The organism is Microbispora sp. ATCC PTA-5024 (genome assembly GCF_000511135.2).
Lineage (GTDB): Bacteria > Actinomycetota > Actinomycetes > Streptosporangiales > Streptosporangiaceae > Microbispora > Microbispora corallina.
In genome coordinates, this window is sequence record NZ_KI866522.1 from 2,196,843 (window position 1) to 2,311,242 (window position 114,400).

Below are 114,400 nucleotides of genomic sequence, written 5' to 3' on the forward strand. Positions count from 1 at the left end.
GCGGCTCCGGCCGCCCCGGCCCAGCCCGCGGCGGCCGCCCCCGTCGCGGCCGCGCCCGAGCCGGTCCAGGTGGACACGACGCTGCGCGGCACGACCGCGAAGATGTCGCGGCTGCGCAAGGTCATCGCCGACCGGATGATGGAGTCGCTGCACACCACGGCCCAGCTCACGACCGTGGTCGAGGTCGACGTGACCCGGATCGCCTCGCTGCGGGCCCGGGCCAAGAGCGCCTTCGAGGCCCGCGAGGGCGTGAAGCTGTCCTTCATGCCGTTCTTCGCGCTCGCGGCGGTCGAGGCCCTCAAGGTCCACCCGAAGCTCAACGCGGTGATCAACGACGAGACCAACGAGGTCACCTACCACGACGTCGAGAACCTCGGCATCGCGGTGGACACCGAGCGCGGCCTCATCGTCCCGGTGATCAAGAACGCGGGCGACCTCAACATCGCCGGCCTCTCGCGCAAGATCGCCGACATGGCGGAGCGCACCCGGACCAACAAGATCGGCCCGGACGAGCTGACCGGCGGCACGTTCACGCTGACCAACACCGGCAGCCGGGGCGCGCTGTTCGACACGCCGATCCTGAACAAGCCGCAGGTCGGCATGCTCGGCACCGGCGCCGTCGTGAAGCGCCCGGTCGTCGTGGACACCCCGGAGGGCGAGGTCATCGCGGTCCGCTCCACCGTCTACCTGGCGCTGACCTACGACCACCGCCTGGTCGACGGCGCGGACGCCGCCCGCTTCCTGACGACCGTCAAGCGTCGTCTGGAGGAGGGCCGCTTCGACAGCCAGCTCGGCCTCGCGTAGCCGTCCCGGCCCAGGAGCGAAGCCCGTCCGGTCACGGACGAGGCCGGTCCCGGCGCATCGGCGAAGCCGTCCCGCATCCCGCGGGGCGGCTTCCGCCGTATACAGGGACTGTGGAGACGATGACGATCGCGGTGACGGGCTCGTCCGGGCTGCTGGGATCGGCCCTGGTGCGGGCCCTGCGGGCCGAGGGGCACGAGGTGCGCCGGCTCGTACGGCGGGAGCCCGCGGAGCCCGACGAGCGCTTCTGGGACCCGATGAGGGGCCTTGTGGACCCGGCGTGCCTCGAAGGCGCGGACGCCGTCGTCCACCTGGCCGGCGCCGGGATCGGCGACCGCCGGTGGAGCGAGGCGTACAAGCGGGAGCTGGTGGACAGCCGGGTGACGGGCACGCGCACGCTCACGGGGGCGCTGGCCGCGCTCGACGGCGGCCCGGCCGCGCTGCTGTCCGCCTCCGCGATCGGCTTCTACGGGGACACGGGCGACCGGCCGGTGGACGAGTCGGCCCCCGCGGGCACCGGATTCCTGGCCGGCCTGGCACAGCGGTGGGAGGAGGCGACGGCCCCCGCCGAGGAGGCGGGCCTGCGGGTCGTACGGCTCCGCACGGGTGTCGTGCTGAGCGGCGAGGGCGGCGCCCTGGCCAAGGTCCTGCCGATCTTCAAGATGGGCGCGGGGGCGGCCCTCGGGACCGGGAGGCAGTACGTCTCGTGGATCTCGCTGCCCGACTGGGTGGGGGCCGTCCGGTTCCTGCTGGCCCGCGACGACCTGTCGGGGCCGGTCAACGTCACGGCCCCCGAGCCGGTGACCAACGCCGAGTACACCGCGGCCATCGCCCGGGCGCTGCACCGGCCCACCATGCCGCTCACCACCCCGCGGCTCGCGCTGCGCCTGGCGCTCGGGGAGTTCGCGGAGGAGGCCGTGCTCGCCGGCCAGCGCGTGATCCCCCGGCGGCTCCTGGACGCCGGGTACGGGTTCGCCCATCCCACCGTCGGCGACGCGCTGGCCGCCGTACTCTAGGGTGTCTGTCGACCTGACACGGGAGTGGGGAATGAGCCGGATCGGGCAGTCGCACATCGTCGCCATCGGGGGCCGATCGTTCCGGCAGACGGAGCGCTACGGGTTCATCGAGCCCACTCCCCTGCTGCGCTACGTGCTCGACCTGACCGGCCAGGACCGCCCCAAGCTCGGCCTGCTCGCCACGGCCACCGGCGACGACGCCGACTGGCTGCTCAAGATGTACGGCGCGTTCAGCAGCTGGGACGTCGAGGTGAGCCATCTCACGGTCTTCCCGATGCCCAACGTGGCCGACCCCCGCGAGTGGATCCTGGAGCAGGACGCGATCTACGTGAGCGGCGGCAGCGTCGCCAACCTCGCGGCCCTGTGGCGCCTCCACGGGCTCGACGAGGCGTTCGCCGAGGCGTGGCGGGCGGGCGTCGTGCTGTCCGGGCAGAGCGCCGGCGCGCTGTGCTGGCACGTCGGCGGCAACACCGACTCGTTCGGGCCCACCCTGCGCCCCTGGGCGGAGGGGCTGGCCCTGCTCCCCTACTCCTGCGGCGTCCACTACAACTCCGACCCGCAGCGGCGGGCCCTGCTCCAGGAGTCGGTGGCCTCCGGCGAGCTGCCCGAGGGGTACGCCGCCGACGAGGGCGTCGCGCTCCACTACGTGGGCACCGAGTTCATCCAGGCGGTCAGCGTCGACCCCGAGGGGTACGCCTACCGCCTGGAGCGGGACGGCACCGGAGTCAAGGAGTTCCGTATCGAACCCCGCCCGCTCACGTCTACCCTGGACGGGTGAAGGGTCTGGCCATCGTCCGCCTGGGCGTCGACGTTCCGTACGAGCAGGCGTGGACCCTGCAGCGGCGGCTCCACGCGCGGCGGGCGGCGGGCGAGATCTCCGACCTGTGCCTCATGCTGGAGCACGCCCCGGTCTACACGGCGGGCAAGCGCACGCTGCCCCAGGACCGGCCGGTCGACGGCACTCCCGTCATCGACGTCGACCGCGGCGGCCAGATCACCTGGCACGGTCCCGGCCAGCTCGTCGGGTACCCCATCCTCAGGATCGACGACGTCCCCGGCTACGTGCGGACGCTCGAGGAGGTCCTCATCCAGGTCTGCGCCGACTTCGGGCTGACCGCCCGCCGGGTCGAGGGCCACGGCGGGGTCTGGGTGCCCGGCGACGCCGGCCACGGGCTGCCCGACCGCCGGATCGGCACGATCGGCATCCGGGTGTCCCGCGGCGTGACCATGCACGGCTTCGCGCTCAACTGCGTCAACGACCTGAGCTGGTACACCCGCATCATGCGGGGCGACGTCGGCGACGCGGGGGTCACCTCGCTGTCCGCCGAGACCGGGCGGCGCATCACGGTCGACGAGGTGATCCCGTTCGCCGAGAAGCGCCTGGCCGAGGCCCTCGGCGCCGAGCCGTACGACCTGTACGAGGAAGACCTCGCCTGACGGGCTCGTACCGAAGGGGTGATCCCGCCGATCCACCGCCGTGATGCCCGATGGCGATACTCGCGCCGTGAGCACCCCCTCAGCCATCGCCGAGCCCCAGGGCGGCCACGCCCGGCGGGACGCCTACAGACGATTCAGCCGGCTGCGCGGACAGCGGCTGCGACGGCCGCGCACGGGAGCCGTCCGGCTCCTCGTGTACGCCCTGGCGGCCGCGATCCACGCGCTGACCCTCGCACTCCTCGGCGCCGCGGCCGTCATCTTCGCCGCCTGGCCCGCCAACCTGCTGGGCTGGCTCTTCAGTGCCGTCCTGGTCGCCGTGGCCGTCCTGATGCGCCCGCGGACCGTCAGGCCGCCCAAGGGGGCCGAGGCGGTCTCGCGGCAGGAGGCGCCCGCCCTTTTCGCCGCCGCCGACCGGATCGCCGACGCGGTGGGGACCGCCCGGCCCGCCGTCGTCTACCTCGACGACCACTACTACTCCTGCGTCCAGGAGCGCGTCGGCCTGCGGCGAGCGCCGGCGCTGCTGATCGGCCTGCCGCTGCTCGCCGTTCTCTCCCCCGAGGAGCGGGCCGGCATGCTCGCGACCGAGCTCGCCCAGGATGTGTGCGGCGACCCGGCCCGCACCTTCTTCGTCCGCTCCGCGCTCCTGTCCGTGGCCGAGTGGCGCGGTGCGCTGCTGGGCGTCCGCGTCGACCGGTTCGACCCCTTCCGCGACCTGACGCTGGCGCCGTTCAGTGGCATCAACCTCGGCCGGGTGGGCTCCCAGCTCATCGGGAAGGTCACCGGCTGGGTGATCGGCGGGCCGCTGTTCCTGGCCGAGCTCGCGCTGACCCGGCTGGTCGCCGCCCAGTCGCAGCTCGCGGGGTACTACGCCGACCAGGTGGCCGCGCGCGCCGTGTCCGCCCGGGCCGTCGTCGGCTACCTCGACGCGCTGGCCATGAGGGAGAGCAGGCTCACCCCGCTGCTCGCCGCGGTCAGGCGCGCCGAGACCGTGGATCAGATCCGATCGGTGGCGCTCGCGGCGCGGACCGACCCCGCCGCGCTGGCCGGACGGCGGGAGCTGTCGATGGCCCGCTTCGGCTGGCGCGACCTGGAGCCGCCGATCGCGCTACGGGCCGCGCTGCTGGAGGAGCCCGGCGCCGCCGACGGCTTCCGGGAGGGTGTGGCGGAGGCCGCGGGCGCGACGGGCGTCGGCCGGAGCGAGTCCGACCGCGTCGACGCCGAACTCGGCCCGCGTCTGGAGCGGGCGCTCCGGGAGCTGTCTCAAGTCGCGTGAAGGCAGGTAATAAGCTGGGGTGGTGAACGAGCGAGCCGACGAGTTCGGCGGCCTGGACGTGGGACCGATCCCCGGGTCCCCGCTCGTACCTGAGGCCCGCGGATCGATGCCGCGGGGTGCCGCGAAGGATGTCGCATGACGGTCGCACCGGAAGGTCGCAAGCTCCTCCGCCTGGAGGTGCGCAACAGCCAGACCCCCATAGAGAAGAAGCCGCCGTGGATCAAGACCCGGCTGCACAACGGCCCCAACTACAACGAGATCAAGTCGCTCGTCCGGGGCGCGGGGCTGCACACGGTCTGCCAGGAGGCGGGCTGTCCCAACATCTCGGAGTGCTGGGAGGACCGGGAGGCAACGTTCCTCATCGGCGGCGACCAGTGCACCCGGCGCTGCGACTTCTGCCAGATCGACACCGGCAAGCCCGCCGAGTACGACAGGGACGAGCCGCGCCGCGTCGCCGAGTCGGTGCTCCAGATGGGGCTGCGGTACGCCACGGTGACCGGCGTCGCCCGTGACGACCTGCCCGACGGCGGCGCCTGGCTGTACGCCGAGACCGCGCGGCAGATCCACGCGGCCGTCCCCGGCTGCGGCGTCGAGCTCCTCGTGCCCGACTTCAACGGCCACCGCGACCAGCTGGAGGAGGTCTTCTCCTCCCGGCCCGAGGTGTTCGCCCACAACATCGAGACCGTGCCGCGGATCTTCAAGCGGATCCGCCCCGCGTTCCGCTACGAGCGCTCCCTCCAGGTCATCACGATGGCCCGCGAGGCCGGGCTCGTCACCAAGTCGAACCTCATCCTCGGCATGGGCGAGGAGCGCGAGGAGATCGGCCAGGCCCTGCGCGACCTGTACGACGCCGGCTGCGACCTGGTCACGATCACGCAGTACCTGCGGCCGAGCCCGCGCCACCACCCCGTCGACCGGTGGGTGAAGCCCGAGGAGTTCGTCGAGCTCAAGCAGGAGGCCGAGGAGATCGGCTTCGCCGGCGTGATGTCCGGCCCGCTCGTGCGGTCGTCCTACCGCGCCGGGCGGCTGTACCAGCAGGCGGTCGCCGCCCGCGTGGGCGAGTCTCGTTTTCATTAAGCCCGTCAGGGATTTGTATCCTTCACACCATGGCGAAAGACGCAGCGGCTCCGGGGCGGCTCAAGCAGCTCCGGATGGTCGCCCAGATCATCAAGCAGGCTAACCCCAAGGGCATGCCGATCGTCTACGCGTCGGCGCTGGCCACGCTCGTCCTCTTCGTCGTCCTCGGGCTGATCTTCAGCTGGACGTGGATCGTCTTCGGCGTCTTCGCCGCCGTGCTGGTCGGGATGCTCGTCTTCAGCCGGTTCGCGCAGACCGCGCAGTACAGCATGCTGCACGGCCAGCCGGGGGCGGCGTACGCGATCCTGCAGGGCATGCGCGGGACGTGGCACGTCGAGGAGAAGCCGGTGGCCGTCAACCGCGACCAGGACCTGGTGTTCCGCGTCGTCGGCTACCCCGGGGTCATCCTGGTCTCCGAGGGGCCGCCGAGCCGCGTCCAGCGGATGCTGGTGGCGGAGAAGAAGCGCGTGCAGCGCGTGGCGGTCGACGTCCCCGTGTACGACGTGCAGTGCGGCGACGCGGAGGGCCAGATCCCGCTGGCCAAGTTGCAGCGGCATCTCATGAAGCTGCCCCGCAACCTCAAGAAGGGCGCCGTCTCCGAGGTCAACAACCGCATGCGGGCGCTGACCCCGGCCGTGCCGATGCCGAAGGGCCCGCTGCCGAAGGGCGTGCGGATGCCCCGCGGCCCGAAGATGCGCTGAGGCCCGATGGACGTGGGCCGGCGGGCGGTCTCCCGCACGGAGACCGCCCGGGCCAACCGGGGCTGGTGGGACGGCGCCGCCGACGACTACCAGTCCGAGCACGGGGACTTCCTGCGGGACGACGGGTTCGTGTGGTGCCCCGAGGGGCTCGGCGAGGCCGACGCCCGGCTGCTCGGCCAGGTGCCGGGCCTGCGGATCCTCGAGGTGGGCTGCGGCGCCGGGCAGTGCGGCCGCTGGCTCGCCGGCGAGGGCGCCGCGGTCGTCGGGGTGGATCTGTCCTACCGGCAGCTCCAGCACTCGCGGCGCATCGACCTGGACACGGGTTCGGCGCTGCCGGTCGCGCAGGCCGACGCCGAGGCGCTGCCGTTCCGCGACGCCTCGTTCGACCTCGCCTGCTCGGCCTTCGGGGCGCTGCCGTTCGTCGCCGACGCGGGCGCCGCGCTCCGGGAGGTCCGCCGGGTCCTGCGGCCGGGCGGGCGGTTCGTGTTCTCGGTCAGCCACCCCATCCGGTGGGCCTTCCCCGACGACCCGGGCGAGCGCGGGCTGACCGCCGACCGCCCCTACTTCGACCGGTCGCCGTACGTCGAGTTCTCCGAGGACGGGACGCCGTCGTACGTCGAGCACCACCGCACGATGGGCGACTGGGTCGGCCTGATCCACGCGGCGGGGTTCACGCTCGCCGGCCTCGTGGAGCCGGAGTGGCCGGAGGGCCACGACCGGATCTGGGGCGGGTGGAGCCCGCTGCGCGGCCGGCTGCTCCCCGGCACCGCGATCTTCCAGTGCCTCGCTAGAGGTTGACCACCACGGTCGCGGCGGCCCGGTCGTGCAGCCCGCGGCGGTCGCGGTCCCAGATCACCGCCGGCACGGCGAGGCACAGCAGCAGCGTGCGGACCAGCACGGCCAGGAACGGCGGCCGTCCGCCGTCGAGGGCCGCCACGCGGATGCCGAACAGCCGCATGCCGAGGGTCATGCCGAGCGTGCCGACCAGCACGACGTACTCCGCGGCGAAGATCCCGAGCCCGGCGAAGCTCTGGTCGCTCCCGTGCAGGTGCAGCAGCCCGCCCGCGATGGCCCAGGTGCACAGGACCCAGTCGACGACCACGGCGCCGAGGCGGCGGCCCCAGCTCGCGACGGCTCCGGGACCCGCCTGCGGCAGGCCGAGCCGCTCACCCGGGTAGCCGAGATCGGTTCCCGTGGCCCGGGTGCCGCCGAGCCACGTCTGCGTCCATCGCGGCTGCCGGTCACTCATGGTTCATCAGCGTATCGGGGGCGGTGACCGGTCTGGCATTCGGAGGCGCGGGGCCTCATGATTGGGCACGCCATGGCTTGTTTTGTCCTCTATCGTTAGACGCTTCGGACCTAGCGCTGGGAGTGATCGGTGCGGCCGGCGGATCCTGATGACATCGACGCGCGTTTCGAGGCGTTGATCGCCCAGTTCGACGAGGACGAGATCCGGCGGATCACCGCCGAGGCCGAGCGCGGGCTCGGCCCGGGCGGCCGCCGGGCGCGGGCCCCCGTCGTGGTCCTCGCGCTGGCCGCGCTGGTCGTGGCCGTCGGGCTGGTGATCAGTCTGCGCCCCGACGTGCTCGGCAAGCTGGGCTCGCTGAGGTCGGCGGCCGCCGGCGGAGAGCCGGCGCACCAGCCGCACTTCGGGCCCGCGGTCGCGCGGCCCGGCCCCGTGCTCACGCCGATCGCCGACGATGACGACGCGTTCCTCGAAGGCGGCGGCGTGGCCTCGGCGCTGCCGCCCGTCGACCCGTTCGCCGGCTCCCGGGCCGCCGGTTTCGCCGACGGCGTGAAGGGGGTCGTGCTCCCCCGGGCCCGGGCGCTCGGCGGGCTGAGCCGCAAGCAGGTGGCCAAGGCGCTCCGGCGCGTACGGCGCCTGCTGGCGGCGGCCCGGCTCGACCCGGCCGCGATCAGGGGCGGCAGGCCGTCCGGGCTCGCGAAGCTGCTGGACCCGGAGCAGCGGGCGTACTTCCTCAAGCACCTCGACAAGGGCCGCGCCTCCAACACCCGCGCCTGGGCGTTCAGCCTCGCGCCGGGGAGCGCCGACCTGACGACGGACACGGTGAAGGTCGACGGCGCGACCACGACGGCCAGGCGGCGGTCGAAGGACGGCCGCGGCGGGATCACGATCACGGCCGACTACCTGCTCGTGTACGCCGTGAACCGGCCCGGCGACCGGGCCTCCGCCCGGCGGCTCGTGGACCATTACCGCGCGCGTTTCTCCGCCTGGAAGGAGGACGGGGACGTCGTCGTCTGGCTCGACCAGACGTCGTCGGGAACGGCCGGCGCGAGTTGCGATTTCGGCGACGGATTCGTCCATCCGCATTTCGACGGCGAACCGCAGCGGGTGCAGCCGTCCGGCCCGCCCGCCGATCCGTACGAACGGAGACACGACGTGACGCGCGGCGGGTGCCAGGCGACGACGGGGACCTGATCCGTGCGTAGGATGGGGCTCTGACCTGCGCCGACTCGGCTACCGGGGGGTGATCTCCGAGGGCGCGGGCGCGCCGCGGGACATCGTGTCCCGGCGGTGCCGTTGAGGCGTTTCCATTAACACGCGCGAAACAAACGAGACATGGCGCGGAAACGGCGCGCGCCTATTTTCGGGTTGCTAGCCCATGCCCCTGGGAGGTTCGAGAGTGTTCAACTCCGCCGACGACGTCCTCAAGTTCATCCGGGACGAGGGTGTGCAGTTCGTTGACGTCAGGTTCACGGACCTGCCGGGCACGACGCACCACTTCACCTTCCCGTCCGAGAACTTCGGGCCGAATGTCTTCTCCGACGGCCTCATGTTCGACGGCTCGTCCATTCGCGGTTTCCAGGCCATCCACGAGTCGGACATGCTCCTGCTGCCCGACCCGAGCACGGCCGTGCTCGACCCGTTCCGTCAGCACAAGACGCTGAACATCAACTTCTTCGTGCACGACCCGCTGACGGGCGAGGCCTACAGCCGGGACCCCCGCAACGTCGCCCGTAAGGCCGAGGAGTACCTCAAGGGCACGGGCATCGCGGACACCGTCTACTTCGGCCCCGAGGCCGAGTTCTACATCTTCGACGACGTCCGCTTCGAGACGCGGCAGAACGCGGGCTACTACTACATCGACTCCATCGAGGGCGCCTGGAACACCGGCAAGGCCTCCGAGGGCGGCAACCTGGGCTACAAGCCGCGCTACAAGGGCGGCTACTTCCCCGTCCCGCCGATGGACCACTTCACCGACCTGCGCTCCGAGATGGTCCGCAACCTCATCGACGCGGGCATCGAGACCGAGATGCAGCACCACGAGGTTGGCACCGCCGGCCAGGCCGAGATCGACTTCAAGTTCGGCACGCTGCTCAAGACGGCCGACAACCTGATGCTGTACAAGTACATCATCAAGAGCACCGCCATCCAGGCCGGCCGCACCGTCACGTTCATGCCCAAGCCGATCTTCGGTGACAACGGCTCCGGCATGCACTGCCACCAGTCGCTCTGGAAGGACGGCGAGCCCCTCTTCTACGACGAGGTCGGCTACGCCGGGCTGTCGGACACCGCGCGTTACTACATCGGCGGCCTGCTCAAGCACGCCCCGTCGCTGCTCGCCTTCACCAACCCGACGGTGAACTCCTACCACCGTCTGGTGCCGGGCTACGAGGCCCCGGTCAACCTGGTCTACTCCCAGCGCAACCGGTCGGCCTGCGTCCGCATCCCGATCACGGGCTCGAACCCGAAGGCCAAGCGCATCGAGTTCCGCGTCCCGGACCCGTCCTGCAACCCGTACTTCGCCTTCGCCGCGATGCTGATGGCGGGCCTGGACGGCATCCGCAACAAGATCGAGCCGCCGGAGCCGGTCGACAAGGACCTCTACGAGCTCCCGCCGGAGGAGGCCCGCAACATCCCGCAGGTGCCAGGCTCGCTGCCCGCCGTCCTCGACGCGCTCGAGGCCGACCACGACTACCTGCTCGAGGGCGGCGTCTTCACGCCCGACCTCATCGAGACCTGGGTGGCCTACAAGCGCGAGAACGAGGTCGACCCGATCCGCCTCCGCCCGCACCCGCACGAGTTCGAGCTCTACTACGACGTGTGATCGGCGACCGCGCGATGACGTGCATGTTCATCGCGCGGTTTCCGGCTGTAGTGCCCGCAAGTCGTGGAATCGGAAGCCCGTGGGAAGGTTCTGCACCTTGCCGCGGGCTTTCCGCATTGCGCGCTCAAGCGTCCAGGGACCGATCTGAGCGCCGTTGTCATCCGTCAGAGGCGTTTCGCCTCGAACTGCAGGTGTGACAGGCCGAGGGTCGATGATTCGGGTGGACACTTACGAAGCTCCCCGACGCGACAGCTTGTCCAGGTCGCGCACGCAGAAACGGTGGTGTTGCCATTCCTCGTTGAGCACGGTGCCGAGGCATTGCCGCACGCTCCGGCCCTTGGCATACGGGGGCCATCTGTCGTCGTCCGGCACCGGGGCGGGCTTTGCGAGCTGCTCGGGTGTGACCTCGGCCAGCCACGCCTCAATCTCCGACGCCTGCCGATCACGCACGGTCAGCACTTCGTCGAGACTCGGCCGGGCGGACCTGTCCAGCCCCAGCCCCTCCTGATCCGGCACGAACGGAGATGCCAGTCCCATCGCCGTGAACGGCTCGGTCAGCCCGAGTACGCAGCGCCGAAACCACGAGTCGTGCACGAAGACGAGATGCCGCAGCGTCTCGACCATCGACCACTCGCCGTCGACGCCGAGATCCTCGCTGCCCTCGGCCATCGACCCGGCCCGCTCGACAGTCGTCGCCCACGCCTTCCGGAGCTGTCGCCAGGCCTCGCGCAGGTCGGCCGGTTCATCGGAACGGATCAGCAGCCGCACCGGGTGCCGGCGGTCGAGCTCCGCCTCGACGTACGACATCACCTCCACGCCGTTGACCACCAGGTTGGTGACCAGACCGTCGATCTCAACGTCCTGCATGACCACACCGACCAGCCGCGCCTTACTCAGGTCGCACTCGCGGAACTCCGCGCCCGTGAGGTTTTGATCGTTGAAGCGTCGCATGCGGACAGACTAAGCACGCACACCGACGAATAGGCCATCGCCCGGCGGCGCACCCCAACGCACCATGCCACAACCACGCACGGGAACCGCGATCCTGGGAGTGTAAGAACCAGTTCGACAGCCTGGCCGGCTGCAGGAGGGCATCGAGGCGTTCGGCGAGACAGGCGTTCACGAAGCTGGACGCCACGCCGATGAACGTCCAGACTGTTGCAGCTGATGATCGGGAGGAAGACGCGTGGCCAAGCTGATTTACGTGACGAACCTGTCGTTTGACGGCTACATCGAGGACGAACGCGGCGCCTTCGACTGGTTCCCACCCGACGACGAGGTATTCGCGTTCACCACCGACCTCATACGGTCCGTGGGCACGTTCCTCTACGGGCGGCGCCTGTACGAATCGATGGCCGTCTGGGAAACCAACGCCGCTCTGGCCGCGCAGTCCGACCTCATGGCCGACTTCGCGAGCGCCTGGCAGGCGGCGGACAAAGTCGTCTACTCCACGACCCTCGCCGCGGTGTCAACTGCCGACACCCGACTCGAACGCCATTTCGACCCCGATGCGGTACGCCAACTGAAGGCCACGGCCGGCAGCGATCTCACCGTAGGAGGTGCGAATCTCGCGACGCAGGCTTTCAGGGCCGGCCTGGTCGACGAGTACCAGGTGTTCGTCTGGCCCTTGGTCGTCGGCGGGGGCAAGCCGGGGCTGCCTGCCGGCATACGCGCTGACCTCGAACTCCTCGATGAGCGCAGATTCGGAAACGGCGTCGTGTACCTCCGCTACCGCCCCCTCGGACAATGACCGGCAGCGTTGTCCGGTTCGCCGCCGCTTGCGTGACAGGCGGAGCGGTGACGACCGATTCGGCCGGTTGAGGTCGCCCGTCACGAACCACCTGTAGCCGGAGCGCGGACTCACGCCCGCAGATCTGCCCGGCCCGCCTGGGGATCGGCCTGGTTATGGTGAGCCGGTGACCGAAACTCCTCGCGAAGTCTTTCTGAAGCTCGTGCACGGCGTGTGTGAAGAGCGCTGGGCGGACGTGGTGGACCTGTACGCGGAGCAGACCGATGTCTCCCACCCGTTCCACCCGCTGGGGGCGCCGCCGATGCTCTCCCGCGAAGCGTTGCGAACCCACTTCGGCGGCGGACCACAGCCGTACCAAGGCCCGACCCTGCGGCGTCGGCCTACCCGGATCAACGTCCACGAGACCACCGATCCCGAGGTCATTGTGGCCGAGTTCCAATACGAAGGTACCGTGGTGGAGACCGGCGAACCCTTCACCATCCCCGCCGTTTTCGTCATGCGCGTCAGGGACGGGAAAATCGTCGAATCCCGCGACTACCTGGATCACCTCCGCTCGGCTGCGGCCCGCGGCATGCTCGCCGAGGCCTTGGACGACATCCGCGACCACCACGCCAAGGGCCCTGTCGCCGACCCTCCAGGTCACAACGGCGCCGAGCCTCGTTGACCTCGGTTATGCGCCGTTCACTCGCGGACGGCCGCCGGCGGCTGCTCGTATTCGACGACGTCGATCGCGAGCACCAGGCTTCCCGGTCACGCCCCAAGCTCAGGAAGGCCCTCGACGGGCGCCGCCCCGAAGGCACGGTCGATGGCTTTTGCATAGATTACATGATTACAGGTATGACAAGATGGCCGAGATCCAACAGGGAAGCCGCGTCGAAGTTCGGAGTTGGTCACTGGTGATCGTCGAGTACATCCGCTACCGCATTCCCGCCGAGCGGAGCGAGGGCTTCGAGGCGGCCTATCGCAAGGCCGCCGACTGTCTGTCAGCCGCTTCGCAGTGTGCCGGCTACGAGCTGGCCCGCAGCGTCGAACAGCCCGAGTCCTACATTCTGAGGATCACGTGGACGTCGGCGAAGGATCACCTGGAAGGGTTTCGCCGCAGCGATCTGTTCCAGGAGTTCTTCGCGGCGATCGGTCCGTTCGTGCACGACATCGAGGAGATGAGTCACTACGAACGCACCGCCGTGCGCGGTACGGGCGGTTCGATTCCCTCGCTGTACGACTGGGCCGGCGGCGTCGAGGCGCTCGAACGGCTCACGGAGAGGTTCTACGATCTCGTCGCGCTCGATGACCTGATCGGACCCCTGTTCAAGCACATGGATCCTGATCACCCGCGCTATGTGGCGATGTGGCTGGGAGAGGTCTTCGGAGGGCCGGCCCGTTACACCCACGAGCGGGGCGGCTACGCGCACATGCTCTCCATGCACCTCGGCAAGGCCATCACCGAACCCATGCGGCGCCGCTGGGTAAGCCTGCTGATGGACGCGGCCGACGAGGTCGGGCTGCCCGCCGATCCCGAGTTCCGCGCCGCGTTCACGGGCTACATCGAGTGGGGGACGCGTCTGGCACTGGCGAACTCACAGCCGGGTGCCGAGCCCATGCGCGAGGCTCCCGTACCGCATTGGGGCTGGGGTGTGGCCCCTCCCTACAGCGGCTGAGCACAACGCCCACCCCGGCGCCTCGTACGACGTCGACCAGGTCGTACAGCGCGTGATCTTCAAGGATGCACATAATGCAGTCGCATACGCTCTTCGCTCTCGGCGCGACACAGGTCGACGACCGGCGCAACCCCGACGGGACCGGGTGGGTGGTGCTCGCCGACCCCGAGGGCAACGAGTTCTGCATCCTTCGCAGCCAGGCCGAAATCGACGCCACACGGAGTGACGCCTGATAGCGCCGAAAGCGGTGGAATCGGAAGCCCGTGGGAAGGTCCCGAACCTTGCCACGGGCTTCTCGCATCGCAGCCCGGAGGCCGCTGCTCTCCGTGACACAGGTCACATCCGGATCGCATGAGGCGGCTGTCGATTTCCGGGGTGTCCGCACGACGACGTTTCTGAGGCAGGACGCCACCGCCCACGCGGCGGACGGGCGCCGGCCCTACGGAACGCGGGAGAGGACACCGAGCATGAGCAGTGACGAGGGACGCCCACAACGGGCCGGCACCCGGGAGTGGATCGGACTGGCCGTCCTGGCCCTGCCCACCCTGCTGGTGTCGCTGGACATGTTCGTGATGCTGCTTGCCCTGCCGCACCTCAGCCGCGCGCTGCACGCCACAGGCGTCCAGCAGCTGTGGATCATGGACGTGTACGGGTTCATGGTGGCCGGATTCATGGTCACCATGGGCGCCCTCGGCGACCGCATCGGCCGGCGGCGGCTCCTGCTCGCGGCCGCCCTCGTGTTCGGCCTCGCCTCCCTGGGTGCCGCCTGGTCCACCAGCCCGCTCATGCTGATCGCTCTTCGGGCGCTGCTGGGCATCGCGGGGGCCGCGCTCACGCCGTCGACGCTGGCGTTGATCAGTCACCTGTTCCGGGATCCGCGCCAGAAGGCCGCCGCCATCGGGATCTGGGCGGGATGCTTCACGGTGGGCGCGATCATCGGGCCGATCGTGGGCGGGGCGATGCTGGAGCGGTTCTGGTGGGGGTCGGTCTTCCTGCTGGGGGTGCCGGCGATGGCGCTGCTGCTGGCCGTGGGGCCGGCACTGGTCCCCGAGTACCGCGACGAAGCGGCGGGCCGGCTCGACCTGCGCAGCGTCGTGCTGTCGCTGGCCGCCGTCCTCCCCGCGATCCAGGGTGTGAAGTCGTTCGCCCGGGACGGCTGGGGGGTGACGTCCGCCCTGCTGGTGGCGGCCGGGCTCGCGTTCGGTGCGCTGTTCGTGCGGCGCCAGCGCCGGCTCGCCGACCCGCTGGTGGACCTGCGGCTGTTCGCGAGCCGTACCTTCAGCGCGACGCTGGGCAGCATGCTCGCGTACTCGACGCTGTCCGGCGGCACGATGGTGCTGGTCGCGCAGTACTTCCAGCTCGTGGACGGCCTGTCCCCGCTGCGGGCCGGCCTCGCGCTGGCGCCGGGCATGGCGGCCTCCGTGGCCGGGTTCCAGATCGCGCCGCTGCTGGCCCGCCGGGTCCGGCCCGCGTACCTGATCGCCGGAGGGATCCTGATCACGGTCACCGGCCTCCTCGTGATGACCCGGTCCGACACCTCCGGCGCCTGGGTGCTGGTCGTCGGCTTCCTCGTGAGCTGCCTGGGCACCGCTCCGCTGGTCACGCTGGGCACCAACCTGATCGTCGGCGCCGCGCCACCCGAGCGGGCCGGGTCCGCCGCGGCCCTGGGGCAGACGGCCGCAGAGTTCGGGTACGCGCTGGGCGTCGCGGTGCTCGGCAGCGTCCTGACCGTGGTGTACCGTTCCCGCATCCCGGACGGTGCCCCGCCGGCCGCCCAAGACAGCATCGCCGGTGCCACGCAGGCGGCATCCCACCTGCCGGCGCCGGCCGGCCGCGCCCTGCTGTCCGCGGCGCACGAGGCGTTAGTGGCCGGGCTGCACACCGCGGCCGGGCTCAGCGCCGCGATCCTCTTCGCGGCGGCGGTCCTGCTGGCCGTCGTCCTGCGGCACCTGCCGCCGCTCGGGCAGCCGCCCTCCGATCCCGCGCCGGCCGAAGCGGCGCTCGCGGAACCCGTGCGATGACTCGCGGAACCCATCCGATAAGAAGTCCAACAAGAAGGGGAACTGTCATGACCCAGTACGCGATCCTGCTGTACGCGCCTGCTCCTGCGGACGTCGCCGACATGCCGGCCGAGGAGATGGAGGCCCACATGCGCCACTCCGACGAGGTCGAGGCACTCGGCGGCCACATCGTCAGCGGGTACGCCCTGCACTCCAGCGCCATGGCCACCTCGGTACGCGGGGACACGGTCACCGACGGGCCGTTCATCGAGGCCAAGGAGGTCATCGCGGGCTTCTACATCCTCGAGGCGCGGGACCTGGACCACGCGTTGGAGATCAGCAGGCGGAACCCGGCGACCTGGCGCGGCGGCGTCGAGATCCGCCCGCTGCTGGGATGACCGACGCCGATATGGGCGGGGTCCGCCGGGCCGTGGGGGACGCGCACCGGGACCACTGGGCGCTGATACTCGCCGCGACGGCCCGGGTCACCCGCGACCTCGACCTGGCGGAGGAGTGCGTGCAGGAGGCGTTCGCGCAGGCCCTGGCCGGATGGGCCCGCGACGGCACCCCGGACAACCCGGCGGCCTGGCTGGTCACCACCGCCCGGCGTCGCGCCCTGGACGCGATCCGCCGGGAGCAGGTGTTCCGGGCGAAGCTGCCGCTGCTCGTGGTGCCGGACGAGACCGGGGGCGTCGCCGCGGACCCCGGCGACGACATCCCGGACGACCGGCTGCGCCTCGTGTTCACCTGCTGTCACCCGGCGCTGGCCCCGGACGCGCGGGTGGCGCTGACGCTCCGGCTGGTCTGCGGGGTCGGCACCGGCGACGTGGCTCGCGTGTTCCTGGTCTCCGAGGCGACCATGGCGGCGCGGCTCACCCGCGCGAAGAAGAAGATCGCGGCGGCGCGGATCCCGTTCCGGGTGCCGGCGGCGAAGGACCTGCCGGAGCGGCTCGACGCCGTCCTGTCGGCCGTCCACCTGCTCTTCACGACGGGGCACACCGCGCCCTCCGGCGACCGGCTGCTGCGCGACGACCTGGTGGAGCGGGCGGTGCACCTGTGCCGGACGCTGCACGCGCTGATGCCCGACGAGCCGGAGGTGTCCGGGCTGCTCGCGCTCGTGCTGCTCACCGACGCCCGGCGGGCCACCCGTACCGACGCGAGCGGCCGGCTGCTGCGCCTGGAGGAGCAGGACCGTACCCGCTGGGACCGCGCCGCCATCGCGGAGGGGCGGGAGCTGGTACTGCGCGGCATGCGGCTGGGCCGTCCCGGCCGCTACCTCCTGCAGGCCGCGATCGCCGCGCTGCACGCCGAGGCGGCCCGGTGCGACGACACCGACTGGCCGCAGATCGTCACCCTGTACGACGCGCTGCGTCAGGTGTGGCCGTCCCCGGTCGTCGAGCTGAACCGGGCGGTGGCACTGGCCATGGCGACGGACGCGGCCACCGGGCTGCGGGAGGTCGCGGCGCTGGAGGGCGACCCGCGGCTGGCCCGGTACCACTACCTCGCGGCGATCAAGGCCGACCTGCTGCGCCGGCTGGGCCGGTACGACGAGGCCGCGGCCGCGTACCGGACGGCCCTGGAGCTCACCGGCAACGCCGCGGAACGGGAGTACCTGGCCGGCCGGCTCGCCGAACTGTCCGACGCCGGCGACCCGCGCGGCGACCGATCAGAGTGAGGGCACGGTAATTCGATTGACACCGGGGAGGGGCCGTCTGGAGGGTGGACCGGTGTTCGACGATCTGCCGCCGGATGTGCGCGCGGCCTTCGGGGTCTCATCGGGGCCGGCGCGGCGGCTACCCGGAGGAGGTGGCACCAGCTGGCAGGCCGGTGGCCTGGTCCTCAAGCCCGCCCGGCATCCCGGTGTGGCGTCGTGGCTGGCGGAGGTCTTCGCCGATCTGCGCGGCCCCGGGTTCCGGGTGCCGCGGCCGGTGCGGGCGGCCGACGGCTCATGGGTCGCCGGCGGGTGGGCGGCGTGGACCGCGGTCGAGGGCGCGCCGGAGCCGGTGGCGCGGTGGCCGGAGCTCGTCGCGGCCAGCCGGGCCTTCCACGCCGCCCTGGCCGATGTCCCCGCGCCTCACTGGCTGGGACGCGGCCGGAGCCGCTGGGAGGTCGCCGAGCGGGTGGCGTGGGATCAGGCCGAGGTCGAGCTGGCGCCGGAGCTGTCGGACCTGGTGGACGAGTTGCGGGCCGCCACCCGGCCGGTGCGGTCGCCCGACCAGCTCGTGCACGGTGACATTGCGGGCAACGTGTTGTTCGCGCCCGGGCAGCCACCGGCGGTGATCGACTTCTCACCGAGCCGGCGGCCCGCGGGGTATGCGCTGGCGGTCGCCGCCGTGGATCTGCTGGCCTGGTCCGGGGCATCGCCCGGCATCCTGGACGAGCTCGCCGGCGAGGACGACATCGACCAACTGCTGCTGCGCGCCCTGATATGGCGCCTGGTCACCGAGTCGCTCGGGCGTCCCGACCCGGACAGCAGGCGGGCGGTCCGCCAGGCCAACGAATGGGTGGCCGAACTGCTGCTGTCGCGCGTGTCCGGCCGGCCCGCGGCCACAGGGCCGTCGACGGACGCCGAGATCGCCGAGATGGCCGGCCGCGCGCTCGGCTGCGGGATCGCCGCGTTGCGGCCCGTCGCGGGCGGGCACAGCAGATCTCAGGCGCGGATCGCCGACCGGGCCGGGGGCGGTTCCGTCTTCGTCAAGGTGGGCGGGATCGCCGCCGAGCTCGGCACGGAGCTCGCGGTGTACGAGGCGCTGGGCGACCGGCCGTTCCTGCCGCGGCTGCTGGCGAGCACACGCGAACCGCTGCCGATGCTCGTGCTGGAGACGCTGGACCCGGAGCACTGGCTCCGCGAGTGGACCCCCGGCCTCGTCGCGGCCACCCGCGAGCTCCTCCACGAGGTGCACGCGCTGCCCGCGCCGCCCGGCGTGCCGGTGCTGCGGGCGGGGCCCAACCCCTGGGAGGCCGTCGCCGCCGACCCGGCACGCCTGCTGCGCACGCACGTCTGCTCCCAGCGCTGGCTGGACGACCACCTGGACACCCTGCACGCCGCGGCCGCCGAGGTGCCCGTTCACGGGGACTGCCTGATCCACCGCGATGTGCGCGCCGCGAACCTGTGGTGCCACGGCGGCCGGCTGGTGCTGGCCGACTGGGCGTCGGCGGCGATCGGCGATCCCTGGCTCGAACACCACCTGTGGCTCGTCGCCCTGCACGCCGAAGGCGGTCCCGCGCCGGACGCCGGCCAGGGACCGCACGCCGCCGGCCATGCCGCCCTGATCGCCGGGCAACAGCCCCTGCTCACCCCGGCGCGCGACGCCGACCCGGTCCTGTTCGAGCAACGCCGGCGCCGCCTCACCGCCGCCCTGTCCTGGGCCGCCAGGCTCCTGGACATCCCGCCCCCGCAGCCGGCCAGGTGAGCCGCGACGCCACCCGCCACAATGCCCACGCGGCGCTCGACAGCTCGTGCGGCGTTGTCCGGCTCTCCGGGATCCGTTATCGCGAGGTCACGACGCAGAACTCGTGGCCGTCGGGATCGGCCATGACGACCCACTCGACGTCGCCCTGACCGATGTCGACGCGCGTCGCCCCGAGGGAGAGGAGACGCTCGACCTCCGCCTGCTGATCACCGCCGGCGGGTGGGGCGAGGTCGAAATGCAGCCGGTACTTCCCGGTCTTCGGCGCGAACGGCGGACCACCCCAGGTGATCTTCGGGCCGCCGTGCGGCGAGCGGATCGCGGTCTCCTGGTCCTGGTCCCAGACCAGCGGCCAGCCCAGCGCCTTGCTCCAGAAGTACCCGGTCTCCTGTGAACCGTCGCAGGAGACCGCCCCGATGAACCCGCAGTCGGCCAGGAACGCGTTGCCGGGCTCGGTGACGCAGAACTCGTTGCCTTCCAGATCGGCGAGCACGACGTGACCCTCCTCCGGACGCTGGCCGACGTCGATGTGCCGGGCTCCGAGCCCGAGCGCCCTCGTCACCGTCCGCTGCTGGTCCTCCAGGGACGCGCTCGTCAGGTCGAAGTGCATCTGGTTCTGGCCGGTCTTCTGCTCCTGTGACGAAAGGAAGCGGATCAGGAACCCGGTGTCGTCGTCCGGCACGAGCGCGACGCCGTCCTGCGGGTCGCCGCTCATCTTCCAGCCCAGGACGCCGGCCCAGAAGCCCGCGAGGCCGAGCGGGTCGTGCGCGTCGAAGCAGAGCGCCCGAAGGTGACACGTCATTCCGCTTCGCACCTCCGATCTGGTGATTCACCACTGCGGAAAGGGCGCATCCCGCGCCCAGGGAGAAAGCTAACTCCACGCGCGCGGGACCCGCCACGGAATATGGGCGGCACCCGGTCAGGCCGGAAGGCGGACGAGCGGCCGGGCGGCACCCGCTTCGGCCGCGGAAGCCGCTCCCGGGTTCCGCGCCCGCTCCGCGCGGTTCGCGATGTTCGGACCTACGCTGGTGGTACCAGCCGTCCGAATCGCAATTCGGAGCGAAAATGGCCGTTATGGAGGTCGCGAGACCGTACGCGGCAGCCGAGGAGAACCGGACCATCCGCGAAGATCATTACGTTCTCGCCGTTCTGATCGAGGACGAGCAGGCCCGGCGCATGCTCACGGCGTGCGGTTTCATCCCGCCGGAGCCCGTACGGCACGCCCCCCACGGAACCTTCACCATCGCCCCGACGCTCACGCACCACCTCCACTGGACCGACGGGCTGTACCTGGGGCTCGGCGAGACCGTCAACCGCAACCTTTGCTTCCTGCTGAGCTGCCTGATCGGCCCGGGCGGGCTTTACCGGTGGCTGCGCGGGAACGGCGCCGACTGCGACGCGCTGTGCCGTGCCCTGACCGCCGAGCTCGGCCTGGACGAGTCCCTCCGTACGCGGATCGTCCACTGGTCCGACGAGGTGCTCCACCTCGACGCCGAGGAGGGCGCGGCGCTCATGAGGGACCTGCGCTCACAGGGCCGCCGTTTCATGATGAACAGGAAGGACGACGGAACCTTCGTGGTGATCCCCGAAGCCGCCCGGCCCGAGACCGGGAACGGGCCCGCCTGACGGCGGAGCAGGCGGGCCGGCCGGGCGTCCCGGCAATTGGGCTGAAGGACAGCCGCACGTGGCCCAAGGGGGAAGCAACCGGCGGCTTTTGGGCGGCTTGAGACCCCGCCGGGACCGGCCGGTGGCACTCCGGTGGGTAGAGTCGGAAGAACTGTCGGTTCCGAGCGCCGAAGGCGTCCCATGACCACTTATTGGGATCTCAAGCACCGGTTGGGCGACGCGATCAACGCTCATGACATCCAGGGTGTGCTCGACTGCTACAGCCCGGACGCCGTCTACGTGGCGCCGGCGGGCGTGGCGGAAGGACACGAGCAGATCGCCTGGTTCTACGAGCAGTTCTTCACGGCCTTCGCGGACTTCCACGCGACGGCCTGGTTCGAGCTCGGCGACTGCGACAACCCCGCGGTCACCGAGTGGACGTACACCGGCACCCACACGGGGCCCATCCTCCTGCCGGACGGACGGGAGATCGGGCCGACGGGACGCCACGTGAGTCTCCGCGCCACCTGCTCCACCTACGTCGAGAACGGCAAGATCACCACACATCGCGAGTACTTCGACCAGTTGGAGCTCTACACCCAGCTCGGCTTCGGCCTGACCGACCTCAAGCAGGAGACGGTGGACGAGACGCCTCCGGCCGGACCGGCGCATCCGCCGTTCCACTCCACCCCGCGCCGCAAGACGCTGGGCATCTTCGGCAGACGTTGATTTCTCCGGCGCCGCCCCCGAGCGTGCGGCGGCGCGGCTCCCGGCGACCGGCGTCAGGCGGCGCGGCGCGTGAGCAGGCGGTTGGAGATGGCCGGGGCGACGATCGTGAGCAGCCAGAAGTACTTGGCCCACGACGCGCTGACGCAGCTCACCGGGATTGATATCCGCTGGACGGCGGGACACGGGAACGGGTAGGACTCAGCGATGGTCATCCGACGCGCCGAACCGGCGGACGCCGAGGCGATCGCCGTCGTCCACGTCCGGTCGTGGCAGGCCGCCTACGCCGGCCTGATGCCCCAGGACCATCTGGACGGCCTGACCCCCGCCATGCGCCTCCCGCTGTGGGAGCGGCTGCTCCGGGAGCCCTCCTGGCCGCGTACGGGCTTCCTGGTGGCGGAGCGGGACGGCTCCGTGGCGGGATTCGCCGGGTTCGGCCCGGGACGGGACGCGGACGTCGCCCCCGCGACCACGGCGGAGATCACCACGATCTACCTTCTGCCCGAGATGTGGGCCGCGGGGATCGGCTCCCGCCTGATGACGGCGGCGGTGGACGCGATGTCCGCCGCCGGGTACGAGCAGGCGACCCTCTGGGTCGTCGACGCCAACGCCCGCGCCCGCCGGTTCTACGAGCGCACCGGCTGGCGTCCGGACGGGGCGGTCCAGCGGGACGACTCGGACGGCTTCCCGCTGACCGAGATCCGCTACCGCCGGGCGCTGGAGCCGCGCGGCTGACGCTGGACGGCGGCCGCGAGGTCGTTCAGCCAGCGCTCGTGGTTGGCCCTCAGGCGGGCCGGGCCGTACATGAGGGGCAGGAACGGCCCGGCGAGCGACTCCTCGACCGTCACCCTCGTCCGCCCGCCGGGAAGGGGCTCCAGGACATGCCGGTCCACCGCCCGGTACACCAGGAACGTCCCGGTCCAGATCAGTTCACGCTCTGGCTCCACCACGGCGAACCGCGAGCGCAGCGTGATCCCGTTCAGCCGCCAGCGGAACCGCTCCCCCGGCCGCACCTCGCCCGCTTCCAGGACACGGATCCCCGTGGCCCAGCCGGCCCACGAGGCGAGATCCGTCATGACGGCCCACACACGCGCCGGGGACGCGTCCACGACCAGGCTGGACGACGACACGAGCGGCGCCCGGTCGTCGATCCGGCCGCGCCGGGCGTACGCGTCGTGCAGCACGGTCAGGGACGGCCCGGTGTATAGCAGCTTGCCCGCCATCATCGCTCCTCGATGGAATCATCGCTCTCTTGCAAGAGCAATGCTCTCTCTCCAGTCGCGGCACGTCAAGGGGCGGCGTAAACGGATTGCCCCAGACGGGGGGCGGGGCGCCAGAATGCCTCATGCTGATCGACCACTGGCCCCTGCTCGGGCTGCGCCTGAGGACCGGCCGCCTCGAACTGCGACTGCCCGATGAGGAGGAGCTGGCCGAGCTGGCCGACGTGGCCGCGAAGGGGGTCCATGAGCCGGACCGGCGGCCGTTCCTGCGGCCCTGGAGCGACCTGCCTCCGGCGGAGCGGGCGCGCGAGGTGGTGCAGCGCCACTGGCGCCGTCGCGGTTCGTGGACGTCCCGCGACTGGTCGCTTGACCTGACGGTCTTCGAGGACGGCCGTCCGGTCGGGATCCAGGAGGTCGGGGCGCAGGACTTCGGGATACTCCGGGAGGTGCGGACGGGGTCGTGGCTCGGCCTTGAGCATCAGGGCCGGGGCATCGGGCGGGCCATGCGGTCGGCCGTCCTGCATCTCGCCTTCGCCGGCCTCGGTGCCTCGGAGGCGACCACCATGTCGTTCGCGGACAACCCCGCCCCGCTGCTGATCTCCCGGCGGCTCGGGTACCGCCCCGACGGCATCGCCCGGGACATCCTGGATGGTGAGGCGGTCGTCAGCGAGCGGCTGCGTCTGACCCGCTCGGACTGGGAGCTCACGGACCGGCCGGAGGTCACGGTCGTCGGACTCGACCCCTGTCTGGCGCTCTTCGGCGCCTGAGGGGGCTGGAGGTCAGACCTCGCAGGGGGAGGGGACGTTCCGGGCCTCGTCGACGGGCTCGGGGGCGGGGGCACTCGTGTGGCGCCTTCCCAGGTGACGGTCGGCGGGGCGGTAGCGGACCATGGCCAACGCGAGGATCACCAGCCAGAGGAGGACGCCCCCGACCGCGACCACGATCGCCCCCGGTTCCAGAACCACTATGTCGTACACGTCCATGGTGTCCTCCGCTTCCGTCGGCCGCGGGGGGCCGCGACCATCCGTCTGGTAATTGTCCGGGGAAGTATCAGACTAGTTAACGACTCCTTTTCTTGAAAGCTTCCAGACAGGGTGCGTCACTACCTTGTATGGAGACCACATAATGGTCAAGAGAAGGTAATGCCGATATTCACCAGCACGGTCCGGACGGATCGGCGAGGCCGGCCCGGAGCCGGGTCTCCTCGTCCCGGCGGGACCCGCACGGAATGAACGCCGACAGCGAGAAGCCGCCCTCCCGGGTGGGGGCGGCCTCCACCCTGCCGCCCACGAGGCCGACCCGCTCGCGCAGGCCGCCGAGCCCGTAGCCGGACTCGACGTAGTGGGCCGGGCGACCGGCGGCCTCCTGCGCCGGCGCGCCCCTGCCGTTGACCACCCTCACCGCCACCTCGCCGTTCCGCAGGCCGCAGCTGACGTGGACATCGGCGCCCGGGGCGTGCTTGCGCACGTTGTTGAGCCCCTCCTGGACGACCCGGTAGCTCGCGTGCTGGACCGGCCGGGACAGCGCCTCCTCCGGAACGTCGAGCCGCAGACCGACGCGCAGGCCCGTGGCCCGGGCCTCGGCCACCAGGGTCTCGATGGCCGCAACGCCCGCGGCCGAGGCCGGCACCTCGTCGCTGCGCAGCACGGTGAGCAGCTCGCGCAGCTCGGTGAGGGCCTGGACGGCCTTGTCCTCGATGGTCCCGGCGAGCCGGCGCACCTCCCGCCGGTCGTCGGTGTCGGGGATGATCCCGGCGTTGAGCGCCATGGACGTCACCGCGTGCGTCACGGTGTCATGGAGCTCCCCGGCGATCCGCCGGCGCTCCCGCCAGGCGGCGCACTCCTCCCGCGCCCGCACGCCGGCCCGCAGCTCCTCGACCATGCCCCGGTAGCGGCACACCCACGTGCCGACGAGCGCGGGGAGGACCACGGGCATCAGCCCGCGGATCAGGCACAGGTAGAGGTTCTCGTCGGTGTACGGGTTCACGTAGTCGACGGCCACGTACACGACGAGCATGCCGGCCGCCACCCACTGCCAGCGGCGGACCGTGTTGTACGCGGTCATGGAGTAGGCCGCCAGGGTGAGCGGCACGACCACGCCGGTGACGCAGGCGCAGACGACCCCTGCGGCGATCATCGGCCAGGCCAGGCGGCGGCGCAGCGGCATGGTCGCGGCCGTGACCGCGCCCAGGGCGATCTCGATGGGGTCGGGGATCGGCCCCCACAGCGAGAAGGTCCGGCCGATCAGCGCCGTGGGGATGACGGACGCGAGGACCGCCGCCACCAGGAGGAGGTCGCCGATCTCACCGGAGCCCCACCCGATGAACTTGGGGGACTTCTCCTTCACCGACGGCCACAGCCGTCGCGCGGGAGGACTGCCGGCCACCAGAGACGACAGGCCTTGAACGTAGGGGGTCAGGGACCTCGCTCCCGGGCGGATCCTGACCAGGGGTTCGCTGATTCCGGAAAAACGCACGCTTCAGATTAAATCGATCATATCCGGGCATTACAGCACCGGTAGGAAAATATGCATTTCCTTGGGAAATTTTTTGCGCCCGGCTAACTTTGGTTACATATTTCCAGCGCTGAGGTCAGCGTACGCCTTTCCTAGCGGAATCGGATGACGGGGTGGCGGTTCTCCTCAACTGCTCGAGGTGCCGCTCGTGCGGGACCTGATCCCGCTGACGCGGCGCAGGATGTCCCACCAGAACGGCGCGCCGAATAACAGGGCGATCAGCGTGACGAGGAAGCCCGGCCAGTGGCCCGGCGCCGACAGCCGGCTCCACCAGTCGCTCCCCTTCCACTGCCACGAGGGGGTGCCGTCGGTGCCCATGGTGACGCTGACCGGGGCGTGCGTGAAGATCTTGACGAACGCCGGGGTGCTGAGCACGTCGGTCACGCAGGCGTAGGCGTCCTGCTCGGGAGCGCACTGCTCCCGCAGAGGGGCCAGGGCCTGCGGACCCGACTGGGCGAAGGCCGTGACCTCGCTGCGGTAGGCGTTGTCCGTCAGCAGGGTCTTGCCGTACTCCAGGGCGTCCATGCTGAAGACGAGGGTCACGATGAGACCCAGCGCGACGACCACCCAGCGGACGTAACGCCGGTAGAGGAGGCTGAGGCGCTCCATCTCCCCGTCGAACCACTCCTCGATGCCCCGGCGTAACGCCTCCATGTCGTCGCTGGCCCTGTCGAGGACCGCCTTGAGGGGGCGGTAGAAGGGGCTTTTCAGGCTGTCGAGGTCGCGCATGAGCGCCTCGACGCCGCCGTGCTCGGTCGCGATCTCCATGACGGCGACGGCGAAGCGGGCCGGCGGGATCTGGGCGATGCTCGTCTTCCCCCGCTTGGCGTGGTCGATCTCCTGAAGCCGCTCGTAGAGCAACTCGGCCATCGACTTGCCCAGACCCGGAGGCACGACCCGCGGCGCGACGTCCGCCGCCGCGTCGGGTGCGGCTGTCGCGGGCGTCGCGGCCCCGGTCTCCTGGGCGCCCGTTTGCCCGGCGGGCTGTGCTGTATCGGCGTCACCGCCGGATGTGGCGGCCCCGGCCGCTGTCGCGTGCGTCGCGGCCCCGCCTGCTGCGGCGGCACCGGCGTCCGTCGCCCCTCCGGCCGCTCCGGTGGCGGCGCCCGTGGTGTCGGTGAGCGACGAAGCCGGGACGGGCTCGGCCGGCCGCGGGAACTCCACGGCGTCCGCCTGCTCCGCCGAGTGCGCCGGGTCGAGATCGGCGCCGTCGACCGACGACATCACGACCCGCCCGCCCGTTGCCGCGAACTCCACGCCGTCCGCCTGCTCGGCCGTGTGCGCGGGGTCGAGGTCGCCCTCCCCCGCCGAGTCGCCCTCCCCCGCCGACAGGACGGGGACGCGGCCGGCCGCCGCCCCGAACTCGACCCCGTCCGCCTGCTCGGCCAAGTGCCCGGGATCCGCCGCGGCGCCGGTGGGGGCGTCGGCGGGGAGCGAGGCGGTGACGCGGGAGGACGGGCCGCCGCTCTCGGCAGGCACGGCCCGGGGCTCCGCCGGGGTCACGGACGAGGAGTCTGTGCCCGAGGCCGGCGGAGCGGGGGACGCGGGCTCACCAGGGGTCGCGGACGCCGACGGGTCTGTGGCGGTGGCCGGCGGAGCGGGGGGCGCGGGCTCCGCGGACGGAGTGGAGGGTTCACCGGCCGGGGGGTCGCCCGCGGCCATCCGCTCGGCGGCGACCGAGTCCGGCGCGGGGGCGAGCGGAGGACTCTCCACAGGCGGCGGCTGGGGGTTGAACCGCGGCCGCGGGTCCTTGCCGAACGGCAGCCTCGCGAAGACGCCGAGCACGGTCGCCGGAAGCCGGGACCGGCCCTCGGCCGGGGGCGGCAGCAGGTCCATCAGGGGTGCCCTGAGCCGGCGGCCCAGCCCCTTCAGCGCCCCGAGCACACGGTCGAGCACGCGCAGCGGTGCGGCCACCTTGTCGGCCGTCTCAGCCCCGTCCAGGGTGTCGCGCAGGTACGCCCAGAGGAACTTGCTGCGGATGCCGAGCAGCCGGACGATGCCCTCGTTGAGGCCGCTCACCAGAAGCGACAACAGGAGGAAGGCCAGGATCAGACCGATGGCGAGGTCCGCGTAGTACGAGATCAATGAGATCACCCGCACCGTTGATACACCGTCACTGATCGCGATGGCAACGCTTCGGACAATCACGGTCTCCTCCTCTCCCGGCATCCGGCGCAGCAGGGACGAACGGGGGTCAGAACACCCGGCCCACGATGAATCGCTGGGCGCCTCCGTGTGACACCTCGTAGCGGAGTGACAGTCCGACGGCCTCCCTGATGGAGGGATCCGAGGCGGCGGGCCGGCCCTCGGCCGCGGCGATGTCGGCCGCCGTCACGGTCAGCTCCGCCGGCACCGCGCGGCTCCCCCGCCCGGGGTAACAGGCGACATCCGTGAACAGACGGGTGACGAGAACCTGGGCCAGCCCGTGCAGGACGTGCGTCCACCACGTGGCCTCGCCGGCCTTCGGCCCCAGGCCGCCCGGCTCGCCGACATGCAGTTCGGGGACCCCGAGGCGGGCCAGGCCCAGTGTGCGGAGGCCCAGCCCGTCCCGTTCGCCGGCGGCCTCCATACGGATCCACCGCGCGACCCCGAAGTCGCCCACGGCGGCGAACGGCGGCGGCCGCCAGGGGTCCGGCAACAGGCGCGCGGCGTCGACGTCGACCCGGACACCTCCGCTGACGGCCGCCACCGCGTCGACCGCGTGCGACCCGGCCCACAGATGCAGCGGCGGCCAGCCCGGAGGAGCCGCACAGATGACCAGCAGATGGGACGAACGACCGGACAGAAGGGGGAACAACGGCTCCAGCTCCGGCGAGCATTCACCGCAGCAGACGATCTCCAGCACGGGCGCGAGGGCGGGATCGTCGGCCCCCGTCTCCCTGATCCTCAGGCCGACCGGAGGCGGCTCGTCGGGCCAGGGCAGGGAGGACCACCGATCGTCCACGAGGGCCATGGGATCGGCGGGGATGCGCGCGGGCGCGGCCACCAGGTAGGCGGCCTCCAGGACCGTGGGAACAGGCAGCAGGATCACGTCCGAGACGGTGCCAGCCGGCCGCGTCTCCTCATCGACCCGAACCCGGTTCTGTGGACAACCGGCTGCGCCGGACCGGTTCGCGTGCATACGGGCCCCGGCCCCGGGTAGTGCGCAGCCCGGTGGGGAACGCGTCCCCGGGGGACAGACGGGGACGCTCCTCGGGAGCCGCCCGGGCAGCCGTCGCGGGCGGCTCCCGGACGACCCGGCCGCCGCCCAGCGGACCCAGGCCCACCCGCCGCCACCCCGGCCGCCGCCACCCGACCGCCGTCACCCCGACCGGCTGTCCTCCCGACCGCCGTCACCCCGACCGGCTGTCCTCCCGACCGCCGTCACCCCGACCGGCTGTCCTCCCGACCGCCGTCACCCCGACCGCCGTCACCCCGACCGCCGTCACCCCGGCCGCCGTCACCCCGGCCGCCGTCACCCCGGCCGCCGTCTCCTCGCCCGGCTGCCCTCGCGACGACATCCGCGCGCCGGCGCCGGGCCGCCCGACCGGCGTACCCGCCGCAGCCACGCCTCCCACCACTCGACGGCAGGCACGTGAGCGGCGAGAGGCCCGCGGTCAGGGGGCGGCCTGGAAGGCCCGGCCGGCGGGGGTGGGGGTGCCGTCGTCGCGGAAGAGGCCGCTGTTCGGCCGTGAGCCCGTGGCCGGCAGGCCGAACCACGCGTACCGGTGCACGTACGGCAGGGTGGCCAGCATCTTCGTCGAGGCGGTGACGAAGGCGGCCTGGCGCGTCTCGGTCGGAAAGCGGGTGCCGTGCGAGAAGTCGATCATGGCGTACTCGGTCAGCCAGATCGGCTTGTGATACCGCCGGTACACCGCCTGGAGGTAGGACTTCAGCCGCCCGACCGCGACCTCGGTACGGAAGTCGCCGCCGTACCAGTGCAGCGCCACGAAGTCCACGCGGTATCCCCGCTTGGCCGCGCCACTCATGAACCGGTCGAGCCAGCCCCCGGGGGTGTCCGCGCCGTACGCGACGGCGGGGCTCCCGATGACCCGTCCCGCCGCCATGAGCTTCGGCCACAGCGCGAGCGCCTTCTCGACGGTCATGTTCGCCTGGGCCGCCATGTCCGGCTCGTTGAACCCCAGCAGGTACGGCCCGGCGCTCCTCGCCCTGGCCAGATTGTCACGGGTGACCGAGGCCGGACCCCAGATCATGGGGACGAACCGAACCCCCTTCGGAGTGACGACTCCGTCGTGCCCGGCGCCCCAGGTGTAGTACCAGCTCGCGCGGGAGCGGGCCAGAGCCGTGCCGACGCCGGGCATCTTCCACACGCCGACCCCCTTCCTGCCGGACGTCGGGGCGGGGGTCCGAGAGGGCGTCGCGGGCAGGCGGTGCGCGCTCGAAGCGGACGAATGCCGCTTCGGGGCTGAAGCGGGCCGCGCCGAGGGCGTATGGGAGACGGCGGGCGCCGACCGGGCGGTCAGCCGCTCGGCCGGCGGCGCGGACAGGTGTCCCGTCACGGCGGCGCCGCCGACGACCACGGCCGCGACCCCCGTGACGGCGACGGACCCCGCCAGAGGCAGGCGCGGCCGCGGGACGTGCCGCCCCGCACGAACGACGGGTGAGCCGCCGGGCCCATGCGGGGCCGCCACGGACGGCCTCGGCGCGGGGCCGCGGTGGACGGCGGCGATCAGGCGGTCGAGGGCGAACCCGGCGGGGACCGGGAGCAGCGGCAGACCGCCCAGCAACCGGTCGACCGGCAGCAGGCCCCGTCCGCGCGGCTCGCACTCGGCGCAGCCGCGCACATGCCGGGCGAAGCGCTTGCGCCACAACGGCCCGGGCACGCCGTTCCAGTCCCGGGCCGCGGCGGCCAGCGCCGGACAGCCGGGATCGGCGGCCAGGGCCCTGACGACGGTCCGGGCGGTGTCGAGCTGCTCCTTCATCCGCTGCACGCGGACGGCGGCGTGCCGGCCGGACAGGCCGAGGGCGCCCGCGAGATCCGATCGCCGCAGCTCACCCGTCTCCTCCAGCCACCACAGGGCGAGCAGCGACCGGTCTCCGGAGTCGAGCCAGCGGGTGGCCTCGGCGACCTCGCGCCGCTGGTCGGTGAGCCCGAGCCGCAGGATGGTCACCCCCGCGAAGTCGGCGGCCGGATCCTGGACCTCGGCGACGGCGTCCAGGTCGGCCCTCCGGTCGAGCGCCGCCCGGCGGTCCCGCTCGCGATCGCGCACCTGCCGTACGGCGATCGCGATGAGCCACGACCGGTACGACTCGGGCTCGCGGAGGGCGGGCAGCGCCCGGACCACCCGGAGAAGGGTCTCCTGGACCACGTCGTCGACGTCGGCATGCCCGTTCAGGGCCCGTCCGACGATGTTGTAGACGAGCGGCAGCGAGTCGGCCACCAGGGCGTCCAACGCCCTCCTGTCCCCGTCCCGCGCAGCGGCCACCACCGTGGTGTCCGGTCCGTCCCTCCCGGTTCGGGCCATCGCGCATCGCTCCTTGTACGTCGTCCGGGCCCCGGCCGGCCGGTGGCGTGGACAAGTCTCTCGAACTGGACATTGGTCTGTCCTCGTCACAGGAGACCCGGAGCAGCACCCGCGGACAACGAAAATCCCGCGCCGACTTCTCGTGAACGGGGCGACCCGCCGGCCGCCGCAGCCGTCGGCGGCAGGAGCGAGACCGCCGAATCAGCTGTCGTAGAAGACCCGTTCGGCCACGGCCCTGGCCCGGCGCGTCACCCGCCGGTAGTCGTCGACGAAGTCCTCCGAGCCGTCCGGCGGGTATCCGAGGGCCCGCGCGATCAGCGCCCGCTCCTTGACCACGCCGGGGATGCTGTCGGCCGCCCGGCCGCGCACCAGCATGATCGCGTCCCGGATCCGGGAGGCGGACAGCCACGCCTCGGACAGCACCGCCTCGTCGGCCGGGTCGAGCAGGCCTTCCGCCGCGGCGGCGCGCAGGGCGCCGAGTGTCCGGGTCGTCCGCAGGGCCGGTACGGCTCCCGCGTGCCGGAGCTGGAGGAGCTGCGCCACCCACTCCACGTCGGCGAGGCCGCCGCGGCCGAGCTTGGTGTGCAGGGTCGGGTCGGCGCCGCGCGGCAGCCGCTCGGCCTCCATCCTGGCCTTGAGCCTGCGGATCTCCAGCACGGCGTCGCCGGAGATGCCGTCCGCCGGGTACCGCAGCGGGTCGACCATGTCCGTGAACGCCCGGCCGAGCTCGGCGTCCCCGGCGCAGAACCGGGCCCGCAGCAGCGCCTGGGCCTCCCAGTGGGACGACCACCGGTCGTAGTACGCCTTGTAGGACGCGATCGTCCGCACGAGCGGGCCCTGCCTGCCCTCGGGCCGGAGCCCGGCGTCCACCTGCAGCGGCGGGTCGGGGGCGGGCAGCGAGAGCAGCCGCCGGGTCTGCTCGGCCACTGCGTGCGCCGCGTCGGTCGCCTCCCGCTCCGGCACGCCGGGCAGCGGGGCGTGCACGAACATCACGTCGGCGTCGCTGGCGTAGGAGCTCTCCAGCCCGCCCAGGCGGCCCATCGCGATGACGGCCATCCGCGTCGGGAACGGGCGGGCCCGCTCGGCCGAGACCTTGTTGATGGCGGCGTCCATGGCGGCCTGGATCGTCACGTCGTTCAGCGTCGCGAGGGCCTGGCCGACCTCTTCGATGTCGATGAGGCCGGACAGGTCGGCGCAGGCCGTCCGGAACAGCTCCCGGCGGCGCAGGGCGCGCACGGCCGCGACAGCCGTCTCGGCGTTCTCGCCGTGCCGGGTCACGGCCGCCGCCGCCTCGGCCACGAGCGTCGCGGGCGGCCGTACGGCGAGCTCGGCGGGCGAGCCGAGCATCGCGACGGCGTCCGGCGCGTGCAGCAGTAAACCGGTCACGTAGCGGCTCGTCCCGAGCAGCCGGGCCAGCAGCTCGGCGACCGCGGTCTCGTCGCGCAGCAGTCGCAGGTACCAGGGTGTGGAGCCGAGCTTGTCGCTCACCTGGCGGAAGCCGAGCAGGCCCGCGTCCGGGTCGGGGGCGTCGGCGAACCAGGCGAGCATGACCGGCAGCAGCGTCCGCTGGATCGCCGCACGCCGGGACACGCCGCTGGTCAGCGCCGCGATGTGACGCAGCGCGCCCTCGGGGTCGGTGTAGCCGAGCGCCTCCAGCCGGGCCGTGGCCGCGGCCGCCGACAGCCGCGCCTCGGTCTCGGGGAGCCGGGCGACCGCCTGGAGCAGCGGCCGGTAGAACAGCTTCTCGTGCAGCCGCCGCACCTCCAGGGCGTGGCGCTTCCACGTCGTGGTGAACTCGCCGACCGGGTCGGTCGTCATGCCGAGCCCCCGGCCGATCCGGCGCAGGTCGGCCGTGTCGGACGGCACCACGTGCGTACGGCGGAGCCGGTGCAGCTGGATCATGTGCTCGACCTGGCGCAGGAACGTGTAGGCCTCGGCGAGCGCCTTGGCGTCGTCCCGGCCGACGTACCCGCCGCGGGACAGGGCGGCCAGCGCCGACAGGGTCGCCCGCCGCCGCAGGAGCGGGTCGGAGCGCCCGTGCACGAGCTGGAGGAGCTGCACGGCGAACTCGATGTCGCGCAGCCCGCCCGGCCCGAGCTTGATCTGCCGGTCGGCCTCGCCGGCGGGGACGTGGGCCTCGACGCGGCGGCGCATCGCCTGGACGTCCTCGACGAAGTTGGGCCGGGCCGCCGCCTGCCAGACCAGCTCGTTGACGGCCGAGGCGTACTCCCGGGCGAGCTCCTGGTCGCCCGCGACCGGGCGGGCCTTCAGCAGCGCCTGGAACTCCCACGTCTTGGCCCAGCGGCGGTAGTAGGCGATGTGGCTCTCCAGCGTCCGCACGAGCGGGCCCATCTTGCCCTCGGGCCGGAGGTTGGCGTCCACCTCCCACAGGGACCCCTCGGGCGTGCTGGTGGAGCAGGCCCGCATCATGCCCTGGGCGAGGCGGGTCGCCGTCTGCAGCGCCTTTGTCTCGTCGACCCCGTCACGCGGCTCCGCCACGAAGACCACGTCGACGTCGGAGATGTAGTTGAGCTCGCGGGCGCCGCACTTGCCCATGCCGATGACGGCGAGGCGGACGTTCCCGGCGTCGGCGGTCTCCGCGCGGCCGATCGCGAGGGCCGCCTCCAGGGCCGCTCCGGCGAGGTCGGCCAGCGCGGCCGCGGTCTCGGCGAGGGTGGCCTCGCCGGTGACGTCGCGCCCGGCGAGTTGGAGAAGCCGTCCGCGGTAGGCGACGCGCAGCGCCTCCGTCGCCGGGCCGGCCGCAGCGGGCTCGGCCGTCTCCAGCGACGCGCCGCCCGCCACCGGCTCGGCCGCGTCCGGGTCGGCGCCGACCGCGAGCAGCAGCTCCTCGCGCATCTCCCGGTCGGTCGGCCGCGCGACCGGCTGGAGCAGCTGCAGGCATTCGGGGTGCCGGACGACGTGGTCGCCCAGAGCGACGCTCAGCCCGAAGACGCCGAGCAGCCGCCCGCGCAGGCCGGGATCGGCGCGGAACGCCCCGAGCACGCTCGGGTCACGCTCGACGAGGCGGTTCAGCGACGTGAGCGCGAGGTCGGGGTCGGCGGCGCGGACGAGGTCGTCGAGCAGGGCGAAGTCGCCGACCGCCTCGGGCCCGAGCTCGTCGAGGAGCCGCTCGGCCCGGGCGCCGTCGGCGAACCCGAGTGCCGCCAGGCGTCCTGCCGTCGTCTGTATCCGAGGCGCGGCGTTCACCGTTCCTTCCTCCACCCCGACGTCGATCACGTCGGCCCCCCGAGACAGGCCTTCCCAGTAACGGTACACATGGGATGAAAGCCTCCTCGCTGAGATCGGCTCCCGACGGGGCCGCTTCTCCGGGTCGCTGCCGGACCCACCGCCGTCCACCTGGTGTGCCCCCCGGGCGCCCGCATGGGGTCGGGCGCGCCGGTGGAGCACATCGCACACGGTAACTCGCGGCTCTGTGCGCGTCCTTAGCGGTTTCTCAGCGTAATCGGACCATCACGCGGATTGCCCGCGCACCTCGCGCGTCTCCACGGCGTGGCGTCCCGTTCACCCCGAGGTCACCTGGGCGGCGAACGCCTCCGCGAAGGGCCGCCAGGTGGCCTCGAGCTCCGGCTCCGCCTCCCGCACCCGCGCGTCCAGCTCGGCGACCCGGAGAGGGTCCATGTCGCTCGTGCCGGTCCAGGACGCGAAGATCCCCGCGGACGCCTCGGGGTGGAACTGGACGGCCCAGGCCCGCTCCCCCAGCCGGTAGGCCTGGTTGGGGTACTGGGAGCCGGTCGCCAGCCGCACCGCGCCCGCGGGCAGCGCGGTCATCGCGTCGTAGTGGTACTGCACGGCCCGCCACGGCCCGGCCGGCAGCGCCGCGAACAGGGGGTCGTCCGCGGCCTCCGGCAGCGGCTCGATCGCCCCGGCGCCGATCTCCAGTCCGGCCGCCCCGCGCTCGACCGTCCCGCCGCAGGCGATGGTCATGAGCTGGGCCCCCAGGCAGATCCCCAGGGCCGGGACGCCTGACTCCACCGAACGCGCCATCAGCGCCCGGGTCGCCGGCAGCCAGCCGTACCCCTCGTCGTCCCAGGCGGACGCCGCCCCGCCGAGGACGAGCAGCCCGTCCCCGGCCCGCTCGGGCACCGGCTCACCCTTGTACGGCCGGACGACCTCGCACCGGACGCCTGCCCCCTCCAGCCATCCGGCGAAGAACCCGAGCCCGGCCTCGGCCTCGTGCTCGATGACGATGAGTTCACGCATGATCCGAGCTTAGGGACACATATCCAGATAGGACATCCCTGGGCGAGTCGTACCGTACAGTCCGAATCATGAAATTCGATGAGGTGGCCGTCCCCGGCGGGCGGCTCCGGATCGCCCTCTTCGGCGAGGGCCCGCGCCTGGTCATCGCGGCGCACGGCATCACCGGCTCACACGTGTCCTGGGGCGCGGTCGCCGACGCCCTTCCCCCGGAGTGGACGCTGGTCGCCCCCGACCTGCGCGGACGCGGTCACAGCGCCGGCGTCTCCGGCCCGTACGGGCTGGACCGCCACGCGGAGGACCTCGACCTGGTCGCCCGGCATGTGGGCGCGGACGAGACGAGCGTGCTCACCGGCCACTCCATGGGCGCCTACGTGGCCGCTCTGCACGGCGCCGCCCGGCGCTACGCCCGGGTCGTGCTGATCGACGGCGGCCTGCCGCTGCCGATGCCCCCGGGCGCCGACCCCGACGAGGTGCTGACGCTGACCCTGGGGCCGGCGATCCAGCGGCTGAGCATGACGTACCCGAGCGTGGACGCCTACGTGGACTTCTTCCGGGCGCACCCGGCGCTCGGCGAGGGCTGGTCGCCGCTGGTCGAGGAGTACGTCCGTTACGACGCGACCGGTGCCGAGGGCGCCGTCCGCTCCCGCGCCCGGGAGGACGCCGTACGGCAGGACGGGCGCTGGCTCCTGACCGAGACGGAGGCCGCCTCCGCGGCGCTCAAGGCGGTCGAGGCGCCGCTGTCGCTGCTGCGCGCCCCGCGAGGACTGCTCAACCAGCCCGTCGGCATGCTGCCCGACGACCTCGCGGCGGAGTGGGCCGCGCGGCTGCCGTCGCTGCGCCAGGAGGTCGTGGACGACTGCAACCACTACACGATCGTGTTCGACCCGCGCTGCGCCCGCCTCGTCGCAAGCCGGCTGACCGAGCCGTCCCCCTGAGGGAGGGCTCTGTCAGGCGCAGTCGGCGACCGGGCGGGGCGTGATCCAGGTGGCCGCGGCGGCCGCGACCAGCGTGCCGTCCAGCTCGTAGACCGCGCTCACGCCGAACAGCTTGCGGCCCTCGCGCCGGACCGGGCGGGCCACGACCGAGTAGCGGCCCATCGGGTACACGCGCCGGTAGACCTGCCCGGTCAGCCGTCCCAGCAGGGCCGACTCGACCGGCTGGGAGGCGGCGCCGGAGCAGTGGTGCGCCCACCCGGTGGCGCAGTCGAGGGCCGCCCACACGATCGACTCGGGAACCACGCCGTGCTCGTCGGTCACGCCCACCGGCACCCGCCACCCGGCGGCCACCAGGTCGGTGCCCTCGACCGGCCCGGGGAAGATCCGCAGGCCGTCGCCCGGCTCACGTACGCCGCAGGCGAAGCACCCCGCGATCGCGTGGCCGCCCAGGCCGGGGAAGCCCGCCTCGGCGCGGGCCGCGTCCGTGAACGACACGAACGGCGGCGGGGTGAGGGTCTCCGCGACGGGGATGGCCTCCACGAGGTGGCTCTCGTCCCGGCACAGCGCGACGGCGTTGCCGACGTGCTCGACCGCCAGCTCCGTCTCCAGCGGGACCGGTTTGTGGAGGGTGACCTCCACCGGGGACTCGTTGCCCGCCCCGCGCAGCACACCGGCCAGCGTGCCGGCGATCCAGCCGCCGTTCGCGGTGCCCTCCGGCCCGCGGAAGCGCTTGGGCACGGTCAACACGGTCTGCAGCCCCACAGCCGCCGTCATTGGGTTACGCCCTCCCCAGGTCCCTGAAACGGTTCATCCGTAAAAGTCGTAACAACGAAACCGATTTTACTGTTCCGGCCAGAGATCCAGAAAAACATGCGGCGGTGTCAGGATCATTAGCAGCCTGTAACACCTCCATGACCGGCGGAGGCGGGAGGCCCCCCGCGCGCCGGGCCCGCTCACGGCCCGGCGCCGTCCGGTGGCGGGTCGGCCAGCATCCGCATCAGCTCTCGCAGCCGTACGGCGAGGGCCTCCTCGTCCATGCCGGCGAGCGCGGGGGTCGCGACGACCTTGCGCATCAGCCACACCCCGGCGATCAGGGACAGCAGCAACTCCGCCCGCGCCGCCGCGTCCGTCCCGGACAGCAGGCCGGTGAGGTGCCGCCCCACGTGCCTCTCGATGCCCGCCCGGATGATCTCCGCGGCGCGCGGATTCGCCGCCGACCGGAGCATCAGCAGGAACGGGTCCAGGTCGTCGGCGTACGGCGCGGTCCGCCTGGCCACGGCGTTCGCCGTCTGCTCGCTCAGCGCGTCCGGGTCGTCGCCCACGACCGTACGCGGCGCGAAGGAGCGGTCGACCGCCTCGGCGAAGAGCTGTTCCTTCGACCCGAAGTAACGGTTGACCAGCATGGCGGTCACTCCCGCATTGCCGGCCACCTCCCGTACGCCGGCGCCGTCGTAGCCGGCGCGGGTGAACGCCTCCACCGCCGAGATCAGGATCGCCTCACGGGTCGCGCCGGCGTCGCGCCGCCGTGGACCGTCAGCCGGTCCACGTGAGTCCTCCACCATGTCTACGAGTGTAGACTCTTCCCGAGGTCTACAGCTGTAGACATATGCGAGAACGGGGGAATCCCATGAACCTGAACCTGGCCGGCAAGCGTGCTCTGGTCACCGGTTCGAGCTCCGGCCTGGGCGAGGCGACGGTGCGCCTGCTCGCCGCCGAAGGCGCCGCGGTCGTGGTGCACGGACGCGACGAACGGCGCACGCAGGCGGTGGCCGAGGCGATCCGCGCGGACGGCGGGAAGGCCGACATCGCCATCGGCGACCTGACCGGCGACGACGGCGCGGACGCGGTGGCGTCGGCGGCGCTGGCCGGCGGGCCCGTCGACATCCTGGTCAACAACGCGGGCGCCTACAGGCACCTCTCCTGGGCGGACGCCACGCCGGACACCTGGCGCGACACCTACGAGGGCAACGTCATCTCCGGCGTGCGGATGATCCAGCGGCTGGTGCCCTTCATGCGCGAGCGCGGCTGGGGGCGCGTCATCACCATCGGCGGCGGCCTCGCCGTCCAGCCGATGCACCAGCACCCGCAGTACAACGCCACCCTCGCCGCCCGCCACAACCTGGCGGTGTCGCTCGCGCGCGAGTTGCGGGGCACCGGCGTGACCTCCAACGTCGTCGCTCCCGGCGCGATCCTCGTCGACGCCGTCAAGGACCTGCTGACCGAGATCGCCCCCGCTCGCGGCTGGGGCGAGAGCTGGGAACAGATCGAACAGGACGCGACGAACGAACTGGTGCCCAACGACATCGAGCGCCTGGGACGGCCGGAGGAGATCGCCACCGCCGTCGCCTTCCTCGCCAGCCCGTTGTCCGGCTACATCAGCGGCGCCAGTCTCCGCGTCGACGGCGGCCACATCCGCGGCGTCGCCTAGGATCCCGGTCGTGGCCGGATGCGCCCGTCCCCCGGGCCGATGGCGCCTCGATCGGACGACAGTAAGATCACGACCGCGACGCGGCGGCGCCGGTCGTGCTTAGCCTGTGCAGATGTGGCGCCTGTGCGGGTCGTTGCTGGTGGTCGCCGGGATCATGAGCACGACGACGAGTTGCTCGCCCCCCGTCTCCGGGATGACGGGAGTCGGCGTCGACGCCGAGGGGCATCCGATCATCGTCCTGGCGTGGTGCGAAGGGGCGGCGCCTCCTGAGCGCGTGAGCGTCTCTCACTACGAGGACCCTGCCGGCCCTCTCGACGCCGTTCCCGTCAACACCCCCGGGTCGACGTACAGGGTGGTGGACGACGTGAACTTCGTCGCGCCACCTCTCGACGGGCGGAGCGCGTCCGTCCGCCTGGATGCCCCGGACGACGGCTGGACGGTGGAGCCCCGGCCGTTCGAGCTGCGCCCGGGGGTGCTCTACGGGGCGTTCGGTCACCAGGGGCGAGGCGACGACGAAGTCAACACCGACTACGTCAGCTTCTCGGCCGGGAGCGTGGCCACGCTCACGCCGGGGTCGGTGCTGGTCCAGCGTTACGACGAGAGGCGGTCGCCGGCGCCCGGCTGGGTCGACGTCGTGATCACGCGGGACGACTTCGATCGTCAAGGCCGCGATCACGACTGCCGATGACCCCTCTGACCACGGGGACCAGGCTCGGCAGGTCAGAGCATGGGCAGGTAGCGGCCGAGCTCGTACGCGGTGACCTGGCGCCGGCACTCCTGCCACTCGTGCTGGCGGGTCGCTGCTCGCCCCGTCGTCACAGGTCTCGGCGACGCCGCAGGCTGGGGACGACAGGACCGGTGAGTCACTTAGTGCCGTCATCACTGCGGTGAAGCGGCAGTACGCGCACCGCCGCGGCGTGCGGATCTCGACAGGATCTCGGTGGTTCACAAGGCTCGAAGCCACTGACCGAGGGCTTCGAAGTCTTCGTCGGCGAGTCCCCTGTATGACTCCACGTGGTGAAGGAGAGCCCGACCGCTGTGGTGCGCGGAGACCCACTCCCTGTCGGCGTCGGTGATCTCGTCGTCGACCCAGGCGAACGTGCGTCCGTCCGCCCAGTTCACCAGGGTCCGGGTCTTCCAGCAGAGCCCGAACCACTGGTCCTCACGTTCGTGCTGGTCGGTTGGCTCCGGCCAGCTCACGACAGGCAGTCGCGGCAGCCCGATCCGTGGTGCTATCTCGTTGTTCGCCTCCTCTTCCCAGGTGGTCGCCCAGACGAGTTGGCAGGGCAGCCCTGCCAGCCGACTCCCCACCTCACAGGTGAGCCGCGCCAAGCGCGAGTCCGGCGTGGTACCCCGCGGTGCGCGTTCCGGGTCCTCTCCGAAAGGGAGAATCGGCCCGTCGATGTCGAGGAAGAGCAGCGGGCGTTCGGCATGATCGGTCATGCTGCGCCGACCTCGTCACGTTCGTGTTCGAAGCGGGCTCCGGCACGCACGAGAGCCACCACGTGAGGTGCGTTGACCGCGCGCCGGCGGGCCTGGGCCGACTCGATCAGCTTGAACGCCATGGCCAACCTGGCCGCACGCGACCCCGGCCCCTCGGTGACCTTCGTGCCGTGCCGGAGGGTTGCGAACGTGGCCTCGATCGGATTCGTCTCCTTGTCCACGACGTTCCAGATCTCCGCCAGCGCCTTCGTCGCTCCCGGGTGCGCGGACTTCGGCATGGCCTCCAACCCATCAGCATTTTGGAATACGCGGGACCGCGCGCAGGCTCTACGCGAGTGTCTGCGTGAGTTCGTTACGGTGTTCGGTGTACACCACCTGGCCGAGAGCGCCGTTGACCAGAGGCATGTACGGCGGGACATGGCCACACTCGACATCGGCGATGATCGGTACGGCGAGGCCGCCGAGTGCGTCGAGCACCGCCTCGTGCTGAGTGAGCGAGTCGATGCCCGGGGCACGGGTGCGGCCGACGAGCACGGCGTTCGCGTTGGTGAAGAATCCAGCCATCCGCATCCCGTGCAGGTTCCTGCAGATCGTCGCCGCGTCGTCGTCGGACGCCTCGACGTAGACGAGCAGCCCTTCGGGCGCCGTGGTCGCCGCGAAGGACGCGATGTCGCCGTACGGCGTACCGGTGAGGTTGCACAAGGTTTCGATGCACCCTCCGATCAGCCGGCCCTCGGCCCGCACGTCACCGTCGCCGTCCAGCCGCGTCCATCGTCCCGGCGTGTCGAGCGTGAACTCGCTCACGTCCGGAGTGATTCTGTAGTTGTCCCATCCTTGTGCTCGGTGGCGGTTCGGCGGAGTCTGCGTGAAAGTCGTTCCCGGCTCCATCAGCGCAATGTCCAGCCAGGTGAGCAGTCCTTCCGGCGCGCGGTACGGCGTGTCCATCAGGTTGTTGCCATGGATCGTCGCGATCCCGGTCATAAGAGTGAGCGGAGTGATGATCGTGGACATGTCGGAGAAGCCGACGACCCATGTCGGGTCGGCCTCACGCAACTGGTCCCAGTCGAGCAGGGGCAGCAGGTCGATCGCGGTCACCCCGCCCCATGGCGGTACGACGGCTCTGATGCGCGGGTCGAGGAGCATGTCCATCAGTTCGCGTGCGCGTGCGGCGGCCGGCGCGCTGACGTGTCCGGTACCGTCCATGCACTCCCCGACCACCACCTCGTATCCGCGCGCCTCCACGGTACGGACGGCTGCCTGGAGGCGATCTCGCAGGCTCTCGTCCACGCCACTGGAGGGGGCGGTGACACCGACACGGTCGCCGGGACGCAACGGGGAGGGGAATCGCACGTTCATGCCCATGATCTTGGCGGAATACTCGGCCGGTCAGCCACGGATGTGCTTTCAACGACCATGCGCGTGCCCTGATCCTCGACGCCTGGAGGATCGGCCCTTCCGGTGAGCCTTCCCCGGTCACTGGGTGACGCTCACCGGAGGTCGTCTCGGCGGGTCAGAGCACCGGGAGGTAGCGGCCGAGCTCGTACTCGGTGACCTGGCGGCGGTACTCCTGCCACTCGGTCCGCTTGTTGCGGAGGAAGTAGTCGAAGACGTGCTCCCCGAGCGTCTCGGCGACCAGCTCGCTGTGCTCCATGGCCGCGATCGCCTCGTCGAGCGACTGCGGCAGCGGGGCGATGCCGAGCGCCCGCCGCTCCCCGCTGGTCAGCGCCCACACGTCGTCCTCGGCGCCGGCGGGCATCTCGTACCCCTCCTCGATGCCCTTCAGGCCGGCGGCGAGGATGACCGCGAACGCCAGGTAGGGGTTGCAGGAGGAGTCGAGCGAGCGGAACTCGATCCGGGTCGAGCCGCTCTTGTGCGGCTTGTACATCGGCACCCGCACGAGCGCGGAGCGGTTGTTGTGGCCCCAGCAGATGTACGCGGGGGCCTCTCCGCCGGCCCCGGCGATCGCCTCGGCGCCGCCCCACAGCCGCTTGTAGGAGTTCACCCACTGGTTGCACACCGCGGTGATCTCGGCCGCGTGCCGCAGCAGCCCGCCGATGAACGAGCGGCCGATCTTGGAGAGCTGGTACTCCGCGCCCGGCTCGTAGAAGGCGTTGCGGTCGCCCTCGAACAGCGACATGTGCGTGTGCATGCCGGAGCCCGGGAAGTCGGTGAACGGCTTGGGCATGAACGAGGCCCAGACGCCCTGCTCCAGCGCGACCTCCTTCATGACCAGGCGGAACGTCATGATGTTGTCGGCCGTGGTGAGCGCGTCGGCGTACCGCAGGTCGATCTCCTGCTGGCCCGGGGCGCCCTCGTGGTGGCTGAACTCCACGGAGATGCCCATGGACTCCAGCATCATGATCGCGTTGCGCCGGAAGTCGTGGCCCGCGCTGTGCGGCGTGTGGTCGAAGTAGCCGCCCTCGTCGATCGGCTCCGGCCGCTGCCCCTTCTCCGGGCGGCTGCGCAGCAGGAAGAACTCGACCTCGGGATGGGTGTAGAACGTGAAGCCCATGTCGGCCGCCTTGGCGAGCGTCCGCTTCAGGACCCACCGGGGGTCGGCGTGCGACGGCGAGCCGTCCGGCATGAGGATGTCGCAGAACATGCGGGCCGCGCCCGGCGACTCGCTGCGCCACGGGAGGATCTGGAACGTCGACGGGTCGGGCTTGGCGAGCATGTCCGACTCGTAGACCCGGGAGAAGCCCTCGATGGACGAGCCGTCGAACCCGATGCCCTCGGCGAAGGCGCCCTCGAGTTCGGCGGGGGCGATCGCCACCGACTTCAGGAAACCGAGCACGTCGGTGAACCACAGCCGGATGAACCGGATGTCACGCTCCTCGAGCGTGCGGAGGACGAATTCCTGCTGGCGGTCCAAGGCGTACCTCTCGGAAATTACACGTCAGGTCTCGTACCAGTGTGCCCCTTGTGTGTTTCACAGGGGTTACGGGGGGGTGTGAGGGCGCGACCGGAGGCCGTGCGACTTCGCACCGCCGGAGGAGGGCGGCGTCCCCCGCCGTCCCGGGGACGAACCCGGCGTGGCCGGGGTTGATCCGGTGTTGATTCGGTGTCGACCGGGCCGGGTTAACGTCCGGCCATGCCGGTGACCGAGACGAAGGAGTGCCCGGTCGTGCCAGAGCCCGCGCGCGACCGCTCCCACCCCGCCAATGCCGCGAACAGTGCCGACCTCGACCTCCGCGAGCCCGGCGAGCTCCCGGACGACGACGACCTCGCCGGGGACGCCTCCGGCGACGACCGCGGGCGGCGGGACCTCGTCCGGGCGCTGGGACCGGCCGTCGGCGTCGCCATCGCGGCCGCGTCCATCTGCCTCGAGATCGCCGACATCTGGGTGACGGCCCAGATTCCGCCCGCCGACTACACGCCGCTGCCGTTCGCGCCCGAGGACATGGCGGGCACCGCGTTCCCCGTCTTCGGGGCGCTGCTGGTGATGTCGCGGCCGCGGCTGCTGCTGGGGTGGCTGCTGTGTCTCGGCGGCCTCGGCTCGGCCGCGAACATCCTCGCCGCCAACGTGGCGGCCCTGCTCGTGCTGCACGGGGGCCATCCGCTGGTCCACCCGCTCTGGATCTTCGCCGACGGGGTGTGGAACCTCACGACGTACGCCCTCGGGATCCTGCTGCCGCTGCTCTACCCGACCGGCCGGATCCTGTCCAGGCGCTGGTGCGTGCCCGGGGCGTTCGCGGCCTGCGCCCTCGCCCTCGACTGGATGTGCTCGGTCGTCGCGCCTTCGGGAGTCAGGACCGGCGACAACCCGCTGGAGGTGGCGGCGTTCGCCCCGTACTACGCGGGCACCCGGCAGGTGCTGCACGCGGCGGTCGCGGTGGGCATGGCGCTGGCGTTCTCCTCGCTGGTCGTACGGTTCCACCGGGCGGGACCGGTGGAACGCCGCCAGATCCTCTGGCCGCTGGTGGCGATCGCGGGACTGGTCGTGCCGTGGGTGATCGGGTACCCGGTCTGGTGGGTCGCGTCGCTGACCATCCCCTTCGTGCCGGCCGCCATCGCCGTCGCCGTGCTGCGCTACCGCCTGTACGGCATCGACACGCTGATCAGCCGCGCCATCGTCGGCGCCGGCCTCGTCGGCGTGGTCGTGGGCGTGTACGTGCTGGCGGGCGCGGCGTCGAGCCTGGTCCTGTCGGAGGTCGACCGCTTCGCCGGGCTGGCCGCCGCCCTGTTCGCCGGGGCGTTCTTCCAGCCGATCCGGCGCGGGCTGCAGCGGCTCGTCGACCGGGCGCTGTACGGCTCGCGCGGCGACCCCACGGCGCTCGCGGCCGCGCTGCGGCGGCGGCTGCAGCACGCCGACCCGGCCCACGCCCTGCTGGCGTCGCTGGAGGTGCTGCGCGAGGGCCTGTCCGTGACCGGCATCAGAGTCGAGGTCGACGGCGCGGCGACCACCAGCGGCGAGGCGGAGCGGGTCGCCCGGGAGATCCCCCTGGTGTGGCACGGCGAGCCGGTGGGCGTGATGCTGATCGGCCCGCCCGGCAGGCGCCGGTTCCCCGCCGCCCACGACGAGCGGGTCATCTCCGTGCTCACGCCGTACGTCGCGGACGCCGCGCACACGGTGCTGCTGACCAGGGCGCTTCAGCGCTCACGGGAGCGGATCCTGACGGCCAGGGAGGAGGAGCGCCGCCGGCTCCGCCGCGACCTGCACGACGGGCTGGGGCAGACGCTGTCGTCGATGGCGATGACGCTGTCGATGGCCCGCGTCAGCCTGGAACGGTCCCCCAAAACGGCGGACGAGCTGCTCGGGCAGCTGCGCGGCTGCATGGACGACGTGTCCGCCGACGTCCGCGAGCTCGTGTACGGCCTGCGGCCCCCGGCCCTCGACGACCTCGGGCTGGCGGGAGCCGTACGGGCCCTGGCGGAGGAGGCGCGGCCCGGCCTGCTCGCGGGTGCGGCGGTCGCCGGTGACGCCGAGCCGGGCGCCGAGCCGGGCGCCGAGCCGGGCGCCGAGCCGGGCGCCGAGCCTGGTGCTGAGCCTGGTGCTGAGGCGGGGGCCGTGGCGGGCGCTGTGGCGAGCGCCGAGGCGGGGGCCGCGACGGGCGTGCCGCCGGTGGCGGAAGTGGACGTCGACGTGCGCGGCGACCTGGACGGCCTGCCGGCCGCCGTCGAGGTGGCGGCCTACCGGATCGTGCAGGAGGCGCTGACCAACGTCCGCAAGCACGCCCGCGCCCGCCGCGTGCGGGTCAGCCTGCGCCGGGACGGCGAGTTGCGGGTGGTGGTGGCCGACGACGGGGTGGGCCTGCCCGCGAGCAGGAGGCCGGGAGTGGGGCTGGTCAGCATGGCCGAGCGGGCGGCCGAGGTCGGCGGCACCTGCGCGGTCGCCTCCGGCCGGGACGGCGGCACCACGGTCGTCGCCCGCCTGCCCGCCGGCTGGCGCGACGCCGGTTAGCGCCCGCCTGCCGCCGCCTGGCGCGACGCCGGTGAGCGGCCGGTCAGGAGCCGCAGGCCAGGGAGTCGCCGATGGGGGTGCGCCGGTACAGGACCTGGCGGCCGAGCCGCCTGCCCGTCACGAGCCCGCCGTCCGAGAGCACGGTCAGGTGCTGGCTGACCGCGCCCGGCGTGAGGTCGAGCCGCCGGGCCAGGGAGGTCGTGGAGCCCGGCTCCTCCAGCGCCGTCAGGATCTGCGCCCGGGTGCGGCCGAGCAGCGCCGACAGCGCCTTCGGCGTGCAGGGCGCCCCCGACGACCACAGCGTGCCGACGCCCCTGGCGGGGTAGCTCAGCATCGGCCGGTACGGCTCGTACATCACCGAGACGTCGGGCCAGCCGAACGCGCTCGGCACGAGCACGAGCCCGTCGCCCGCGACGTCGCCCTCGTAGACGCAGTGCTTGGCCGTGACCAGCCGGTCGCCGTGCCACGCCACGGAGGGGTGGAGGTCGGCGAACAGCTCCCGCACCCCGCCCGCGGCCAGCCGGCGGGACCGCCACATGACGTCGTTCTCCAGCAGGCCGTGGATCCGCGGCCAGAACTCCTCGAACGCCGCGGACCAGTACTCCCCCAGCCGCTCGGTCACCCGCCGCATGCCCGCCTCCGGGTCCTCCTGGAACCGGGCCACGGCCGCGGGGTCGGCCGTCGGAACCCAGGCGACCTCCTCGTACGCCGTGTGGGGCCGGGTGGCGCGCACCCGTTCCAGCTCCTCGGCGAAGTCGGGCAGCGGGGTGTCCGGCGGCGGGGTCAGGAAGTCGGCCACGTACCCGGTGACCGGGACGATCGCGAACAGCTCGGTCAGGTCGAGCCCGCGCAGCCGGGGCCGTACGGCCCGCAGCCACGGCAGGTGCAGCGAGTGGCGGGCGGGCGCGCGCAGCACCCGGAGGCTCGCGACGAGCTCCCACATCGGGGAGAAGGCGAAGCGCAGCCGCGCCACGTCGTCGGGCGTGAACCGCCACTCCACCGGCACGTCGTCTCCTCCATCTTTTAGCGACGCCTAAAAGATTGGCATGGCGGTCACGGGTTGTCCAAGGGTTGACCATGTGACGACGGTGACGACGAGGCGGGATTTCCTGCGATCAAGGGTGGGCGGGCTGCCGCGCGCGTTCTGGGTGCTGTTCGCCGGGACGTTCGTGAACCGCCTCGGCACGATGGTGGAGCCGTTCATCGGCGTCTACCTCACGCAGGCCCGCGGCATGTCGCTGGCCGCGGCCGGGCTGGTGATGACGATGTTCGGGGCCGGGTCGCTGCTGTCGCAGCCGGTGGCCGGCTGGGCCTCCGACCGCTTCGGCCGCCGGGTGACGCTCACCGGCGGCATGACGGCCACGGCCGTGACCATGGTCGCGCTCGGCTACACCACGAGCCTGCCGGGGATCGTCGCGGCCATGCTCGTGCTCGGGGTGGTCGTCGACGCCTACCGCCCGGCTTCCCAGGCGCTCGTCGCCGACCTGGTTTCGCCGCAGGACCGCCCCCGGGCGTACGGGCTGCTGTTCTGGGCGATCAACCTCGGCTTCTCGATCGCGATGGTCGCGGGCGGGTGGCTCGCCGGGTCGGGCTTCACGGTCCTGTTCTGGGTGGACGCGGTCACCTGCCTGATCTTCGGGATCCTGGTCTGGCGGGCGATCCCGGAGACCCGGCCGGTGCGGGCGGCCGAGGAGGGCGGGAGCTTCACCGACGTGCTCCGCGACCGGCTCATGGTGGCGTTCGTGCTGATCAACTTCGCGTACGCGCTGGTCTACCTGCAGGCCTACAGCACGCTGCCGCTGGCGATGACCGGGGTCGCCGGCCTGCCCGCCAGCGCGTACGGCGTCGCGATGGCGGTCAACGGCCTGGTGATCGTGGTCGTGCAGCCGGTGACGAACTCCTGGCTGGCGAGATACGACCCGTCCAAGGTGCTCGCGGCCGGATTCGTCCTGGTGGGCGCCGGGTTCGCGCTGACCGCCGCGGTGGCCTCGACGCCCGGGTACGCGCTGAGCGTCGCCGTGTGGACGCTCGGGGAGGTGCTGACGGCCGGCATCCCGGGAGCGATCGTCGCCGCCCTCGCCCCGGCCCACCTGCGCGGACGCTACTCCGGCCTGTACGGCCTGTCCTGGTCGGCCGGGACCCTGCTCGCGCCCCTCGCCGGGACCCGGCTGCTGGAGGCGTCCCCCACGCTGGCGTGGCTCATCCTGGGCGGCCTCGGCCTCCTCGCGGCCGCCGGCCAGATCGCCATCGGCCGCGCCGTCCGCCGCCGCACCGCCCTCACCCGGCTGCCCTGAGGCGGCCGTTCGCTGGTCATCCGGGATGAGGGCGGACATAATCCTTGTCCAGAATGGACGAAAAACCGCCGGCATCCCCTGGGCGGACGGCCGCATGGGTCATGGCGGCCGTGGCGCTGGCCCTCACCGCGGCCGGTCTGCTGATCCAGGTCCGCACCCCCGCGGAGTGGCGCGCCGGGTCGCCGGTGACCCCGGATCTCGGCGTGGCGCTGACGTTCCCCGCCGTGGGAGCGTTCCTGGTCGCGCAGCGGCCCCGGCTCAGCGTGGCCTGGCTCATGTGCGCGGGCGGCCTGCTGGCGTCCGGCAACGTCTTCTTCACCGCGGTGTCGTTCGGCGAGGCCTCACGGGGCGCGTTCGCCCTCGCCAACGCCGCCCGCTGGCTGGACGTCGCCTGCTGGGCGCTCGCCGGCCTGATGCTCGCGATCCTGCTCCCCCTGCTGTCCCCCACCGGGCGGCCGCCCTCGCGCCGCTGGGTGCCGGTCGTCGTGCTGGGGTCCCTCGCGACGGCCGGGGAGATCGCTTTGGCGCTGGTGCGTCCCGACCCCGACCCGGCGACGTACGCCTGGCCGGTCGTGATCCACAACCCGCTCGAGATCCGGGCCGTCGTTCCCTATTACTCCGCCCTCTGGACGGTCCTGGGATACGCGATCCAGGCCTGCGTCGTGGCCGCGCTGGCGTCGCTCGCCCTGCGGCTGCGGCGGGCCGACCCGGAGACCCGGCGCCAGATCGCCTGGCCGCTCAGCGCGTTCACCGGGTACGTGGTGTTCTACCTGCTCGGCGAATCCATGGGGCCGGCGGCGACGGCGTGGACGGCCGTCATCCCGTTCGCCATCCTGTTCTCGGCCCTGCGCTACCGGCTGTACGGCATCGACACCGTTTTCAGCCGGGCCATCGTCGCGGCCGGGCTGCTCGCCGTGGTCAGCGCCGTCTACTTCGGCGCCGGCGCGATCGCGGGCCTCGTCGTCTCCGGGTACCACCAGGTGGCCGGACTGGCCGCTGCGCTGTTCGCCGGGGCGTTCTTCCAGCCGTTGCGGCGGATCCTCCAGCGGGCGGTCGACCGGGCGATGTACGGCCGGGTGGGCGACCCGGCGCTGCTCGCCCAGCGGCTGACCCAGGAGGTGCGGCGGGCCGACCCGGCCGACGCGCTGGCCGCCGTCGTGACCGTCGTTCGGGACGGCCTGGCGGTGGACGGCGCGGCGGTCGAGGTCGCCGACGGCCGGCCGCGGTACGTCGAGAGCGGCGACGTCGGCCCCGCCCCGAGGCCCATCCCGCTCGTCTGGCACGGCGAGCCGGTCGGACGGCTGCTCGTCGGCAGGCCCGGCGCCCGCCGGTTCGCGGCCGCGCACGACGAGCGGGTGCTCGCCACGCTCCTCCCCTACGTCGCCGACGTCGCCCACGCCGTCCGGATGGCCGCCGACCTGCAGCGGTCGCGCGAGCGCATCCTGGCCGCCCGCGAGGAGGAGCGCCGCCGCCTGCGCCGTGACCTGCACGACGGCCTCGGCCAGACGCTGGGGGCGATGGCCATGACGATCAACATGGCCCGGATCAGCCTGTCGCGCTCCCCCGCCACCGCCGACAGCCTCCTGCAGGACCTGCGCGTCGGCATGGACGCCGTGGCCGGAGACATCCGCGAGCTCGTGTACGGCCTGCGGCCCCCGGCCCTCGACGACCTCGGGCTCGCGGGAGCCGTACGGGCCCTGGCCGACGAGACGCCTCCCTCCGACGGCGGCGACGGGTCCGCCGTGGCCGTCCGCGTGGACGGCGACCTGACCGGGCTGCCCGCCGCCGTCGAGGTGGCGGTCTACCGCATCGTGCAGGAGGCGCTGACGAACGTCCGCCGGCACGCCGGCGCCACCCGGGCGCGGGTCGAGGTGGAGCGGTCCGGCACGCCGGGGCCCGACGGGGGCGGCGGGGAGCTGCGCGTGCGGGTGGCCGACGACGGCGCCGGCCTGCCCGCGCGCCTGCGCGCCGGGGTGGGCATGTCGTCCATGCGGGAACGGGCGGCCGAGGTCGGCGGCAGCTGCGTCGTCACCTCCCCCAAGACCGGCGGGACGCTCGTCGAGGCGCGCTTCCCCCTGCCCGCCTGACCGGGCGTCCCCGGCCCGTGGCTCGTGACGCAACGGAGACTGGTCGCCGCCTTCCGGGGGCGGCCTGTGGCTCTACGCTTACCGGTGCGATGGTGATATTCCGTGCTCTCGGGCCGTTCGAGGCCGTAACCGATGGCGAGACGCTGGATCTCGGCGGGCAGCGGCAGCAGGCGGTGCTCGCCCGGCTGCTCGTGGCCGGAGGGCGCGCCGTACCCGTGACCGTCCTGATCGACGAGCTGTGGCCCGGCGGGCCGCCGGCGCAGGCCCTGTCGACCATCCAGGGGTACGTCTCGCGGCTGCGGCGGGCGCTCGAACCGAACCGGGCGCCCCGCGAGGAGGCCGGCGTCCTCGTGTCGGCACCTCCCGGCTACGCGCTGCGCGCGGCCGTGGACGAGGTCGACGCGTGGCGGTTCGAGGGCCTGGTCAAGGGCGAGGACGGCGACGCAGCGGGGACGCTGGAGCGGATGGAGACGGCGCTCGGGCTGTGGCGCGGCCCGGCCCTCGCCGAGTTCCAGGACCTGCCGTGGGCGCAGGCCGAGGCCGCCCGGCTCGACGAGCTGCGGCTGGTCGCCGTGGAACGTCGTGGCGACGCCGCGGTGCGCCTGGGCCGTACGGGCGCGTTGATCCCCGACCTGGAGGCCCACGCGTCGGCCCACCCCCTGCGGGAGGAGGCCTGGCGGCTGCTCGCGCTCGCGCTCTACCGGGCGGGCCGGCAGGGCGACGCGCTGGGCGCGCTGCGCCGGGCCAGGGAGGCGTTGCGCGAGGAGCTGGGCCTCGACCTCGGGCCCACGCTGCAACGCCTGGAGCAGGACATCCTCACCCAGGCCCCTCACCTGGACGGCCAGGCCCCGCCGCCGTCTCACCCGGCCGCCACGTCCTCGGCCGCGCGCCCGGCGGGCACGCTGCGCGTGCTGATCGCCGACGACCAGGCCCTGGTCCGCACCGGGCTCAAGGTGATCCTCGACAGTGAGCCGGGGCTCGACCTCGTGGGCGAGGCCGAGAACGGCGAGCAGGCGATCACGCTCGCCCGCGCCGCGCGGCCCGACGTGGTGCTCATGGACATCCAGATGCCCCACCTGGACGGCCTGGCCGCCGCGCGGCGCATCCTCGCGTCGGAGGCTCCGCCCAAGGTCGTCATGATGACCACGTTCGGGACCGACGAGAACCTGTACGCGGCCCTGCGCGCCGGGGTGAGCGGGTTCGTGCTGAAGACCTCGGCGCCCGAGCAGCTGATCGCGGCGATCCGGGCGGCCGTCGCCGGGGACGCGCTGCTCGACCCGGCCGTGACCACGCACCTCATCGCCGCCTTCGCCGGGCGCCGGCCCCCCTCGGCCCCGGAGGGACTGTCGGACTCCGACGTCGACCTGGTCAAGCTGGTGGCCCGGGGCTTCACCAACCGTCAGATCGCGGTGACGCTCGACGTGCCCGAGCAGGAGGTGGCCGACGAGGTGTCGGGGCTCCTGCGGCGGCTGGGCCTCGTGGACCGGGCGCAGCTCGTGGTGATGGCCTACGAGAGAGGCCTGGTCAGCCCCGGCTCACCCGGCGCCTGACCGATATGCCCGGCCGCTGAGTCCGGCCGCCGCGCCCGCTGTGCCCGCCGTTTCCGGCCACGCGCGTGCGTGTCCCGCCGTGACGTGCGGCCCCGCGTGGAGATCCGGCGGGAATCCGGTCGGGCCGTTCCGGCGGTTGAGGACTTATCGTCGCTTTGACGACAATGATCGGGACGCCTTAGGGTGGTCTCGTGCCACAACTGCGTATCGCCCTCGCCCAGACCGACCCGGTGGTCGGCGACATCGCCGGCAACGCCGAGATGCTCGTGGAGTGGACCCGCCGGGCCGCCGAGCGGGGCGCCCACCTCGTCGTGTTCCCCGAGCTCTTCCTGACCGGTTACCCGGCGGAGGACCTGGTGCTGCGCTCGTCGTTCGTGGAGGCGTCGGTGGCGACGCTGTCGGCGACGGCGGCGCGCCTGGCCGACGAGGGGCTCGGCGAGCTGCCGGTCGTGGTGGGCTACCTCGACCGGGCCGACCTCGCCCCGCGGGTCGGGCAGCCGAAGGGCGCCCCCCTGGACGCCGCCGCCCTCCTCTATCGCGGCGAGGTCGTGACGAGGTCGGCCAAGCACCACCTGCCCAACTACGGCGTGTTCGACGAGTACCGCTACTTCGTGCGAGGCGACCGGCTGCCCATCTTCCGGCTGCACGGGGTCGACGTGGCCGTCGCCATCTGCGAGGACCTCTGGCAGGAGGGCGGCCCGGTCTCGGTCGTCGCCGAGGCCGGCGCCGGGCTGCTGGTGGTGCCCAACGGCTCGCCGTACGAGACGAACAAGGACGACGTACGGCTGGAGCTGTGCGCCCGCCGGGCCAGGGAGGCGGGCTGCGCGCTCGCCTACGTGAACATGGTCGGCGGCCAGGACGAGCTGGTCTTCGACGGCGACTCGCTCGTCGTGGACGCCTCGGGCGGGCTGGTGGCCCGCGCCGCCCAGTTCAAGGAGGAACTGCTCGTCACCGACCTCGACCTGCCCGCGGCCACCGGCGAGCCGGGCGAGCTCGCGGTGGACGCCCACGACGGGACGTCCATCACGGTCGAGCGGCTGGTGCTGTCGGGCACGCCGGTCGAGCCGTACGAGCCGGAGCCCCCGGTCGTGGCCGAGCGGTTCGACGACCTGGCCGAGGTCTACCAGGCGCTGGTCCTCGGCGTGCGGGACTACGTCGCCAAGAACGGCTTCCGCTCGGTGATCCTCGGTCTGTCGGGCGGGATCGACTCGGCCCTGACGGCCACCATCGCGGCCGACGCGATCGGCCCGGAGAAGGTCCACGTGGTGCTGATGCCGTCGCGCTACTCCTCCGACCACTCGATCACCGACGCCGAGGAGCTGGTGCGCCGGCAGGGGCTGAACAGCCAGGTCGCCCCGATCGCCGACATCGTGTCGGCCTTCGAGAAGGAGATCGAGCTGCACGGCCTGGCCGCGGAGAACCTCCAGGCCCGCGTGCGCGGCATGCTGCTGATGAGCCTGTCGAACGAGCACGGCCACCTGGTCCTCACGACCGGCAACAAGAGCGAGCTCGCGACCGGCTACTCCACCCTGTACGGCGACTCGGCCGGCGGGTTCGCGCCCATCAAGGACGTCCTGAAGAGCCTGGTGTGGAGGCTGTCGGAGTGGCGCAACGCCCAGCCGGGGCACCCGCCCATCCCGGAGAACTCGATCACCAAGGAGCCGAGCGCCGAGTTGCGGCCGGACCAGCGCGACACCGACTCCCTCCCGCCGTACCACGTGCTCGACCCGCTGCTGCGCGACTACGTCGAGCGGGACATGGGACGCGACGAGCTGATCGCGGCCGGGCACGACCCGGAGCTGGTGACCAAGGTGATCCGGCTGGTGGACCTGGCCGAGTACAAGCGCCGCCAGTACCCGCCGGGCCCGAAGATCACGCCGAAGAACTTCGGCCGCGACCGCCGGCTGCCCATCACCAACCGCTGGCGCGAGAAGCTGGGCTGAGCGCACCGAGCCTCCGCCGGGACGGGCCTGTCCTGGCGGAGGCCGGGCGCCCGGGGGCGGAAACGCGAGGAGCGGGACGGCCGTCCGCCCCGCTCCTCATGTCCCGCTTCATGTCCCGCTTCCGAAGCGTCCCGTCCTGACCCGTCCTGGCGTCTGTCAGTCCTCGCCGGGGCGCGGGCGGAAGCCCTTGAGCGCCTCGTCGACGATCCGCTCGGCCAGGTCGTCGGACGGCTGCCGGTCCTGGTGGGCCCACTTCATGTGCCACAGCATGGTCCCGCTGAGGATGGCCATGGCCATCTCGGCGTCGAGGTCCGGGCGCAGCTCGCCGGTCTCGATCCCCCGCTGGATGACCGCGGCGACGGCCCTGCGCCGCGGCTCGACCGCGATCTCCCGGAACCGCTCCGCCAGGCGGGGATGCCGCTCGGCGTCGCTCATGGCGATGTTCATGATGCAGCGCGTCCGCACCTGGCTGGACTCGTCGCGGATGACCCGGAGGTAGGTCACCAGCGCGTCGCGGACCGACGCGCCCTGCTCGGGGAGCGGGATCGGCGGCTTGAGCGACGCCATGGCGTCGACGACGAGATCCTCCTTGTTGGACCAGCGGCGGTAGATCGTGGTCTTGCCCACGCCGGCCCGCGCGGCGATCGCCTCGATGGACAGCTCCGCGACTCCGATGCCCTCTCCGATCAGGTCGAGGGTGGCGTCGATGATCGCCTTCTCCGCCTTCTCGCTGCGCGGGCGGCCCGCCGGACGGGCCACTCCTTCAGCCGTCTGCTGCATCTTCATCGCCCGTTCACACTACCGCTGCTTCCTTCTCCAGTTCGGACTTCTCGACCTGAACGGTGACCGCGGACCGGCCCGGCATCCAGCGGGCCACCACCACGGCGCCGATCAGGGCCACGAAGGCCGATCCGAGGGCGGCCCAGTGGATGCCGGCGACGAAGGCGTCGTCGGCCGCGCTCATCAGCGCCGCGCCGCGCGGGCCGAGGTGGGCGGCGACGCCGGCCGCGCCGGAGATGGACTCGGTCACCACGGTGCGGATCTGCTCCGGCAGCGCGCCGACCTTGCCCTCCATCCCGTTCCGGTAGCTGGCGGACAGGACCGCGCCGAGGATCGCGATGCCGAGGGTGCCGCCGACCTGACGGACGACGTTGCTCATGGAGGAGCCGACGCCGGCCTTCTCCCTGGGCAGCGCGTTCATGATGGCCGTGGTCGCCGGAGGCATGATGTTCGCCATCGCCGCGCCCTGCACGAAGCCGAGCGCCAGGATGATCCACACCGGGGTGTCCACGTCGATCACCGCGTAGGCCGCGAGGGCCGCCGTGATGACGAGCATCGCGACCGTGCCCACGGCCTTCGCGCCGTACCGCTGCACCATCCGGGCGCTCCGAGGGGCGAAGATCAGCTGCGCCGCGGCGAACGGCAGGACCAGCGCGCCCGACTGGAGCGGGGAGTAGCCCCGGACGATCTGCCAGTAGAAGGCGAGGAAGAACATCACGCCCATGGCCGCGAAGAACACCAGGCCGACGCTGGCGATGGCGGTGGAGAAGCCGGCGTTGCGGAAGTTGCGGACGTCGAAGGCGGGGTGGTCGGTGCGCCGCTCCCACCAGACGAAGATCGCGAGGATCGCCAGGCCCACGAGCGACGGGACGAGGACGGACACGTCGGCGAACGTGCCGAGGTCGCTGACCTTGACGATGCCGTAGACGAGGCTGACCAGACCGGCGATGGACAGCAGGACGCCGATCGGGTCGAGGGCCGACCTGTTCGGGTCCTTCGAGTCGGGCACGAGCGACCCGATCAGGATGAGGCTGAGCAGCACGATCGGGACGTTGACCAGGAAGACCGAGCCCCACCAGAAGTGCTCGAGCAGCAGGCCTCCGGTGATCGGGCCGATGGCGACCGCGATGCCGACGCCGCCCGCCCAGATGCCGATGGCCTTGCCGCGCTCGTGGATCGGGAACACGTTGGAGATGATCGCCAGGGTGGCCGGCATGATCGCCGCGCCGCCGAAGCCCATCAGCGCCCGCGCCGCGATGAGCTGCGTCGGGTCCTGCGAGTAGGCGCTGGCCAGGGACGCCAGGCCGAACAGCAGCATGCCCGCCATGAGCATCCGCTTGCGCCCGTAGCGGTCGCCGAGCACCCCGAAGGTGAACAGCAGGCCGGCGAAGACGAGGGTGTAGGAGTTCATCGCCCACTCGAGCTGGCTCTGGGTGGCGCCCAGGCCGTGGACGGGGTCGGCGATCGTCTTGATCGCGACGTTGAGAATGGTGTTGTCGAGCACGACGGCCAACAGGCTGAACACCATCACGCCGAGGATCTGCCAGCGGCGTGGGTGACCGGTATGCGCTTCCACGGACCCCCCAGTGATTTCGATACGCTTGAGTTTCGCAACGCTAGCGTATCGCTTGTTATTCCTATACGCAACGGTAGCGTTTCATATTCTGGGCGGACTGCGGCCTCGGGTGCCGGGCCAGGTCACGGGCCCACCGCGCGTACAACCCGCACGGGCCGCGTCTTGTTCCAGGCCCGTGCGCCCGGCTTTCGCGCCGGATCGGGCCCCTCATGTACCTACGGCCGGGCGGCGGCCGGCGGTCGCACCGGAGGCGTCACGCGGCCAGCTCGGCGGGCGCCGCGGGCCCTGCCTGCGCGTCCGGCGCCTGCGCCGGGGCGTCGCGCCAGAACGGCGCGATCAGCAGGACGAGGACGACTCCGAGTGCGCCGGTCAGCGCGAACGCCCAGGCGGGGCCGTACGCGTCCACCACCCAGCCGGCGACCGGGCCCGCCAGGGCCACGCCGACCGTGAGCGAGGTGCCGTGCAGGCCCATCGCCTCGCCCCGGGAGGCCGCCGGCACCCGCCGGTTCACCGCGTCGAGCGTGGACGACAGCGACGGGGCGCACAGCAGTCCGCACGGCACGAGCGCGAGGGCGAGCCACCACCATCCGCCGCCGGCGAGGCCGACGAGGCCGACCGGCGCCGTCAGCGCGCACAGCGCGCCGATCAGCGGCGGGGGCGGCAGCCGCCGGGACAGACCGCCGTAGACGAAGCCGCCGGCCATGGAGTATCCGCCCCACAGGGCGACGACGAGGCCCGTCCACTCGGTCGCGGCCCCGTCCTTCAGCACCGCGACGATGGACAGCTCGGTGGCGGTCAGCGTGAACGTGAGGGCCGAGGCCATCGCGAGGAGGACGAACAGGCCGGGCCGGAGCCACTGCCGCCGCGGGACGGCCCCCACAGGGGCCGCGGCCTCCTCCGCGGACCTGGTGGGCGGGTCGAGGAGGTACAGCGCGACGCCGGAGCCCACCAGCCCGATCCCCACGCCGTACATGGTGGCCGTGCTCCCGAACGCGGTCACGGACGCGACCGCGAGGGCGGGCCCGACCATGTACGACAGCTCCACGCCCATCGCGTCGAGCGCGAACCCCGTCTGGTGCTGCGCCGGCGGGACCATCGCGGCGACGCACTGGCGGACCGCGCCGAACACCGGCTGGCTGAACACCCCGGCGACGAGCGCCCCGGCGAGCAGCGCCCCGTACGGCAGGGCGGGGGCGGCGCACCAGAAGACGAGCTGGACGACCGTCGTCACCGCGATCACCGGCCGCAGGCCGCGCCTGTCGACGAACCGCCCGGCGAGCGGTGACCCCAGCGCGGTGCCGATCATGATGACCGCGCCCACCACGCCCGCCTGGAGGAAGCCGAGCCTCATGTCGCTGACCACATGGAGGGTGAGCGTCATGCCGGTGGCGGTCAGCGGGATCCGCGCGACCATCCCGACCAGCAGGAGCGCCCGTACGCCCGGAATGGCCAGAACGCGCCGGTAAGGTTCAATTGCCATCGTCGTTGCTTACCTCCGCACCGCATTGTGCACGGTGCCACCGACACTTCCGCCACCGGATTACCTCTCCGGGGCGGGGTGTTCCAACCTGAGGCGACATGCAATGATCTGACTGTCCGGGGACGCCACAGGGGCGCCACGAGGCCTGGAGGTAGCCATGTCCTCTGTTTCCGCTGTTTCCAGCACGTCCGCATCCGCCTCCCCCGCCCTGTACGGCGGGAGGTCCGGCCGGCGCGTCACCGTGCGCGACATCGCGGCCGCGAAGGATCGGCACGAGAAGTGGCCGATGGTCACGGCGTACGACGCCATGACGGCGAGGGTCTTCGACGAGGCGGGCATCCCCGTCATGCTCGTGGGCGACTCGGCCGCCATGGTCGTGTACGGCTACGACTCGACGCTGCCGGTCACGGTCGACGACCTGATCCCGCTGACCGCGGCGGTCGTCCGGGGGTCGTCCCGGGCGATGGTCGTGGCCGACCTGCCGTTCGGCTCCTACCAGGCCTCGCCCCAGCAGGCCCTGGAGACCGCGGCCCGCTTCATGAAGGAGGGCGGCGCCCACGCCGTCAAGCTGGAGGGCGGCCACCGCGTCCTCCCCCAGGTGGAGATGCTCGTCTCGGCCGGCATCCCGGTCATGGCCCACCTCGGGCTGACCCCGCAGTCGGTCAACGCACTCGGCGGCTACCGCGTCCAGGGACGCGGCCAGGCGGGCGACGAGCTCATGTCCGACGCCAAGGCACTGGAGCACGCGGGCGCGTTCGCCGTCGTGCTCGAGTGCGTGCCGAGCGACCTCGCCCAGCGGGTGACGACCTCGCTCAGCATCCCCACGATCGGGATCGGCGCGGGCCCGTACACCGACGCCCAGGTCCTCGTCTGGCAGGACATGATGGGCCTCACGCCGCACCCGGCGAAGTTCGTGAAGAAGTACTTCGACCTGGCCGGCGAGATGGACCGCGCGGTCCGCGCCTACGCCGACGAGGTCGTCGCCGGCGTCTTCCCCACCCCCGAGCACAGCTACCGCTGACCCGCCTCGGGGACCGCGTGCCGGCGAAAGCGCCGGCACGCCCGCGCCGCCGGGACGGACGACGCCCCGAACACGTCGCGCCGCCGGATCCGCACGATCCGGCGGCGCCCGCGTGAACGGGGGACCGAACGGGGGGCTCAGTCCGCGAGCGTCGCGGGATCGGTGTTGGCGCCGCAGACGACGACGGCGACGCGCTCGCCGTCACGGGCGGCGTACACCCCCGAGCGCAGCGCGGCCAGCGCGGCCGCCCCGGCGTGCTCGGCCGCCACCCGGTGCTCCCGCCACAGGGCGCGCCGGGCCTCCACGATCGCGTCGTCCGTCACCAGCACGCTGGAGACCCGCCCGGCGACGGTGTCGAGGGCGATCCGGCCGGCGACGCTCGCGCCGAGGGCGTCCGCGCCCACGCCGCCCACCTCGACCCGGACCGGCTCCCCCCCTTCCAGCGCCCGGTGCAGCGTGGGGATGCGCTCGGGCTCGACGGCCACGACCGACGCCCGCCCGTCCACCGCCGCCACGATCCCGGCGACCAGGCCCCCGCCGCCGACCGCGACGAGGACGGTGTCGACGCCGCCCGGGATCTGGTCGAGCAGCTCAGCGCCCACCGTGCCCTGACCGGCCGCGACGTCGGCCTGGTCGTACGCGTGGATCTCCAGCGCGCCGGTGTCGGCGGCCCGCTTGCGGGAGGCCTCGTACGCCTCGGCGTAGATGGCTCCGGCCATGGTGACGTCGGCGCCGAGCCGGCGCAGGCCCTCGATCTTGACGGGCGCGCACACCTCTGGGACGAAGATCTCGGCGCGGATCCCCAGGGAGCGGGCCGCGTACGCCACCGCGAGCCCGTGGTTGCCACCGCTGGCCGCGATGACGCCGCTCGCGGGCAGGGCGCCGTCCTCGGCCGCGCCCAGGATGCGGTTGAACGCGCCCCGCACCTTGAAGGACCCGGAGTGCTGCGTGCCCTCCAGCTTGAGGAACAGGCCGCGCTCCACCTCGGCCACAGGGGTGCGGCGGACGTGCCCTCTGATCCGGGCGGCCGCCCTCTCGACATCGTCACGGCGCAGGGCCATCACCACTCCTCACGTCGGTGCGCCCCCGCCCGCGCGGGAGCCCGTCACAGGTCGCTCTCCAGCGACCGCTTGATCTGCGCGATGCGCTCCTCGTCGCGGCGGTAGAACACCCACTGCCGCACGCGTCGTGCCCGGACCAGCCCGGCGCGCTCGAGGATCTTCAGGTGACCCGTGGCGCTCGGCTGGGTCAGGCCGAGCTTGGTGGCGATGAAGACGGAGCAGACGCCGTCCTCGACCAGATCGCCGTCGGTCTGCGGCGGGAAGTGCGCCACAGGATCCTTGAGCCACTCCAGGATCAGCAGGCGCCTCTCGCTGGCGAGCGCCCGCATCACGTCGACAGGGATCACTTAGGCAGTTTCCTAATTCCCGAAGAGGCCGTCAAGACCTGCGTGGATCAGCTGATCAACTTTCGGGACATAGTGGGACGATTTCCGCTACCGTCACACCTGCCCCACCCGTCCCAGGAGGAGACGACCGTGCCCCCCGCGCCCTCCCTCTCCCCTCGCCCGCGTGCGCTCGCGACGGACCGCGCCCCCGCCGCGCGCTCCGCGCTCGCCGCGGTCTTCGTGCTCGCCGCGCTCTCTGTGATCTCTCTGTTCTCCTCGCTCGTCCCCGCCGTCCCCGCGGACGCGTCCGCGTCGACGGAGGCGGCGCCGCCCGCGACCGGAACGGCCGTCACGACCCCTCGCACGGCCGCGGCGGCCGCCCTGCCCGACCTCAGACGGACGACCAGGGGCACGGCGACCTTCTACGAGCTGAGATCCGGGGGCGGCAACTGTTCCTACCCCGCGCCGCCGGCCGGCGGGCTCTACGTCGCCCTGTCCCCGGCCGAGTACGCCAAGGGGGCCCGCTGCGGCGGCTACCTCACCGTCGCGGGCCCCAAGGGCACGGTCCGGGTCAAGATCGTGGACCAGTGCCCACCCTGCCGGACCGGTCAGCTCGACCTCAGCCGTGCGGCCTTCGCCCGCATCGCCGACCCGGCCAGGGGCGCCGCCGCCGTTCGCTACCGCCTGGCCGCCGATCCCCGGCCGAGCGGGCGGCTCGCCTTCCGGGTGAAGGAGGGGTCCAGCCAGTGGTGGCTGGCGCTGCTGGTCATGGACCACGGCAACCCGCTGGCCTCGGTCGAGGTCGGCCAGGGCGGCCGGTGGCGGCCCCTCGTCCGCACCGAGTACAACTACTGGGTCGCGCAGGACCCGGGCGCCGGGCCCGGGCCCTTCACGATCCGCGTCACCGACGTCCGCGGCCACCGGGGCACCGTCCGCAAGGTCCGCCTCTCGGTCGGCGCCCTGCAGCGCAGCCGCGTCCGCCTCTACTGATCTCCGCCGGCCTCTGCTCGGTCCCTACTCGCTCCCCGCGAGGGCCTGAGCGAAGTCGGCCCACAGGTCCTCCGCGTGCTCGATGCCCACGGCCACCCTGATCGTGCCCTCGCCGATCCCTGCGGCGGCGAGGCCGGCCGCGTCCACCGACCGGTGCGACGTGGTGGCCGGGTGCAGGATGAGCGTCTCCACGCCGCCGAGCGAGGGCGCGAGCAGGGCCAGCCGCACGTTGCGCATGAACGCCTCGCCCGCGGCGCGTCCTCCGGCCAGGTCGAAGGAGAAGACGCCCCCGAAGTCGGGCATCAGCTTGCCGGCCAGCTCGTACGACGGGTGGGACGGCAGGCCGGGCCAGTGCACGGCCGTCACGGCCGGGTGCCCGGCGAGCCGCGTGGCCAGGAGCCGGGTGTTCGCGCAGTGGCGCTCCATCCGCAGCGAGAGCGTCTGCAGGCCGCGCAGCGTGAGCCACGCCGCGAACGGGTCGGCCGTCGCCCCCAGCTCCAGCGCGTACGACCACACCGTGCGGTGCAGCTCGGCCGAGGCGAAGACGGCGATGCCGCCGATGACGTCGGTGTGCCCGGACAGGTACTTGGTGGCCGAGTGGACCACGATGTCGGCGCCGTGCTCGATCGGGCGGCACAGGATGGGCGAGGCGAACGTGTTGTCCACCACCGAGACGATCCCGGCCTCCCGGGCGGCGGCGCACATCCCGGGGAGGTCGGCGACCTGGGTCATCGGGTTGGCGATCGTCTCCAGGTAGAGCAGCCGGGTCGACGGCCGGACGGCGGCCCGTACGGCGGCCGGGTCCGCCTCCGGCACGTACGTGACCTCGACGCCGAAGCGCGTCGTGAGGTCGGCGAGCATGTGGGCGGTGCCGCCGTAGAGCGCGGCCTGCGCGATGACGTGGTCTCCCGGCTTGAGCAGGCCGAGGAGCACCGAGTTGATCGCGCCCATGCCCGACCCGGTCGCGACCGCGGCCACGCCGCCCTCCAGCCCCGCGACCGCCTCCTCCAGCGACCGGACGGTGGGGTTGGAGAGCCGTCCGTAGACGTACGCGCCGTCGGGGCGTCCCATCCCGTCGGCGAAGACCGCGGGGTCGTCGAAGACGAACCCGGACGTCTGGTAGATCGGCACGGAGATCGGGGTGCTGCCGTTCAGCACCGGCTTCGGCAGGTGGACGACCCGGCTGTCGGGATGAAGGGAGCTCATGCCGACCAGAATGACCCAGAAAGGCGTTAGTTGTCAGATCTGTCCACGGTTCGGCGATTACGCGGGCAGCGGAGCCGCGACCGCGGGCGCGCCGCCGTGGCCAGGATGGGGGCCATGGACGTCAGCTTCCTCCTCGTGCACAGCCCGTCGGTCGGCCCCACGACGTGGCGTCCCGTGGCCGAGGCCCTGCGGGCGCGGGGTCACACGGCCGTCGTGCCGCCCCTGACCGACGTGGCCGCCGGCCCTCCGCCGTACTGGCCGAGGGTGGTGGACGAGGTGGCGGCGGGCGCCCCGCGCGGGCAGCTCGCGGTCGTCGCGCACAGCAACGCCGGGCTCTTCGTGCCGCTCGTCGTGCATGCGCTGGCCGGGCAGATCGCCGCGTGCCTGTTCGTCGACGCCGCCCTGCCCCCGCGACGGGAGGGGACGGTCACGGCGGCCGAGCCGGAGTTCCTGCCGTTCCTGCGCTCCCTGGCCGACGAGTCGGGGGTGCTCCCCCGCTGGACGAGCTGGTGGCCCGAGGAGGACGTCGCGGCGCTGCTGCCCGATCCCCGCGTCCGCGAGGTCGTCGTGGCCGAGCAGCCGCGCCTGCCGCTGTCGTACTACCTGGAGCCCATCCCCGTGCCCGCCCGCTGGGACCACGTGCGCAGCGGCTACCTGTGGTTCGCCGAGGCGTACGCCGCCCAGGCCAAGGAGGCCGAGGAGCGTGGATGGCCGGTCAGCCGGATCCCCGGCGAGCACCTGCACCAGCTCGTCGCGCCCGAGGCGGTCGCCGACTGGCTGCTCGCCACGGCCACCGAACACGAACGGCGGCCCTGAGGCCGGCGTGCGGAGTCCCGGCCGGGACGGCCACGCCGATGTGACCGCCCCGGCCTGTCGTGGCTAGCGCCCGGCGAGGGGCTTGGCGAGCTTGATGATCACCAGGCGGCTGGGCACGCCGCTGTCGATCAGCTTGCCGTCGGCGTCGAAGTCGCCGAGGCCGAAGTCGTTGTCGTTGGCCACGGCGACCGTGCGGCGGTCGAGGACGGCCAGGCCCTCGATCTTGCCGGGCAGCGACGGCACCAGCGCGTTCGGCTCCAGGACCAGCGACTTGGCCGGCAGCCTGACCTTGGACAGGTCGGTCAGCGCCTCGAGCGAGGGCGTGGTGGCCGGGTCGTCGTACGGGCCGCCGAGCAGGTTGGCCGCCCGGGTCAGGTCGATCTGGTAGATCCGCGTCACGTTGTCCGTGCGCTCGTCCACCAGCAGACGGCCGGGGCCCACGTACGCGAGGCCGGAGATCTTCATCTCGCTCTGGTCGCCCTTCACCTTCGGGTCGAAGGCCGTGACGTCCTCGAACTGGTACGCGTACTCGCCCGTGACCACCCGCCGGCGGAGGTCGAACGTGAGGATCCGCCCGATGCGCGACTTCTTGCCGGTGGTCTTGTCCGGGTTCGCCAGGGGGCTCTGGACGGCGAGGAACAGCGTCCGCTGGTCCGACGAGATCGCCAGGCCCTCGAAGCCGCGGTTCTGCTGACGGCTCGCCAGGATCGCGGGCAGGGTCTCCCTGACCGGGTAGTCGGCGCCGGTCAGCTTGAGACCCTGCGGCACGTACCGCTCCAGGACCCGCCCGGTGCGGGAGACGTGGACGAGCGAGGGGCTGTACTCGTCCACCAGCCAGAAGCCGCCGTCGCGGGTGCGGACCAGGTCCTCGAGGTCGAGCCCGCTCGGGTTGTACTGCAGGAGCGTCCTGCCGTCCCAGCCGTACGGCGCCTCGTCGTGGACCTGCTGGTTCGACAGGCCCGTCACCGGCCTGCCCGGCGCGCCGACGAGCGGCAGGTACTTCTTGATCTTCGCGGCGCCGTGCTTCACCGAGACCTGGAGGACGGCCGGGGCGAAGTCGGGCACCGGGAACGTCCGGCGCTTCTCGCCGTCGACCGTCGGCTGGCCGTTCGGGCCGCGGTCGGTGACCATCCAGAACTCGCCCGGCCTGTCACCGGGGAACAGGCCGCTGCCGACCCCGCCCAGCTTGACGCCGTGGTCGTCGGCGATGGACGGCTGGATCGCCTTGAGGGCGGGGGCGGGGATCGTCACGTCGGTCACGACGGACGGCCCCGGAGCGGGGGCGGCGGAGGCCGTGCCGGGGACGGACACGGCGAGCGCGGCGGCGAGCGCCAGGCCGGCGGAGGCGGGACGTAGCACGTGGAACCTTTCAGACAGTGACAACAGCGCCTGAAGGTAATGAACGCCGGCGTCTCGCCGGTGACGATCAGATGAAGCGCCGGTGCCTACACGTCGGTGACGCGGATCCCGGCGTGGGCCTTGTACCGGCGGTTGATCGAGATGAGGTTCGCCGTCATCGCCTCGACCTGGTGGGCGTTGCGCAGCCGTCCGGCGTACACGCCGCGGGCGCCGGGGATGCGGGCCGCGAGCGCCTGGACGGTGTCGGTGGCCTCGCGGTCGTCGCCGAGGACGAGCACGTCGAGGTCGATCTCCGCCACGGACGGGTCGAGCAGCAGCACCGCGGACACGTGGTGGAAGGCCGCGACAACACGGCTCCCGGTCAGGACCGCGGCCGCCTGCTGGGCGGCGCTGCCCTCCTCCACCGGCAGGGCGTACGCCCCCTGCTTGTCGAAGCCGAGCGGGTTCACGCAGTCGACCACGATCTTCCCGGCGAGGGGCTCGCGCAGCGACTCCAGCAGAGCCCTGTGCCCCTCCCACGGCACCGCGACGATCACGATGTCGGCCTCGGCCGCCACGGCGGCGTTCTCCGCGCCGCGCACGCCGATGCTCTCCGCCGCGTCACGCGCCCGTTCCTCGCTGCGCGACCCGATCAGGACGGTGTGACCGGCCAGCGAGAACCGCCGGGCCAGCCCCTTGCCCTGGTCGCCGGTGCCGCCGAGGATGCCGATGGACAGTCCCGAGACGTCGGGCAGGTCAGTCGTGTGGTCAGCCATGCGAGAGATGATGCCAGCCGGAGACCCGCGTCCGGCCCCCGGGGCGACCGGGCGGGGACGCCCCGAGGAGGCCGGAACGGGGTCCGCGGGTGTCCGGCGGTCGCCGATCGCGGGGTCAGCAGTTGCCGATCGCGGGCAGGCCGAGGAGCCGCGAGGCCAGCCAGGCCACCGCGAGCGGCCCGCCCTCGACCGCGCCGAGCACGTGACTGCCGGCCGGCACGCCCGTCCACAGCACGTTCACACCGCGGGCGCAGTACTCGTCCCGCAGCGTCCTCCCCACGGCGTACGGGATGATCTCGTCGCCCTTGGCGTGATACAGGAACATCGGCACGCGGGGGGACGAGGCGCCGAGGCGGTTCTCCGTGAGGCGCGCCTCCCAATCGGGGCGGTGCATGACGTCGCTCGTCGTGTAGTCGGACAGGCGGTGGCCCGCGAACTTCGACCGCAGGTCCGCCACGCAGTCGTCGGCGGCGTCCGCGAACAGCGCCGCCCCCTGCGGGGTCAGGTAGCTCGACAGGTGGAGCTCCGGGTAGGCGGCGTCGAAGCCGATGCCGGCCGCGGCGGCGAGGCCGAAGTCGGCGGTCCCGTCGAGGTGGTCGGCCACGGCCTGCAGGTCGGCCGGCACGCCGCCCGCCGCCACGCCCCTCAGCCGCAGCTCGGGCGCGTACGACGGCTGGAGCTGCGCCGCCCACGCCGCCGACGAGCCGCCCTGCGAGTAGCCCATCACGAGGACGGGGGCGTCGGAGGACAGGTTCGCCCCGGGCACACGCGCCGCCGCCCTGATCGAGTCGAGGACGGCGTGGCCCTGCGACACGCCCGCCATGTACGTGTGCTCCCCGGGCGTCCCCAGCCCCTCGTAGTCGGTCACCGCCACGGCCCAGCCCTTGAGCAGCATCAGGCTCATGAGCGCGAGCTCGGCCTCGGTGCCGTTCGCCATCGACGCCGACGGCGCGCACTGGTCGCCCAGCCCGTGGGTGCCCACGGCGTACCCGGCGATCGGCCGCCTGCCCAGGTAGGACGACTTGGGGACGAGCAGCGTGCCCGAGACGATGTTCGACGCGCCGGTCGCCGACGTGGACCGGTAGCGCAGGTGCCAGGCGTTCACGGGCACCTCGAGCAGCTTCCCGGGGGCGAGGTAGACCGTGGTCGGCGTGGACTCGACGACGTCGCCGGCCGTGACCGCCCGTACTGGCCCGCACAGCGCGGGGAGCAGGAGGAACGCCCCGGCAATGGACATGGTGGCGCGAACGCGGAGGTTCATGAAGCCGCCTTCCGGCAATTGGACCACTTTCCAACGACGGTGCCGTGGGCTGATCGTTACCCTGAGGTAACGATGTGTCAAGAACCCGATTGCCGCGACCTCACCCGCCCCTGTCAGGCACCATTGCGGGCATGGACGCCGCATCGGTGAACCTGCTCCGCGAGGCGCTCGCCGCCACGGGATGGCTCGAGCGCACCCGTGAGCTCGGCCTGGCCCTCAGGACCACCCGCTCCCCCGGGGGGCTGCTCGTGGTCGGCGCCCCGGACGACGAGCCCTGGCACGTGACCGCCCACCTGGCCGACGAGGCCCGGCTGTCGGGGCTGGCGCAGCTGACCCCCACGCTGGTGCGCTGGTCGCCGCCCCCGGACGCGCCCGCCCACCTGCGGGTCGGGGTCGACCGCCTCAGGGGCGCCGCGCGCGGGGAGACGCTCTTCGTGGTCGCCGAGCGCCGGGCGCCCGCGCCGCTGCTGGAGAGGGTGGACGACGCCCGGCGTACGGGGGCCACCATCCTCGCCCTCGACGGCGGCGACCCGGAGCTGGAGTCCCTGGCCCACGACGCGATATCCGTACCGGCCGAGGGGTCGGTGCTGAGCTTCGACGCGGCGCAGCACCTGGTGAGCAGCGCGGCCGGGGAGATCGGACGGCCCGGCCTGCGCGAGCGCCTCGCCCGCCTCGCCGAGCGCATCACCGGCCCCCGTGTCAGCGACTGAGTCGCGGCTGGACGCGGGGTGCCCGCGGTCAGGTCGCCGGGGCCTCGGCGGAGCCGCTGAGCTCGCGCACCCGCCGCGCCACGCCCTCGGCCGCCTCGCGCAGCATCTCGATCATGACCGCCTGGACGGGGTCGGGCTCTCCCGAGGTCGTACGGCTCACCCGGGTCAGGGCCTCGATCCGGCGGGACCCGACGCCGTGGATGGCGGTGACCGCCACCTCCCCGGGCGGCACGTCGAGCAGGGCCAGCGAGGGCACGACGGCCACGCCGTGCCCGGCCGCGACGAGCGCCAGGACCGGCGGGAACTCGGCGAGCACGTGCACCCGGCGCGGCGCGAAGCCGTGCAGCTGCGCGAGGCGTTCGAGCGCCTGCCCGCAGGCCTGGTCCGGGACGCCGGCCACCCACGGCAGGTCCACCAGGTCGGCCACGGTCTCCGGCACGGACGTCCAGCCGGGCGGGGCGACGATGCGGTACTCGTCGTCGTAGAGCCGGTGGCGGGACATCGACGGCAGCGACGCGGCCGGCTGGCTCATGTCCCGCTCCGTGACGACGAGGTCCACCCCGCCCAGCCTCAGCTCCGTCACCGCGCCCGGCCCGAACAGCTCGCGGATCACCGGCGTGATCCTCGGATGCCGTACGGCCAGCTCGCGCAGGGCCGGGACGAGGAGGTGGCGGATCACGGTTGGGAACGCCGCGATCGTGACGGGACCGGAGAGGCGCTCGGTGAAGCGGTTGAGCTCGTGCCTCGCCTCGACGAGCTGCTCCTCGATCCGCTCGGCGTAGGCGGCGAGGACCCGGCCGGCCGGCGTCAGCGTGACCCGTCGCTGGGAACGGTCGATCAGGGCGAGGCCCACCTCCCGTTCCAGCTGGGCCAGCTGTTGGGAGACGGCGGACGGCGTCAGGTGCAGCGCCTCGGCGGCCTTCATGACGCCGCCCCTGCGGGACACCTCGTGGAGGATCCGGAGGCGCCGGGGGTCGATCTCCATACAGCTGAGCTTACGCCGGACTTAAGAAAGCTTCACTTGCCCTTCATCCCTCACAGGCGGGATCATCGGATCATGATTTCCCCTGCCGGCGGCGAGTAGCCGCATGTCCACGTTCGTCACGATCATCGGAACCATCGGGGCCGTCGTTCTCCTCTACGGCTACGCCATGGTGTCGGCCGGCAGGATGTCCGGGAACGGGCTCACCTACCAGGTGCTCAACTTCGCCGGGGCGGCCACGCTCATGGTCAACAGCGCCTACCACGCGGCCTGGCCCTCGGCGATCCTCAACATGGTGTGGAGCGGCATCGGCGTCGTGACGCTGAGCCGCCTGGTCGCCAGGCGGGCGTCGCGGCGCTCCGGCCGGGCCGCCGAGCCTGCCGCAGTGGAGGGGGGCACGACGAGGGAACCGTTCGACGCCGGCCCGTTCCCGACCGAGCCGGCGACCGGCGGCACGGTGCGCATGAGCCTCAAGCCCCTGGAGCCCGGGCCCGCCGTGGCCGCGCGCGGCGACGCCGCCAACCCGACGACCCTCGCCTGCACCGCCGGCCCGGACCGGGGATAGGCCCGGACCGGCGGCAGGTCAGCCGGGACAGGCCCGGAGCGGCGACGGGTCAGCCGGGGGCGTCACTCGTCCCAGTCCTTGTCCTGTTCGGCCCAGGCCTTGTTGCGCTCCGAGGCCGTCTGCAGCGCGTTCGCGGCGGCCTCCTGCGTGTCGTACGGGCCAAGACGGTCCTTGTTCGGGCACCCCTTCTCGGGCTCGACCCGCATGTGCTTCAGACAGAACCACCATTGATCGCTCACGCACATCATCGTGCCCCGTTCACGCGCAACTAGACTTGTCGGCATGACGACGCTGCTCCGTCCGGGCCGACTCTCGCCCACCCGCAAGGTCCCCGCCTCCATCGCCCGCCCCGAGTACGTGGGGAAGCCCGAGCCCAAGAAGGGCGACAGCGACGTCCAGACCCCTGAGACGATCGAGAAGATGCGCGTCGCGGGCCGCATCGCCGCCCAGGCGCTGGAGGAGGTCGGCAAGCACGTCGCCCCCGGCGTGACGACCGACGAGCTCGACCGGATCGGCCACGAGTTCCTCTGCGACCACGGCGCCTACCCGTCGACGCTCGGCTACCGCGGGTACCCGAAGTCGCTGTGCACCTCGATCAACGAGGTCATCTGCCACGGCATCCCGGACGACACCGTCCTCAACGACGGCGACATCGTGAACGTCGACATCACGGCGTACATCGGCGGCGTGCACGGCGACACCGACGCCACGTTCCTCGTGGGCGACGTGGACGAGGAGTCGCGGCTGCTGGTCGAGCGGACCCGCGAGGCGACGATGCGGGCGATCAAGGCCGTCGCGCCCGGCCGGCAGCTCAACATCGTCGGCCGCGTGATCGAGGCGTACGCCAAGCGGTTCGGGTACGGCGTGGTGCGCGACTTCACCGGCCACGGCATCGGCGCGTCGTTCCACTCCGGCCTGATCGTGCCGCACTACGAGGACCCGTCGCTGCAGGTCACGCTGGTGCCGAACATGACGTTCACGATCGAGCCCATGCTGACGCTCGGGACGATCGACTACGAGATCTGGCCCGACCGCTGGACCGCCGTGACCAAGGACCGCAAGCGCACCGCGCAGTTCGAGCACACGATCCTCGTCACCGAGACGGGCCACGAGATCCTGACCCTTCCCTGACCGGCCCTCACAGGGGGATCCCTTACAGGGGGATGACGCCGGTGACGGTCGTGCCGCCGCCGGCGACGGTGTTGACGGTCAGCGCTCCGCCCATCTCCGCGAAGTGGGCGCGCATGGCGGCGAGACCGCGGCCGGCCAGCCGTCCGGGACTGTCCTGGGCGAAGCCGGCGCCGTCGTCGCTGACCGTCATGCGCAGGCCGCTCCGGCCGACGGTGATCGCGATGGAGACCAGGCGGGCGTGGCTGTGCCGTTCGACGTTGGTCAGGGCCTCGACCACGGTGGCGTAGACCGCCTTCGCGACGTCGCCGGGGATCGGCCTGGAGGGCAGCGCCCACACCTCGACCGCGATCCCGGACCGCTCCGTCCAGTCGGAGAGGTAGTCCTCCAGGACCCGGCTGAGCCCGCCACCTTCGCGAAGGCGTACATCCTCGGACAAGTGCAACCCTCCTGAACGCAGCGCAGGCCGCCGCTGGGGCGGTTCTCCACGCTACCGACCCAACCCTGAGACAAACCCTCGATTGACTCTGGGTTTGCCGCGTCCCTACGTAGTGATGCCCATTTCTCCTGGTCGTCACGCCAACGGCCGGCCAGCGAAGCGTCAGGAGAACTGGCGCGTTCCACGCCACCCGCGCGAGGCCGGTGCGCACTCCCGCGCGGCCGGCCTGTGGCTGGTCAACGGCGCCGGACACCCTGGGAAAGGCCCGGAACCACCCCGCGTGCACACCCGCGAACGGCTCGCGGGCGCCTCACGAGACGGCGGCGGGGCCACCCTACCGCGCCCCAAAGCTCCCTACCGCGGGCCCTGCAACGCTCCGTAGCGTTCCACCGCCGCCCTACAACGCCTCAAAGGCGTTCTACCGCGGGCCCTACTCGGCGGCCCGCTTGTTCAGGCGAGTGAGGTACTCGTTGTAGGCGTCGAGCTCGGCGTCGCCGCTGCCGCCGCTCTTCGCGGCCGCCGCGTCGGCCCGCCGGTCCGCCCGCCGCGCCGCGCGGTCGTCGTCGCGCCACCACTGGATGGCCAGGGCGAGCAGCACGATCAACGTGGGAATCTCCCCGAAGCCCCACGCGATCCCCCCTCCCGTCTGCTGGTCCGAAAGTGACGAGGCCCCCCACGTCCGGCCGAGCTGGTCGTACCAGCTGGAGGCGATCACGGTGCCCATGCTCATCAGGGCGAGCGCGAAGAACGCGTGGAACGGCATCGTGACCAGCACCAGCAGCAGCCGTCCGACGTACGGCAGCTTGTGCGGCGCCGGGTCGACACCGATGATCACCCAGAAGAACAGCGTCCCGCTGAGCAGGAAGTGCAGCGTCATCGCGATGTGCCCCAGGTGCTCCTCCATGGCGGAGGCGAACAGGGGGGTGAAGTACAGCGCGTACGTCGAGACGATGAAGATCGCGGTCGCGATGGCGGGGTGGGTGATGAACTTGACGGCCCGGCTGTGCAGGATCACCATGATCCACTCACGCGGGCCGCGGTCGCCCCTGCGGACGGCCGGCTTGAGGGCGCGCAGCGCGAGCGTCACCGGCGCGCCCAGCACCAGGAAGATCGGAGCCAGCATCGACAGGACCATGTGCTCGGCCATGTGGACGCTGAACAGCACGGGCGCGTAGCGGGCGACGCCGCTCTGGGTGGCGAGGACCAGGATGGCGACGCCGATGTACCAGTTCACCGTGCGGCCCACCGGCCACCGGTCACCGCGGCGGCGCATCCGGACGAGCCCCGCGCCGTACAGCCCGGCCAGGGCGACGGCCAGCGCCGCGAAGAACAGGTCGAACCACCACAGGGTCAGCAGGTTGACCACCGAGATCGGCGGCGGCACGAGGTAGCCGAGCAGTTCGAAGGCCCGGTCGAGGGGAACGTCGACCGGCGGCGGGGCGGTGCGGGACAGGGCGACCGCGAGCCCCACCGTCCCGGACATGATCAGGATCTCGCCCAGGGCGAGCCGCAGGAACGCGTGCCGTTCCCCCGACGCGAGGCGGGGCAGCGTCCGGCCACGGTGCCGCCACCCGATGACGCCGAGCACGACGAAGGCGACGGTCTTGGCCAGCAGCATCAGCCCGTACGCCGAGGTGAACACCTCGCCGATCGAGGTGAGCCGGGCCACCGCGCTCGCCAGGCCCGACAGCCCGACGCCGACGAAGCACCACAACGCCATCCGGGAGAACCGGTCGGCGGCCACGTCGAGCCGGTCCTCGCCGCGCAGGGCGTGCAGGCACAGGACGCCGAGGCCGCCGACCCACAGAGCCAGGAACAGCAGGTGGAAGGCGACGGACGTGGTGGCCAGGCCGTGGTTGGGCGAGGAGGACGAGTGGCCCGTCAGGGCGGGCGGCAGCAGTGTCACAAGCGCGAAGACCAGCAGCCCGCCGGCCGCGCCCACGGTGATCGCGCCCCGGGCGAACAGGGCGATGGCCACGGTGAAGAGGACGACCAGCGTGAGGGCGATGCCCTGGGGCACCTGGCTGGCGTAGCTGGTGAGCTGGTCTCCCCCGAGGATCTGGCCGACCGGCGCGCCGAGGGTCTCCGAGAGGCTGAAGACGAGCGAGGAGGCCCCCGCGACGGCCCACACGAGCGCCGTCCACGAGGCGGCCTTGACGTACGACTGGGCCGTCTTCCCGAGGAGGCCCTTGTCGCTCGGCAGGAAGACCGCGGCGAACGCGAGCAGACCCACCGTGAGCAGGCCCGACACGTCCATGGCCAGCTTGGAGATGGGGAGCATCCAGCGGGTCAGCATGCCCTGGTCGGGCAGACCCGGGATGATCCGCGGCGTGGCCGCGCCGCCGACGACCATGCCGATCACCAGCGCGCCGGCGGCCGCGCACAGCGCGGCGGCCGTCAGGCGCAGCGCCCGGTTCACGGCTTCTTCCGCAGGCTGATGAACATCCCGATGCCGATGCCGGCGAGCCCGAAGATCACGGCCCACACCCAGCCGGGTACGGACACGGGAGCGTCGTCCTGACTCTGTGACGCCTGCGCGCCGGAGCCGTCCTGGCCGGGGGCCGCGCTCACGGCGGTCGGGCTGCCCACCGAGCCCGCCGTGGCCGAGTCGCCGGTGGAGGACCCGCCGACCACGGTGAAGGGGATCTCCCCCTCCACCGGGTGGCCGTCCTGCGAGACGACCCGCCAGGCGACGGTGTACCGCCCCGGCGGCACCGCGTCGACCACCGCTTCGGAGACCTTCGGCCCGTCCACCGCCGGGTCGCCGCTCTCGTACCGCTTGCCGTCCTCGCCGCGCACGACCACGACCGGGAACCGCACGGACTCGGCGAACTCCAGGGTGACCTTCCGCAGGGTCTGCACCTGGGCGTTCTTCTGGGGATCGCTGCTCTTGAGCGACGTGTGCGCCTGCGCCGGGATGGCCGCGGCCGTGCCCAGCAGGAGCGTCACAACGAGCGCGACGACGGCGGCGAGGGAGGTCTTCTTCATGACACCTCCAAGGCTACCGACGCCCACCCCCGGTCCATACCCCGCACCGAAACCTGTGGACAACCTGAATGATCTCTCCGCGGACACCCGCCGAACGGGTGTGGTGTCCGCGGAGAGCAAGGTATTAGGCAAGCGGCGGAATCCGGGATCGAGATCAGGCCATTAGAGGCCGACGCAGGCCAGAGCTCGCTGATAGGCAGTGGTGCCGAGCCCCTGATCGCCCGCCCGATTCGTGATCTCAGCAATCGCCTGCCAGGTCTCCGCCGCCTTCCGGGTGGCGGGAAGCTGCTCCAGGAGTTGCTTTGCCAGGGCCAGTTCCGCCAGACAGTCGGCGTCCCTCTCCTGCAACCAGTAGAGCTGCCCCAGGATCAGGTGAACTTCAGCCATGATCACGTTGCCGACCCGCTCGGGGTCGGACTCCCGAGCCTCGAGCGCGTGCTCCATCGCATCGGGGATGCGCCCCGAGGCGATCTCTGTCTGCGCCACGTATGTAAGGCACAGGGTGACCGCGGCCACTCCCGCTGACGACTCCCGCAGCTCGCGGAGCGACCGAAGACACAGATCCCTCGCCCTCGGGGCCTCTTCGGGGCGAGTCCGAAGCAGCATCATGCCGTAGCTCGCGCGAAGGCGGGCGAGGTTGCGGGGGTCACCGTTCTCTGAGTGGATCGCGAGCGCCCGCTCGATCAGAGGCAGAGCCTCCTCGCCGGAGCCCATCTTCTCGATCGTCACCGCCGCGTTCCAAAGGGCGGCGACGAGGGCCCTGGGGGTCCCCAGTTCTTCGGCGGCGGTGAGCAGTTCGGTGGCGAACTGGCGGGCACGCAACAGATCGCCGCGTTCGATGTATACCGACAGGAGAGTGGACCCGAGCTCCATCAGCCCGTCGTCCCACACGGGACGCGACACGCCGAGGCCCAGAGACCCCTCCCCGACGTGGGCGGCCGCCTGAAGATCCCCGAGTTCCCTGTAGCACCGGCACAGAGCCAGCGCCACCTGCACACGACGCTCCTGAGACTGGCCCTCGGCGTCATCCGTGCGAAGCGCGGTCAGGACGCTGATCGCATCGGGCAGATCACCGCAGGCCTCGGCGGCCAGGGCGTAGCCGTACCGCGCGTCCTGGCGCAGTGAGGCGAGCCCGGTGAGGTGGCTGTCCTGAAGAAGCTCGGCGAAGCGGCGCCTCGCCTCGACCAGTTCCCCGTTGTCCAAAGCCATGCGCGCGAAGCGCAGCCCCAGTTCCAGTTCCTCCATCTGCTCGGCGGTCACGCCGTTCACGAGATAGGTGAGCGAGCAGTCCAGCTTCTGCGCCAGCAGTTCCAGTACGGCCGGAGTCGGAGTGCGCTTACCACTCTCGATCAAAGAGACATAACTGTCGGAGAGCTCGGGATGAGCGAGCTGGGCCTGAGAGAGTCCGCGCTGCCGGCGAATCGCTTTGATTCGTTCGCCGACCATACCTTGACTGGTCACACCCACCCCTTGAGAAGATGAAGCCGCACAGTAGACCCCTCACGAAAGAGGCCCCCATGCGCCGCCTCGCGATTGTACTGACTATCCTGGCGTCGGTAGGCCTGGCAACTGCCGCCAATGCTACGGCCGCAAGTGCCTCTACGTCAGCACGAATGGAGGCTCCCGCCTTCGTCTGCTGCTGACCCGTTACACACCAACGGGTGGCCCTGCGGAGGCCGACAGCACGGCACGCCACGTGCGGTGCCCTCCTCGGCCCGGGGAGGGCACCGCCGGTTCCGACTCCTGCTCGCCCCGCCAGATTCGGCGGCAGGAGACGATCAAGGCCTCACATTCCTTGCCCGGATTCATATGACAATTTCTCTCGAATTTTCACATGAATCACACCGGCCGGCACAGATACCCACAGATATCCTACGCCGGGAAACCCTGAAGGCATTCCAAAAACGCGCATGCGAGCCGATAACAATCGTTCGACACCATTTTGCAAACAAGGATATCAACACGCGAGGCCGGCAATCACCGAGATCATCAATTCTCCCCCGGCAACCGCGATTGAAGTTTCCCACGGCGACAATTATTTCAAGGACAGGCTCCACATCTCCACGGTTCCGCGCGAAAGCCGGCAGTGAGCCGACATCGCCGCCGAGAGACGTGGGACATCGGTCAATAAGAATCGGCTCACACGACGCTAGCCGACAAACAACGCACTTGGTCACAAACCAGACAGCTTCGTCTTCGGGCGTCGGCGTCCGAGCAATGGAACGACGCCTATCGTCTCGCGCTCTTATCAGGCCGACACCGAACGAGGATTGCCGGCGAGGCAGCATCCGCATCTCTGCCGCCTCGTTGAGCGACATGCTTCTGGATGGACCATCAGCTTCCGGAAGGACCTGAAGCCGAGGCGGATCTCACCGAAGCTTCCGATCCGCTTCCTGTCGTGCCGCCGGAATTGCTTTGACCGAGCGGCCTGATCGCCCCTGCCACCGGGCGCAACTCGATCAGCCCGAGCCCCACTGCTCCCACACGGCACGCGCCTCCAGGTGGATCGGTCGATACCGATCCACCTGGAGGCGTCTGCGGGGCGCCGGCCTCAGAGCCCTGCGGATGTCTGATCGACGTCCGGCGTACCCGTCCGCGCTACATGATCGCTTCGATACGGGCCTACAGGATGGGGCACGGCGAGTCTCTCTGTGGCACCGGCGGCATTCACAGACTCACCAGATGCACCGGTTTCTCCGTGGCCGAGGATCACGCACCCGCCTCTCCACGCCGTAGAAGGTGTTGTGAGTCGGGCTCGCTGTCGACTTCGTTACACCTCGCCACCGTTCGTGTTCACCAAAGGGCACCGGGAGAATGGAGGGTCTCGCCCCTCACGTTCAGGATGTGGGTGCGTACGGACTGTTTCCACCCTCACCCGCCGCACTTCCGCTTGGTGACGGCCTTCCCCCGCTTCGCTTGACAAGACGGTTAGGCGCAGGGAGGAGCAGGCAATTCCTCGAACCACTGCGACCGACGCGCTCCCGCTTCCGCGCGCCACATGTGGAGCGATCCCTTGCACGATCGCCAGGAAGGGCAAAGGCAGGGGCCATCTAGACGATATCTAGATGGGTGATGGCATATTCGACTGCGCGGTACGACGGCGGCGATGCGGCACCTCAATGTGGAATTACTCGGCCAGACGAGGTGTGAGCGCGGCCGACTCACCGGCGAGGTACCGGAGCAGTCCCAGCATCTACATCACGAATAGCCCATGTCGTTACCAGGAGGAGTTCAGCAGAGGCATGGATACCGGGAACCGGCCCACGGCGCACCAGGAAGCACCCTGCCGTCTGCAGTTACTGGGCCCTGTGAGGGGCTCGCGCGGAGGAAGCGCTCTGGATCTCGGGCCGCCGCTGCAGCGGGCCGCGCTGTGCGCCCTCGCGGCGCGGCCGGGGCAGGTCGTGACGAAGGACAGGTTGATCAACTCCCTGTGGGGAAGCCGCGCCCCCGTCACGGCCGAGCAGAGCATCTACACCTACGTCGCCGGGCTGCGCCGGATCCTGGAGCCGGGGCAGGGAGCGCGCCGCCCCTACACCGTCCTCGTCCACAGGTCACGCGGCTACCTGCTGCGGCGTGAGGCAGTCGAGACCGACGCCGAGGAGTTCGAGCGACACCTCCAGGAGGCCCGCCGACTGCAGGCCGACGGCCATCTCGACGGATCCCTGAAGACCTTCGACCTGGCGCTGAGCATGTGGTCGGGTCCCGCCCTGTGCGGCGTCCCCGGGCCGTTCGCCGAGGTGGAACGTGCCCGGCTGGAGGAGGTGCGGCTCACGACGGGCGAGGAACGCGCCGACGTCCTGCTCGCCCTCGGACGCCACCAGGAGGCCGCGACGGCCCTGACCACGCTGGTAGGCGAGGCCCCTCTACGGGAGCGGGCACGAGAGCTGCTCATGCTCGCGTTCTACCGCTGCGGCAGACAGGCCGACGCGCTGGACACGTACCTTCAGCTCCAGCGTCTCCTCGGGCAGAAGCTCGGCGTCGATCCCGGCGATGCCCTCCGCAGACGCTACGAGCTGATCCTGCGAGCCGACCCCTCCCTCGACGACCGGATCGCGACCTCCGTGTCAGTGACCGACAGCCGAGACACGGATCTCGCACCGCGCCAACTGCCGCAGGCGGTCGCTCACTTCGTCGGCCGCGTCGAGGAGCTCGTGCGGCTCCGAGCGCTTCTGGCTCCCTGGGACGACAGCGCTCCACAGGCCGTGATGGCCATCACCGGCCCTCCCGGGGCCGGCAAGTCGGCGCTCGCCGTCCAGGCCGTGCACGCCGTGAGCGGTCACTTCCCGGACGGACGGCTCTACGCCAACCTCCTCGGGGCCACGCCGGGCGTGGAACGGCTCGACGCGCTCGAAGTGCTGAGCCGGTTCCTGCGCGCCTTGGGCGTCGAACATGAGAACGTTCCCTCGCAGGTGGACGAGGCCGCCGCGACGCTGCGGGACCGGCTGGAAGGGCGGCGCGCGCTGATCCTGCTCGACGACGCCGCCGACATCGACCAGGTGCGCCCGCTGCTGAACCTCCCGCACGGAAACGCCGTCCTCATCACCAGCCGTGAGTCGTTCGCCATGGCCGACGACTGTGTCCACCTGGTCCTCGGCGGCTTGGGACGCAGCGAGGCGGTCACGGTTCTGGCGAAGCTCGCCGGCGCGGCCCGCATCGCGGCCGATCCTCTCGCCGCCGGTCGCCTGGCGGACCTCTGCGGCGGCCTGCCGCTCGCCCTGCGCCTGGCCGGCGCCCGGCTCGTCGAACGCCCGCAGTGGACCGTGCACGACCTCGCCGCGCGGCTGGAGGACAGGCGCCGGACCCTGCACGAGCTGGAGTCGGGGCAGACCGCCGTCCGATCGAGCCTGGAGATGAGCTACGAGTCGCTGCGCAGGAGCCGCGCCGCGATCGACAGGACAGCGGCGCGCGCCCTCTGCCGACTGGGCGTTCTGCACGTGGCGGACGTGACCCCGGACGTCATGGCCGCCCTGCTCGACGAACCCGCGGACGTCGCCGAGCGGGCGCTCAACCGGCTCTCACGGGCCCATCTGGTCGAGCCGGTCGCGTCGAGACGGTTCCGGCCGCACGATCTCGTACGGCTGTTCGCGATCGAACTGGCCGACGAGCAACTCTCGGCCCCGGAGAGATCCCTGGCGCTGATCCGCGCGCTCGGCTTCTACGGCGCGACCGCTCGACATGCGAGCGCCGTGGTCGACCCGCACCGCGTCCAGCTTCACTGGCCGGACGTCCCCCAGGTCCCTCTCTCGTTCCACACCGCTCCCGAAGCGACGGCGTGGCTGGAGGAGGAGCGCGCGAACGTCATCGCGGCGGCGTTGCAGGCACTCGCATCGGATGACGACCAGACGGCTCTCATGGGCGCGTACGTCGGTTTCTCCCTTTCCTGGCACCTCTACCGGGGCGCCCATCGCAACGAGCACCTGGCCATCAACCAGGCGGCCCTGCGGGTGGCGACGCGGATCGGCGATCTTCAGGTCCAGTCCCTCGCCCACAGTCAGCTCTCCATGGCGCATCACCGCCTGGGGGACTTCGTCGGCGCGCTCCCCCACCAGGAGGCCGAGCTGGCCCTGCAGCGCAGACTGGGCGACCGGTTCGGCGAGATGCGCGCGCTGGGAAATCTGAGCGTCAACTACAACGATCTCGAACGGTATGCGGAGGCGCTGGAATGCGCCGAGACGCAGCTGGTCATCGCCAGGATGATCGGTTCCGAGGTCGGCGAGAGACACGCCCTCCTGATGCTGGGGACGGCTCTGAAAGGGCTGGGCACGTGGTCGTCCGCGTACGACGTACTGGCAGAGGCCCTCCAGCTGGCGGAGCGGACGGGAGACCATCAACATCAGGCAGGGTGCCTGCGCGCGATGGGCGCCATCGATCTGGACAGGGGTGACCCCCTCTCCGCGGTTCCCCACCTGGAGCGGGCGCTCGCCCAGGTCCGCCGGTCCGGCTATCGAGACGGCGAGGTGATGTCCCTGTGCCTCCTCGCTCGCGCGGAACGCGCGCTGCACCGTTTCGACCGCGCTCGCACGTACGCGAAGGAGGCCGAAAGCATCGCCGACGACCTGGGCAACGCGCGGTGGAGCGCCGTCGCGGCGCGGGAGCTGGAGGCGATCAGGGAGGCCATGGCCGGCACGAACACCTCTCCGGAGCGCTCTCCCGCCATAATGGGCGAGTGAGCGTGCCCGATCAGCCGTCGGCGCGCGACGCGGCCTCCCCCGTCGTACGGCTTCAGCTGCTGGGGCCGGTCGCGGCGTGGCGGGGGGACCTGGCCGTGGATCTCGGGCCGCCGCTGCAGCGCGCGGTCCTGTGCCTGCTCGCCGCGCAGCCCGGACAGGTCGTGGCCAAGGACAGGCTGATCGCCGGACTGTGGGGCGGCGGCCACCCGAAGACCGCCGAGCAGAGCGTCTACACCTACATCGCGGGGCTGCGCGGCGCGCTCGAACCTGAGGCGGGCCGCCGCGGCCCCTACAGCCTGGTGCTCAGTTCGGCCCGCGGCTACCTGCTGGCCCCCGGCGCCTATGACATCGACGCCGGGCGGTTCGACCACCACCTCGGCCGGGCCCGGCATCACGCCGCGGAGAACGACCCGCAGGCCCGCCTCGGGGAGCTGGAAGCCGCGTTACGGCAGTGGACCGGGCCCGCTCTGGGCGGCGTCCCCGGCCCCTTCGCGCACGCCGAGCGGGAACGCCTGGAAGGCCTGCGTCTGACGGCGCGTGAGGACCAGGCCGACACGCTGCTGTGCCTGGGCCGGCCTCAGGAAGCGGTGGAGCTCCTCACCGCGCTCGTCGGCGACGACCCCCTCAGGGAACGGGCCCGCGAGCTGCTCATGCTCGCCCTCTACCGCTGCGGACGCCAGGCCGAGGCGCTGGCCGCCTTCCACGAGGGCCGGCGGCTGCTCGCCGAGCACCTCGGCGTGGATCCCGGTGAGTCCCTGCAGCGCTGCCACGAGCTGATCCTGCGCGCCGACCCCTCCCTCGCCCCGCCCAGGGACACCGTCAGTCCGCCTGTGATCCCCCACCAGCTGCCGCGTGACATCCGCGTCTTCGTGGGACGCGCCGAGGAGCTCGCGCGGCTCCGGTCCCTGCTCGTGCCGCCGGACGGCTCGGCGCCCCAGGCGATCGTCGCCGTGACGGGCACGGCGGGCGCGGGCAAGTCGGCGGTCGCGGTGCACGCCGCCCACGCGGTGCGGGACCACTTCCCCGGCGGCCAGCTGTACGCCAACCTCCTCGGCGCCACGCCCGGAGTCCAGCGCCTGCCGCCCATCGACCTGCTCCGCAGGCTCCTGCGCGGGCTGGGAGTGCACCCCGAGGCCGTGCCGGCGGAGCCGGACGAGGCGGCGGCCATGCTCAGGACGCGGCTGCAGGGGCGCCGTTTGCTGATCGTGCTCGACGACGCGGCGGGACCCGACCAGGTCCGCCCCCTGCTCGGCCTGCCCGCGGGGAACGCCGTCCTCGTCACCAGCCGGGAGTCGTTCGCGATCGTGGACGACTGCGTGGCGGTGCCCCTGGGGACGATGCCGCACGCCGAGGCGGTCGCCATGCTGGCCGAGCTCGTCGGCGCCGGGCGTGTGGCGGCCGACCCGCGGGCGGCCGCGGAGCTGGCGAACCTGTGCGGCGGGCTGCCGCTGGCCCTGCGCCTCGCGGCGGCCCGGCTCGCCGAGAACCCCCACGCGAGCCTGAAGGACCTCAACGCCCGGCTCCGGGACCGGCGGCGCGCCCTGCACGAGCTGGAGTCCGGGGACGTCGCCGTCAGCGCGAGCCTGCGGCTGAGCCACGACCTGCTCTCCGGCAGTCCCCGGGAGGTCGACGTGGCCGCCGCGCGGGCCCTGCGCCACCTGGGCGTCCTCCACATCCCCGACGCGACCGCCGAGGTCGTCGCGGCCCTGCTCGACGCACCGCAGCCGGACGCCGAGCGGTACGTGGACCGCCTCGTCCGGGCCCACCTCGCCGAACGGCACGAGTCCGGGCGCTTCCGGCTGCACGACCTGGTCCGCCTGTTCGCCATGGAACTGGCAGAACGGCACCTGACGGACAAGGAGCGCAAAGACGCCCTGCTGCGGGCGGTGGGCCTGTACGGCCTCACCATCCGCCACGCCATGACGCTGGTCGACGCCAACCGCGTCCATCCGCCGTACGACTTCGTGGAGCGCGATCCGGTCGCGTTCGCCGAAGAGGCGGACGCGTTCGGCTGGCTGGAGCGGGAACGGCCCAACATCCTGGCCGCGGCCGCCCAGGCCATGTCCGTCGCCGACCCCTCAGTCGCCCGCGCGGGGGCCTACCTGACGTTCACGTTCTACTGGCACCTGACGAACGCCGGTCATCGCAACGACATCCTCGGCATCCACGAGGAGGCGCTGAGGACGGGAGAGCGCATAGGCGACCGGTCGGTGGTCGCGCTGGCGCACGGGTACGTGGCCCTCGCGCTCAACCAGATGGAGCGCTCGGAGGAGGCGATCCCGCATCTGCGCAAAGAGCTGGAGATGCAGCGGGCGTGGGGAAACCGGTTCGGGGAGATGCGGGCGCTGGGCAACCTCGCCGTCACCTACGGCGGCCGGGAGCAGCACCACGAGGTGCTGGCCTGCGCCGAGGCCCAGCTGCGGATCGCGCGGGAGATCGCCTCGGCGGTGGGGGAACGGCACGCCCTCATCGGCTGCGGACTGGGGCTCCTCGGCCTCGGACGCCTGCCGGAGGCGACGGCCAGGCTGAGCGAGGTACTTCTGCTGGCGGAGGAGGCGGGGGACGGGATGCACCAGTGCGACGCGATCCTGGGGCTGGGCAAGATCGCGTTCCGGGAGGGTGACCTGCAGGCGGCGCTGAGCCGATTCGAGGAAGGCCTCGGCCGGGCCCGCAACCGCAGGTACCTGGGCCTGGAGGCGACCTTCACGATCCACATCGGCATCGTTCAGCGTGATCTGGGCCGGGTCGCCGAGGCCGGGGCCCGATTGCGCGACGCCCTCGCGTGCGCGTGGAAGAGCGGGGACCGTCACCTGATCGCGCGAGCGACCCGGGAGCTCGCCGCTTTGGGCGGCGTGAGCCGCGAAGGCGGCTCAGCCGGCGCGGAGGGCGAGGAAGAGGTCGACGCGGTCGGCCATGGATGACAGGTCCTTGCCGGTGAGCTCCTCCACCCGCTTGATGCGGTAGCGCACCGTGTTGACGTGGACGTGCAGCCGCTCGGCGCAGCCGTTCCAGGAGCCGGTGCAGTCGAGGAACGCCCCGAGCGTGCGGACCAGCTCCGCCCCGTGCCGCCGGTCGTAGTCGAACAGCGGACCCAGGAGCCGTTCGGCGAACGAGCCGCGCACGTCGCCCGGCACGGTGGCCAGCAGCAGCGCGTGCGTGTAGATCTCGTCGCTGGTGACCACTCCCCCGCCGCGCGCCTCGGCCATCCGGCGGGCGTGGCCGGCCTCCTCGACACCGCCCCGGATGGCGGCCGGGCCGGTGAGGGCGCCGCTCACGCCGATGGCCACCCGGGTTCCCGGCAGCCCGGCCGTCAGCAGGGCGGTCCGATCTCGCAGCGAGGCGGCGAGGCCGTCTGCCGTCCCCTGCCGGAGCGGGACGAGGGCCACCGACCCGTCCGCCCCCGCGGCGGCCACGGCCCGGCGGTCGAGCAGCTCCTCCACCACCTGGCCGCCCAGGACGGCGGGGTCGGGGCCGTCCGTCGCGCCGGGGCGGGCGACGGTCGCGGCGACCACGGCGTACGGCTCGGCGGCGTCGATGCCGCTGGTCCGCAGCCGGGCGGACAGCTCGGACGGGTCGCCGCCGGAGCAGGCGAGCGCGATCAGCTGCTCGGCCAGCCTCCGCTCCACCCGGCGGCCCTCCTCCCTGCGGGTGCGCTCCATCGCCACGCAGGCGGCCAGCTCGTAGCCGATCTCCGCGTCGAGCTCGCCCCGGCACACCAGCGCCCATCCGGCCGCCCGGTGCGACCGGTCCACGGCGAACAGCGTGTGCGCGACGCCCTCCCCGCGCGGCCGCACCACCACCGGCAGCCGGACGGCCGACAGGTAGTCCCGGGCCAGCCGTACGGCCTCCCCGGCCGGCAGGTCGCCCGCGACGACCGAGCCGGACGCCGTGATCACGGCGGCGGCGACGCCGAGCTCGCTCGCGATGAGCGCGAACAGCTCGTCGAGGCCGGCGCCCTCGGCGACGGCGGCGACGATCCTGCGGTGCCGCCCGAGCGCCCCGCGCGGGTCGCCCGCGGGCCCGGCGAGACGGCCGCGGACCAGCTCCGTCACGGCTCCGAACGACACCTCGACCGGCACCTCGACCAGCGGCAGGCCCCGGTCGCGGCAGGCCGTCACGAGGTCGTCCGGGACCGTGCCGAGCCGGGCGTCCCCCGCGCCGAGGGCCGCGACGCCCGCGCCGACCAGGGCGTCCACGAACCGCGCGGAGTCGTCCGGCCCCTGCCGCCACATCAGCCCGGTCAGCACCAGCTCCCCGCCGGACAGGTAGCGGCGCGGGTCCGGCAGGTCGGTGATGAGGACGCCCGTGACCGCCCGGTCCAGCCGCTCCTCACCGGCGAGGAGCGCGAGCCGGAGCCCGGGTACGGCGAGCAGGTCTCTCAGCAACACACCGACAGCGTATTTGGAGAAACCTACAAGCGGGGACACGGGCGGCCGCCGGCTTTCATGCCGCCGCCGATGGCTCACGGCCGGCGCGGGTTGATGTACTGCCAGCGAAACCCGGACGGAGCTGGTGGAGCGGCGGATGACGACGGAGACGGAGCGGCGCTCGGGAAGCGGGTCGGGCGTCGGCGCGAGCGCCCAGCGGCCCGACGGAACGCTGAAGGTGACCGGCGAGTTCGCGTACTCCTCGGACCTGTGGCTGGAGGGGATGCTGTGGGGCGCCACGCTGCGCAGCCCGCACCCCTCGGCCTGGATCCGCTCGGTCGACGTCGGCCCGGCGCTCGCGATGCCGGGCGTGTTCGCCGTGCTCACGCACGAGGACGTGCCGGGCGAGAAGTTCTACGGGCTGGAGCACCGCGACCAGCCGGTCCTCGCGATCGACCAGGTGCGCTACCAGGGGGAGCCGGTGGCTCTGGTGGCCGCCGACCATCCCGAGACGGCGCGGCGGGCGGCCGCCGCGATCATGGTGGAGTACGAGGTGCGCGAGGCGGTCGTGGACCCCCGGCGCGCCGCGTTCGACCCCTCCTGCCCGCAGGTGAACCCCCGCGGCAACGTGGTGCGGCACCAGCCCGTCCGGGTGGGCTCGACGTTCGAGGCCGAGGTCGTGGTGACCGGCGAGTACGAGGTCGGCATGCAGGACCAGGCGTTCCTCGGGCCCGAGTCGGGCCTGGCCGTGCCGGCCGAGGACGGCGGCGTCGACCTCTACATCGCCACGCAGTGGCTCCACGTGGACCAGGGCCAGGTGGCCCCCTGCCTCGGCCTGCCGCCCGGGAAGGTGCGGCTGTCGCTCGCCGGGGTCGGCGGCGCCTTCGGCGCCCGCGAGGACCTGTCCATGCAGATCCACGCCTCGATGCTCGCGCTGCGGACCGGCAGACCGGTCAAGATGGTGTACGGCCGGGAGGAGTCGTTCTTCGGGCACGTCCACCGCCACCCCGCCCGGATGCGCTACGAGCACGGCGCCACGGCCGACGGGCGGCTCGTCTACGTCAGGGCCGAGATCCTGCTGGACGGCGGCGCCTACTGCTCGTCCACCCCGGCCGTCGTCGGCAACGCCGCCTCGCTCGGCGTCGGGCCGTACGAGGTCGGCAACGTGTGGATCGACGCGTACGGCGTCTACACGAACAACCCGCCCTGCGGGGCGATGCGCGGCTTCGGGGCGGTGCAGGCCTGCTATGCGTACGAGTCGCAGATGGACCGGCTCGCCGAGGCCTGCGGCCTGTCCCCCGTCGAGATCCGCGTCCGCAACGCCGTGTCGCAGGGCTCCCGGCTGGCCACCGGACAGCTGATCGACACGCCTGCGCCGCTCGCCGAGATGCTGGTGCGCCTGGCCGCGATGCCGCTGCCGGAGGAGGCCTCCGGCGAGGTGGACCTGCGGGCCCTGCCCGGCGGGGTCGCCCAGACGACGCACGGCGAGGGCGTGCGCCGCGGCGTGGGCTACGGCGTGGGCATCAAGAACATCTGCTTCTCCGAGGGCTTCGACGACTACTCCACCGCGAGGGTCCGGGTGGAGCTGATCGGCGGCGAGCCGCACGTGCTCGTGCACACCGCCGCCGCGGAGGTCGGCCAGGGCCTCGTCACGATCCAGGCGCAGATCGCCCGCACCGAGCTGGGGATCGAGACGGTCACCGTGGCCCCCGCGGACACCTCCGTCGGCTCGGCCGGGTCGTCCTCGGCCTCCCGCCAGTCGTACGTGACGGGCGGCGCGGTCAAGACGGCCTGCGAGGCCGTGCGGGAACGCCTGGACAGCCTGCGGGCCGCGCATCCGGGGCTGTCGCTGGAGGAGCTGCTGGAGCGGTCCGGGCCGGTGGAGGAGACCCGCGAGTACCGGCACCGGCCGACCCACCCCCTCGACCCGGTGACCGGGCAGGGCGACTCGCACACCCAGCTCGCGCTGTGCGTCCACCGGGCCGTCGTCGACGTGGACGTCGAGCTGGGCCTGGTGAAGGTCGTGGAGCTGGCCGCCGTCCAGGACGTCGGGAAGATCCTCAACCCCCTCGCGCTGGAGGGCCAGATCCACGGCGGCACGGCCCAGGGGCTCGGACTGGCGCTGATGGAGGAGATCCAGGTGCGCGACGGGCGGGTGCTGAACCCGTCGTTCACCGACTACCTCATCCCGACGATCCTCGACATGCCGCCGATGCGGCTGTCGATCCTGGAGAACCCCGACCCCCACGCGCCGTACGGGCTGCGGGGCGCGGGCGAGCCGCCGACGCTGTCGTCCACCCCGGCCGTGGCGGCGGCCGTACGGGCCGCCACCGGGCTGGAGCTGCCGCGCGTCCCGATCCGCCCGGAGGACGTCGCCCTCGCGCCCGCACGGGCGTGAGGCCCGGGACGGGCGGTCTCAGTCGGCGATGAAGCCGACCGACCGCACGTCGTACCCGGCGCTCTTCGAGCCGCGCACGTGCAGGAACATGGCGCCGCCCTCGTAGGAGTAGGCGCAGCCGTAGCCCTTCTTCTCCGGGTTGCAGCCCTGGAAGGTGTACGCGACGCCGTGGGGGTCGAACCTCGCCCGGAACAGGGTCGCCACGGCGGCGGTCCGCGCCACCTCCAGCGCCCGGTTGCGGTCGTTCGCCTTCCAGGCGCCGAAGAAGTACGCCGCGACGGCCGAGGGCTTGGTGATGTGGCGCGACTCGTAGACCTTGGCGACCTTCGAGCCGGACACGACCATCAGGATGCCGTCGAGGCCGCCCGGCACGCGCACGCTGGTGTGCGTGAAACGGCAGGAGTGGCCCGAGCAGCCGGCGAACCCGTCCGGCGCGCGGTACGGATAGGCGAAGATCGTGTTCACCGCGGCCGGGGAGGCCACGCGGGCGGCCGCGGCGCGGTCGCCGCGCAGCCACGCGGCGAACAGCTTCTTGGCCGTCTTGGCCGGCGGGGGCGCCGCCTGGGCGGACGCCGAGGACGAGGGCAGCAGCAGGGCGGCGGCCACGGCCGTCACGGCCGCGCCGGCGAGGATTCGTCTGGACACGTTCGTACGGTAGGCGGGCCGCCTTGCACGCCGATTGACCCCCGCTTGCAGCGGGGACCCGGGTTCACAGGTCGTCGGGGTCGCAGGCCACGCCGTCGTTGTCGACGTCCTTGTACCAGTAGTACTCCGGGTGGACGCCCTTGGTGTACGGCCCGTAGCCGGCGGCGTTGGCCGCCTTGCAGTCCGGGAACCGCATGGTGTTCCCGCTGCGCCATCCCTGGGACCTGGCCGCCTGCCCGTTCCGCGAGGACGCGCCCGTGGTGGTCAGGCTCTCCGGCTGGGTGACGCCGGGCGGCGTCCGGACCGGCTGCTGGGTCGCCTGCTGCTGCCCCTGGGTCGTCCCCGGCTGCGTCGTGCCCGGCTGGGCTGTCCCCGGCTGTGTCGTGGCGGGCTGTGTCGTCCCCGGCTGCGTCGTCCCCGGCTGCGTGGCCGGTGGCTGACTCGGCCCGGACTGGGGCGCGGCGGTGCCGACGAGGAGGGCGACCAGGTCGTCCGCCTGCTCCTTGGTGAACCCGGCGATGCTCAGGCTGTCCTGCGTGATCTCCTGGGCCACCCGGGGCGCGGCGACCACCTTGTCCCCCACGACGATGGCGAGCTGCTGCTGCACCGTGTCATGGGTCAGCTTCGTGACCTGCTCCTGGCTGGACGGGGCGAGGACCACCCGCACCGAGTAGGTGCCGTCGCGCTCGGGCAGCGCCTCGACCTTCTGCACGGTGGTCACGTTCACGCCGGGGTCGAGCTGGTAGCAGGTGGTGTTCTTGTCGTCGGGGACGCCGTCGGTGTCCGGGCAGGGCGCCGGGCGCACCCCCGTCACCGGGGCCAGGTGCATCGGCGTCTGCAGGCGCCGCACCTGCGTCGTGGACAGCGGCGGCGCGTCGGGGTTGCGGGTCATCACCACGGCCACCGCGCCGAGCACGCCGGACATCACGACGACCATGGCCAGCGCGGCCACGAGGGCGATCGTCGTCCCCCGGCCCGCCTGGGGCGGTCCGGGAGGGGCGCCGGGGGCCGCGACCGGATCCGCGACCGGGCTCGCCGGATCCACCGGCTCCACCGGGGCGACCGGGTCTCCGGGGGCGCCGGGGGGCGCCTCCGGGAGGGCGGCTCCACCGGGGAGGCGGCCGAGCTCCTCGTCCCCCGGTATGGGCGCGTTCTGCATCCCCACCTCGATCCCTGCCATCGCTCGCAGAGCCTACCGAGGTATGCCAACGGCGGGTAATCGACCAGCCAACCATCAGCCAGCATGCTGCTTTCTTGACAATTTGTCATGAATCCCGACCACATGGTTGCGCCGTGCTCGATGCCCTGCGAAGGCAACGCGCAGAGAGTGAAGGCATGAAGGTCGGAGTTCCCCGGGAGATCAAGACCCACGAGTACCGTGTCGCGGTGACCCCGGCGGGGGTCAACGAGTTCGTCAGGAACGGCCACCAGGTCCTCGTCGAGAGGGACGCGGGCACCGGCTCCTCCATCCCCGACGCGGACTTCGCGTCCGCCGGCGCCGTGATCGCCGGCTCGGCCGACGAGGTCTGGGCCGAGGGCGACCTGATCCTCAAGGTCAAGGAGCCGGTTCAGCCCGAGTACCAGCGGATGCGCAAGGGGCAGGTGCTGTTCACCTACCTCCACCTCGCCGCGTCGGAGGCGTGCACGCGGGCGATGCTGGACGCGGGCGTGACCGGCATCGCCTATGAGACCGTGCAGAAGCCGGACCTGACGCTGCCCCTGCTCGCGCCGATGTCCGAGGTCGCGGGACGGCTCGCGCCGCAGGTGGGCGCCTACCACCTGATGCGGCAGGGCGGCGGGCGCGGCGTGCTGATGGGCGGCGTCCCCGGCGTCTACCCCGCCAAGGTCGTGGTCATCGGCGCGGGCGTGTCGGGCATGAACGCCGCCGCCATCGCGATCGGCATGCAGGCCGACGTGCTGCTGCTCGACCGGAACGTCGACCGGCTGCGCGACGCCGACCTGCTCTACCAGGGGCGCTGCACGACCGTCGCGTCCAACGCGTACGAGATCGAGCGGGCCGTCGTCGACGCCGACCTGGTCATCGGGGCGGTGCTGGTGCCGGGCGCCAAGGCGCCGACGCTGGTGAGCAACGACCTGGTCGCGCGGATGAAGAAGGGCTCGGTGCTGGTCGACATCTCGATCGACCAGGGGGGCTGCTTCGAGGACTCCCGCCCGACGACGCACGCCGACCCCGTCTACCGGGTGCACGACTCGGTGTTCTACTGCGTGGCCAACATGCCGGGGGCGGTGCCGCACACCTCGACGTACGCGCTGACCAACGTGACGCTGCCGTACGCGCTGGCCATCGCGAACCTGGGCTGGCGGAAGGCGCTGACGGCCGACCCCGCGCTGGCGCGCGGGCTCAGCACCCACGAGGGCCACCTGACGAGCCGGCCCGTGGCCGATGCCCACGGCCTGGAGGCCGTCCCGGTGGACCGCATGCTCGTGCCCTGATCCTCTTGTGTCCGTCCGCCGGCCGTACGCCGACCGTCCGCCGGCCGTACGCCGACCGTCCGCCGACCGTCTGCCGGTCGTCCGCCGGCGGGCCGCTTCGCGCGACCCGCCGGACGGACGGGGATGTCAGGAGGCCGCGGGCGAGGCGCTCGGCATGGCGGTCGTGCTCGGCGTGGCGCTGGGCTCGGGCGGGAGCGGCTGGTCCTGCGTGGTGCCGACACCGCCGTCGCAGGCCGCGCCGAACTCGGGGGTGTACGTCGGGTTCTGCTTGTACTTCTTGATGAACTCCGGCAGGCGCGGGTCGTCGGCGCCGGTCAGCGTGAGCTGGTGGTTCCAGGAGCTCGCCACGACCTTCGCCGGCAGGCCCGGGTACGGGCTGAGCAGCATGTAGTCGGCGGACGCGAGGCTCTTCAGCTTGTCGACGTCGGCCTTGGGCAGGTCGGGCTGGTACGTGATCCACACCGCGCCGTGCTCCAGGGCGTGGACGCCGTGCTCGTTGTGGATGGGCTTGTCGTAGATGCCGCAGTTCTGCCAGTAGTAGTTGTGCTGGCCGCCGACCGGCGGGGTCTCCTTGTACTTGACCGGGTTCCAGGTGTGCTCGGAGCCCTTGTAGTTGTAGGTCTTGACCGCGCTCAGGGACTTCTGTGAGCGGTCGTTCACGACGTAGAGGCCGACGAGCGCGACCAGCACGACGATGACGAGGCCGCCGATGCCCCACATCAGGAGCGCGGCGCGGCGCTCCTTGCGCTTCTGCTCGGCGCGCATGCGGGCGAGACTCTCACGCCTCGCCTGCGCCTTCTCCTTCGTCATCCATCCTCCAAGCGCCGATCTCCGACTCCCCCGCTGCGGTATGGAGAATAGTGGGTATAGGTGATGCTTTGACGCGGGCCTGACAGCGCCAGCGAGTAGCCTGTGCTGCGATGAGCACCGATACCGGTGTCCCGGTGGACACCGCCCAGCGCCCCCGCAGGACACTCCCGGTCCTGGGGGTGGTCGCCGTCCTCGTGGCGGCCGTCCTCGTGGTGGTGTTCGCGACCAGGTCGGGGACCCCGGGCGACACCTCGCCCGAGGCCGGTTTCGCCCGGGACATGGCCGTCCACCACGCCCAGGCCGTCGAGATGTCGTTCATCGTGCGCGACAAGACCTCCGACGGCCCGCTGCGCACACTGTCGTACGACATCATCACGACGCAGAGCGCGCAGCGTGGAATTTTCATGGGCTGGCTGCAGCAGTGGGGGCTCGACCAGGCGTCCACGCAGCCCGTCATGGCGTGGATGGCCGGGGGCCACGGACACGGCGCGGCGGGGATGGCCGGCGTGACGGCCGGGACGATGCCGGGCATGGCCACCGAGGAGGAGATGAACCGCCTCCGGGCCGCCACCGGCAAGGACGCGGAGATCCTCTTCCTGCAGCTCATGATCCGCCACCACGAGGGCGGGGTCGAGATGGCCCAGGCCCTGCTGGGGCTGTCGGACCGGCCCGAGGTGCGCGACCTGGCCCAGCACATCGTCGACGGCCAGACTGCGGAGATCCGGCTGATGAAGGGCTTCCTGGCCCAGCGTGGCGCGCAGCCGCTGCCGTCGATCCTCAAGACGCCGGTCGGCTAGACCCGGCCGTCAGGTCCGGTCGCCAGGTCTGCCCGCCAGGCCGGGACCCAGCCGGGTCGCCGGGTCCGGTCGCGGTACGGGCCTGGGCCCGTACCGCGTCTCCCGAACCGCGCCGTCACCGGCGCTTTCTCCGTACGAGAGCCCGTCAGGCGGCGCGGAACTCCTCGGCGACGGCCCGCACGAACGCGTCGACGTCCTCCTCGGTGGTGTCGTAGGCGCACATCCAGCGGACCTCGACCAGGCCGCCGCCGATCTGCTCGTCCCAGTTGTAGAACCGGAACCGCTTGCGCAGCCGGTCGGCCGCGTCGGCCGGGATGATCGCGAAGACCGCGTTCGCCTCGACGGGGCGCGGCAGCGTCACGCCGGGGATGTCGCGCACGCCGTCGGCGAGCCGCCGCGCCATCGCGTTGGCCCGCCGCGCGCTGCGCAGCCACAGGTCGCCGCCGAGCAGCGCCTCGAACTGCACCGACACGAACCGCATCTTCGAGGCGAGTTGCATGCTCGTCTTGCGCAGGTACGGCAGGCCGTGGGCGGCGGCCGGGTTCAGGGCGACCACGACCTCCCCGAACATCAGGCCGATCTTGGTGCCGCCGAACGAGAGCACGTCGACGCCCGCGTCCGTGGTCAGCGCCCGCAGCGGCACGTCGAGGGCGGCGGCCGCGTTCGTGATCCGGGAGCCGTCGAGGTGGACGAACATCCCCAGCTCGTGCGCGTGGTCGGCGACCGCCTTGATCTCGGCCGGCGTGTAGAGCGTGCCGAGCTCGGTGGCGTTCGAGATCGACACCGCCTTGGGCTGGGCGCGGTGCACGTCGCCGAAGCCCCACGCGCGGCGGTCGACCAGCTCGGGCGTCAGCTTGCCGTCCGGGGTGGGCACCGGCAGCAGCTTCAGGCCGCCGGTCACCTCGGGGGCGCCGCCCTCGTCGGTGTTGATGTGCGCCGTCTCCGGGCAGACGACGGCCTCCCAGTGGGCGCACATCGAGCGCAGCGACACCACGTTGGCGGCGGTGCCGTTGAACACCGGGAACGCCTCGGCCTGCTCCCCGAAGTGGGCCCGGAAGATCCCCTGCAGCGCCTCGGTGTAGACGTCGTCGCCGTAGGGCACCTGGTGCCCGCCGTTGGCGAGGGCGATCGCCTCCATGACCTCGGGGTGCACCCCCGCGTAGTTGTCGCTCGCGAACGCCTTGGTCGCCGGGTCGTGCCGCCGCACGGCATCCGTTGTCACGAAATCTCTCCATCCGTCCGAGGGCCTGGCCGTCCGGAGCGGGCTCCCGACGGAATCGCGAGGCGGTCTCAGGGCGTGAGGTCGATCCGCCGCCCGTTGACGGCCCCCGGCTCCTCGTCCCACAGTCCCGCGACGGCCGCCGCCAGGTCCTTCACGTCGGTGAACGTCTTGTACGCCTTGTCCGGGTTGGCGGCCCGCATCCCATCGTGCACCAGCGCGGTGACCACCAGGACCACGGCCGCCGACCGGGTGCCGTCGAGGGCGTCCGCGAGCGACAGCGTCCAGGCCTCGGCGGCCGCCTTGGCCGCCGCGTACGCCGCGTTGCCCTGGGTCGGCTTCTGCGCCGCCCGCGCCGAGACGATCACGAACCGGCCGTTGTCGCTGGCCCGCAGCAGCGGCTCGAACGCGAGCGACACGTTCTGCAGCGTCCGGATCAGCAGGGCGTGCAGGGCGTCCCAGTCGTCCAGGGAGGTCTCGGCGAAGGTCTTCGACCCCCGCCAGCCCCCGACGAGGTGGACGACGCCGTCCACCCGGCCGTGCTCGGCCTGGATCCGCCCGGCGAGCTCCCGTACCGCGTCCCGGTCGAGGAGGTCGACGGCGACGGCGCCGCCCTCCCCCGTCCGGTTCACCCCGATCACGGTGTCGCCCAGCTCGGCGAACCTCCGGGTCACCGCCTCGCCGGTCGGGCCGCCCGCCCCGGTGACCAGGATCACTCTGCTCATCGTCCGTCCGTTCCCGTCCGTATCGGTCCGTATGCGTCCGCGCCGCCCGCGGGTTCCGCGCCGGCGTCCGGGTCTCAGGCCCGGATACCCCTGGTCGACTCGACCACGTCGGCGAGCTTACGGCGCAGCGCCTCGTAGAACATGCTCAGGGGGAACTCGTCGGGCAGTACGGCGTCCACCATGGCCTTCTGCTCGGTGGGCAGCGCCTGAACCCCCTGGTGCCACACGGACGCCGGGTGGGGCTCCACATAGGCGGCGACGAGCCGGTGGGCGGCGAGCCAGTGGGCCATCTTCGAGCGGTCGATGCCGTCCCGGTAGAGGGTCTCGACCTCGCCGCGCAGGTCGGCGACGGCGTCGGCCACCCGGGTCCAGTCGATCGTGAGCCGGTTGTCGGTCCAGCGGACGACGCCCTTGCGGTGCAGGTACGCGAACAGCAGCTGGCCGCCGAGGCCGTCGTAGTTGCGCACCCGCTCACCGGTGATCGGGAAGCGGAAGAGCCGGTCGAAGAGGATGGCGTACTGCACGTAGCGCGCGTGCGGCACGCCCGCCACCTCCAGCTTGACGGCCTCGCCGAACGCGGTGAGGTCGCAGCGCAGCTCCTCCAGCGAGTACAGCCAGTACGGCATGCGCTGCTTGATCATGAAGGGGTCGAACGGGAGGTCGCCGTGGCTGTGCGTCCGGTCGTGGACGAGGTCCCACAGGACGAACGTGTCCTGGGCGAGGTCCTGGGAGGCCAGCAGCCGCGCCGCGTCTGGCGGGAGGGCCAGCTTGAGCGTGGCGGCGGCCGCCTCGCTCACCGCCCGGAAGCGCGCGGCCTCGCGGTCGCAGAAGATGCCGCCCCAGGTGAACCGCGGCGGCGTCTGCCGGACCGCGACGGTCTCGGGGAACAGCACGGCCGAGTTCGTGTCGTAGCCGGAGGTGAAGTCCTCGAACGCGATCGGCACGAACATCGGGTTGTCGTAGCCGCCCCGCTCCAGCTCGGCCAGCCAGTCCGGCCACACCACGCGGATCCAGACGGCCTCCAGGTTGCGGTTCGGGTTGCCGTTCTGGGTGTACATCGGGAACACGACGAGGTGCTCCAGGCCGTCCTCCCGCTGCGTGTCCGGGTGGAAGGCGTTGAGCGAGTCGAGGAAGTCGGGCACGCCCAGGCCGTCGGACACCCACTTGCGCAGGTCGGCGGCGACGGCGTCGAGGTACTCCCGGTCGTGCGGGAAGTGCGGCGCGAGCCGTACGACGTGGTCGGAGACCTCCGAGATCAGCTCGACGGCGAGGTCCTTGTCGCCCGTGATCGAGCCGTCCTTGGCCTGCAGGGGCCGCAGCCGCTCCACGGCGGCCTTGAGGACGGCGAAGCCCTCGGCCACCCCCTCTGCCTCCGGCCGGCTGACCGTCCGGGACGAGGCGTGCTCGGGGACGCGGGCCGCCCAGGTGACGAGGTTGGCCCACAGCTGGCCGTGGTCGTAGTCGGCGATCGAGTCGTCGCCGAACAGGTCCGAGTCGGCCAGCACGACGACCCGCCCGCGGCCGTGCCGCAGGGCCACCGCGAGCGGGCGGCCGGCGGGGCCTGCGGTCGGGGACGTGGAGAACAGGACGGTCGCGTCCCCGGGCGCGGTGAGCGTCCCGGCCCGGTAGAAGCAGGCCTGGCGGACCTCGGCGAGCAGGTCCTGACGGGTCCCGCCGGGGCCCGTCGTGATCTCCCGGGACCGGCCGTCGGCCGGGACGCCGAGGACCCATGTCGCGACCCCGTTGTGGCAGTGCGCGGGGTCCTGGACGGTCGCGTGCTCGACGGCGACGCCGAACCGTGCCAGCAGGTCGGCCAGGTTGGTGCCGTACTTCTCCTGCTCGCACTCGGCGAGGACGACGAGCCCGCCGCCGGCCGCGACGTACGCCTCGACGGCGTCGATCTCGGCGGCGGAGAAGACGGGGCTGCCGCCGGTCGTCCGCTCCCAGCGCTCACCGGACGGGTGCGCGACCACGAACACGTCGCTCGCCTCCAGCACGCCCGGGGTGACCTCCCCCTCGACGTGCGCGGCGACGGTGTGCCCGAGACGCCGCAGGACGCCGGCGGCCTCCGCGTAGCTGTTGTCGTCGGGGTGCGCGGGATTCATGGCCTCGGCGACCTCGCGCCTGATGGTCCACGCCTCGCTGTGCGCCTCGTCGAACAGGACCGACGGGAAGGCCTTCATGAAATATCTCCCGTTCCGTGAGCCGTCTTCCGGAAAATATACACAAAGGTGTCCTTCTGGCGATAAGTCGATCCAGCGGGTGACGACCCATCACCCGAGCGGCGGACGAGCCGCGCCGGACCGCCCGCCTACGGTCCCCGGTCGTACGGCCCGCCCGTGCACCAGTCCGGCCGACCGCCTGAGGGGACCCGATGTTCAAACCGACCGACGCCGCCGGCTTCCGGCGGTCCGCGATCGGCGCCGCGCTGATCGTCTCGCCCCTGTTCCAGCTCACCGCGACGCTCGTCGACCCGGGGACGTGGAGCGACGACGACCGGGAGGTCGCGACGTTCGCGGTCAACCCGGCGATGGCGCAGCTGCAGTCCGCCCTCTACCACTGGAGCTGGGTCCTGCTGCCGCTCGCCGCCCTCGGTCTGCTGCACCTGACCCGCCGGCGGGGCGTGGTCCTCGGGCACATCGGAGGGCTGTTCGCCGCGCTCGGCTTCATCAACCTGTCGGCCCTGCTCATGGGCGACGCGGTGGAGTGGTGGTTCGGGCGGCACTACCCGGCCGACCAGGCCGAGAAGCTGTTCAACGAGGTGTTCGACCTGCCCGGCGTGGTGTTCTCGTTCCAGATGCCGTGGGTCTTCCTCGGGCCGCTCGGCCTGATCCTCATCATGGTCGCGCTGACCAGGGCGGGGTTCGTCCGCTGGTGGATCCCGGCGGCGGGCGCGCTCGTGTGGATCTCGCCGTACGTCATGGACTACGGGCCGCTCAGCTTCCTCTGGAGCGGCGGCAACGTCCTGGTCCTCGGCTACCTCGGGCTCAAGATCCTGCGCATGGGCGACCGCGCGTGGGCGTCGTACTACCCGAGCCCGGTGCCCGGGGTGACCACGCCCGACTCGTACGCGAACACGACCGCCTGAGCGCGGTCGCGCAGGCCGAGCTTCATGAGCACGCGCGCGACGTGGGTCTTGACGGTGGCCTCGCCGACGAAGAGCTCCTTGGCGATCTCGGCGTTGGTGAGGCCCCTCGCCAGCATCCGCAGCACCTCCAGCTCGCGCGGAGTGAGCTCCGACAGCTGCGGCGGGCGGACCGGCTCGTGCCGCCCGGCGAACGAGGCGATGACCCGCGTGGTGACGGCGGGGTCGAGCAGGCCGTCGCCCGCGGCGACCACCCGGACGGCCTCCACGAGCTGCTCGGGCGGCGACACCTTGAGCAGGAAGCCGCTCGTCCCGGCACGCAGCGCGGCGTACAGGTTCTCGTCGGTGTCGAACGTCGTGAGCATGATGATCTTCGGCGGGTTCGGGGAGTCGAGCAGCCGCCTGGCCGCCGTGAGGCCGTCCATGCGCGGCATGGAGATGTCCATGAGCACCACGTCGGGCCGCACGCGTGTGGCGACCGCCACGGCCTCGGCGCCGTCCGCGGCCTCCCCGACGACCTCCATGCCGGGCTCGCTCTCCACGACCATGCGCAGGCCCGCCCGGATCATGGCCTGGTCGTCGGCGAGCACGATGCGGATGGAGCGCAGGGAGCCGGTGGAGCTCATGGAACCGGTGCCGTCGGTCAACTCGTGGCCTCGCTCATCGGGACTCCCCTGGGGATCGGCAGCGTCGCGCGGACGCGGAAGCCGCCCTGCGGCAGCGGGCCCGCCTCCAGCGAGCCGCCGAACAGCTCGGCCCGCTCGCGCATCCCGATGAGCCCGTTGCCGGTGGACAGCGCCGGTCCGGCGCCCTGGCCGTTATCGGCGACCTCCACCTCCAGCGAGTCGTGGAGGTAGGCCACCCGGATCCGCACCTCCGACTCCCCCGCGTACTTCACCGCGTTGGTGAGGGCCTCCTGCACGATCCGGTACGCCGACAGATCGAGGCCCGGCGGGAGCCGTACGGGGTCGCCCTCGACCGCGAGCGAGACCCGCAGGCCCGAGGTGCCGACGGTGGAGATCAGGTTGGACACCATGTCGAGGCCGGGCTGCGGCAGCGCCTCCTCCTGCGGCATCCGCAGGGCCCCCAGCATGATCCGCAGCTCCTCGACCGCCTCGCGCCCGGACCGTTCGATGCCGGACAGGACCGCGACCTGCCCGGGGTTCGTCTCGGCCGCCACGTCCAGGGTCCGCCGCAGCGCGCCCGCCTGCATGACCATCATGCTCACGCTGTGGGCGACGACGTCGTGGAGCTCGCGGGCGATGCGGGTGCGCTCGGCCGCCACGGCCTCGGCGGCCCGCCGTTCGCGCTCCATCTCCATGCGGGCCGCCCGCTCGGCCATCCGGTGCACCCGGACGAGGTAGCGCCGCAGGGCGAGCCCCGTCACGTAGGCCGAGCCGAAGATCACGGTCAGGAAGATGACCTCGTCGAACGGGAGGAACCGGTGGTCCACGGCGCCCGAGTCGAAGACGAGGATGCCGGTGACCGCCCACGCGCCGCCGGGCTTCAGCGGCAGGTGCGCGCCCATGGTGTGGAAGACGATGAGCAGCGCGGCCAGCTGCCACACCGGGCACTGCTCGTGGCCCTGCCGGTGCCACGCGTACTGGGCGAGGATCATCAGGATGAAGACGGCGACCGGCGCCCGCCGGCGGTACCAGACGAGGACGCCCGTCACGATCGCCTGGCCCACCCACCACAGCTCCGGGTTCTCGGTCGCGCCGTACGAGGTGGCGACCGTGAACGCCTCGAGTATGCCGAGGGCGATGACGGCCGCTCCGATCAGGAGATCGACCGTCGGCAGCGAGCGGAAATGCCGGAGCAGGGGGTGCATGTGCGGCACATTAACCCGAACGGGACTCGCGCGCATGCCTCAAATCGCCGCGCCAATCGAGCGTCAAGCCGTTTGCAAGTGGCCGCAAGATCATAGGCCTGTATCAAGTGAGTGTCGGTCGTGGCACCGGCCTTGTCGGCCCCCGGTCACGCTGAGACTCTTGGACTGTTCCGATCAGGCATAGGAGACGCGGATGCCCCGCCTGCACTCCCTCATCGCGGGGCTGGGCGCCCTCGGCGCCCTGGCGGCGCCCATGCTCCATCCGCATCCGAGCGGGTCCACCGACCGGGTGACGCCCGGGGCGGTGCGCGTGGAGTCCACCTCGCACGTATCGATCACGCTCCTCGACGACCGGAGCGTCATCCAGCAGGTCGCCCGGGAGTACGACACCGAGCTCGCCGAGGGGAGCGGCTTCACCGTCACCCCTGACGGGGTGGTCGTCACCGCCACCCAGGTCGTCCAGGCCAGCCGCGACCCCAGGGTCTACGCGGCCAACCGGGTCTTCGCCGAGTACTTCAAGGTCAAGATCCCGGCGGACTTCAAGAGGCACACGCTCGACAACGCCGACCTCAACCGGCGGCTGCAGGCGTGCTACCCGCCCCAGCAGTCGGACTCGACCTGCATCTCGCAGGTCACCACGAAGGTCACCGTCTTCCCCTACCTCGACCCGCCTCCCCCGGACGGGCTGCCGGCGCAGATCCTGACCATGGGGACGTCGCCCGCCGCGCCCGCCGTCCTGAAGACGACCAAGGGCGGGGAGAAGCAGACGCTGCCGACCGTGCCGCTGGGGACGGAGATCGCGGCCAACACCGAGTCGCTGGACGTGATGTCCCTGCCCGCCCGGCCGTCGGCGACGGCGCCGCCCAAGCTCGACACGGCCCACCTCGACCCTCCGGGCAGCCGCACCTTCAAGAGCACCGAGCGTGAGAAGCTCGACGGCGTCCTCAAGAACGCGGGACCGGGCTCGGCGCTCATCGACGACGGCAAGAGCGAGGTCGTGGGCCTGCTCGCCGGCGGCGACGACGTGGCGACCACGATCACCGGGGCCGACGAGATCCGCACCGCCCTGGTCGCCGCCGGGATCACCCCGCGCCGCGGGCCGGTCGACGTCGTCTTCGAGAACGCCCTCGCGTCGTACCACAACAAGCTGTACTCCAGCGCGGTGCCGGTGCTGCAGCAGGTGCTCAACCTGCGGCCCGACCACGCGGTGGCGCTCGACCACCTGCGGGTCTCCCGCGCCAAGGCGGGAACCGCCGAGGACGCGGGCAGCCGGCCGCGGCCGAGCCCCGTCGCCGCCAAGAAGGCCTCCTCGCCCCCGGCGCTGGTCTTCGTCATCGGCGGCGTCGTCGTGGTGGCGCTCCTCGTCGCCGTGGCGGTCCCGCTGCTGCTGCGCAGGCGCCGGACCGGCCAGGACGCCTCCGCCGGGCCCGACTCCGTGCCCCCGGTCTCCTGGCCGCCGAACGGGGTCACCCAGGTGTTCGAGACCGCCGGCGGGACGGCCCGGCCCGCGGAGACGTCGCACCCCGGTTCGTGGCCCGCGGCGGCCCGGCCTGAGACGTCCACGCCGCCGGAGGCGGGCCGGTCGTTCGTCTCGCCGTCCGACCCGCCGCACGACCCCTCCCCGCCCCGCGGCCGCCCGCAGCCGGTCGACCTGTCGCCGCCCGGCGGCCGGCCCCACCCGGCCGACCTGTCCCCGCCGCGGGGGCAGGGGCAGATGAAGTTCTGCACGCAGTGCGGCATGAGGCTCGGCCAGGGACACCGCTTCTGCGGGTTCTGCGGCAACCCGGCGGACTCATGACATCCGCGCCAGCGCACCACCGTCAGCGACCGCCCCGGGGGGAGGCGTCATGACCGAGGGACCGGCCCTGCCGCCGCTGATCGGGCGGCGGCTCGGCGACTACGAGATCGAGGCCGTCGTCGGACGGGGCGGCATGGCCACCGTCTACCGGGCCCGCGACCAGCGGCTCGGCCGGGCCGTGGCGCTGAAGATCCTCGCGCCGCAGCTGTCGCACGACGACCGCTTCCGCGACCGCTTCGTCCGCGAGTCGCGGCTCGTGGCGAGCATCGACCACCCCAACATCATCCCGATCTACGAGGCCGGCGAGCGCGACGACCTGCTGTTCATCGCCATGCGGTACGTCGAGGGCAGCGACATGCGCAAGCTCGTCCAGTCGGCGGGGCCGCTGCCCGTGGGCCGGGCCAACCCGCTGTTCGCGCAGATCGCCTCGGCCCTGGACGCCGCCCACGCCAACGGGCTCGTGCACCGGGACGTCAAGCCGGCCAACATCCTGGTGACCGAGACGGACCACGTCTACCTGACCGACTTCGGGCTCACCAAGAGCTCCTCGGCGGAGGCGGGGCTGACCAGCCACGGGCACTTCATGGGCACGCCCCGCTACGTCGCCCCCGAGCAGATCCGCGGCCTGCCGGTCGACGGGCGCAGCGACCTGTACGCTTTCGCCTGCGTGGTCTACGAGGCCCTGGCCGGGCAGCCGCCTTTCCAGCGCGACACCGAGCTCGCGCTGCTGTATGCCCACGTGTCCCACGATCCGCCGCCGCTCACGCCGTACCGGCCCGACCTGCCGCACGCGGTGAACGGGGTGCTGCTGCGGGCACTGGCCAAGAACCCGGCCGAGCGGTTCCCGACGTGCCAGGCCTTCGTCGCCGCGCTGCGGGACGCGATCAGCGGCGTCGAGGAGGAGCAGTACGGCCCGGCGTCGGGGCGGGCGGGCCGTTCGCCGGAGGCGGGCTCCTACCCGCCGGTCTCACACCCCTCACACCCCTCGCATCCCTCCCACTCGTCCGCTTCCCGTCCGACGTCCCATCCCTCGTCGCACCCGTCTTCCCACCCGTCGTACCCGCCGGTGTCACAGCCCTCCGGCTCGCAGGGGGGCGGGTCCGGTTCCGCCTGGTCGTATCCACCGGCGTCCCACCCGTCGTACTCCGACCCGGCCTACACGCAGGGGTCATACGGCGGGCCGTACCCGGAGGGCGCCTACCAGCAGGCGGGCGCCCATCCGCACGCCGCGCCCACCGTCGCCGCCACGCCGTCCCGGCCCGCCACGGCCGGCGAGCGCAGGCGCAGGTTCCCCGTCGGGCCGGTGATCGGCGGCCTCGCCGTCCTCGTCTCCATCGCGGTGGCGGCGACGCTGATCCTCACCCGGGGCGGGGACACCGCCGCCACGTGGAACACCTACCCGGGGTCGGTCGCCGCGCCGTTCACGATGGCCTACCCGTCCACGTGGGGGAACGCGAGGACCAACGCCGACCAATGGATGATCGCCTCACCAGCCGTCGACGAGTTCAACGCGCTGTTCGCCGTGCCGGGCAACACCGACTGGTCGAAGGTCGACCCGATCATTAGTGGCCAGCCGGAGCGCGCCGTCGGGGTGTTCGCCCAGGTGAGCAATGCCCTCAGCACTATGGACTCCCCCGCGGAGCTCCAGCAGAGCCTGCAGTCGGCCCTGCCGGGGACGACCGGGTACACCGGCGCCCCGATCCCCACGACGGTCGGCGGCAAGCCCGCCTTCAAGATCAACGGCGTGATGACCGACCCGCAGCAGACGGGGCGGCTCGACTTCACCTCCTACCTGGTGCGTCAGGACAGCGGCGACACGCCGGTACTGATCACGTTCTTCTGCCCGTCGGGGCGGTGCGACCAGCAGCTCATCGAGCACATGGTGAACACCGTGGCGTTCAAGTCCTGACGTACGTCTGCCGCGTATCAGGGCGTGTCGTGGTTACACGGGGCGTTCGCCTGCGTGCTTTGTTCGGGCGTCCGAATTCCGGACCCGAATCTCGGCGCGCGAGACCGACCGGACGGCGGCCCGTGCCTCCGGGCGTCACCGATCGATGAGCGTGAGCGACGTGTCGGAGTCATCGGCGTAACCGGTCCGGTGAGCCGCCGCGCCTGCCGTGCCTGGCCTGCCCGGTCCGGCTGCCGCGGTGCCGGGCTCGCCTTCCCAGGTAGAGGAGTGTCCAGGTGCCGTCATCGTTGCGGCGTGGAAGATAGCGCTCTGGATGCACCGCTTTGTCGCGGTTGTGCCAGCCACATGCGGGCGCGAGGTGATCGAGATCGGTCGTTCCGCCGTCGGCCCAGCCCGTGACGTGGTCGACCTCCGCCATGTCGGCAGGGATGGGGCAGCCCTCGACATAGCAGGTGGCGTAGCGGGTCACGATCGCCTGCCGCTGCGCGGGGGTCGCCAGCCGTACCGCACGGCCCATGTCGAGGATCTGACCCTTGGCGTTCACGACCATCCGGACGAGCTTCGAGGTGCGGGCGAGCCGGTGGACGTCGCTGACGGGCAGCAGGTGCCCCGTGGCCACCAGCAGCCCGGGTGCGAGACGGTCGGGAGCGTGGCCGCAGGTCCGGCAGGCGTCGGGACGTTCGCCGGCCCCGGGACGCTTCTGGCCACCCGTCCGCCTCGCCTGGCCGCCGGGGACTCCGTCACGAGCATCGTCGGGTTCGTGCTCGGTCTGCTCCTGACCGGGCTCGCGCGCTGCGGCCTGATCCTGCTCGGAACCACTGTGGGCGTCGTCGGGAAGCGATTCGGCGCGGACGAGCACGAGCAACTCAGTGGAGACCTTCTTGGTCAGCAGGGCGGAGAACGCGTCGGCCTGGCGCACCCGCAGTGGCCGGTCGTCGTGCTTGTCCCTCGGCCGCGCGTACGCGGTCAGGAACTCGCGCAGACGGGCGCCGGCCTCACGCGGCAGGCGGAACTCACCCTCCACCCCACCGGTGGACGACGGGCGCACGAGAAGGAACCGCGCGGCGTGGTCGTCCTCGGCCTCTCCGTCCAGGCTGCCGGGATCGAGCAGCTCGCGCAGGTAACGCCCGACCTTGCACACCTCGGCGGGGGACGCGGTCTGGGCGAGCTCAAGGAGGATCGGCTCGGCGAGAGCCGCCTGGGCCTCGGTCAACCGGGCGGTGACCTGCGTGATCGCGTCGACGGCCCCTTCGGCCAGGGCACCGGACGCGAACCGGTCTCGCACGATCGGCAGCCGGGACAGCTCGGTGGAGATCCGGATCAGGCGGGTCGCGCCCGCACCGGTCATGCCGGTCGCCGTGCGCAACCACGTCCCGGTCGACGCGTGCCCGTTCGCCTTGGCCTCGCCCGTCGCGTGGACTCGGTTCACCCGGGCTGTGATCGCCGAGATCACCAGATCACGGACAGCGGTCAGTTCTTCCGCTTCCTCCAGGCATGTCACGGCACTGTCGGGCGGATCCGCGGCCGCCAGCCGGGAGGCGGTCTCCCGCAACCGCGACACCCATTCACCGGTGGCAGTCACTCCGGCCTCCGGCGCGGGGCCGGCGGCGGTGTCCGGAGCGGAGCCCGAGGACGCGGCGGCATCCGCAGGGCCGTCCGCCTCCTCCGTGCCCACGCCGGACGCAGGCCGGGCGCCCCCCTCGGCGCTTCCTCCTTGAGGGAAGGCGAATGTCTCCTGCCGCCGGCCACGGTCCCGTCGCCTGCGTCCGCCAGGCCCGGATCCCCTACGGCCGGAACGCCGGAGCGCCTGAGGATCGAGGATCGTGCCCGCGAGCGGTGAGGGCACGTCGAAGGCGCGAGCGTCGTCGAAAGCGCCGAACGACTCCTCGGCGGGGAACGCGGACACCGGCGACACCTCCTCACCCACCTCGAACCCGCCTCGAACAACTGTTCCCACCCTAGATTCTCCCTCCGACATTTCCCGGCCCGAACCCGCACCTCAGCAGGCGACAGCCGTAAAGATCTACCTGACGACCCCGACACCCGGGCTCGCACGAGCAGCCCCTGTGACGACAGGCGCCGTAAAAGCAATTGCTCCGCCGCGGACCTGACGAATAGAACTGCTGGAACTGCGACAGATCGGCAGCCGAGAACGGGTGCCGCCGGGACACGAGAGGAGGGACGAGCCATGTACCCCATGAACGACGTGCCGGCTCCCTCCCGGGGAGAGCACCAGTAGCCGTCCCCGGGACGAGCCGGAGCACCTGCACAAGGGAAGTGCCGTGACTCAGAACGACCTGACCATGCGTCCCATCACGGGACCCGAGGAAATCGACCTCTTCTGCCGGCTGCCGTACGTGCTGAACGACGAGCTGGCCGACGACCTCGCCTCCGGCCGACGGCGGCCGGAGTGGATGTGGATGGCGCTCAGCGGCGACCGCGTCGTAGCCCGGCTGGCCTGGTGGGGCCCGCGCGAGGGCGCCGCGCCGCAGATCCTCGACATCCTCGACCTCGACGACCAGCCCGACCGACCACAGCATCCGGACGAACCGAGTAACCCTGATCAACGGCACCAAAACGAACAGCCCCACCAACCCGACCGGCCTGGCGCATCAGAGCGGGTCAACGTCGGGGTCCGGCTGCTCCGGACGGCGATGGCCGCGGTCCTGCCGCCGGGAGCCGCTCCCCCCGAGTACAGCCGCTTCATCTCGCCCGGCTGGCGGGAGGACGAGGCGGCCAGGCGGGAGGTGAGCGACCGCATGACCGTCCTCGAACACGCCGGCGCCCGGCTGCTCGTCGAACGGCGGCGGCTGGAATGGCGGGTGGGGACGCCGATTCCCCCGCCCAGCGGCCGGCTGACGTTCCGGCCGGTGCGCGACCGCGCGGAACTCGTCGAACTGATGACCCTCGTGCTGGAGGACACGCTCGACGCCCACAGCCGCGCGGAGCTGGCCCGGCTGCCTGCGGCCGCGGTGGCGGCCGGCCACTACGACGGTGAGCTGGGGCGGTACCCCCGGCGCGACTGGTGGCGGATCGGGATCACGGCCGGCGGCGAGCCCGTGGGCTTCGTCGTCCCGGCACGGAACGACTACAACCCGATCATCGCCTACATCGGCGTCCTCCCGGCCCACCGCGGGCGGGGCCACGTCGACGACCTCCTCGCCGAGGGGACGAGGATCCTCGCGGACCAGGGCGCGGCGCGGATCAGAGCGGCCACGGACGTCGGCAACGTCCCGATGGCCCGCGCCTTCGAACGCGCCGGCTACGTCACCTTCCAGCGGCAGATCGACATGACCTGGAGCTGACGGCGCTCCGCGGGAGGGCCCGACCTCTCAAGCCCTCCCGCAGCGGACTCCCGGCTAACCGGAGGCCCGGCGCCGCCAGTCCAGGGCGCCGTCGAGGACCGCGCGGTGGACGGCCCGCGCGATCCTGGCGCCCCACTCCGACCGCGGCCCGCCGAACAGTTCCTCCGGCCCCTCGTCCCGTACGGCGACGCAGACGGCGTCCGAGGCCGTGCCGGTCCCGGGGACGCCCGCCTCAACCAGTGCCTGGGTCTTCGCCTCGGTCACGGTCATGACGGCGTTGACCAGGGCCGCGTCGCAGAACGCCACGGGGACGGCGACGACGACGTTGATCGTCCCCGGCCGGACGGCACCGCTGCCCGGAACCGGCAGCCCCGGCCCACCGCCGGAAGCGAAGAGATCACCGGGGTCCGGGACGCCTTCGGGTGACGCGGCCCACGTGGGCACCCCCAGGCCGACGGTCGCCACGGCCTCCGCTCCCCCGTCCGCCGCGGCGACGTACCGCGCGACGGGGGCGGCGGTCAGCATGCCCACGCCCAGCCCCTCGGGCGGTCCGATGGACGTCAGGTGGTCGACCGGGTCCATGCGCCCGTACCCCGCCGGGACCTGCGCGTTCACCACCCACGCCCGCGGTCCGATCCCGCCGCCCAGCATCGCCGAGGAGATCATCCGCCACCCAGGGCCGAAGCGCCACAGGAGCGTGCCGAGGCGGATCCCGTCCTCGTACCGGTGGCTCAGCGATGCACGTGCAGCCGGCGTCGTCACGCCTCCGCACCCCCGAGCCGTACGAGATGGACGAGCGGACGCCCGTCCGGAGCCGGCCCGACCCGGACCCGGGCCCCGAAATGCCGCGCGAGCAAGGGCTCGGTCAGCACCTGGTCCGGCGTCCCGGCGGCGACGGCGCGGCCGCCGGCGAGCAGCACCAGCGTGTCGGCGTACTGCCCGGCGAGGGTGAGGTCGTGCAGCGTGGTCACCACCGTGAGCCCGTCGGCGACCCGGAGCCGGTCGACCAGGTCCATCACCTGCTGCTGGTGGCCCAGGTCGAGGGCCGTGGTGGGCTCGTCGAGCAGCAGCACCGGCGCCTGCTGCGCCAGGGCGCGGGCGAGCACCACGCGCTGGCGCTCGCCGCCGGACAGGTGGCCGAGCGGCCGCGACGCGAAGGCCTCCAGGTCGAGCCGCTCCAGCACCGACCCGGTCACCTCGCGGTCGCGCGCGCTCTCCCTCCCCAGGTAGGCGATGTACGGCGTACGGCCCAGCAGGGCGTACTCGTAGACGGTCATGTCGGGCGGCAACGCCGGGCTCTGCGGGGCGTACGCGACGAGCCGGGCGCGGTCGCGGGGGCGCAGGCCGCGCACGGGCGCGCCGTTCACGAACACCTCGCCCTCGGCGGGGATCAGCCCGGCGACGGCTCTGAGCAGGGTGGACTTGCCCGCGCCGTTCGGCCCGATGACGGCCAGCCACGCGCCTCGGCCGGCCGAGAGCGAGACGTCCGCGAGCACGGGCCGCTCTCCGAGCGTCACCCCCACGCTCCGCGCGCGAACGCCGCCGCTCTCCGCACCCGGGCCGCTCACGCGTCCACCCGCCTCGACATGCGCAGGACCGTGACGAAGAACGGCGCGCCGACGAACGCCGTGACCACCCCGATCGGCAGTTCGGCCGGGGCGAGCACGGTGCGGGCGACCGTGTCGGCCAGCACCAGGAAGGCCGCGCCGCCGAGGAAGGACAGCGGCAGCACGATCCGGTACGACCAGCCGGCAAGCCGCCGCACCACGTGCGGGACCACGATCCCGACGAACGCGATCAGCCCGCTGACGGCGACCGCCGACGCCGTGGCGAGCGACGCGGCCAGCAGGACGACGAAGCGCACCCGGGTGGCGTGGACGCCGAGCCCCGTCGCCTCCTCGTCGCCCACCGACAGCACGTCGAGCAGCCGCCCGTGCAGGAGCATCACGACCGTGGAGACGGCCGCGTACGGCGCGACCATGGCGAGCTGCTCCCACCCGCCCCCGACATCGCCGAGGATCCACGAGTAGATCCGCTGCAGCTCGTCCACCTTGAGCTGCTGCACGAACGTCTGGATCGCGGTGAGGAACGAGGTCACCGCCACGCCGGCGAGCACCAGCGTGGACGTGCCTCCGCCGCGCCCCGCCGCGCTGCCCAGCGCGTACGCGAGGAACACCCCGCCGACGGCGCCCGCGAAGGCTGCCACGGGGACGGCCGCCACCCCGGCGTCGCCGCCGAGGAAGACCACGACGAGCGTGACCGTGAGCCCGGCTCCCGCGGCGGCCCCTAGCAGGTACGGATCGGCGAGCGGGTTGCGGAACACGCCCTGGTATCCCGCGCCGGCCATCGCCAGCAGCCCCCCGACCAGGGCCGCGAGCAGCACGCGGGGCACCCGCAGCTGGAAGAGCAGGCCCTGCTCGGTCGAGGTCAGCCCCGAATGCGCGGACACGAGCGGCAGCCGGTCGAGCAGCGCGAGGGCGACGCCGCGCGCCGGGAGCCCGGCGGCCCCGGCGAGCACCCCCACGACCATGGCGGCGACCAGGACCGCCGACGCCACGGCATACGCCCGCCCGCGCCGCGCCCGCCCCGCGCCGCCGCCGATACCACCGGCACCACCGTCGCCGGGATCCGGGCCGCCGGCGGGCTCATCACGGGCCGCCTCGGCGGACGCCGGCCCCTGCCGCGGCCGCTCGACGGCGCCGCCGTCCTCACCGGTGGCGACTGCGGCCGCGGGGTCGCCGGCGGGATCACCGGGGATCACGGTCGCCTCAGCCCGCGGCCTTCTGGACGGCCTGGCTCACGGCCTCGGCCAGGTCGACGATCCTTGGCCCCCACCGGGAGGCCACGTCGTCGTCGAGCGTCACGACGTGCCCCGCCTTGATGGCCGACAGCCCCGACCAGCCGGGACGCTTCGCGAGGGCGGCGGCGTTCTGGCCGCAGCACTTCGTGTCGGCCAGGAAGATCAGGTCCGGATCGGCCTTGACGACGTACTCCGCCGACAGCTTCGGGTAGCCCCCGGCCGCGTCCGGGGCCTGGTCGGCGATGTTCTTCAGCCCGAACAGGCCGTAGATCTGCCCGATGAACGTGCTCGACGTGGCAGCATAGGGCGTCGTGTCCAGTTCGTGGTAGTACGTCAGGCCCTTGCCCTTGGGCGCGGCGGCCACCAGGCGGTCGATGTCCTGCTTCACGCCGTCGGCGACCTGTTCGGCCTTGGCCGCGTTGCCGGTGGCCGCCCCCAGGTCCCTGATCTGGTCGTAGGTGTCGTCGAGCTTGGTCGCCGCGGGCTCCAGGAGCACCGGGACGCCGACCTTGCGGAGCCCGGCCACCACACCCTCAAGGTCGTTGGCGAGCACGACGAGGTCGGGCTTGGCGGCGACGATGGCCTCCAGGTTGGGCTTGAAGCCGGACAGCGAGGTCTTCGGCGCCTCGGGCGGATAGTCCGACTGGTCGTCCACGGCCGCGACCTGGCCGCCCGCCCCGACGGCGTACAGGATCTCGGTGGCGGTCGGGGACAGCGACACGATGTGCTCGGGCCGCCGGTCGAGGGTCACCGCGCCGTTGCCGGCCTGGACGGTGACCGGGAACGCCGCCGAAGCCGAGCCGGCGGTCGACGCGGCGGGAGCCGCGGCAGATCCGGCAGATGCGGCAGGTGCGGCAGGTGCGGCACTGGACGCGGCGGGTGCGGCTGTGTCTCCGGACTGGCCGCATCCGGCCAGCCCGAGCACGCCCAGCACCACGCCCGCGACGGCCGTGCGTACGGGCCTCACGAGTGTTCCTCCTGGGGAGCGGGGAAAATCGGCGGACCCGCGGATTGCGACGGATCACCCTTTTCCTCGAGGGTCACGACGTCGGCGCGCAGTGCAGGCGACCTGGCTCGCCCCCGGGGGTGGAAGGCCCGGGGATCCACAGTTGCGGGACAGCGCCGGGTTCACACCGGACTTCGCTGCACGACGCGCGTCGGACAGAACGGTACCAACCTCCTGGGCGGCGTCCGGCCCGGGCCGGATGGTGGTGCCAGCCCCACCCCCCGGGTGGGGTGTCCCCAAGATCGGGAGTAGTGCCTCCGTCGCTGTGCCGGGCCGGTGCCGCGGGACACGCTTGGAGGGTCGTAATCCCAGCTAAGGCGGCCCCCATGTCCCTCACTGCCCTTCCCCCGGCGCCCGCGCGAACCCCGGCGTCCCCCGCGCCGCGGGACCGTTTCGTCGACCTCCTGCGCGTCTTCGGCATGGTGCTCGTGGTCGCCCAGCACTGGACGATGCCGGTCCTGGCGCTCGCGGGGGGCCGCCTCACGACCGGGAACGCGCTCGCCGGCGTGCCGCTGATCACCTGGATCTCGCAGGTCATGCCGCTCGTGTTCTTCGCGGGGGGCGCGGCGAACGCGATGAGCCTCCGCTCGGCCTCCTCCCCCGGGCTCTGGGCCGCCCGGCGGCTGCGGCGGCTCGCCTGGCCCGTCGTGCCGCTCGCCGCCGTGTGGGTGCCGCTACCGTACGTGCTGGAGGGTCTGGGCCTGCCGTCCCAGCCGGTCGAGGTGGCGGCCCGCACGGTCGGTCAGCTGCTGTGGTTCCTCGCGGTCTACCTGGTCGCCGTCGTGTCGACGCCGTGGCTGGTGCGCGCCCGGGCCTCGCGCGTGCTGCCGCTCCTGGCGGCCGGGGCGGTGCTGACCGATGTGGTCCGGTTCTCCGGGGTCGAGGCGGCCGGCTACCTCAACGTGGTGTTCGTCTGGCTCGCCGTCCACCAGGTCGGGTTCCGGTACGCCGAGGGACGCCTGGCCTGGTTGTCGGGGGCGCGGGCGGCCGGGCTCGCCGTCGCCGGGTTCGGGATGGTGGCCGCGCTCGTCGTCGCCGGGCCGTACCCGGCCAGCATGATCGGGATGCCGGGCATGGTCTCGAACATGGCGCCGCCGAGCGCCTGCCTGCTGCCGCTGTTCGCCGGCCAGCTCGGGCTCGCGATGCTGCTCCGCCCGGCCCTGGTCTCCCTCGCCCGGCGGCCCCGCGTGGAGGCCGCGCTCGCGGTCCTCGCGCCCCGGATGATGACGCTCTACCTGTGGCACATGACTGCGCTGGTCACGGTCGCGGGCGTGGCGATGTTCGGGTTCGGGCTGGTCACGCCGGCGGTCGGGTCGTTCTCCTGGTGGAGCCGGGTGCCCCTGTGGCTGGCCGCCCTGGTGATCGTCCTGCTGGCGCTGACAGGGCTGTTCGCCCGCTTCGAGGAGCCGCCGGGGCCGGCCTCCGCCGGCCGGGTGGTGGCGGCCGCGGTCCTGATCGGCGGCGCGCTCACCACGCTCACCGCGACCGGTTTCGCCCCCGGTGTCGCGCCCGTCGCCGCCGCGCTGGCGCTGGCGGCGGGCCTCCGCCTCACGAGCGGCTCGGGGGCCGCGGGTCACCGGAGCCCGCGCTCGGCCTCCTCCAGGATCTCCTGAATCCGCAGGCCGTGGGCGGCGTCCAGGGGGTGGCCGCCGCCACGGCGCACGGTCTCGGCGAACTGCCGCGCGACCTCGGCGAACGCGTCGTCGCCGAGGTCGGAGCCGAGGAGGGTCGCGTTGCCCTCCGCGCCGTACACCTCGACGCGGGCGGGGGGCGTCTCGCCCCCGGCCCGCATGGTCAGCGACGCCTCGCTGACCGCCCCGCTCTCGTGCTCCAGCAGCAGGCCGGCCCAGCCGAGCGGGTCGCCGTGGGCGCGCACGCCGACCACCCGTCCGAGGGCGGCGTCGAGCAGGTCGATCATGTGCGGGCCGAGGTCGAGCACGGCGCCGCGCTCCAGCCGCCAGGGCGTGGCGAACGGCCCGCCGTTCAGGCCGCCGGAGATGTACGCGGCGTGCCCCCCGAACGGCCGCAGCGCCCGCGCGGCCTCCAGGAACGCGGTGGTCGCGGGCGAGTAGCGGAACGTGAAGACCATCTGGGAGGCGACCCCGGCCTCGGCGATCGCCGCGGCCAGCCGCCGGGCGCCGTCGAGGTCGGCCGCGAGGGGCTTCTCCAGCAGCAGGGCCTTGCCCGCCTTCGCGGCCCGCCCGGCGACGTCGGCCTGGACGGCGGGCGGCACCGAGAAGGCGACCGCCTCCGAGGCGTCGAACAGGTCCTCCAGCCGCTCGAACGCGGGCGCGCCGTGGGCCGCGGCCAGCGCCCGGGACGCCTCCGGCCTGCGGGCCCACACGCCGGCGAGCCGCGTGTGCGGCCCCTTCGCGAGGGCGGGCGCGTGGACCATCCCGGCCCACGGACCCGCTCCGACCAGTCCCACCGACACCGGCTCCATGGCGCCCCTCTCCCGTGTGGGCGACCCTACTGGAGCGCCGGGGTCGCGATCGACCAGGGAGTCCGATGTGCCCCGGTAAGGGTTGGCCCGGGCCGTACCGGCAATATGGACCCGTCATGAACGTGATACTGCTGCGGCACGGCGAGACCGAATGGAGCAGGGCGGGACGGCACACCGGGCGCACCGATGTGCCGCTGACCGCCCGCGGCGAGGAGCAGGCCCGGGCGCTGGCCCGGGTCGTGGGGGACCGGGCGTTCGCGCTCGTCCTGGTGAGCCCCGCGCAACGGGCCCGCCGCACGGCGGAGCTCGCCGGCGTCGGCCGCTACGAGGTGGACCCCGACCTGTGGGAGTGGGACTACGGCGGCTACGAGGGCGTCACGACGCCCGAGATCCGCGAGTCGCGCCCCGGCTGGTACCTGTGGCGCGACGGCGTCGTGCCCGGCGACGACGCCCACCCGGGGGAGAGCGTCGACCGCGTCGGCGAGCGGGCCGACAAGGTCGTCGCCAGGATCGGGGCCGCCGCACCGGCCCAGGACGGGAACAGGGACGGGGACGGGGACGTGCTGATCGTGGCGCACGGCCACTTCCTGCGGGTTCTGGCGGCCCGCTGGCTCGGGTTGCCGGCGGCCGACGGGCGGTTCTTCCGGCTCGACACCGGGACGTTCTCGACGCTCGGCCACGAGCACGGCGAGCCGGTCCTGCTGACCTGGAACGCGCCCGTGTGAGACGGCCCCAGGTGAGATGGCCCAGGTGAGATGGCCCAGGTGAGATGGCCCGGGTGAGAAGACCAGCGTGAGACGCCCAGTGTGAGACGGCCCAGAGTGGGACGGCTCCCGCGTGAGAAGCCCCGCGAGGAGGTCCCCGCCGGCGTCACCCGGCGTCTTGTCCGCGTGCGGGCGACCGGCGGGGTTCAGGGCTCAGGTGCCCGCGACGGTTTGGGGCTGGGGACCGCGACCGGTCAGCCATTCGAGTACTTTGCGGTGGCCGCGCCGGGCGTCTTCGAAGTGCCCCCACCGCCAGTACCTCGGCTGCTCACGGACCCCGGTGACCCACGTCCGGTACGCGACCGACCGTGGCCGCCCGTCCTCGGGCTCGGCCGCCGACGCGACGCCGTACGTGCGGATCACCACGCGGCCTCCGGGTGCGAACAGCACGTCGTCGGCCACCGGGTAAAGAGTCATCTGGTCCAGCACGACCGGCCCCCCTCTTGCTCAACTCGCTTGGGGACCACTGTGCCGGATCGTTGTTACGCCGCCTGCGCGGCGCTGTTACGCCCCTTCACACCGAAGTAAACTCAGTGTTACACGAGGAGGCCGTCGAACTCGCCGTCCTTGACGCCGAGCACGAGCGCCCGGATCTCATCGCGGGTGTAGATGAGAGCCGGCCCCTCGGGATAGCGCGAGTTCCGCACGGCCACGCTGCCGTCGGGGAGTTCGGCCAACTCCACGCAGTTGCCGGTCGAGTTGCTGTGGACGCTCTTCCGCCAGGTGACTCCGGCCAGGTCGGTTGCGGGCATCCCGTTGTATGTCTGCATTCATATCTCTCTGAGAAGATCGCCGAGGATCTCGGCGGTGCCCCCGGGCGTCGTGCTCTCCACGCACAACTGCTCCATGGCCGTGAGGTAGGGATCGATGTCCTCACGCTTGTCGAGGTAGAGGGCACCCCAGAGCTGCTCGACGTAGACCACGTCCGAAAGGTCGGACTCCGGGAAGCGGAGGATCGTGAACGCGCCCCCCTCGGCGGCGTGCATCCCGAAACGGAAGGGCATCACCTGCAGGGTGATGTTGGGCAGCGTGGAGACCTCCAGCAGGTGCTGGAGCTGCTCCCGCATGGTCGCTCTCCCTCCGATGGGCCGCTTGAGCGCGGCCTCGTCGATGACGGCCCACAGCCGCGGACCGTCCTTGCGCGTCAACCTGTCCTGCCGCTGCATGCGGAGATGCACACGCTTGTCGAGCTCGGTATCCGGCGCCTCCGGATAGCCCAGCTGGATCACCGCCCGGGCGTACCGGGCCGTCTGCAGCAGGCCGGGCACGAACTGCACCTCGTAGGTGCGGATCACGCTCGCGGCCTCCTCCAGGCCCACGTATGTGACGAACCAGTTCGGCAGGACCTCGCCGTACTTGTGCCACCAGCCCGGGGTGTTGGCCTCACGGACCATCTCCAGCAGGCCACGCCGCTCGGCGTCGTCGTGGACGCCGTACAGCGTGAGCAGGTCTTCGACGTCACGTGTCTTGAACCCGACCCGGCCGAGCTCCATCCGGCTTATCTTCGACTCGGAGGCCCGGATGTGGAACCCGGCGACCTCGCGGGTGAGGCCCCGCTCCTCGCGCAGCCGGCGAAGGCTGGCGCCGAGCATGATTCGCCGTACGGTCGAACCGGAACCGGGCGGATCTATGGACACGTGCTATTCCTCCGCTTTGTGGACTGGTTCACAGTCTGTCAAAGATCGCCCCCTTCGTCCCAGTGTTGTTCCGGGGTAACCGTAGCGCGTGCATCACGCGCTTGCACGTGCATTCGCTCTTGCACATGCACACGATTGTCCCGCATCATGATCTCGTGCAGTCCACGAACCTGACTCGTGGCCAGATCCAGTGGTCGACCCTCGACTGGTGGCCGCCGCTCGGCTGGTGGCCGGAGCCCGCACGCGAACTCCTCCAGCCCGGGTCGACCGCCGCCAGCGCCACATTCGTCCTGCTCCCCCGCGCCGAGTCGGTCCACTCGGCCCGCAGCTTCGCGGCGGGGACGCTGGCCGGCTGGCAGATGGGCGACCTTCTCGACGGCATGGAGCTCGTCGTCTCGGAACTGGCCACCAACGCCCTGCGGCACGGCCTGGTGCTGGCGGGCTCCCAGCCACGAGAGGTCATCCGCCTGTCACTCATCCGCCGAGGGACGTTCGTGACCTGCGCCATCACCGACCCCGGCTCGGCCGCGCCGGTGCTTCGCGACCCCTCGCCGTTCGAACCGGGCGGCCTCGGGCTGCACATCGTCGAGTCGCTCAGCGTGTGCTGGGGCTGGAACCCGCTGTCCCCCCAGGGCAAGGCGGTATGGGCCGTGCTCGCCGCCTGAGGCGAGCACGGTCGCCACTTCGGACGGCGCGCCGCGCGCCTTACCCGTCCGCTAGATCTGCCTGCCGCCCGCTCCGGCCCGCCGGCCGCAGAGCGCTCCCGTACAGCCCGGAATGTACGGGAGCGCCCTCCGGCCGGCGGCCCGCGTCGCCCTCACCTTCGGCGAACCCCGAGCGCGAAGGCCGAGGATGTGCTGAGATCGGACCGTAACGGCCGAACGGCATGCCCGTTTTCACAGCGATCGGGGAGACAATCGTGATCTCGGGATTCGGGACGGCTCGCTATATCCTTGCTCGCGGACCCCGTCATTTGTGTGATCTGCATAGCGGTGGCCTCGCGAGACTCCCGAGAGATCTACGATGGACGATCACCTAATCGGCTGGCTGACAACTCTCGATGAAGACCGGCTCGCCCGCGTCCTGGCCAACCGCCCGGACGCCATCGCCGCGCCGTGGCCCCGCCGGCTGGACGCCCTCGCGGAGCGGCTGATCGACGACTTCGCCGTCATGCAGGTGATGCGTGCCCTCCCCCTCCCCCCGCTCGAACTGCTCCAGGCGTGCCTGGTGATCGGCGGCCGCCCCACCGAGGACGAGATCGCCCGCTTCCTCGGGGTCAGCACCTCCGAGGTCCTCCCCTGGCTCGACCACCTGTACGACCACGCGCTCGCCTGGCCGGGCCGCGACGGGAGGATCACCCTGGCGCCGGGCGTCGCCCGGTGGTGGACGGCGCCGTGCGGTCTCGGCGAGCCGCTCGGGGCGTACCTCGACTCGTGGAAGCTGAGCACCGAGGCGCTGCGCCGCATCTGCCGCACGCTCGGCCTCCCCCCGCACGGAGGGCGGCGCCAGGTCGTCACCCGGATCTCCGCGCTGCTCGCCGACAGCGAGCGGCTCGGCGCGCTGCTCGACGGCGCCCCCGACGGCACGCTGGAGACGCTCGACGACTTCGCCTGGGACGGCCCCGTCCGCAGCGTGGACGGCAACCGCTTCGTGCTGCCCGGCACGCCGGAGAAGTGGGCGCTCGACCGCGGTCTGCTGTTCCGCACCCAGTGGGACCTGGCGGAGATGCCCCGCGAGGTCGCGCTGGCCTTGCGCGGCCCCGACTACCA

At 72.4% G+C, this 114,400-nt stretch carries 100 protein-coding genes and 1 pseudogene (1 of these 101 running past the window's edge); 49 read left to right on the forward strand and 52 right to left on the reverse strand.

Features of this window, described 5'->3' with window-relative positions; all coding sequences use genetic code 11:
• The 8 genes from MPTA5024_RS09760 to MPTA5024_RS09795 form a co-directional block, all read left to right on the forward strand.
• On the forward strand, positions 1-804 hold an 804-nt coding region (locus MPTA5024_RS09760; protein WP_036321766.1), incomplete at its 5' end, for a 2-oxo acid dehydrogenase subunit E2.
• A 119-nt stretch (positions 805-923) separates the two neighbouring features.
• A complete protein-coding gene (locus tag MPTA5024_RS09765; protein WP_036323829.1) occupies positions 924-1,817 on the forward strand; it encodes a TIGR01777 family oxidoreductase in 894 nt (297 codons plus the stop codon).
• Positions 1,818-1,848: 31 nt separating this feature from the next.
• On the forward strand, positions 1,849-2,595 hold the full coding sequence (locus MPTA5024_RS09770) for a peptidase E (RefSeq protein WP_036321768.1): 747 nt from the start codon (positions 1,849-1,851) through the stop codon (positions 2,593-2,595).
• The gene (gene lipB / locus MPTA5024_RS09775) at positions 2,592-3,254 is read left to right on the forward strand and encodes a lipoyl(octanoyl) transferase LipB (protein ID WP_063794644.1); all 663 of its coding nucleotides are present in this window, start codon (positions 2,592-2,594) and stop codon (positions 3,252-3,254) included. Before MPTA5024_RS09770 ends, lipB begins: the two co-directional genes overlap by 4 nt.
• A 67-nt stretch (positions 3,255-3,321) precedes the next feature.
• Positions 3,322-4,527, forward strand: coding sequence for a M48 family metallopeptidase (locus MPTA5024_RS09780; protein ID WP_036321770.1), 1,206 nt, complete (start codon positions 3,322-3,324; stop codon positions 4,525-4,527).
• Positions 4,528-4,662: 135 nt separating this feature from the next.
• Entirely contained in the window at positions 4,663-5,604 is a 942-nt protein-coding gene (gene lipA, locus MPTA5024_RS09785; protein ID WP_036321772.1) for a lipoyl synthase, read from the forward strand.
• Between the two features lie 29 nt (positions 5,605-5,633).
• A complete protein-coding gene (locus MPTA5024_RS09790) occupies positions 5,634-6,305 on the forward strand; it encodes a DUF4191 domain-containing protein (RefSeq protein WP_036321775.1) in 672 nt (223 codons plus the stop codon).
• Positions 6,306-6,311: 6 nt separating this feature from the next.
• Positions 6,312-7,103 (forward strand): class I SAM-dependent methyltransferase, encoded by a 792-nt coding sequence (locus MPTA5024_RS09795; RefSeq protein WP_036321777.1) that lies wholly within the window; start codon positions 6,312-6,314, stop codon positions 7,101-7,103.
• Here the strand turns inward: MPTA5024_RS09795 and MPTA5024_RS09800 are convergent.
• Complete coding sequence (locus MPTA5024_RS09800) at positions 7,093-7,554, reverse strand: RDD family protein (RefSeq protein WP_036321779.1); 462 nt, start codon at positions 7,552-7,554, stop codon at positions 7,093-7,095. The two genes, MPTA5024_RS09795 and MPTA5024_RS09800, sit on opposite strands and share 11 nt — an antisense overlap.
• Before the next feature lie 129 nt (positions 7,555-7,683).
• On the opposite strand from MPTA5024_RS09800, the gene MPTA5024_RS09805 reads away from it, so the two are divergent.
• Together MPTA5024_RS09805 and glnA are read left to right on the forward strand one after the other, a co-directional pair.
• The gene (locus MPTA5024_RS09805) at positions 7,684-8,745 is read left to right on the forward strand and encodes a hypothetical protein (protein ID WP_036321781.1); all 1,062 of its coding nucleotides are present in this window, start codon (positions 7,684-7,686) and stop codon (positions 8,743-8,745) included.
• A 205-nt stretch (positions 8,746-8,950) separates the two neighbouring features.
• On the forward strand, positions 8,951-10,375 hold the full coding sequence (gene glnA, locus MPTA5024_RS09810; RefSeq protein ID WP_036321783.1) for a type I glutamate--ammonia ligase: 1,425 nt from the start codon (positions 8,951-8,953) through the stop codon (positions 10,373-10,375).
• Positions 10,376-10,603: 228 nt separating this feature from the next.
• Here the strand turns inward: glnA and MPTA5024_RS09815 are convergent, their stop codons facing one another.
• Positions 10,604-11,326: a DinB family protein gene (locus MPTA5024_RS09815; RefSeq protein WP_036321786.1), complete on the reverse strand. Its 723-nt coding sequence runs from the start codon at positions 11,324-11,326 to the stop codon at positions 10,604-10,606.
• Between the two features lie 235 nt (positions 11,327-11,561).
• On the opposite strand from MPTA5024_RS09815, the gene MPTA5024_RS09820 reads away from it, so the two are divergent.
• From MPTA5024_RS09820 to MPTA5024_RS09850, 8 genes are all read left to right on the forward strand, one after another.
• Positions 11,562-12,125, forward strand: coding sequence for a dihydrofolate reductase family protein (locus MPTA5024_RS09820; protein WP_036321789.1), 564 nt, complete (start codon positions 11,562-11,564; stop codon positions 12,123-12,125).
• Positions 12,126-12,291: 166 nt separating this feature from the next.
• The gene (locus tag MPTA5024_RS09825) at positions 12,292-12,789 is read left to right on the forward strand and encodes a nuclear transport factor 2 family protein (protein ID WP_051457880.1); all 498 of its coding nucleotides are present in this window, start codon (positions 12,292-12,294) and stop codon (positions 12,787-12,789) included.
• A gap of 181 nt (positions 12,790-12,970) precedes the next feature.
• Positions 12,971-13,783: a group II truncated hemoglobin gene (locus MPTA5024_RS09830; RefSeq protein ID WP_232326346.1), complete on the forward strand. Its 813-nt coding sequence runs from the start codon at positions 12,971-12,973 to the stop codon at positions 13,781-13,783.
• A gap of 74 nt (positions 13,784-13,857) precedes the next feature.
• A complete protein-coding gene (locus tag MPTA5024_RS40730) occupies positions 13,858-14,016 on the forward strand; it encodes a VOC family protein (protein WP_442922034.1) in 159 nt (52 codons plus the stop codon).
• A 234-nt stretch (positions 14,017-14,250) separates the two neighbouring features.
• On the forward strand, positions 14,251-15,804 hold the full coding sequence (locus MPTA5024_RS09835) for an MFS transporter (protein WP_036321800.1): 1,554 nt from the start codon (positions 14,251-14,253) through the stop codon (positions 15,802-15,804).
• A gap of 47 nt (positions 15,805-15,851) precedes the next feature.
• Entirely contained in the window at positions 15,852-16,181 is a 330-nt protein-coding gene (locus MPTA5024_RS09840; RefSeq protein WP_036321804.1) for a YciI family protein, read from the forward strand.
• The gene (locus MPTA5024_RS09845; protein ID WP_084369532.1) at positions 16,178-17,458 is read left to right on the forward strand and encodes an RNA polymerase sigma factor; all 1,281 of its coding nucleotides are present in this window, start codon (positions 16,178-16,180) and stop codon (positions 17,456-17,458) included. Before MPTA5024_RS09840 ends, MPTA5024_RS09845 begins: the two co-directional genes overlap by 4 nt.
• A gap of 52 nt (positions 17,459-17,510) precedes the next feature.
• Positions 17,511-19,196 (forward strand): TIGR02569 family protein, encoded by a 1,686-nt coding sequence (locus tag MPTA5024_RS09850; RefSeq protein WP_051457881.1) that lies wholly within the window; start codon positions 17,511-17,513, stop codon positions 19,194-19,196.
• A 76-nt stretch (positions 19,197-19,272) separates the two neighbouring features.
• Here MPTA5024_RS09850 and MPTA5024_RS09855 read toward each other — a convergent pair whose 3' ends face one another.
• Entirely contained in the window at positions 19,273-19,995 is a 723-nt protein-coding gene (locus MPTA5024_RS09855; protein WP_036321807.1) for a VOC family protein, read from the reverse strand.
• 272 nt (positions 19,996-20,267) lie between these two features.
• Here MPTA5024_RS09855 and MPTA5024_RS09860 point away from each other — a divergent pair, with 272 nt between their 5' ends.
• Together MPTA5024_RS09860 and MPTA5024_RS09865 are read left to right on the forward strand one after the other, a co-directional pair.
• Positions 20,268-20,819, forward strand: a complete 552-nt coding sequence (locus tag MPTA5024_RS09860; protein ID WP_036321809.1) for a hypothetical protein — start codon at positions 20,268-20,270, stop codon at positions 20,817-20,819.
• 180 nt (positions 20,820-20,999) lie between these two features.
• Positions 21,000-21,527 (forward strand): ester cyclase, encoded by a 528-nt coding sequence (locus MPTA5024_RS09865; protein ID WP_084369534.1) that lies wholly within the window; start codon positions 21,000-21,002, stop codon positions 21,525-21,527.
• Positions 21,528-21,580: 53 nt separating this feature from the next.
• Here MPTA5024_RS09865 and MPTA5024_RS40735 read toward each other — a convergent pair whose 3' ends face one another.
• A complete protein-coding gene (locus MPTA5024_RS40735; RefSeq protein ID WP_157099344.1) occupies positions 21,581-21,739 on the reverse strand; it encodes a hypothetical protein in 159 nt (52 codons plus the stop codon).
• Here MPTA5024_RS40735 and MPTA5024_RS09870 point away from each other — a divergent pair.
• Positions 21,732-22,259, forward strand: coding sequence for a GNAT family N-acetyltransferase (locus tag MPTA5024_RS09870; protein WP_036321812.1), 528 nt, complete (start codon positions 21,732-21,734; stop codon positions 22,257-22,259). The two genes, MPTA5024_RS40735 and MPTA5024_RS09870, sit on opposite strands and share 8 nt — an antisense overlap.
• Here the strand turns inward: MPTA5024_RS09870 and MPTA5024_RS09875 are convergent.
• Positions 22,229-22,747 (reverse strand): SRPBCC domain-containing protein, encoded by a 519-nt coding sequence (locus MPTA5024_RS09875; RefSeq protein ID WP_036321815.1) that lies wholly within the window; start codon positions 22,745-22,747, stop codon positions 22,229-22,231. The two genes, MPTA5024_RS09870 and MPTA5024_RS09875, sit on opposite strands and share 31 nt — an antisense overlap.
• Before the next feature lie 122 nt (positions 22,748-22,869).
• Here MPTA5024_RS09875 and MPTA5024_RS09880 point away from each other — a divergent pair, with 122 nt between their 5' ends.
• Entirely contained in the window at positions 22,870-23,511 is a 642-nt protein-coding gene (locus tag MPTA5024_RS09880) for a GNAT family N-acetyltransferase (RefSeq protein WP_036321819.1), read from the forward strand.
• Between the two features lie 12 nt (positions 23,512-23,523).
• On the opposite strand, the gene MPTA5024_RS09885 is transcribed toward MPTA5024_RS09880, so the two are convergent.
• The 7 genes from MPTA5024_RS09885 to MPTA5024_RS09920 form a co-directional block, all read right to left on the reverse strand.
• The gene (locus MPTA5024_RS09885; RefSeq protein ID WP_036321825.1) at positions 23,524-23,727 is read right to left on the reverse strand and encodes a hypothetical protein; all 204 of its coding nucleotides are present in this window, start codon (positions 23,725-23,727) and stop codon (positions 23,524-23,526) included.
• A gap of 169 nt (positions 23,728-23,896) precedes the next feature.
• Complete coding sequence (locus MPTA5024_RS09890; protein WP_051457882.1) at positions 23,897-25,090, reverse strand: sensor histidine kinase; 1,194 nt, start codon at positions 25,088-25,090, stop codon at positions 23,897-23,899.
• Positions 25,091-25,384: 294 nt separating this feature from the next.
• Positions 25,385-27,352 carry a hypothetical protein gene (locus MPTA5024_RS09895; protein WP_157099345.1) on the reverse strand — a complete coding sequence of 656 codons (1,968 nt, stop codon included), beginning with the start codon at positions 27,350-27,352 and terminating at the stop codon, positions 25,385-25,387.
• A gap of 100 nt (positions 27,353-27,452) precedes the next feature.
• Positions 27,453-28,289 carry a hypothetical protein gene (locus MPTA5024_RS09900; RefSeq protein WP_036321836.1) on the reverse strand — a complete coding sequence of 279 codons (837 nt, stop codon included), beginning with the start codon at positions 28,287-28,289 and terminating at the stop codon, positions 27,453-27,455.
• Positions 28,290-28,854: 565 nt separating this feature from the next.
• Complete coding sequence (locus MPTA5024_RS09910; protein ID WP_036321840.1) at positions 28,855-30,723, reverse strand: sigma-70 family RNA polymerase sigma factor; 1,869 nt, start codon at positions 30,721-30,723, stop codon at positions 28,855-28,857.
• A gap of 201 nt (positions 30,724-30,924) precedes the next feature.
• Positions 30,925-33,930, reverse strand: a complete 3,006-nt coding sequence (locus MPTA5024_RS09915; protein WP_036323838.1) for a bifunctional [glutamine synthetase] adenylyltransferase/[glutamine synthetase]-adenylyl-L-tyrosine phosphorylase — start codon at positions 33,928-33,930, stop codon at positions 30,925-30,927.
• 315 nt (positions 33,931-34,245) lie between these two features.
• A complete protein-coding gene (locus MPTA5024_RS09920) occupies positions 34,246-34,944 on the reverse strand; it encodes a type 1 glutamine amidotransferase (RefSeq protein ID WP_036321843.1) in 699 nt (232 codons plus the stop codon).
• Positions 34,945-35,012: 68 nt separating this feature from the next.
• Between MPTA5024_RS09920 and MPTA5024_RS09925 the strand changes: the two genes are divergently transcribed.
• Positions 35,013-35,879, forward strand: coding sequence for an alpha/beta fold hydrolase (locus tag MPTA5024_RS09925; RefSeq protein WP_036321845.1), 867 nt, complete (start codon positions 35,013-35,015; stop codon positions 35,877-35,879).
• A gap of 12 nt (positions 35,880-35,891) precedes the next feature.
• Here MPTA5024_RS09925 and MPTA5024_RS09930 read toward each other — a convergent pair whose 3' ends face one another.
• Together MPTA5024_RS09930 and MPTA5024_RS09935 are read right to left on the reverse strand one after the other, a co-directional pair.
• Positions 35,892-36,653 carry a hypothetical protein gene (locus MPTA5024_RS09930; protein WP_036321852.1) on the reverse strand — a complete coding sequence of 254 codons (762 nt, stop codon included), beginning with the start codon at positions 36,651-36,653 and terminating at the stop codon, positions 35,892-35,894.
• Between the two features lie 179 nt (positions 36,654-36,832).
• Positions 36,833-37,441 (reverse strand): TetR/AcrR family transcriptional regulator, encoded by a 609-nt coding sequence (locus MPTA5024_RS09935; protein WP_198167027.1) that lies wholly within the window; start codon positions 37,439-37,441, stop codon positions 36,833-36,835.
• A gap of 65 nt (positions 37,442-37,506) precedes the next feature.
• Between MPTA5024_RS09935 and MPTA5024_RS09940 the strand changes: the two genes are divergently transcribed.
• Together MPTA5024_RS09940 and MPTA5024_RS09945 are read left to right on the forward strand one after the other, a co-directional pair.
• Positions 37,507-38,307 carry an SDR family NAD(P)-dependent oxidoreductase gene (locus MPTA5024_RS09940; protein WP_036321854.1) on the forward strand — a complete coding sequence of 267 codons (801 nt, stop codon included), beginning with the start codon at positions 37,507-37,509 and terminating at the stop codon, positions 38,305-38,307.
• 112 nt (positions 38,308-38,419) lie between these two features.
• Complete coding sequence (locus MPTA5024_RS09945; RefSeq protein ID WP_157099346.1) at positions 38,420-38,995, forward strand: hypothetical protein; 576 nt, start codon at positions 38,420-38,422, stop codon at positions 38,993-38,995.
• 257 nt (positions 38,996-39,252) lie between these two features.
• On the opposite strand, the gene MPTA5024_RS09950 is transcribed toward MPTA5024_RS09945, so the two are convergent.
• From MPTA5024_RS09950 to MPTA5024_RS09965, 4 genes and pseudogenes are all read right to left on the reverse strand, one after another.
• Positions 39,253-39,750 carry an HAD domain-containing protein gene (locus MPTA5024_RS09950; protein WP_036321860.1) on the reverse strand — a complete coding sequence of 166 codons (498 nt, stop codon included), beginning with the start codon at positions 39,748-39,750 and terminating at the stop codon, positions 39,253-39,255.
• Positions 39,747-39,962, reverse strand: a pseudogene (locus tag MPTA5024_RS09955) (IS256 family transposase); the annotation flags it as partial. The gene MPTA5024_RS09950 and the pseudogene MPTA5024_RS09955, both read right to left, overlap by 4 nt.
• Before the next feature lie 115 nt (positions 39,963-40,077).
• Positions 40,078-41,106 (reverse strand): S66 family peptidase, encoded by a 1,029-nt coding sequence (locus tag MPTA5024_RS09960; protein ID WP_036323840.1) that lies wholly within the window; start codon positions 41,104-41,106, stop codon positions 40,078-40,080.
• A 154-nt stretch (positions 41,107-41,260) separates the two neighbouring features.
• Complete coding sequence (locus MPTA5024_RS09965) at positions 41,261-42,622, reverse strand: glutamine synthetase family protein (protein WP_036321871.1); 1,362 nt, start codon at positions 42,620-42,622, stop codon at positions 41,261-41,263.
• Between the two features lie 219 nt (positions 42,623-42,841).
• On the opposite strand from MPTA5024_RS09965, the gene MPTA5024_RS43340 reads away from it, so the two are divergent.
• Positions 42,842-45,151, forward strand: a complete 2,310-nt coding sequence (locus MPTA5024_RS43340; protein ID WP_051457884.1) for a sensor histidine kinase — start codon at positions 42,842-42,844, stop codon at positions 45,149-45,151.
• A gap of 43 nt (positions 45,152-45,194) precedes the next feature.
• On the opposite strand, the gene MPTA5024_RS09975 is transcribed toward MPTA5024_RS43340, so the two are convergent.
• Entirely contained in the window at positions 45,195-46,157 is a 963-nt protein-coding gene (locus MPTA5024_RS09975) for an ArsR/SmtB family transcription factor (RefSeq protein WP_036321874.1), read from the reverse strand.
• Between the two features lie 73 nt (positions 46,158-46,230).
• Between MPTA5024_RS09975 and MPTA5024_RS09980 the strand changes: the two genes are divergently transcribed.
• From MPTA5024_RS09980 to MPTA5024_RS09995, 4 genes are all read left to right on the forward strand, one after another.
• Positions 46,231-47,445: an MDR family MFS transporter gene (locus MPTA5024_RS09980; protein ID WP_232326348.1), complete on the forward strand. Its 1,215-nt coding sequence runs from the start codon at positions 46,231-46,233 to the stop codon at positions 47,443-47,445.
• Positions 47,446-47,498: 53 nt separating this feature from the next.
• Positions 47,499-49,532, forward strand: a complete 2,034-nt coding sequence (locus MPTA5024_RS09985; protein ID WP_036321877.1) for a sensor histidine kinase — start codon at positions 47,499-47,501, stop codon at positions 49,530-49,532.
• Between the two features lie 89 nt (positions 49,533-49,621).
• Positions 49,622-51,082 (forward strand): BTAD domain-containing putative transcriptional regulator, encoded by a 1,461-nt coding sequence (locus tag MPTA5024_RS44505; protein ID WP_036321880.1) that lies wholly within the window; start codon positions 49,622-49,624, stop codon positions 51,080-51,082.
• 191 nt (positions 51,083-51,273) lie between these two features.
• Positions 51,274-53,025 carry an NAD+ synthase gene (locus MPTA5024_RS09995; protein ID WP_036321882.1) on the forward strand — a complete coding sequence of 584 codons (1,752 nt, stop codon included), beginning with the start codon at positions 51,274-51,276 and terminating at the stop codon, positions 53,023-53,025.
• Between the two features lie 156 nt (positions 53,026-53,181).
• Here the strand turns inward: MPTA5024_RS09995 and MPTA5024_RS10000 are convergent, their stop codons facing one another.
• The 3 genes from MPTA5024_RS10000 to MPTA5024_RS10010 all read right to left on the reverse strand — a co-directional run bounded on the left by MPTA5024_RS10000 (position 53,182) and on the right by MPTA5024_RS10010 (position 56,861).
• Positions 53,182-53,811, reverse strand: a complete 630-nt coding sequence (locus MPTA5024_RS10000) for a TetR/AcrR family transcriptional regulator (protein ID WP_036321884.1) — start codon at positions 53,809-53,811, stop codon at positions 53,182-53,184.
• 7 nt (positions 53,812-53,818) lie between these two features.
• Positions 53,819-55,333, reverse strand: coding sequence for an MFS transporter (locus tag MPTA5024_RS10005; RefSeq protein WP_232326350.1), 1,515 nt, complete (start codon positions 55,331-55,333; stop codon positions 53,819-53,821).
• 301 nt (positions 55,334-55,634) lie between these two features.
• Positions 55,635-56,861 (reverse strand): MFS transporter, encoded by a 1,227-nt coding sequence (locus MPTA5024_RS10010; protein WP_036321888.1) that lies wholly within the window; start codon positions 56,859-56,861, stop codon positions 55,635-55,637.
• A gap of 157 nt (positions 56,862-57,018) precedes the next feature.
• Between MPTA5024_RS10010 and panB the strand changes: the two genes are divergently transcribed.
• Entirely contained in the window at positions 57,019-57,882 is an 864-nt protein-coding gene (gene panB, locus MPTA5024_RS10015; RefSeq protein WP_036321890.1) for a 3-methyl-2-oxobutanoate hydroxymethyltransferase, read from the forward strand.
• Positions 57,883-58,019: 137 nt separating this feature from the next.
• On the opposite strand, the gene MPTA5024_RS10020 is transcribed toward panB, so the two are convergent.
• Together MPTA5024_RS10020 and MPTA5024_RS10025 are read right to left on the reverse strand one after the other, a co-directional pair.
• Complete coding sequence (locus MPTA5024_RS10020) at positions 58,020-58,943, reverse strand: serine/threonine dehydratase (protein ID WP_036321891.1); 924 nt, start codon at positions 58,941-58,943, stop codon at positions 58,020-58,022.
• A gap of 44 nt (positions 58,944-58,987) precedes the next feature.
• Positions 58,988-59,290 carry an ArsR/SmtB family transcription factor gene (locus tag MPTA5024_RS10025; RefSeq protein ID WP_157099347.1) on the reverse strand — a complete coding sequence of 101 codons (303 nt, stop codon included), beginning with the start codon at positions 59,288-59,290 and terminating at the stop codon, positions 58,988-58,990.
• Between the two features lie 129 nt (positions 59,291-59,419).
• On the opposite strand from MPTA5024_RS10025, the gene MPTA5024_RS40740 reads away from it, so the two are divergent.
• Entirely contained in the window at positions 59,420-60,259 is an 840-nt protein-coding gene (locus tag MPTA5024_RS40740) for an expansin EXLX1 family cellulose-binding protein (protein ID WP_051457886.1), read from the forward strand.
• Between the two features lie 24 nt (positions 60,260-60,283).
• Here the strand turns inward: MPTA5024_RS40740 and MPTA5024_RS10035 are convergent, their stop codons facing one another.
• On the reverse strand, positions 60,284-61,465 hold the full coding sequence (locus tag MPTA5024_RS10035; protein ID WP_036321892.1) for a trans-sulfuration enzyme family protein: 1,182 nt from the start codon (positions 61,463-61,465) through the stop codon (positions 60,284-60,286).
• A 114-nt stretch (positions 61,466-61,579) separates the two neighbouring features.
• Between MPTA5024_RS10035 and MPTA5024_RS10040 the strand changes: the two genes are divergently transcribed.
• Positions 61,580-62,281, forward strand: coding sequence for a hypothetical protein (locus MPTA5024_RS10040; protein ID WP_036321894.1), 702 nt, complete (start codon positions 61,580-61,582; stop codon positions 62,279-62,281).
• A gap of 63 nt (positions 62,282-62,344) precedes the next feature.
• On the opposite strand, the gene MPTA5024_RS10045 is transcribed toward MPTA5024_RS10040, so the two are convergent.
• The 3 genes from MPTA5024_RS10045 to MPTA5024_RS10055 form a co-directional block, all read right to left on the reverse strand.
• Positions 62,345-63,640: an esterase-like activity of phytase family protein gene (locus MPTA5024_RS10045; protein ID WP_198167029.1), complete on the reverse strand. Its 1,296-nt coding sequence runs from the start codon at positions 63,638-63,640 to the stop codon at positions 62,345-62,347.
• An 86-nt stretch (positions 63,641-63,726) separates the two neighbouring features.
• Positions 63,727-64,395 (reverse strand): NADPH-dependent F420 reductase, encoded by a 669-nt coding sequence (gene npdG, locus MPTA5024_RS10050; protein WP_036321897.1) that lies wholly within the window; start codon positions 64,393-64,395, stop codon positions 63,727-63,729.
• Positions 64,396-64,510: 115 nt separating this feature from the next.
• Complete coding sequence (locus MPTA5024_RS10055; RefSeq protein WP_036321900.1) at positions 64,511-65,656, reverse strand: lipase family protein; 1,146 nt, start codon at positions 65,654-65,656, stop codon at positions 64,511-64,513.
• 131 nt (positions 65,657-65,787) lie between these two features.
• On the opposite strand from MPTA5024_RS10055, the gene MPTA5024_RS10060 reads away from it, so the two are divergent.
• A complete protein-coding gene (locus tag MPTA5024_RS10060; RefSeq protein ID WP_036321904.1) occupies positions 65,788-66,366 on the forward strand; it encodes a hypothetical protein in 579 nt (192 codons plus the stop codon).
• Between the two features lie 28 nt (positions 66,367-66,394).
• Here MPTA5024_RS10060 and MPTA5024_RS10065 read toward each other — a convergent pair whose 3' ends face one another.
• A complete protein-coding gene (locus MPTA5024_RS10065; protein ID WP_036321906.1) occupies positions 66,395-67,351 on the reverse strand; it encodes a LysR family transcriptional regulator in 957 nt (318 codons plus the stop codon).
• A 103-nt stretch (positions 67,352-67,454) separates the two neighbouring features.
• On the opposite strand from MPTA5024_RS10065, the gene MPTA5024_RS42000 reads away from it, so the two are divergent.
• Positions 67,455-67,913: a CBU_0592 family membrane protein gene (locus MPTA5024_RS42000; RefSeq protein WP_063794646.1), complete on the forward strand. Its 459-nt coding sequence runs from the start codon at positions 67,455-67,457 to the stop codon at positions 67,911-67,913.
• A 62-nt stretch (positions 67,914-67,975) separates the two neighbouring features.
• Here MPTA5024_RS42000 and MPTA5024_RS10075 read toward each other — a convergent pair whose 3' ends face one another.
• Positions 67,976-68,152, reverse strand: a complete 177-nt coding sequence (locus MPTA5024_RS10075; protein WP_372444742.1) for a hypothetical protein — start codon at positions 68,150-68,152, stop codon at positions 67,976-67,978.
• Between the two features lie 43 nt (positions 68,153-68,195).
• Between MPTA5024_RS10075 and map the strand changes: the two genes are divergently transcribed.
• On the forward strand, positions 68,196-69,044 hold the full coding sequence (gene map / locus MPTA5024_RS10080; protein ID WP_036321909.1) for a type I methionyl aminopeptidase: 849 nt from the start codon (positions 68,196-68,198) through the stop codon (positions 69,042-69,044).
• Positions 69,045-69,066: 22 nt separating this feature from the next.
• On the opposite strand, the gene MPTA5024_RS10085 is transcribed toward map, so the two are convergent.
• The 4 genes from MPTA5024_RS10085 to MPTA5024_RS10100 form a co-directional block, all read right to left on the reverse strand.
• A complete protein-coding gene (locus MPTA5024_RS10085) occupies positions 69,067-69,480 on the reverse strand; it encodes a sensor histidine kinase (protein ID WP_036321911.1) in 414 nt (137 codons plus the stop codon).
• Between the two features lie 430 nt (positions 69,481-69,910).
• The gene (locus MPTA5024_RS10090) at positions 69,911-71,899 is read right to left on the reverse strand and encodes a cytochrome c oxidase assembly protein (RefSeq protein WP_036321914.1); all 1,989 of its coding nucleotides are present in this window, start codon (positions 71,897-71,899) and stop codon (positions 69,911-69,913) included.
• Complete coding sequence (locus tag MPTA5024_RS10095) at positions 71,896-72,468, reverse strand: copper resistance CopC family protein (protein WP_051457888.1); 573 nt, start codon at positions 72,466-72,468, stop codon at positions 71,896-71,898. Before MPTA5024_RS10095 ends, MPTA5024_RS10090 begins: the two co-directional genes overlap by 4 nt.
• A 162-nt stretch (positions 72,469-72,630) precedes the next feature.
• The gene (locus MPTA5024_RS10100) at positions 72,631-73,935 is read right to left on the reverse strand and encodes a helix-turn-helix domain-containing protein (RefSeq protein WP_232326352.1); all 1,305 of its coding nucleotides are present in this window, start codon (positions 73,933-73,935) and stop codon (positions 72,631-72,633) included.
• A 1,841-nt stretch (positions 73,936-75,776) separates the two neighbouring features.
• Here MPTA5024_RS10100 and MPTA5024_RS10105 point away from each other — a divergent pair.
• Positions 75,777-78,638: an AfsR/SARP family transcriptional regulator gene (locus MPTA5024_RS10105; protein ID WP_051457889.1), complete on the forward strand. Its 2,862-nt coding sequence runs from the start codon at positions 75,777-75,779 to the stop codon at positions 78,636-78,638.
• Positions 78,635-81,559 carry an AfsR/SARP family transcriptional regulator gene (locus MPTA5024_RS10110; protein ID WP_198167030.1) on the forward strand — a complete coding sequence of 975 codons (2,925 nt, stop codon included), beginning with the start codon at positions 78,635-78,637 and terminating at the stop codon, positions 81,557-81,559. Before MPTA5024_RS10105 ends, MPTA5024_RS10110 begins: the two co-directional genes overlap by 4 nt.
• Here the strand turns inward: MPTA5024_RS10110 and MPTA5024_RS10115 are convergent.
• On the reverse strand, positions 81,509-83,026 hold the full coding sequence (locus MPTA5024_RS10115) for a PucR family transcriptional regulator (protein WP_036321923.1): 1,518 nt from the start codon (positions 83,024-83,026) through the stop codon (positions 81,509-81,511). The two genes, MPTA5024_RS10110 and MPTA5024_RS10115, sit on opposite strands and share 51 nt — an antisense overlap.
• Positions 83,027-83,162: 136 nt before the next feature.
• Here MPTA5024_RS10115 and MPTA5024_RS10120 point away from each other — a divergent pair, with 136 nt between their 5' ends.
• Complete coding sequence (locus MPTA5024_RS10120) at positions 83,163-85,403, forward strand: xanthine dehydrogenase family protein molybdopterin-binding subunit (RefSeq protein ID WP_036321924.1); 2,241 nt, start codon at positions 83,163-83,165, stop codon at positions 85,401-85,403.
• Positions 85,404-85,421: 18 nt separating this feature from the next.
• Here the strand turns inward: MPTA5024_RS10120 and MPTA5024_RS10125 are convergent, their stop codons facing one another.
• Both MPTA5024_RS10125 and MPTA5024_RS44195 read right to left on the reverse strand, forming a co-directional pair.
• Positions 85,422-86,048: a hypothetical protein gene (locus MPTA5024_RS10125; RefSeq protein WP_157099348.1), complete on the reverse strand. Its 627-nt coding sequence runs from the start codon at positions 86,046-86,048 to the stop codon at positions 85,422-85,424.
• A gap of 64 nt (positions 86,049-86,112) precedes the next feature.
• Positions 86,113-87,228: a SecDF P1 head subdomain-containing protein gene (locus MPTA5024_RS44195; protein ID WP_198167031.1), complete on the reverse strand. Its 1,116-nt coding sequence runs from the start codon at positions 87,226-87,228 to the stop codon at positions 86,113-86,115.
• A 155-nt stretch (positions 87,229-87,383) separates the two neighbouring features.
• Here MPTA5024_RS44195 and ald point away from each other — a divergent pair, with 155 nt between their 5' ends.
• Entirely contained in the window at positions 87,384-88,502 is a 1,119-nt protein-coding gene (gene ald, locus MPTA5024_RS10135; RefSeq protein WP_036321929.1) for an alanine dehydrogenase, read from the forward strand.
• Positions 88,503-88,628: 126 nt separating this feature from the next.
• Here the strand turns inward: ald and MPTA5024_RS10140 are convergent, their stop codons facing one another.
• Positions 88,629-89,312 (reverse strand): DUF3105 domain-containing protein, encoded by a 684-nt coding sequence (locus MPTA5024_RS10140; RefSeq protein WP_036321932.1) that lies wholly within the window; start codon positions 89,310-89,312, stop codon positions 88,629-88,631.
• 110 nt (positions 89,313-89,422) lie between these two features.
• Between MPTA5024_RS10140 and MPTA5024_RS10145 the strand changes: the two genes are divergently transcribed.
• Complete coding sequence (locus MPTA5024_RS10145; RefSeq protein WP_084369539.1) at positions 89,423-90,109, forward strand: DUF305 domain-containing protein; 687 nt, start codon at positions 89,423-89,425, stop codon at positions 90,107-90,109.
• 145 nt (positions 90,110-90,254) lie between these two features.
• Here the strand turns inward: MPTA5024_RS10145 and MPTA5024_RS10150 are convergent, their stop codons facing one another.
• The 3 genes from MPTA5024_RS10150 to MPTA5024_RS10160 form a co-directional block, all read right to left on the reverse strand.
• Positions 90,255-91,331: a threonine aldolase family protein gene (locus MPTA5024_RS10150; RefSeq protein WP_036321934.1), complete on the reverse strand. Its 1,077-nt coding sequence runs from the start codon at positions 91,329-91,331 to the stop codon at positions 90,255-90,257.
• A 68-nt stretch (positions 91,332-91,399) separates the two neighbouring features.
• Complete coding sequence (locus MPTA5024_RS10155; protein ID WP_051457890.1) at positions 91,400-92,053, reverse strand: SDR family NAD(P)-dependent oxidoreductase; 654 nt, start codon at positions 92,051-92,053, stop codon at positions 91,400-91,402.
• A gap of 74 nt (positions 92,054-92,127) precedes the next feature.
• Positions 92,128-94,236 (reverse strand): DUF6421 family protein, encoded by a 2,109-nt coding sequence (locus MPTA5024_RS10160; RefSeq protein WP_036321941.1) that lies wholly within the window; start codon positions 94,234-94,236, stop codon positions 92,128-92,130.
• A 191-nt stretch (positions 94,237-94,427) separates the two neighbouring features.
• Between MPTA5024_RS10160 and MPTA5024_RS10165 the strand changes: the two genes are divergently transcribed.
• Positions 94,428-95,141 carry a hypothetical protein gene (locus tag MPTA5024_RS10165; protein ID WP_036321954.1) on the forward strand — a complete coding sequence of 238 codons (714 nt, stop codon included), beginning with the start codon at positions 94,428-94,430 and terminating at the stop codon, positions 95,139-95,141.
• Here MPTA5024_RS10165 and MPTA5024_RS10170 read toward each other — a convergent pair.
• Positions 95,081-95,764, reverse strand: coding sequence for a response regulator (locus tag MPTA5024_RS10170; RefSeq protein ID WP_157099349.1), 684 nt, complete (start codon positions 95,762-95,764; stop codon positions 95,081-95,083). The genes MPTA5024_RS10165 and MPTA5024_RS10170 overlap by 61 nt on opposite strands.
• Before the next feature lie 17 nt (positions 95,765-95,781).
• A complete protein-coding gene (locus tag MPTA5024_RS10175; RefSeq protein WP_051457891.1) occupies positions 95,782-96,969 on the reverse strand; it encodes a sensor histidine kinase in 1,188 nt (395 codons plus the stop codon).
• Positions 96,970-97,162: 193 nt separating this feature from the next.
• Between MPTA5024_RS10175 and MPTA5024_RS10180 the strand changes: the two genes are divergently transcribed.
• On the forward strand, positions 97,163-98,767 hold the full coding sequence (locus tag MPTA5024_RS10180) for a zinc ribbon domain-containing protein (protein WP_036321960.1): 1,605 nt from the start codon (positions 97,163-97,165) through the stop codon (positions 98,765-98,767).
• Positions 98,768-98,816: 49 nt separating this feature from the next.
• Entirely contained in the window at positions 98,817-100,676 is a 1,860-nt protein-coding gene (locus tag MPTA5024_RS42010; protein WP_063794647.1) for a serine/threonine-protein kinase, read from the forward strand.
• Positions 100,677-100,845: 169 nt separating this feature from the next.
• Here the strand turns inward: MPTA5024_RS42010 and MPTA5024_RS10190 are convergent, their stop codons facing one another.
• Positions 100,846-102,105 (reverse strand): HNH endonuclease signature motif containing protein, encoded by a 1,260-nt coding sequence (locus tag MPTA5024_RS10190; RefSeq protein ID WP_232326354.1) that lies wholly within the window; start codon positions 102,103-102,105, stop codon positions 100,846-100,848.
• Between the two features lie 853 nt (positions 102,106-102,958).
• Here MPTA5024_RS10190 and MPTA5024_RS10195 point away from each other — a divergent pair.
• On the forward strand, positions 102,959-103,981 hold the full coding sequence (locus tag MPTA5024_RS10195; RefSeq protein WP_232326362.1) for a GNAT family N-acetyltransferase: 1,023 nt from the start codon (positions 102,959-102,961) through the stop codon (positions 103,979-103,981).
• Between the two features lie 54 nt (positions 103,982-104,035).
• On the opposite strand, the gene MPTA5024_RS10200 is transcribed toward MPTA5024_RS10195, so the two are convergent.
• The 4 genes from MPTA5024_RS10200 to MPTA5024_RS10215 form a co-directional block, all read right to left on the reverse strand.
• The gene (locus MPTA5024_RS10200; RefSeq protein WP_051457892.1) at positions 104,036-104,743 is read right to left on the reverse strand and encodes an adenosylcobinamide amidohydrolase; all 708 of its coding nucleotides are present in this window, start codon (positions 104,741-104,743) and stop codon (positions 104,036-104,038) included.
• Entirely contained in the window at positions 104,740-105,498 is a 759-nt protein-coding gene (locus tag MPTA5024_RS10205) for an ABC transporter ATP-binding protein (RefSeq protein WP_232326364.1), read from the reverse strand. Before MPTA5024_RS10205 ends, MPTA5024_RS10200 begins: the two co-directional genes overlap by 4 nt.
• A 47-nt stretch (positions 105,499-105,545) precedes the next feature.
• Positions 105,546-106,511, reverse strand: a complete 966-nt coding sequence (locus MPTA5024_RS10210) for a FecCD family ABC transporter permease (protein ID WP_084369653.1) — start codon at positions 106,509-106,511, stop codon at positions 105,546-105,548.
• Positions 106,512-106,749: 238 nt separating this feature from the next.
• Positions 106,750-107,748: an ABC transporter substrate-binding protein gene (locus MPTA5024_RS10215; protein WP_036321964.1), complete on the reverse strand. Its 999-nt coding sequence runs from the start codon at positions 107,746-107,748 to the stop codon at positions 106,750-106,752.
• Between the two features lie 365 nt (positions 107,749-108,113).
• Here MPTA5024_RS10215 and MPTA5024_RS10220 point away from each other — a divergent pair, with 365 nt between their 5' ends.
• On the forward strand, positions 108,114-109,400 hold the full coding sequence (locus tag MPTA5024_RS10220; protein ID WP_051457893.1) for an acyltransferase family protein: 1,287 nt from the start codon (positions 108,114-108,116) through the stop codon (positions 109,398-109,400).
• Here the strand turns inward: MPTA5024_RS10220 and MPTA5024_RS10225 are convergent.
• Complete coding sequence (locus MPTA5024_RS10225) at positions 109,361-110,215, reverse strand: Gfo/Idh/MocA family protein (protein WP_232326366.1); 855 nt, start codon at positions 110,213-110,215, stop codon at positions 109,361-109,363. The genes MPTA5024_RS10220 and MPTA5024_RS10225 overlap by 40 nt on opposite strands.
• A gap of 131 nt (positions 110,216-110,346) precedes the next feature.
• On the opposite strand from MPTA5024_RS10225, the gene MPTA5024_RS10230 reads away from it, so the two are divergent.
• Positions 110,347-110,955 carry a histidine phosphatase family protein gene (locus tag MPTA5024_RS10230; protein ID WP_036321975.1) on the forward strand — a complete coding sequence of 203 codons (609 nt, stop codon included), beginning with the start codon at positions 110,347-110,349 and terminating at the stop codon, positions 110,953-110,955.
• A 192-nt stretch (positions 110,956-111,147) separates the two neighbouring features.
• Here MPTA5024_RS10230 and MPTA5024_RS10235 read toward each other — a convergent pair whose 3' ends face one another.
• From MPTA5024_RS10235 to MPTA5024_RS10245, 3 genes are all read right to left on the reverse strand, one after another.
• Positions 111,148-111,411 (reverse strand): hypothetical protein, encoded by a 264-nt coding sequence (locus tag MPTA5024_RS10235; protein WP_232326368.1) that lies wholly within the window; start codon positions 111,409-111,411, stop codon positions 111,148-111,150.
• Between the two features lie 119 nt (positions 111,412-111,530).
• Complete coding sequence (locus tag MPTA5024_RS10240; protein ID WP_036321981.1) at positions 111,531-111,764, reverse strand: DUF397 domain-containing protein; 234 nt, start codon at positions 111,762-111,764, stop codon at positions 111,531-111,533.
• On the reverse strand, positions 111,765-112,586 hold the full coding sequence (locus MPTA5024_RS10245; RefSeq protein WP_051457895.1) for a helix-turn-helix domain-containing protein: 822 nt from the start codon (positions 112,584-112,586) through the stop codon (positions 111,765-111,767).
• A gap of 200 nt (positions 112,587-112,786) precedes the next feature.
• On the opposite strand from MPTA5024_RS10245, the gene MPTA5024_RS10250 reads away from it, so the two are divergent.
• Complete coding sequence (locus tag MPTA5024_RS10250) at positions 112,787-113,296, forward strand: ATP-binding protein (protein WP_036321984.1); 510 nt, start codon at positions 112,787-112,789, stop codon at positions 113,294-113,296.
• 358 nt (positions 113,297-113,654) lie between these two features.
• Positions 113,655-114,400, forward strand: partial view of a helicase-associated domain-containing protein gene (locus tag MPTA5024_RS10255; RefSeq protein ID WP_036321987.1) — the start only. 1,633 nt of this gene lie beyond the right edge of the window; 746 of the gene's 2,379 nt are visible here — the first part of the coding sequence; it begins with the start codon at positions 113,655-113,657; its stop codon lies off the right edge, out of view.

Excerpts from the sequence above, each read along its gene's own strand:
- MPTA5024_RS10060 (WP_036321904.1), top strand. The coding sequence starts at position 65,788 with ATGGACGCCGCATCGGTGAACCTGCTCCGCGAGGCGCTCGCCGCCACG.
- MPTA5024_RS10120 (WP_036321924.1), top strand. The coding sequence starts at position 83,163 with ATGACGACGGAGACGGAGCGGCGCTCGGGAAGCGGGTCGGGCGTCGGC.
- npdG (WP_036321897.1), bottom strand. The coding sequence starts at position 64,395 with ATGGCTGACCACACGACTGACCTGCCCGACGTCTCGGGACTGTCCATC.
- MPTA5024_RS10140 (WP_036321932.1), bottom strand. The coding sequence starts at position 89,312 with ATGACGAAGGAGAAGGCGCAGGCGAGGCGTGAGAGTCTCGCCCGCATG.
- MPTA5024_RS10235 (WP_232326368.1), bottom strand. The coding sequence starts at position 111,411 with ATGACTCTTTACCCGGTGGCCGACGACGTGCTGTTCGCACCCGGAGGC.
- MPTA5024_RS10220 (WP_051457893.1), top strand. The coding sequence starts at position 108,114 with ATGTCCCTCACTGCCCTTCCCCCGGCGCCCGCGCGAACCCCGGCGTCC.
- MPTA5024_RS40730 (WP_442922034.1), top strand. The coding sequence starts at position 13,858 with ATGCAGTCGCATACGCTCTTCGCTCTCGGCGCGACACAGGTCGACGAC.
- MPTA5024_RS09930 (WP_036321852.1), bottom strand. The coding sequence starts at position 36,653 with ATGACGGCGGCTGTGGGGCTGCAGACCGTGTTGACCGTGCCCAAGCGC.
- MPTA5024_RS10095 (WP_051457888.1), bottom strand. The coding sequence starts at position 72,468 with ATGAAGAAGACCTCCCTCGCCGCCGTCGTCGCGCTCGTTGTGACGCTC.
- MPTA5024_RS10145 (WP_084369539.1), top strand. The coding sequence starts at position 89,423 with ATGAGCACCGATACCGGTGTCCCGGTGGACACCGCCCAGCGCCCCCGC.
- ald (WP_036321929.1), top strand. The coding sequence starts at position 87,384 with ATGAAGGTCGGAGTTCCCCGGGAGATCAAGACCCACGAGTACCGTGTC.
- MPTA5024_RS10155 (WP_051457890.1), bottom strand. The coding sequence starts at position 92,053 with ATGAGCAGAGTGATCCTGGTCACCGGGGCGGGCGGCCCGACCGGCGAG.
- MPTA5024_RS10020 (WP_036321891.1), bottom strand. The coding sequence starts at position 58,943 with ATGGCCCTGCGCCGTGACGATGTCGAGAGGGCGGCCGCCCGGATCAGA.
- MPTA5024_RS09885 (WP_036321825.1), bottom strand. The coding sequence starts at position 23,727 with ATGGACGTGTACGACATAGTGGTTCTGGAACCGGGGGCGATCGTGGTC.
- MPTA5024_RS09920 (WP_036321843.1), bottom strand. The coding sequence starts at position 34,944 with ATGCGTGAACTCATCGTCATCGAGCACGAGGCCGAGGCCGGGCTCGGG.
- MPTA5024_RS43340 (WP_051457884.1), top strand. The coding sequence starts at position 42,842 with ATGCCGGTGACCGAGACGAAGGAGTGCCCGGTCGTGCCAGAGCCCGCG.
- MPTA5024_RS40735 (WP_157099344.1), bottom strand. The coding sequence starts at position 21,739 with ATGACCATCGCTGAGTCCTACCCGTTCCCGTGTCCCGCCGTCCAGCGG.
- MPTA5024_RS09765 (WP_036323829.1), top strand. The coding sequence starts at position 924 with ATGACGATCGCGGTGACGGGCTCGTCCGGGCTGCTGGGATCGGCCCTG.
- panB (WP_036321890.1), top strand. The coding sequence starts at position 57,019 with ATGTCCTCTGTTTCCGCTGTTTCCAGCACGTCCGCATCCGCCTCCCCC.
- MPTA5024_RS10245 (WP_051457895.1), bottom strand. The coding sequence starts at position 112,586 with ATGCTCGGCGCCAGCCTTCGCCGGCTGCGCGAGGAGCGGGGCCTCACC.
- MPTA5024_RS10240 (WP_036321981.1), bottom strand. The coding sequence starts at position 111,764 with ATGCAGACATACAACGGGATGCCCGCAACCGACCTGGCCGGAGTCACC.
- MPTA5024_RS10000 (WP_036321884.1), bottom strand. The coding sequence starts at position 53,811 with ATGAAGATGCAGCAGACGGCTGAAGGAGTGGCCCGTCCGGCGGGCCGC.
- MPTA5024_RS09830 (WP_232326346.1), top strand. The coding sequence starts at position 12,971 with ATGGCCGAGATCCAACAGGGAAGCCGCGTCGAAGTTCGGAGTTGGTCA.
- MPTA5024_RS42010 (WP_063794647.1), top strand. The coding sequence starts at position 98,817 with ATGACCGAGGGACCGGCCCTGCCGCCGCTGATCGGGCGGCGGCTCGGC.
- MPTA5024_RS09870 (WP_036321812.1), top strand. The coding sequence starts at position 21,732 with ATGGTCATCCGACGCGCCGAACCGGCGGACGCCGAGGCGATCGCCGTC.
- MPTA5024_RS09950 (WP_036321860.1), bottom strand. The coding sequence starts at position 39,750 with ATGACCGATCATGCCGAACGCCCGCTGCTCTTCCTCGACATCGACGGG.
- MPTA5024_RS10210 (WP_084369653.1), bottom strand. The coding sequence starts at position 106,511 with ATGGTCGTGGGGGTGCTCGCCGGGGCCGCCGGGCTCCCGGCGCGCGGC.
- MPTA5024_RS09845 (WP_084369532.1), top strand. The coding sequence starts at position 16,178 with ATGACCGACGCCGATATGGGCGGGGTCCGCCGGGCCGTGGGGGACGCG.
- MPTA5024_RS10010 (WP_036321888.1), bottom strand. The coding sequence starts at position 56,861 with ATGGCAATTGAACCTTACCGGCGCGTTCTGGCCATTCCGGGCGTACGG.
- MPTA5024_RS10230 (WP_036321975.1), top strand. The coding sequence starts at position 110,347 with ATGAACGTGATACTGCTGCGGCACGGCGAGACCGAATGGAGCAGGGCG.
- map (WP_036321909.1), top strand. The coding sequence starts at position 68,196 with ATGACGACGCTGCTCCGTCCGGGCCGACTCTCGCCCACCCGCAAGGTC.
- MPTA5024_RS09940 (WP_036321854.1), top strand. The coding sequence starts at position 37,507 with ATGAACCTGAACCTGGCCGGCAAGCGTGCTCTGGTCACCGGTTCGAGC.
- MPTA5024_RS10065 (WP_036321906.1), bottom strand. The coding sequence starts at position 67,351 with ATGGAGATCGACCCCCGGCGCCTCCGGATCCTCCACGAGGTGTCCCGC.
- MPTA5024_RS09960 (WP_036323840.1), bottom strand. The coding sequence starts at position 41,106 with ATGAACGTGCGATTCCCCTCCCCGTTGCGTCCCGGCGACCGTGTCGGT.
- MPTA5024_RS10170 (WP_157099349.1), bottom strand. The coding sequence starts at position 95,764 with ATGAGCTCCACCGGCTCCCTGCGCTCCATCCGCATCGTGCTCGCCGAC.
- MPTA5024_RS09925 (WP_036321845.1), top strand. The coding sequence starts at position 35,013 with ATGAAATTCGATGAGGTGGCCGTCCCCGGCGGGCGGCTCCGGATCGCC.
- MPTA5024_RS09860 (WP_036321809.1), top strand. The coding sequence starts at position 20,268 with ATGGAGGTCGCGAGACCGTACGCGGCAGCCGAGGAGAACCGGACCATC.
- MPTA5024_RS10040 (WP_036321894.1), top strand. The coding sequence starts at position 61,580 with ATGGACGTCAGCTTCCTCCTCGTGCACAGCCCGTCGGTCGGCCCCACG.
- MPTA5024_RS09865 (WP_084369534.1), top strand. The coding sequence starts at position 21,000 with ATGACCACTTATTGGGATCTCAAGCACCGGTTGGGCGACGCGATCAAC.
- MPTA5024_RS09855 (WP_036321807.1), bottom strand. The coding sequence starts at position 19,995 with ATGACGTGTCACCTTCGGGCGCTCTGCTTCGACGCGCACGACCCGCTC.
- MPTA5024_RS44505 (WP_036321880.1), top strand. The coding sequence starts at position 49,622 with ATGGTGATATTCCGTGCTCTCGGGCCGTTCGAGGCCGTAACCGATGGC.
- MPTA5024_RS09800 (WP_036321779.1), bottom strand. The coding sequence starts at position 7,554 with ATGAGTGACCGGCAGCCGCGATGGACGCAGACGTGGCTCGGCGGCACC.
- MPTA5024_RS10055 (WP_036321900.1), bottom strand. The coding sequence starts at position 65,656 with ATGAACCTCCGCGTTCGCGCCACCATGTCCATTGCCGGGGCGTTCCTC.
- MPTA5024_RS42000 (WP_063794646.1), top strand. The coding sequence starts at position 67,455 with ATGTCCACGTTCGTCACGATCATCGGAACCATCGGGGCCGTCGTTCTC.
- MPTA5024_RS10180 (WP_036321960.1), top strand. The coding sequence starts at position 97,163 with ATGCCCCGCCTGCACTCCCTCATCGCGGGGCTGGGCGCCCTCGGCGCC.
- MPTA5024_RS44195 (WP_198167031.1), bottom strand. The coding sequence starts at position 87,228 with ATGGCAGGGATCGAGGTGGGGATGCAGAACGCGCCCATACCGGGGGAC.
- MPTA5024_RS09875 (WP_036321815.1), bottom strand. The coding sequence starts at position 22,747 with ATGGCGGGCAAGCTGCTATACACCGGGCCGTCCCTGACCGTGCTGCAC.
- MPTA5024_RS09815 (WP_036321786.1), bottom strand. The coding sequence starts at position 11,326 with ATGCGACGCTTCAACGATCAAAACCTCACGGGCGCGGAGTTCCGCGAG.
- MPTA5024_RS10165 (WP_036321954.1), top strand. The coding sequence starts at position 94,428 with ATGTTCAAACCGACCGACGCCGCCGGCTTCCGGCGGTCCGCGATCGGC.
- MPTA5024_RS09985 (WP_036321877.1), top strand. The coding sequence starts at position 47,499 with ATGGACGAAAAACCGCCGGCATCCCCTGGGCGGACGGCCGCATGGGTC.
- MPTA5024_RS09945 (WP_157099346.1), top strand. The coding sequence starts at position 38,420 with ATGTGGCGCCTGTGCGGGTCGTTGCTGGTGGTCGCCGGGATCATGAGC.
- MPTA5024_RS09790 (WP_036321775.1), top strand. The coding sequence starts at position 5,634 with ATGGCGAAAGACGCAGCGGCTCCGGGGCGGCTCAAGCAGCTCCGGATG.
- lipA (WP_036321772.1), top strand. The coding sequence starts at position 4,663 with ATGACGGTCGCACCGGAAGGTCGCAAGCTCCTCCGCCTGGAGGTGCGC.
- MPTA5024_RS09795 (WP_036321777.1), top strand. The coding sequence starts at position 6,312 with ATGGACGTGGGCCGGCGGGCGGTCTCCCGCACGGAGACCGCCCGGGCC.
- MPTA5024_RS09880 (WP_036321819.1), top strand. The coding sequence starts at position 22,870 with ATGCTGATCGACCACTGGCCCCTGCTCGGGCTGCGCCTGAGGACCGGC.
- MPTA5024_RS09840 (WP_036321804.1), top strand. The coding sequence starts at position 15,852 with ATGACCCAGTACGCGATCCTGCTGTACGCGCCTGCTCCTGCGGACGTC.
- MPTA5024_RS10035 (WP_036321892.1), bottom strand. The coding sequence starts at position 61,465 with ATGAGCTCCCTTCATCCCGACAGCCGGGTCGTCCACCTGCCGAAGCCG.
- MPTA5024_RS10175 (WP_051457891.1), bottom strand. The coding sequence starts at position 96,969 with ATGCACCCCCTGCTCCGGCATTTCCGCTCGCTGCCGACGGTCGATCTC.
- MPTA5024_RS10160 (WP_036321941.1), bottom strand. The coding sequence starts at position 94,236 with ATGAAGGCCTTCCCGTCGGTCCTGTTCGACGAGGCGCACAGCGAGGCG.
- MPTA5024_RS10005 (WP_232326350.1), bottom strand. The coding sequence starts at position 55,333 with ATGGTGTTCAGCCTGTTGGCCGTCGTGCTCGACAACACCATTCTCAAC.
- MPTA5024_RS09770 (WP_036321768.1), top strand. The coding sequence starts at position 1,849 with ATGAGCCGGATCGGGCAGTCGCACATCGTCGCCATCGGGGGCCGATCG.
- MPTA5024_RS09935 (WP_198167027.1), bottom strand. The coding sequence starts at position 37,441 with ATGGTGGAGGACTCACGTGGACCGGCTGACGGTCCACGGCGGCGCGAC.
- MPTA5024_RS09835 (WP_036321800.1), top strand. The coding sequence starts at position 14,251 with ATGAGCAGTGACGAGGGACGCCCACAACGGGCCGGCACCCGGGAGTGG.
- MPTA5024_RS09910 (WP_036321840.1), bottom strand. The coding sequence starts at position 30,723 with ATGGCCCGAACCGGGAGGGACGGACCGGACACCACGGTGGTGGCCGCT.